The 115,343-nt window shown below is 47.0% G+C and carries 114 protein-coding genes, 1 tRNA gene and 1 pseudogene (2 of these 116 cut by a window edge); 78 read left to right on the forward strand and 38 right to left on the reverse strand.

Annotated elements, in window-relative coordinates; translation table 11 throughout:
• The 3 genes from ABK447_RS04440 to ABK447_RS04450 all read left to right on the forward strand — a co-directional run.
• Positions 1-52 carry the 3' portion of a NupC/NupG family nucleoside CNT transporter gene (locus tag ABK447_RS04440; RefSeq protein WP_012118346.1) on the forward strand. It extends 1,166 nt beyond the left edge of the window, so only the last 52 of its 1,218 coding nucleotides appear in the window; its start codon lies beyond the left edge, outside the window; the stop codon is at positions 50-52.
• Between the two features lie 123 nt (positions 53-175).
• Positions 176-1,030: a diaminopimelate epimerase gene (gene dapF / locus ABK447_RS04445; RefSeq protein ID WP_012118345.1), complete on the forward strand. Its 855-nt coding sequence runs from the start codon at positions 176-178 to the stop codon at positions 1,028-1,030.
• Positions 1,031-1,108: 78 nt separating this feature from the next.
• Positions 1,109-1,471, forward strand: a complete 363-nt coding sequence (locus ABK447_RS04450) for an iron-sulfur cluster assembly accessory protein (protein ID WP_003151967.1) — start codon at positions 1,109-1,111, stop codon at positions 1,469-1,471.
• Positions 1,472-1,613: 142 nt separating this feature from the next.
• On the opposite strand, the gene ABK447_RS04455 is transcribed toward ABK447_RS04450, so the two are convergent.
• On the reverse strand, positions 1,614-2,375 hold the full coding sequence (locus tag ABK447_RS04455; protein ID WP_100001604.1) for an SDR family oxidoreductase: 762 nt from the start codon (positions 2,373-2,375) through the stop codon (positions 1,614-1,616).
• A gap of 376 nt (positions 2,376-2,751) precedes the next feature.
• Here ABK447_RS04455 and ABK447_RS04460 point away from each other — a divergent pair, with 376 nt between their 5' ends.
• The 7 genes from ABK447_RS04460 (at position 2,752) to ABK447_RS04490 (ending at position 7,722) form a co-directional block, all read left to right on the forward strand.
• Positions 2,752-3,291 carry a GNAT family N-acetyltransferase gene (locus ABK447_RS04460; RefSeq protein WP_100001602.1) on the forward strand — a complete coding sequence of 180 codons (540 nt, stop codon included), beginning with the start codon at positions 2,752-2,754 and terminating at the stop codon, positions 3,289-3,291.
• Positions 3,292-3,549: 258 nt separating this feature from the next.
• Positions 3,550-4,122 carry a hypothetical protein gene (locus tag ABK447_RS04465; RefSeq protein ID WP_007408715.1) on the forward strand — a complete coding sequence of 191 codons (573 nt, stop codon included), beginning with the start codon at positions 3,550-3,552 and terminating at the stop codon, positions 4,120-4,122.
• A 67-nt stretch (positions 4,123-4,189) separates the two neighbouring features.
• On the forward strand, positions 4,190-4,525 hold the full coding sequence (locus ABK447_RS04470) for an uberolysin/carnocyclin family circular bacteriocin (RefSeq protein WP_003151973.1): 336 nt from the start codon (positions 4,190-4,192) through the stop codon (positions 4,523-4,525).
• Between the two features lie 82 nt (positions 4,526-4,607).
• Positions 4,608-6,263, forward strand: a complete 1,656-nt coding sequence (locus ABK447_RS04475; RefSeq protein ID WP_064107705.1) for a hypothetical protein — start codon at positions 4,608-4,610, stop codon at positions 6,261-6,263.
• Positions 6,256-6,960 carry an ABC transporter ATP-binding protein gene (locus tag ABK447_RS04480; protein ID WP_015418131.1) on the forward strand — a complete coding sequence of 235 codons (705 nt, stop codon included), beginning with the start codon at positions 6,256-6,258 and terminating at the stop codon, positions 6,958-6,960. The genes ABK447_RS04475 and ABK447_RS04480 overlap by 8 nt, the downstream gene beginning before the upstream one ends.
• The gene (locus tag ABK447_RS04485) at positions 6,957-7,484 is read left to right on the forward strand and encodes a stage II sporulation protein M (RefSeq protein ID WP_015418130.1); all 528 of its coding nucleotides are present in this window, start codon (positions 6,957-6,959) and stop codon (positions 7,482-7,484) included. Before ABK447_RS04480 ends, ABK447_RS04485 begins: the two co-directional genes overlap by 4 nt.
• A gap of 16 nt (positions 7,485-7,500) precedes the next feature.
• The gene (locus ABK447_RS04490) at positions 7,501-7,722 is read left to right on the forward strand and encodes a DUF5970 family protein (protein WP_003151978.1); all 222 of its coding nucleotides are present in this window, start codon (positions 7,501-7,503) and stop codon (positions 7,720-7,722) included.
• Between the two features lie 60 nt (positions 7,723-7,782).
• Here ABK447_RS04490 and guaC read toward each other — a convergent pair whose 3' ends face one another.
• The gene (gene guaC / locus ABK447_RS04495; RefSeq protein ID WP_012118338.1) at positions 7,783-8,763 is read right to left on the reverse strand and encodes a GMP reductase; all 981 of its coding nucleotides are present in this window, start codon (positions 8,761-8,763) and stop codon (positions 7,783-7,785) included.
• A 216-nt stretch (positions 8,764-8,979) separates the two neighbouring features.
• Between guaC and ABK447_RS04500 the strand changes: the two genes are divergently transcribed.
• Entirely contained in the window at positions 8,980-9,123 is a 144-nt protein-coding gene (locus tag ABK447_RS04500) for a hypothetical protein (RefSeq protein ID WP_003151982.1), read from the forward strand.
• Between the two features lie 40 nt (positions 9,124-9,163).
• Here the strand turns inward: ABK447_RS04500 and yumC are convergent, their stop codons facing one another.
• Positions 9,164-10,159, reverse strand: a complete 996-nt coding sequence (gene yumC, locus ABK447_RS04505; RefSeq protein ID WP_100001600.1) for a ferredoxin--NADP reductase 2 — start codon at positions 10,157-10,159, stop codon at positions 9,164-9,166.
• Positions 10,160-10,470: 311 nt separating this feature from the next.
• On the opposite strand from yumC, the gene ABK447_RS04510 reads away from it, so the two are divergent.
• The 4 genes from ABK447_RS04510 (at position 10,471) to ABK447_RS04525 (ending at position 13,121) form a co-directional block, all read left to right on the forward strand.
• Positions 10,471-11,691: an NAD(P)/FAD-dependent oxidoreductase gene (locus tag ABK447_RS04510; RefSeq protein WP_033574903.1), complete on the forward strand. Its 1,221-nt coding sequence runs from the start codon at positions 10,471-10,473 to the stop codon at positions 11,689-11,691.
• 173 nt (positions 11,692-11,864) lie between these two features.
• A complete protein-coding gene (locus ABK447_RS04515; protein WP_007408708.1) occupies positions 11,865-11,990 on the forward strand; it encodes a YuiA family protein in 126 nt (41 codons plus the stop codon).
• A 68-nt stretch (positions 11,991-12,058) separates the two neighbouring features.
• The gene (locus ABK447_RS04520) at positions 12,059-12,379 is read left to right on the forward strand and encodes a YuiB family protein (RefSeq protein ID WP_025285206.1); all 321 of its coding nucleotides are present in this window, start codon (positions 12,059-12,061) and stop codon (positions 12,377-12,379) included.
• 100 nt (positions 12,380-12,479) lie between these two features.
• On the forward strand, positions 12,480-13,121 hold the full coding sequence (locus tag ABK447_RS04525) for a 3D domain-containing protein (RefSeq protein WP_032876757.1): 642 nt from the start codon (positions 12,480-12,482) through the stop codon (positions 13,119-13,121).
• 29 nt (positions 13,122-13,150) lie between these two features.
• Here ABK447_RS04525 and ABK447_RS04530 read toward each other — a convergent pair whose 3' ends face one another.
• A complete protein-coding gene (locus tag ABK447_RS04530) occupies positions 13,151-13,627 on the reverse strand; it encodes a divergent PAP2 family protein (RefSeq protein WP_100001598.1) in 477 nt (158 codons plus the stop codon).
• A 147-nt stretch (positions 13,628-13,774) separates the two neighbouring features.
• Here ABK447_RS04530 and ABK447_RS04535 point away from each other — a divergent pair, with 147 nt between their 5' ends.
• Entirely contained in the window at positions 13,775-15,265 is a 1,491-nt protein-coding gene (locus ABK447_RS04535) for a leucyl aminopeptidase (RefSeq protein WP_100001596.1), read from the forward strand.
• A gap of 132 nt (positions 15,266-15,397) precedes the next feature.
• Positions 15,398-16,726 (forward strand): SLC13 family permease, encoded by a 1,329-nt coding sequence (locus tag ABK447_RS04540; RefSeq protein WP_007408703.1) that lies wholly within the window; start codon positions 15,398-15,400, stop codon positions 16,724-16,726.
• A gap of 46 nt (positions 16,727-16,772) precedes the next feature.
• Here the strand turns inward: ABK447_RS04540 and ABK447_RS04545 are convergent, their stop codons facing one another.
• Positions 16,773-17,366 (reverse strand): biotin transporter BioY, encoded by a 594-nt coding sequence (locus tag ABK447_RS04545; RefSeq protein ID WP_007408702.1) that lies wholly within the window; start codon positions 17,364-17,366, stop codon positions 16,773-16,775.
• A 99-nt stretch (positions 17,367-17,465) separates the two neighbouring features.
• On the opposite strand from ABK447_RS04545, the gene ABK447_RS04550 reads away from it, so the two are divergent.
• From ABK447_RS04550 to ABK447_RS04585, 8 genes are all read left to right on the forward strand, one after another.
• Positions 17,466-18,062, forward strand: coding sequence for a sulfite oxidase-like oxidoreductase (locus ABK447_RS04550; RefSeq protein ID WP_015240495.1), 597 nt, complete (start codon positions 17,466-17,468; stop codon positions 18,060-18,062).
• Positions 18,063-18,237: 175 nt separating this feature from the next.
• Positions 18,238-19,107, forward strand: coding sequence for an alpha/beta hydrolase (locus tag ABK447_RS04555; RefSeq protein ID WP_012118332.1), 870 nt, complete (start codon positions 18,238-18,240; stop codon positions 19,105-19,107).
• A gap of 135 nt (positions 19,108-19,242) precedes the next feature.
• On the forward strand, positions 19,243-20,028 hold the full coding sequence (locus ABK447_RS04560) for a 2,3-dihydro-2,3-dihydroxybenzoate dehydrogenase (RefSeq protein WP_043020747.1): 786 nt from the start codon (positions 19,243-19,245) through the stop codon (positions 20,026-20,028).
• 23 nt (positions 20,029-20,051) lie between these two features.
• Complete coding sequence (gene dhbC, locus ABK447_RS04565; RefSeq protein WP_025650210.1) at positions 20,052-21,248, forward strand: isochorismate synthase DhbC; 1,197 nt, start codon at positions 20,052-20,054, stop codon at positions 21,246-21,248.
• A gap of 18 nt (positions 21,249-21,266) precedes the next feature.
• Entirely contained in the window at positions 21,267-22,892 is a 1,626-nt protein-coding gene (locus tag ABK447_RS04570; protein ID WP_059367909.1) for a (2,3-dihydroxybenzoyl)adenylate synthase, read from the forward strand.
• A gap of 17 nt (positions 22,893-22,909) precedes the next feature.
• Positions 22,910-23,836 (forward strand): isochorismatase, encoded by a 927-nt coding sequence (locus ABK447_RS04575; protein WP_025285198.1) that lies wholly within the window; start codon positions 22,910-22,912, stop codon positions 23,834-23,836.
• A gap of 14 nt (positions 23,837-23,850) precedes the next feature.
• Positions 23,851-30,978, forward strand: a complete 7,128-nt coding sequence (locus ABK447_RS04580; RefSeq protein ID WP_100001594.1) for a non-ribosomal peptide synthetase — start codon at positions 23,851-23,853, stop codon at positions 30,976-30,978.
• An 18-nt stretch (positions 30,979-30,996) separates the two neighbouring features.
• A complete protein-coding gene (locus tag ABK447_RS04585; RefSeq protein ID WP_007408694.1) occupies positions 30,997-31,212 on the forward strand; it encodes an MbtH family protein in 216 nt (71 codons plus the stop codon).
• 44 nt (positions 31,213-31,256) lie between these two features.
• On the opposite strand, the gene ABK447_RS04590 is transcribed toward ABK447_RS04585, so the two are convergent.
• The 3 genes from ABK447_RS04590 to ABK447_RS04600 form a co-directional block, all read right to left on the reverse strand.
• Entirely contained in the window at positions 31,257-31,934 is a 678-nt protein-coding gene (locus ABK447_RS04590) for a YukJ family protein (RefSeq protein WP_007613467.1), read from the reverse strand.
• Between the two features lie 118 nt (positions 31,935-32,052).
• Positions 32,053-33,183 carry an alanine dehydrogenase gene (gene ald, locus ABK447_RS04595; RefSeq protein WP_052827792.1) on the reverse strand — a complete coding sequence of 377 codons (1,131 nt, stop codon included), beginning with the start codon at positions 33,181-33,183 and terminating at the stop codon, positions 32,053-32,055.
• A 103-nt stretch (positions 33,184-33,286) separates the two neighbouring features.
• Positions 33,287-34,516 (reverse strand): CdaR family transcriptional regulator, encoded by a 1,230-nt coding sequence (locus ABK447_RS04600; protein WP_007408691.1) that lies wholly within the window; start codon positions 34,514-34,516, stop codon positions 33,287-33,289.
• A 315-nt stretch (positions 34,517-34,831) separates the two neighbouring features.
• Between ABK447_RS04600 and ABK447_RS04605 the strand changes: the two genes are divergently transcribed.
• From ABK447_RS04605 to ABK447_RS04680, 16 genes are all read left to right on the forward strand, one after another.
• Positions 34,832-35,125, forward strand: a complete 294-nt coding sequence (locus ABK447_RS04605) for a WXG100 family type VII secretion target (protein ID WP_003152013.1) — start codon at positions 34,832-34,834, stop codon at positions 35,123-35,125.
• Between the two features lie 75 nt (positions 35,126-35,200).
• Positions 35,201-35,440, forward strand: coding sequence for an EsaB/YukD family protein (locus ABK447_RS04610; RefSeq protein ID WP_007408690.1), 240 nt, complete (start codon positions 35,201-35,203; stop codon positions 35,438-35,440).
• Between the two features lie 14 nt (positions 35,441-35,454).
• Positions 35,455-36,741 carry a type VII secretion protein EssB gene (gene essB / locus ABK447_RS04615; RefSeq protein ID WP_015240490.1) on the forward strand — a complete coding sequence of 429 codons (1,287 nt, stop codon included), beginning with the start codon at positions 35,455-35,457 and terminating at the stop codon, positions 36,739-36,741.
• 54 nt (positions 36,742-36,795) lie between these two features.
• A complete protein-coding gene (essC, locus tag ABK447_RS04620) occupies positions 36,796-41,271 on the forward strand; it encodes a type VII secretion protein EssC (protein ID WP_100001592.1) in 4,476 nt (1,491 codons plus the stop codon).
• Positions 41,268-44,393, forward strand: coding sequence for a type VII secretion protein EsaA (gene esaA, locus ABK447_RS04625; protein WP_100001590.1), 3,126 nt, complete (start codon positions 41,268-41,270; stop codon positions 44,391-44,393). Before essC ends, esaA begins: the two co-directional genes overlap by 4 nt.
• Before the next feature lie 7 nt (positions 44,394-44,400).
• The gene (essA, locus tag ABK447_RS04630) at positions 44,401-44,874 is read left to right on the forward strand and encodes a type VII secretion protein EssA (protein WP_015240487.1); all 474 of its coding nucleotides are present in this window, start codon (positions 44,401-44,403) and stop codon (positions 44,872-44,874) included.
• A gap of 60 nt (positions 44,875-44,934) precedes the next feature.
• A complete protein-coding gene (locus ABK447_RS04635; protein ID WP_015418111.1) occupies positions 44,935-45,666 on the forward strand; it encodes a (S)-benzoin forming benzil reductase in 732 nt (243 codons plus the stop codon).
• Between the two features lie 163 nt (positions 45,667-45,829).
• Complete coding sequence (locus ABK447_RS04640) at positions 45,830-46,360, forward strand: HD domain-containing protein (protein WP_007408684.1); 531 nt, start codon at positions 45,830-45,832, stop codon at positions 46,358-46,360.
• Between the two features lie 137 nt (positions 46,361-46,497).
• On the forward strand, positions 46,498-46,734 hold the full coding sequence (locus tag ABK447_RS04645; protein WP_003152023.1) for a DUF2642 domain-containing protein: 237 nt from the start codon (positions 46,498-46,500) through the stop codon (positions 46,732-46,734).
• A 136-nt stretch (positions 46,735-46,870) separates the two neighbouring features.
• A complete protein-coding gene (locus ABK447_RS04650) occupies positions 46,871-47,977 on the forward strand; it encodes an AI-2E family transporter (protein ID WP_015418110.1) in 1,107 nt (368 codons plus the stop codon).
• A gap of 61 nt (positions 47,978-48,038) precedes the next feature.
• Positions 48,039-48,260, forward strand: coding sequence for a spore germination protein (locus tag ABK447_RS04655; protein WP_100001588.1), 222 nt, complete (start codon positions 48,039-48,041; stop codon positions 48,258-48,260).
• A 72-nt stretch (positions 48,261-48,332) separates the two neighbouring features.
• Positions 48,333-48,581, forward strand: coding sequence for a YueH family protein (locus tag ABK447_RS04660; protein WP_003152028.1), 249 nt, complete (start codon positions 48,333-48,335; stop codon positions 48,579-48,581).
• A gap of 65 nt (positions 48,582-48,646) precedes the next feature.
• Positions 48,647-49,045: a YueI family protein gene (locus ABK447_RS04665; protein WP_015240486.1), complete on the forward strand. Its 399-nt coding sequence runs from the start codon at positions 48,647-48,649 to the stop codon at positions 49,043-49,045.
• A gap of 96 nt (positions 49,046-49,141) precedes the next feature.
• The gene (locus ABK447_RS04670) at positions 49,142-49,693 is read left to right on the forward strand and encodes a cysteine hydrolase family protein (protein WP_003152033.1); all 552 of its coding nucleotides are present in this window, start codon (positions 49,142-49,144) and stop codon (positions 49,691-49,693) included.
• Positions 49,694-49,710: 17 nt separating this feature from the next.
• Positions 49,711-51,177, forward strand: a complete 1,467-nt coding sequence (locus tag ABK447_RS04675) for a nicotinate phosphoribosyltransferase (protein ID WP_015418109.1) — start codon at positions 49,711-49,713, stop codon at positions 51,175-51,177.
• A gap of 129 nt (positions 51,178-51,306) precedes the next feature.
• Complete coding sequence (locus ABK447_RS04680; protein WP_007408678.1) at positions 51,307-52,530, forward strand: EAL and HDOD domain-containing protein; 1,224 nt, start codon at positions 51,307-51,309, stop codon at positions 52,528-52,530.
• 6 nt (positions 52,531-52,536) lie between these two features.
• On the opposite strand, the gene ABK447_RS04685 is transcribed toward ABK447_RS04680, so the two are convergent.
• Entirely contained in the window at positions 52,537-52,878 is a 342-nt protein-coding gene (locus ABK447_RS04685) for a hypothetical protein (protein ID WP_007408677.1), read from the reverse strand.
• A 462-nt stretch (positions 52,879-53,340) separates the two neighbouring features.
• Here ABK447_RS04685 and degQ point away from each other — a divergent pair, with 462 nt between their 5' ends.
• The 6 genes from degQ to ABK447_RS04715 all read left to right on the forward strand — a co-directional run bounded on the left by degQ (position 53,341) and on the right by ABK447_RS04715 (position 58,135).
• Positions 53,341-53,481, forward strand: a complete 141-nt coding sequence (gene degQ / locus ABK447_RS04690) for a degradation enzyme regulation protein DegQ (protein ID WP_003152043.1) — start codon at positions 53,341-53,343, stop codon at positions 53,479-53,481.
• Positions 53,482-53,688: 207 nt separating this feature from the next.
• On the forward strand, positions 53,689-54,549 hold the full coding sequence (locus ABK447_RS04695; protein WP_157774448.1) for a polyprenyl synthetase family protein: 861 nt from the start codon (positions 53,689-53,691) through the stop codon (positions 54,547-54,549).
• Positions 54,518-54,691, forward strand: coding sequence for a competence pheromone ComX (gene comX / locus ABK447_RS04700; protein WP_012118314.1), 174 nt, complete (start codon positions 54,518-54,520; stop codon positions 54,689-54,691). The genes ABK447_RS04695 and comX overlap by 32 nt, the downstream gene beginning before the upstream one ends.
• 13 nt (positions 54,692-54,704) lie before the next feature.
• Entirely contained in the window at positions 54,705-57,005 is a 2,301-nt protein-coding gene (locus tag ABK447_RS04705) for a histidine kinase (RefSeq protein WP_124935036.1), read from the forward strand.
• An 80-nt stretch (positions 57,006-57,085) separates the two neighbouring features.
• The gene (locus ABK447_RS04710; protein ID WP_003152052.1) at positions 57,086-57,730 is read left to right on the forward strand and encodes a response regulator transcription factor; all 645 of its coding nucleotides are present in this window, start codon (positions 57,086-57,088) and stop codon (positions 57,728-57,730) included.
• Positions 57,731-57,751: 21 nt separating this feature from the next.
• Positions 57,752-58,135, forward strand: coding sequence for a hotdog fold thioesterase (locus tag ABK447_RS04715; RefSeq protein WP_012118312.1), 384 nt, complete (start codon positions 57,752-57,754; stop codon positions 58,133-58,135).
• A gap of 39 nt (positions 58,136-58,174) precedes the next feature.
• Here ABK447_RS04715 and mnhG read toward each other — a convergent pair whose 3' ends face one another.
• From mnhG to ABK447_RS04750, 7 genes are read right to left on the reverse strand one after another with little or no spacing between them, the layout of a single operon-like run.
• Positions 58,175-58,549: a monovalent cation/H(+) antiporter subunit G gene (mnhG, locus tag ABK447_RS04720; protein ID WP_003152056.1), complete on the reverse strand. Its 375-nt coding sequence runs from the start codon at positions 58,547-58,549 to the stop codon at positions 58,175-58,177.
• Complete coding sequence (locus tag ABK447_RS04725) at positions 58,533-58,817, reverse strand: Na(+)/H(+) antiporter subunit F1 (protein ID WP_012118311.1); 285 nt, start codon at positions 58,815-58,817, stop codon at positions 58,533-58,535. The genes mnhG and ABK447_RS04725 overlap by 17 nt, the downstream gene beginning before the upstream one ends.
• The gene (locus tag ABK447_RS04730; RefSeq protein ID WP_007408672.1) at positions 58,817-59,293 is read right to left on the reverse strand and encodes a Na+/H+ antiporter subunit E; all 477 of its coding nucleotides are present in this window, start codon (positions 59,291-59,293) and stop codon (positions 58,817-58,819) included. The genes ABK447_RS04725 and ABK447_RS04730 overlap by 1 nt, the downstream gene beginning before the upstream one ends.
• Positions 59,294-59,298: 5 nt before the next feature.
• The gene (locus tag ABK447_RS04735; protein WP_007408671.1) at positions 59,299-60,780 is read right to left on the reverse strand and encodes a Na+/H+ antiporter subunit D; all 1,482 of its coding nucleotides are present in this window, start codon (positions 60,778-60,780) and stop codon (positions 59,299-59,301) included.
• Positions 60,773-61,114 carry a Na(+)/H(+) antiporter subunit C gene (locus tag ABK447_RS04740; protein ID WP_015418102.1) on the reverse strand — a complete coding sequence of 114 codons (342 nt, stop codon included), beginning with the start codon at positions 61,112-61,114 and terminating at the stop codon, positions 60,773-60,775. Before ABK447_RS04740 ends, ABK447_RS04735 begins: the two co-directional genes overlap by 8 nt.
• Complete coding sequence (locus tag ABK447_RS04745) at positions 61,114-61,545, reverse strand: Na(+)/H(+) antiporter subunit B (RefSeq protein ID WP_007408670.1); 432 nt, start codon at positions 61,543-61,545, stop codon at positions 61,114-61,116. Before ABK447_RS04745 ends, ABK447_RS04740 begins: the two co-directional genes overlap by 1 nt.
• Complete coding sequence (locus ABK447_RS04750; RefSeq protein ID WP_100001586.1) at positions 61,542-63,944, reverse strand: Na+/H+ antiporter subunit A; 2,403 nt, start codon at positions 63,942-63,944, stop codon at positions 61,542-61,544. The genes ABK447_RS04745 and ABK447_RS04750 overlap by 4 nt, the downstream gene beginning before the upstream one ends.
• Before the next feature lie 243 nt (positions 63,945-64,187).
• Here ABK447_RS04750 and ABK447_RS04755 point away from each other — a divergent pair, with 243 nt between their 5' ends.
• The gene (locus ABK447_RS04755; RefSeq protein ID WP_007408668.1) at positions 64,188-64,406 is read left to right on the forward strand and encodes a hypothetical protein; all 219 of its coding nucleotides are present in this window, start codon (positions 64,188-64,190) and stop codon (positions 64,404-64,406) included.
• Between the two features lie 43 nt (positions 64,407-64,449).
• On the opposite strand, the gene nupQ is transcribed toward ABK447_RS04755, so the two are convergent.
• From nupQ to malK, 6 genes are all read right to left on the reverse strand, one after another.
• Positions 64,450-65,409: a guanosine ABC transporter permease NupQ gene (gene nupQ, locus ABK447_RS04760; RefSeq protein ID WP_100001584.1), complete on the reverse strand. Its 960-nt coding sequence runs from the start codon at positions 65,407-65,409 to the stop codon at positions 64,450-64,452.
• Entirely contained in the window at positions 65,410-66,456 is a 1,047-nt protein-coding gene (locus ABK447_RS04765; protein ID WP_012118308.1) for an ABC transporter permease, read from the reverse strand.
• The gene (locus ABK447_RS04770; RefSeq protein ID WP_014418755.1) at positions 66,449-67,981 is read right to left on the reverse strand and encodes an ABC transporter ATP-binding protein; all 1,533 of its coding nucleotides are present in this window, start codon (positions 67,979-67,981) and stop codon (positions 66,449-66,451) included. The genes ABK447_RS04765 and ABK447_RS04770 overlap by 8 nt, the downstream gene beginning before the upstream one ends.
• Positions 67,982-68,122: 141 nt before the next feature.
• Positions 68,123-69,196 (reverse strand): BMP family protein, encoded by a 1,074-nt coding sequence (locus ABK447_RS04775; protein WP_094032820.1) that lies wholly within the window; start codon positions 69,194-69,196, stop codon positions 68,123-68,125.
• A gap of 400 nt (positions 69,197-69,596) precedes the next feature.
• Positions 69,597-70,304 carry a response regulator gene (locus ABK447_RS04780; protein ID WP_003152077.1) on the reverse strand — a complete coding sequence of 236 codons (708 nt, stop codon included), beginning with the start codon at positions 70,302-70,304 and terminating at the stop codon, positions 69,597-69,599.
• Entirely contained in the window at positions 70,297-71,898 is a 1,602-nt protein-coding gene (gene malK / locus ABK447_RS04785) for a malate sensor histidine kinase MalK (protein WP_012118305.1), read from the reverse strand. Before malK ends, ABK447_RS04780 begins: the two co-directional genes overlap by 8 nt.
• Positions 71,899-72,072: 174 nt before the next feature.
• On the opposite strand from malK, the gene ABK447_RS04790 reads away from it, so the two are divergent.
• Entirely contained in the window at positions 72,073-72,630 is a 558-nt protein-coding gene (locus tag ABK447_RS04790) for a YufK family protein (RefSeq protein ID WP_007408662.1), read from the forward strand.
• Between the two features lie 14 nt (positions 72,631-72,644).
• On the opposite strand, the gene ABK447_RS04795 is transcribed toward ABK447_RS04790, so the two are convergent.
• From ABK447_RS04795 to ABK447_RS04805, 3 genes are all read right to left on the reverse strand, one after another.
• On the reverse strand, positions 72,645-73,058 hold the full coding sequence (locus ABK447_RS04795) for a thiol-disulfide oxidoreductase DCC family protein (protein WP_007408661.1): 414 nt from the start codon (positions 73,056-73,058) through the stop codon (positions 72,645-72,647).
• A gap of 21 nt (positions 73,059-73,079) precedes the next feature.
• On the reverse strand, positions 73,080-74,954 hold the full coding sequence (locus tag ABK447_RS04800; protein ID WP_012118304.1) for a transglycosylase domain-containing protein: 1,875 nt from the start codon (positions 74,952-74,954) through the stop codon (positions 73,080-73,082).
• An 89-nt stretch (positions 74,955-75,043) separates the two neighbouring features.
• Complete coding sequence (locus ABK447_RS04805; RefSeq protein ID WP_205829091.1) at positions 75,044-76,288, reverse strand: multidrug efflux MFS transporter; 1,245 nt, start codon at positions 76,286-76,288, stop codon at positions 75,044-75,046.
• A gap of 151 nt (positions 76,289-76,439) precedes the next feature.
• Between ABK447_RS04805 and kapD the strand changes: the two genes are divergently transcribed.
• On the forward strand, positions 76,440-77,057 hold the full coding sequence (gene kapD / locus ABK447_RS04810) for a 3'-5' exonuclease KapD (protein WP_025285184.1): 618 nt from the start codon (positions 76,440-76,442) through the stop codon (positions 77,055-77,057).
• A gap of 24 nt (positions 77,058-77,081) precedes the next feature.
• Here kapD and ABK447_RS04815 read toward each other — a convergent pair whose 3' ends face one another.
• From ABK447_RS04815 to ABK447_RS04825, 3 genes are all read right to left on the reverse strand, one after another.
• Positions 77,082-77,468, reverse strand: coding sequence for a kinase-associated lipoprotein B (locus ABK447_RS04815; RefSeq protein WP_015240473.1), 387 nt, complete (start codon positions 77,466-77,468; stop codon positions 77,082-77,084).
• A gap of 34 nt (positions 77,469-77,502) precedes the next feature.
• On the reverse strand, positions 77,503-78,798 hold the full coding sequence (locus ABK447_RS04820; protein ID WP_100001582.1) for a HAMP domain-containing sensor histidine kinase: 1,296 nt from the start codon (positions 78,796-78,798) through the stop codon (positions 77,503-77,505).
• Between the two features lie 122 nt (positions 78,799-78,920).
• Positions 78,921-80,084, reverse strand: a complete 1,164-nt coding sequence (locus ABK447_RS04825) for a MalY/PatB family protein (protein WP_100001580.1) — start codon at positions 80,082-80,084, stop codon at positions 78,921-78,923.
• 86 nt (positions 80,085-80,170) lie between these two features.
• Here ABK447_RS04825 and ABK447_RS04830 point away from each other — a divergent pair, with 86 nt between their 5' ends.
• Positions 80,171-80,431 (forward strand): DUF1871 family protein, encoded by a 261-nt coding sequence (locus ABK447_RS04830; protein WP_003152094.1) that lies wholly within the window; start codon positions 80,171-80,173, stop codon positions 80,429-80,431.
• A 24-nt stretch (positions 80,432-80,455) separates the two neighbouring features.
• On the opposite strand, the gene ABK447_RS04835 is transcribed toward ABK447_RS04830, so the two are convergent.
• Positions 80,456-81,277: an alpha/beta fold hydrolase gene (locus ABK447_RS04835; RefSeq protein ID WP_007408654.1), complete on the reverse strand. Its 822-nt coding sequence runs from the start codon at positions 81,275-81,277 to the stop codon at positions 80,456-80,458.
• Positions 81,278-81,429: 152 nt separating this feature from the next.
• Between ABK447_RS04835 and ABK447_RS04840 the strand changes: the two genes are divergently transcribed.
• The 3 genes from ABK447_RS04840 to yugI all read left to right on the forward strand — a co-directional run bounded on the left by ABK447_RS04840 (position 81,430) and on the right by yugI (position 83,689).
• Positions 81,430-81,930 (forward strand): Lrp/AsnC family transcriptional regulator, encoded by a 501-nt coding sequence (locus ABK447_RS04840; RefSeq protein ID WP_003152098.1) that lies wholly within the window; start codon positions 81,430-81,432, stop codon positions 81,928-81,930.
• Positions 81,931-83,100, forward strand: a complete 1,170-nt coding sequence (locus ABK447_RS04845; protein ID WP_025285179.1) for an aminotransferase — start codon at positions 81,931-81,933, stop codon at positions 83,098-83,100.
• 196 nt (positions 83,101-83,296) lie between these two features.
• The gene (gene yugI / locus ABK447_RS04850) at positions 83,297-83,689 is read left to right on the forward strand and encodes a S1 domain-containing post-transcriptional regulator GSP13 (protein WP_007408653.1); all 393 of its coding nucleotides are present in this window, start codon (positions 83,297-83,299) and stop codon (positions 83,687-83,689) included.
• 47 nt (positions 83,690-83,736) lie between these two features.
• Here yugI and ABK447_RS04855 read toward each other — a convergent pair whose 3' ends face one another.
• A complete protein-coding gene (locus ABK447_RS04855) occupies positions 83,737-83,973 on the reverse strand; it encodes a DUF378 domain-containing protein (RefSeq protein ID WP_003152104.1) in 237 nt (78 codons plus the stop codon).
• A 230-nt stretch (positions 83,974-84,203) separates the two neighbouring features.
• Here ABK447_RS04855 and ABK447_RS04860 point away from each other — a divergent pair, with 230 nt between their 5' ends.
• Together ABK447_RS04860 and ABK447_RS04865 are read left to right on the forward strand one after the other, a co-directional pair.
• Positions 84,204-85,367, forward strand: a complete 1,164-nt coding sequence (locus ABK447_RS04860) for an iron-containing alcohol dehydrogenase (protein ID WP_025285178.1) — start codon at positions 84,204-84,206, stop codon at positions 85,365-85,367.
• Positions 85,368-85,453: 86 nt separating this feature from the next.
• Positions 85,454-86,626, forward strand: a complete 1,173-nt coding sequence (locus ABK447_RS04865; RefSeq protein ID WP_007408651.1) for an iron-containing alcohol dehydrogenase — start codon at positions 85,454-85,456, stop codon at positions 86,624-86,626.
• Between the two features lie 293 nt (positions 86,627-86,919).
• Here the strand turns inward: ABK447_RS04865 and ycaC are convergent, their stop codons facing one another.
• A complete protein-coding gene (gene ycaC, locus ABK447_RS04870; protein ID WP_014418745.1) occupies positions 86,920-87,564 on the reverse strand; it encodes an isochorismate family cysteine hydrolase YcaC in 645 nt (214 codons plus the stop codon).
• 124 nt (positions 87,565-87,688) lie between these two features.
• A complete protein-coding gene (locus ABK447_RS04875; protein WP_094031245.1) occupies positions 87,689-88,255 on the reverse strand; it encodes an NADPH-dependent FMN reductase in 567 nt (188 codons plus the stop codon).
• A 397-nt stretch (positions 88,256-88,652) separates the two neighbouring features.
• On the opposite strand from ABK447_RS04875, the gene ABK447_RS04880 reads away from it, so the two are divergent.
• The 3 genes from ABK447_RS04880 to ABK447_RS04890 all read left to right on the forward strand — a co-directional run bounded on the left by ABK447_RS04880 (position 88,653) and on the right by ABK447_RS04890 (position 90,851).
• Complete coding sequence (locus tag ABK447_RS04880; RefSeq protein WP_007408647.1) at positions 88,653-90,005, forward strand: glucose-6-phosphate isomerase; 1,353 nt, start codon at positions 88,653-88,655, stop codon at positions 90,003-90,005.
• A gap of 65 nt (positions 90,006-90,070) precedes the next feature.
• Entirely contained in the window at positions 90,071-90,424 is a 354-nt protein-coding gene (locus ABK447_RS04885) for a transporter (RefSeq protein ID WP_225649648.1), read from the forward strand.
• Between the two features lie 22 nt (positions 90,425-90,446).
• Positions 90,447-90,851: a YugN-like family protein gene (locus ABK447_RS04890; RefSeq protein WP_100001578.1), complete on the forward strand. Its 405-nt coding sequence runs from the start codon at positions 90,447-90,449 to the stop codon at positions 90,849-90,851.
• Here ABK447_RS04890 and ABK447_RS04895 read toward each other — a convergent pair.
• Together ABK447_RS04895 and ABK447_RS04900 are read right to left on the reverse strand one after the other, a co-directional pair.
• A complete protein-coding gene (locus ABK447_RS04895) occupies positions 90,848-91,834 on the reverse strand; it encodes a TrkA family potassium uptake protein (RefSeq protein ID WP_124935035.1) in 987 nt (328 codons plus the stop codon). The two genes, ABK447_RS04890 and ABK447_RS04895, sit on opposite strands and share 4 nt — an antisense overlap.
• On the reverse strand, positions 91,831-92,085 hold the full coding sequence (locus ABK447_RS04900) for a hypothetical protein (protein WP_015240464.1): 255 nt from the start codon (positions 92,083-92,085) through the stop codon (positions 91,831-91,833). Before ABK447_RS04900 ends, ABK447_RS04895 begins: the two co-directional genes overlap by 4 nt.
• A gap of 132 nt (positions 92,086-92,217) precedes the next feature.
• On the opposite strand from ABK447_RS04900, the gene ABK447_RS04905 reads away from it, so the two are divergent.
• The 7 genes from ABK447_RS04905 to ABK447_RS04935 all read left to right on the forward strand — a co-directional run bounded on the left by ABK447_RS04905 (position 92,218) and on the right by ABK447_RS04935 (position 98,130).
• Positions 92,218-92,481, forward strand: coding sequence for a hypothetical protein (locus ABK447_RS04905; RefSeq protein ID WP_015418085.1), 264 nt, complete (start codon positions 92,218-92,220; stop codon positions 92,479-92,481).
• Positions 92,482-92,527: 46 nt separating this feature from the next.
• Positions 92,528-93,205, forward strand: coding sequence for a zinc metallopeptidase (locus ABK447_RS04910; protein ID WP_003152125.1), 678 nt, complete (start codon positions 92,528-92,530; stop codon positions 93,203-93,205).
• Between the two features lie 42 nt (positions 93,206-93,247).
• Positions 93,248-94,537 (forward strand): hemolysin family protein, encoded by a 1,290-nt coding sequence (locus ABK447_RS04915; RefSeq protein WP_003152126.1) that lies wholly within the window; start codon positions 93,248-93,250, stop codon positions 94,535-94,537.
• An 89-nt stretch (positions 94,538-94,626) separates the two neighbouring features.
• Positions 94,627-96,285 carry an alpha-glucosidase gene (locus tag ABK447_RS04920; RefSeq protein ID WP_108654984.1) on the forward strand — a complete coding sequence of 553 codons (1,659 nt, stop codon included), beginning with the start codon at positions 94,627-94,629 and terminating at the stop codon, positions 96,283-96,285.
• 121 nt (positions 96,286-96,406) lie between these two features.
• Positions 96,407-96,829 (forward strand): secondary thiamine-phosphate synthase enzyme YjbQ, encoded by a 423-nt coding sequence (locus ABK447_RS04925; RefSeq protein WP_032867354.1) that lies wholly within the window; start codon positions 96,407-96,409, stop codon positions 96,827-96,829.
• On the forward strand, positions 96,822-97,853 hold the full coding sequence (locus ABK447_RS04930) for a nitronate monooxygenase (protein WP_108654985.1): 1,032 nt from the start codon (positions 96,822-96,824) through the stop codon (positions 97,851-97,853). The genes ABK447_RS04925 and ABK447_RS04930 overlap by 8 nt, the downstream gene beginning before the upstream one ends.
• 25 nt (positions 97,854-97,878) lie before the next feature.
• Positions 97,879-98,130: a hypothetical protein gene (locus ABK447_RS04935; RefSeq protein WP_007408636.1), complete on the forward strand. Its 252-nt coding sequence runs from the start codon at positions 97,879-97,881 to the stop codon at positions 98,128-98,130.
• A 17-nt stretch (positions 98,131-98,147) separates the two neighbouring features.
• Here ABK447_RS04935 and ABK447_RS04940 read toward each other — a convergent pair whose 3' ends face one another.
• Entirely contained in the window at positions 98,148-98,885 is a 738-nt protein-coding gene (locus ABK447_RS04940) for a protein-glutamine gamma-glutamyltransferase (RefSeq protein ID WP_007408635.1), read from the reverse strand.
• A 143-nt stretch (positions 98,886-99,028) separates the two neighbouring features.
• Here ABK447_RS04940 and ABK447_RS20885 point away from each other — a divergent pair.
• From ABK447_RS20885 to ABK447_RS04965, 6 genes and pseudogenes are all read left to right on the forward strand, one after another.
• Positions 99,029-100,021 (forward strand): annotated as a pseudogene (locus ABK447_RS20885) (cache domain-containing protein); the annotation flags it as partial.
• A 165-nt stretch (positions 100,022-100,186) separates the two neighbouring features.
• Positions 100,187-101,014 (forward strand): methyl-accepting chemotaxis protein, encoded by an 828-nt coding sequence (locus ABK447_RS20890; RefSeq protein WP_370530897.1) that lies wholly within the window; start codon positions 100,187-100,189, stop codon positions 101,012-101,014.
• 184 nt (positions 101,015-101,198) lie between these two features.
• Positions 101,199-103,187, forward strand: a complete 1,989-nt coding sequence (locus ABK447_RS04950; RefSeq protein ID WP_039063518.1) for a methyl-accepting chemotaxis protein — start codon at positions 101,199-101,201, stop codon at positions 103,185-103,187.
• A 127-nt stretch (positions 103,188-103,314) separates the two neighbouring features.
• The gene (locus ABK447_RS04955) at positions 103,315-105,300 is read left to right on the forward strand and encodes a methyl-accepting chemotaxis protein (protein WP_007408632.1); all 1,986 of its coding nucleotides are present in this window, start codon (positions 103,315-103,317) and stop codon (positions 105,298-105,300) included.
• 115 nt (positions 105,301-105,415) lie between these two features.
• On the forward strand, positions 105,416-107,422 hold the full coding sequence (locus ABK447_RS04960; RefSeq protein ID WP_007408631.1) for a methyl-accepting chemotaxis protein: 2,007 nt from the start codon (positions 105,416-105,418) through the stop codon (positions 107,420-107,422).
• A 65-nt stretch (positions 107,423-107,487) separates the two neighbouring features.
• Complete coding sequence (locus ABK447_RS04965) at positions 107,488-108,012, forward strand: type 1 glutamine amidotransferase domain-containing protein (RefSeq protein WP_003152143.1); 525 nt, start codon at positions 107,488-107,490, stop codon at positions 108,010-108,012.
• Between the two features lie 31 nt (positions 108,013-108,043).
• Here ABK447_RS04965 and ABK447_RS04970 read toward each other — a convergent pair whose 3' ends face one another.
• Complete coding sequence (locus tag ABK447_RS04970) at positions 108,044-109,030, reverse strand: Gfo/Idh/MocA family protein (protein WP_015240454.1); 987 nt, start codon at positions 109,028-109,030, stop codon at positions 108,044-108,046.
• A 179-nt stretch (positions 109,031-109,209) separates the two neighbouring features.
• Between ABK447_RS04970 and ABK447_RS04975 the strand changes: the two genes are divergently transcribed.
• The 4 genes from ABK447_RS04975 (at position 109,210) to ABK447_RS04990 (ending at position 111,926) form a co-directional block, all read left to right on the forward strand.
• Positions 109,210-110,370 carry an AI-2E family transporter gene (locus ABK447_RS04975; RefSeq protein WP_007408629.1) on the forward strand — a complete coding sequence of 387 codons (1,161 nt, stop codon included), beginning with the start codon at positions 109,210-109,212 and terminating at the stop codon, positions 110,368-110,370.
• Positions 110,371-110,461: 91 nt separating this feature from the next.
• On the forward strand, positions 110,462-111,292 hold the full coding sequence (locus ABK447_RS04980; protein ID WP_046702390.1) for an undecaprenyl-diphosphate phosphatase: 831 nt from the start codon (positions 110,462-110,464) through the stop codon (positions 111,290-111,292).
• 128 nt (positions 111,293-111,420) lie between these two features.
• Positions 111,421-111,493: transfer RNA gene (locus ABK447_RS04985), tRNA-Ala, on the forward strand.
• 112 nt (positions 111,494-111,605) lie between these two features.
• Positions 111,606-111,926 (forward strand): hypothetical protein, encoded by a 321-nt coding sequence (locus ABK447_RS04990; protein ID WP_094031239.1) that lies wholly within the window; start codon positions 111,606-111,608, stop codon positions 111,924-111,926.
• Between the two features lie 60 nt (positions 111,927-111,986).
• Here ABK447_RS04990 and ABK447_RS04995 read toward each other — a convergent pair whose 3' ends face one another.
• Complete coding sequence (locus ABK447_RS04995; protein WP_012118280.1) at positions 111,987-112,628, reverse strand: cupin domain-containing protein; 642 nt, start codon at positions 112,626-112,628, stop codon at positions 111,987-111,989.
• Positions 112,629-112,845: 217 nt separating this feature from the next.
• Here ABK447_RS04995 and hmpA point away from each other — a divergent pair, with 217 nt between their 5' ends.
• Both hmpA and ABK447_RS05005 read left to right on the forward strand, forming a co-directional pair.
• Positions 112,846-114,021, forward strand: coding sequence for an NO-inducible flavohemoprotein (gene hmpA / locus ABK447_RS05000; protein WP_100001565.1), 1,176 nt, complete (start codon positions 112,846-112,848; stop codon positions 114,019-114,021).
• 141 nt (positions 114,022-114,162) lie between these two features.
• Complete coding sequence (locus ABK447_RS05005) at positions 114,163-115,008, forward strand: glucosaminidase domain-containing protein (protein ID WP_094031237.1); 846 nt, start codon at positions 114,163-114,165, stop codon at positions 115,006-115,008.
• Positions 115,009-115,041: 33 nt separating this feature from the next.
• Here ABK447_RS05005 and ABK447_RS05010 read toward each other — a convergent pair whose 3' ends face one another.
• Positions 115,042-115,343: the end of a TrkA family potassium uptake protein gene (locus ABK447_RS05010; protein ID WP_094031236.1), read on the reverse strand. Its footprint extends 367 nt past the window's final position; 302 of the gene's 669 nt are visible here — the last part of the coding sequence; its start codon lies off the right edge, out of view; its stop codon occupies positions 115,042-115,044.

The following is a 115,343-nucleotide window of genomic DNA, read 5'->3' on the forward strand; positions in this document are numbered from 1 at the left end:
GGGAACACTCGCAAACCTTCTCAGCGCGGCGATTGCCGGCATGTTTATTTAGTAAACGATAAAAGCTCCCTGCATATGCAGGGAGCTTTTATGTATGAAAAACGGGGGATATTTGTATTGTGTCCGAGCAGAAGAGCTTTTATACTAAGTAAAAGAAAAAAAGTTGGAGGCCGATATGAATTCATTCCGTTTTACCAAGATGCACGGTCTTGGAAACAGTTATATATATGTAAATCAATTTGAAGAACAGCTGCCGGAAGAACGGCTGGCTGAGATTGCCGTTAAAGTGTCCAGCATTCACACGGGCATCGGCTCTGACGGAATGATCCTCATCTGTCCGTCAGAAAAAGCGCCCGTCAAAATGCGGATTTTTAATAATGACGGCTCAGAAGGGAAAAATTGCGGCAACGGCCTTCGCTGTGTGGCAAAGTACGCATACGAACATAAGCTGACAGAAGAAACGTCCTTTTTCATTGAGACGCTTTCAGGTCTAGTGAAAGCAGACATTACAGAGGACAACGGGATTGTGCGTGAAGTCGCCGTCGATATGGGCGAACCGCGCCTCACCAAAAAAGAGCTGCCGATGCTCGGCAATGAAGATGAACGGACGATCGATGAAACCTTTGTTTTTGGAGAAACGGAGCTTTCCGGAACAGCCGTATCAATGGGAAACCCCCATATTGTTTTTCCGGTTGCGGATATCAATCAAGCGCCTCTTACAACGCTCGGTCCCGTCATTGAAAAAGACCCGAGATTTCCGGAAGGCGTCAATGTCGAATTTGTGGAAACCGTCAGCGCCGATGAACTTCATTTCCGCGTATGGGAACGCGGCTCCGGCATTACACAGGCTTGCGGAACAGGCGCCTGTGCGGCGGCTGTCGCATCCGTATTGAACGGTGTTTCCGAACGAAACCGGGATATCACCGTTCATTTAGCGGGAGGCGACCTTGTGATTAATTGGCAGGACAACGGGCACGTACTGATGACGGGACCCGCCGAAACCGTATGCAGCGGCGTCTATTATTTGTAAACAGCTCGTTTGAGAAATACTCTCCTCAAGGTTTATAATAGATATCAGCATCCGTTTTTAAAAAAAGGAGGTCTACCTATGAGTGTTCCAGTAACCATCACTGAAGCAGCGGCTTTGCATATAAAAGATATGATGAAAGAGCATGAAGAAGAAAACGCGTTTCTCCGTGTGGGCGTAAAAGGCGGCGGCTGCAGCGGCCTGTCTTACGGAATGGGATTTGAGCACGAAAAAGGCGAAAAAGACAGCATGTTTGAACAGCACGGAATTACCGTTTTGGTCGACAGCGAAAGCCTTGATATTATGACCGGCACGATCATTGACTTCAAACAGTCCATGATGGGCGGCGGTTTCACCATTGACAACCCGAATGCCATCGCTTCCTGCGGCTGCGGTTCATCTTTCCGCACGGCCAAAAACGCCGGTACGCCGGAAGAGTGCTAAGGGTCAACCCGCCATTATTAGGATGAAAAAATATGACGCCTTTCTTTTCGATGGCGCTTGCACCATTGTTAAGAAAGGCGTTTATCTGTTTAATAAAAGGAAAACCCGCTCAACAGAAGCGGGTTTTCCTTTTTCAAAGAGGTTATTCAATTGTATGTTTCATCGTATGGTACATATTTGCCGTATGTTCATCGGCTTTATCCCGTGACATGCGCAGCCGTTCTTCTGAAGAACCATATCCGATTTCTTGTTTGCCCTCTTTCAGTCCTTTAAAAATCCCATCAGCGAATTCATCCAGCGGTTCCCCTTGCGTATGCAGCCCTGCTCCGCCTAAATCTGTATTCACCGCCGGAGGCGCAACTTCAATCACTTCTACAGATGAATCAGAAAGCTGATGTCTCAGACTCATTGTAAATGAATGAAGCGCCGCTTTCGTTGCTGAATAGATCGGTGCAATGGCAAGCGGTGTAAAAGCCAATCCCGAAGAGACGTTAATGAAAGCCGCATCTTCTTTTCCGGCAAAAAACGGAGCGAACAGCATAGACAGGTGGAAGGGAGCTTCAATGTTCGTTGTGATTTCTTTATTGAAATAGTCCCAATTGTCCTTCGCATCCGCTTTCAGCACATGAAAACGTTGTTGAATCCCCGCGTTGTTTACTAACACATTCACTTCCGGATAATTTTTTTTCACCCAATCAAACAGTGATATACGTTCAGATGGAATGCTCAAATCACTGACATATGTAATAAGATCCGGGAATGTTTCCTTTGCTTTTTGAAGAGCGTGCTCACGCCGTCCGGTCACGATGACTTTATTTCCCGCTTTTAAAAACCGTTCTGCGAAAGCCAATCCTATTCCGGCATTTCCGCCTGTAATCAGTATTGTATTTCCCGTCAGTTTCATATTATCTCCTCTTTTCCGATTGTTTTTACATTTCTTTGTCAACATTTCAGCTTTGATCCAATCAATATATTCATCCCGCAAATAGGCATGAAATAAGACAGCAGTGATTCTGTAAAATTGATTTTTAGATCATCGGGAAACCCGCCAAAACTATTCTTTCCTTGTCACAATATGATGATACGGCTTAAAGCACGGTTTAAGTCAACAAAAGAACCTTGTGCTTCCGTTTCGGTTACTCACATCAGACATAGGTCACGAAAGGAAAGGTGAACGTAAAGTCTTGGAATTTTCTTGATGCGATAAAGCGTACCGTATCACATGGGTGAGAGGCAATTAAAAAAACGTTTCTGATCAAAACAAAAGGACGGCGATGCATATGCAGGAAGGAAACAGCGTTGATATCAGGCCGCTCAGCTTGAATGATGCAGAGCAGGAACTGGTTTTGCAGACGGAAAACCGCATGTTTTTTGAACGGTTTGCCATGACGAGACAAGAGGATTTTTATACGCTGGAAGGCCTGAAAAAACGAATTGAACAATCACTGAAGAATGCGGAAAATGATACTGAATACAGCTTCGGCATTTTTCTTCAGGATCAGGCCCTGATTGGCACGATCAGCCTTTTTCAGGTGGTTCGGGGTTCCCTCCAAAGCGCTTTTATCGGTTATTTTTTAGATGGCAAATATAACGGGAAAGGCTATGCGACGAAGGCTGTCAAGCTGGCAGTCGATTATGCATTCAATGAGCTGGAACTGCATCGGATAGAAGCCGGAGTCATGCCGAACAATAAGGCGTCAATCCGGGTGCTCGAAAAAGCTGTCTTTCATAAAGAAGGCATTGCGAGAAAAAAAGTAAAAATAAATGGAAAATGGGAAGATCATCAGGTGCTGGCGATCATACATCCGGAGGATACATGACGATATCCTCCTTTTTTATATCCTGCGTCTCTTTCGACAGGTTCTTCCTAAAACTTCAAATCAATTGTCTAAATCATACTATTTGCAAATTCGAAAAAAAATAAAGGGTACATAGCACCAAAAACTCTGAAAGATGTGCTCTTTGTCAACACGTTCTAAAGTCATATTTTTCGAAAGGATATTGATTTTTTGATAGGATTAAACTAAATTGTAAAAGTATAGAATAGTTAATTTATTTTGTAAGAAAAGGATGATAATATGATAGGTCAATTGAGCAATAAAAAAATATTTTTAAGTTCTTTTTTCATCATTTTGATCTGTTCATTACTCTTCCAATTCAGTATTTCAGATAAAGTTCTGCAGTCGTATTATTCTTCCGTCGGAGAAAATACCTACGATATCGGGGAGAAAAGTGTTCGTACGATTGTCATGTTTCTGCAAGGGTTTATGATCTTCACAACTTTTGTGGAAATTCTGATAGGCGGATTTCTGTTATTCGTTGCCGCTTTTATTCTCGGTACAAAAAAACCGAAAAAAATATATTTGCTTCTATATACGCTGACTTCTTTAATCTCGGCATTTAAAATGTTGATTCTTTCAGTTGTTAACTACTTAACGGCTGATTCCTCGCTTATATATTCTGCCGGCGGCACCAGCTTGAGTCTGCAGCTGCTGGATCCATTTCTGCTCATATCAATCGCGGCTCTTTATGCTGCTGCGGGAAAACTGACCGATCTCAGTAAAGGCAAGAGAATCATTTTGACTGGATGTTTTGTTTTACTAAAACTCTTTACTATTTTCTTAAACTATTTTATGGCGGATAAAATTTAGCTCGGGAGAGAGTCAATTAAGCTGAATTTTATTATAAATTAAAAAAACAGAGTAGGGAGATGTTATGATGAACTTAGTAAAATCTAATAAAAAGTCTTTCATTTTGTTTGGCGCGGCTCTTGCTGCAGCAACATTGGTTTATGCACTATTATTAACGGGAACTGAATTAAACGTGGCGGCGGCTCATGCATTCTCAGCCAATGCTGAATTAGCTTCTACTCTCGGCATCTCTACAGCAGCAGCTAAAAAAGCAATTGATATTATTGATGCGGCATCAACAATTGCTTCTATCATTTCTCTTATCGGTATCGTTACAGGCGCAGGCGCGATTTCTTATGCAATCGTTGCAACAGCAAAAACAATGATTAAGAAATACGGCAAAAAATACGCAGCTGCTTGGTAAAGTCGATCAATAAATAATTGCTCTTTTTGTACAAGCTGCAAAAAGAGCCTCTCTCCCAAATACATATGTAAGGATTGAAAGTATGATAGTCAAACAAATTGCGGCTCTTATCAAATATAATACCCTGTCATCGTTTCGAAAAAGAAAGGAAGATTGGGGCATTCCTCAACTCAACAGCAAACTGCTGTCTGCCATTATTATTTCTCTGTTATGTTTATATCTCGTTTTCCTGGGATGCGGTGTTGTATTCGGGACAAAACTGATTCAGCTGCCCCTCAGCGCATGGGGGCAATTTGTTTTAATCGCCGTTTCACTTGAGCAGCTTTTTTGGGCTGCCGGCTTCTTTAAAGAACACCACAATGCCTTTCTGCTTGATACGCGCAAGGTCATTCATCAATTAAAAAAGGTTCGTTTTTTACAGCTGTTTTCTGTTTTTGCCGGCCAGGCGATCAAAAAAACCATTTTCGTATGGTATCTTTTTGTTTTTCCGGTCTTTTTGTTTTTATCAAGCGCAGGCATGACCGGGTCTGCGGCGGTCATCGTATTTTTCTTGGGCTTCGTTTATTTTCTTCTCAATTTATTTTTATCTATGCTGTTTTCTTATGTTGTTTATCTTCTTACAAATATGTGGAGCAAATTGTTTTACTTGAAAATCATGAAAGGCATTTTATTCAGCGTCAGCCTGCTGGTTCCGCTTGCAGTCGGGTATGCCGTTTATCTTCTCGTGTTTGGGGAGTATACCGCAAAGGATATTTCAAGCTTTACGGAGTCACCGGCTTTCCGGAACATCCTCATGAATACGCCGTATGTATGGTTAGCATTCCGCTCACATTCCGTGCTCGTTTTCGCTGCGGTGTTTGCGGTCGCCGTCCTTTTAACGGCGGGGATGTTTAAACTATGGTCGGCCACGCTGAAGAAAATGGACCTTATTCCTTATATGTTTTTGACAAATGCAGATTTTGCGCCAAAGCTGAAATTATATAGAAATAACAAAATATTTCATGCCGTTTTTCAAAAGGATCTGCTGTTTTTATCGAGAATTGACGGGTTTTTTATCAGGAACTTCGGCAGTATGCTGTATTTGTTCATGCTGTTTTTAGGTTTTTGTATTCCGCTTCTGTCGCATCATTTTATCGGGTATTCGGCAGCCGCCATCGTGTCTGCGGCGGTTATCATTGCGAACTTTTCGTATCAGCTCGTAGGAGATGCGCTCAAAACAGTGTTGTCAGTTGACGGGGAAATAAAAAATCAGCATCTGTTTCACCGGAATATCAAACATGCGTGGCAGCTGGTGTTTCCGAAAGTATGTATTTATAATCTCGCCGCTCTTATCTATTCGTTCATCATCACCATTTTGATTACGGTGTTTTTTCCGTCTTCCGCTGCGCTGACGATTTACTTGTTTATTGTGTTTTTATGTTCGGGTTTTTTATACAGTCTTGTCCAGATTTCAAGCACCGCCCTGTATCCTAAGAAAAACTGGGAGCATATGTACGAAATTGGAGAAGCGGGGAAAGCAAAGACGTATAACAACTTATACGGATCTTTCATTTTCATTGTGTCGCTTCAAATCGCTGCGATCACGTCGTATTTTATCTATAAAAAGCCGGAAATTGAAACGATGCTTATTCATTCTGCATCAGGTATTTTTGTCCTGTTCACACTATTAAACTATGGAGTCATGTTTCTGTTTCTTCGCAGAATCAATATGGCGGAAAGGTTTGCGAACAATGATTAAATTAGTGAATATACAAAAAAACTATAGTGAAAAACAGGTGTTGAAAGATATTTCGTTTGAGGTGAAAAAAGGCTCAATTTATGCTTTGCTGGGGACTAATGGAGTCGGGAAAACAACGACTTTGAAAATCATTTCGGGCCTGCTTAAACCGACTTCAGGCAGCGTCATGATTGACGGTAAGGAACTGGATTCAGAAGAGGGGGGGCAAATATCGGCTGATATCGGTTTTGTGCCCGACCATGCCTTTTTATATGATTACTTAACGGGAGTCGAATACCTGCGTTTTACAGCGGAGATGTTTGAAGTGCCGTCTCAGCGGACAAATGAGTATATAAAGAATATGTTAGAGACGCTGAAGCTTGCTCAAGACGGAAATCAGCTGATTAAAACATATTCACATGGAATGAAACAAAAATTATCAATTGCGGCCGCGCTCATTCATCAGCCAAAGATATTAATTCTTGACGAACCGCTGACGGGCATTGATTTAATCAGCGGTAAAACGATACGGACGTTATTAAAGGAATACGTCAAACAGGGACATACGGTCCTGTTATCGACTCACTTGCTGGAGCTGGCACATTCGCTGTGCGATACGATCGGTATTATACATGAAGGCGTTTTTGCGGCGGAGTATCAGTCATCCGAGCATTCATTAGAAGAGATTGAAAAATTGGCTGAGAGTATCTATACATGATGAACCGCATGTTGCCGGCAATCAGGACGTCCGCCATTCCGTTAACCGCATCATTGCTGTTTTTTTCAGGCGGTGTAATCGCTGCGTTTTTTTCCGATCACTTTGTTTCAACCGCGTCTTACAACGGCTCGTCAGGCGCGGTTGAACTGCTGAAAAACAATGCAATCGCTTGTCTGTTTTTAGCCGCGGGTTTTTTTACCTTTGGGTTGACCTCAATCTTTTATTTATTCACCAACGGGTTTATTTTAAGCGGCTCTATTATAGAAAATCTGCATAGCGGGGTTCCTTTTTATCAGATTTTTTTACTGCTAATTCCTCATGGTATATTTGAAGTTCCCGCGTTATTATTAAGTGGCGCCATTGGTTTTAAGGGCGTTGAATTGGTCATCAGGCTGTGTTTTTCTAAGGAAAAAAAGATAATGGCTTCAATGTTCAGGCATATTGGAATATTGGTGCTCATAATTATTTGTCTGCTGATCGCCGCTGCCATTATTGAAGCTTACATCACACCAATTTTTAAGTAAAAGGGGCAGAAATCATATGAGAAGTAAATTATCATTAATCGGTGTGCCGATTGTTATGATTATCGGTTATATCATTTCTTTATCCTTTGAGTGGCTGTTTCCTGTTCTTACTTTTGGGGTGGCAGGACTATATCTCTTTATATTTGCACCGGTGCAAAATAAATTCATTCGTTACATCTTTTTGTTTATTTTTGTGATTAATCTGTTGGCCAGTGCGGCTCTTTATTTCGGTATTTAATAAAAAAATGACATTCATATTGAATGTCATTTTTTTATCTTTGAGCGGCCCTGCTGCGTGTTAAAATCTGTCGCCGTTGAAAATAGAGTTTTTTACGATCACGTAGTCGACATTGCGGATGGCTTCGAGTGTATTGCCGCCGGCGTAAGAGATGGAAGATTGCAGATCCTGCTCCATTTCAACCAGCGTGTCCTGTAAAGACCCTTTATGCTCGACATGCATTTTTTTGCCTTCGACGTTTTTCTTTTCGCCTTTTTGAAATTCGGAAGCGGAGCCGAAATATTCTTTGTACAGCTTTCCGTCGATTTCGATCGTTTGTCCCGGTGATTCTTCGTGGCCGGCGAATAATGATCCGATCATGACCATAGACGCGCCGAAACGGATGGATTTCGCAATATCGCCGTGCGTGCGGATGCCGCCGTCAGCAATGATCGGTTTGCTCGCCGCTTTTGCGCACCAGCGAAGCGCGGCTAATTGCCATCCGCCGGTTCCGAAGCCGGTTTTAATTTTGGTGATGCAGACTTTCCCGGGGCCGATTCCCACTTTTGTCGCGTCGGCGCCCGCGCGTTCCAGCTCCCTTACGGCTTCAGGCGTCCCGACATTCCCTGCGATGACAAAGCTTTCCGGGACATGTTCTTTAATAAATTGGATCATGCTGATCACGGCATTGGAATGGCCGTGCGCGATATCAATGGTAATATAATCCGGCACAAGCTCCTGTGCTTTCAGCTCCCGGATGAATTCATAATCATTTTCCTTTACGCCGACACTGATGGAAGAAATCAGTCCGCGCGCTTTCATATCCTGGACAAAAGCCAGGCGTTTTTCCGGCTCGAAGCGGTGCATGATATAAAAATACCCGTTTTCCGCGAGCCAGGCCGCGATGTTTTCATCTATAATCGTCTGCATGTTGGCCGGCACGACCGGAAGTTTAAACGTGTGTCCGCCCAATGTAACTGATGTATCACATTCAGATCGGCTGTCCACAATGCATTTTGCAGGAATCAGCTGAATATCTTCGTAATCAAATACATTTTCCATATATAACACCCCTAAAAGCGAATAATAGAATTAAATAAAATTAAAATGTTCGTCTTTTTATAATGTACTTTGTTTTGTCAGGAATGTCAAATGATTTCATGCCGCCTCATATGCGGTCAGCTTGTCATCCATTTGCAGTTTGGTTATCATAGTAGTATTGGGTGTTGTAAGACATTTGTTACGATAGATAGATTTGCAAAGAAGGGAGGGGCCGGTGTGGAACAAAAACAGCCCGGGCACAGCCCGAAAGCCCAGAAAATTCAGGACCGGATTATTTTAGGCACGATTTGGGTCGTGTCGGCGCTTGTCATTGCGCTCGTTGTCGGAACCGTCATGAATTATATTTGGATGTTTAAATAAAAAAGAGTCTGTGCCGGTATGACACAGACTCTTTTTTGTATTATTTTTCAAACATGCTTGTAGAATGCAGAGGCTGGACGCGCGCTTTCGGGTCCATGTAAGCCTTCGCGTTGTTCACGGCTGTCGGAGCTTCGCCGAAACCGCTGGCGATCAGCTTGACTTTGCCTTCATATGTGCAGATATCTCCGGCGGCAAAGAAGCCTTCAATATTCGTTTCCATCGTGCTTTTAACGACGATGGAATTTTTCTCGATGTCAAGGCCCCAGTTTTTAATCGGGCCGAGAGAAGAAACAAAGCCGTAGTTTACGATCAGGTCATCAATTTCGATGATTTCTTTACGGTCGCCTTTCACTTCTTCGAGAACGAGCTGTTCGATCCGGTCTTCACCGACAAGTTCAGCGGGAACAAACGGTGTCACCACGTTGACTTTAGAATTATGCAGGTTTTCGACACTGTGCTCATGCGCGCGGAATTTATCACGGCGGTGGATGATGCTGACTTCTTTCGCGATCGGCTCAAGCATGAGCGCCCAGTCAACCGCGGAATCGCCGCCGCCCAGAACGGCAACGCGTCTGCCTGCGAATTGATTGAGGTCGTCAATGAAGTAGTGCAGGTTTTTGCCCTCATATTGTTCCGCTGATTCCAGTTCAAGCTTTCTCGGCTTAAATGCGCCGTTTCCCGCGGTGATAATAACCGTTTTTGAATAATGCGTTTCTGAATTCGTGACAAGCTTAAACACACCGTCCGCCTGTTTTTCAACAGATTCAACGGCCTGCTCTAAGCAGATGGTCTGATCAAACTTCGCCATTTGCTCTTTTAAGTTGTTCACAAGCTCTTGGGCACGGATTTTCGGGAATCCGGCTACGTCATAAATATATTTTTCAGGGTACAGCGCGCTGAGCTGGCCGCCAAGCTGAGGCAGGCTCTCGATGATTTTGACGCTCGCCTGTCTCATTCCCCCGTAAAAAGCGGTAAACAGGCCGACCGGGCCGCCGCCGATGACCGTAATATCATAAACCTTTGAATCCTCTTGCATACCAAATTGCCTCCTAATTGAAAATTGTTATTAATTATAACATACAATTTAAAAGGATGACGAGTGCCGAAAACCGCCCGGCCGCTTCATTCTTGAAAAAAGTTGCGGCCGCCGCTAATATGGGGACAAATTCCAATCTGTTTTTTCCTGAATGTTTTCTGATTCTTCCGGATAGTATGGTGATATGCAGACATGTGCGGTTTTCTAAAAAATTTTATATTTCATTTCATAAAATCCCGCCAATAAGCTGAAGCTAATACAAATGTTGATTTGATTATGCGTCTAACAGCAAAAAAAAGAAGGTGGATGTGATGGCATTGAATAAACCCAAAATCGTGGTTTTAGGTGCAGGTTATGGTGGATTAATGACAGTAACAAGGCTTCCGAAGCATATCGGGGCAAATGACGCTGACATTACTTTGGTCAATAAACACAATTATCATTATGAAACGACATGGATGCATGAAGCGAGCGCAGGAACGCTGCATCATGACCGCTGCAGATATCAAATAAAAGATGTAATCAATGAATCACGGGTCAAATTTGTGCAGGATACCGTAAAAGCGATAGATGTGCAAAATAAAAAGGTGACGCTTTCACAAGGGGACATCCCTTATGATTATCTTGTCATCGGGCTTGGCGCCGTCCCTGAAACATTCGGGATTAAAGGCTTAAAAGAATTCGCTTTTCCGATCGCGAATATTAATACGTCGCGCCAGCTGAAAGACCATATTGAGCTCCAATTTGCGACATACAATACGGAGGCCGAAAAACGCCCTGACCGCTTAACCATCGTTGTCGGCGGAGCGGGCTTTACGGGAATTGAATTTCTCGGTGAACTTGCGAACCGCAAGCCGGAGTTATGCAGATATTATGATATAGATGAAAGTCTCGTCCGGATCGTCTGTGTCGAGGCCGCCCCGACGGTTTTGCCGGGATTTGATCCGGAGCTTGTCGAATACGCCGTTCAATACCTTGAGAGCAAAGGCGTTGAATTTAAAATCGGCACCGCGGTTCAAGAATGCCGCGCAGACGGTGTCACAGTCGGCAAGAAAGATGAAGAACCGGAAGAAATCAAATCGCAGACCGTTGTCTGGGCCGCGGGCGTGCGCGGACATCCGATCGTGGAGGAAGCGGGTTTTGAAAATATGCGCGGCCGTGTCAAGGTCAACCCTGATCTTCGGGCGCCGGGTCATGATGACGTTTTTATACTCGGCGACAGCTCGCTCTTTATCAATGAAGAGACGGAACGGCCGTACCCGCCGACTGCTCAGATCGCGATGCAGCAAGGAGAAACGGTCGCCAAAAATCTGGGCGGTTTGATTAAAGGAGGCCAGCTTGAAGAGTTCAAGCCTGACATTAAAGGAACCGTTGCCTCCCTCGGTGAGCATAACGCTGTCGGAGTCGTATACGGCAGGAAGCTCAAAGGCACGCCGGCGTCCTTTATGAAAAAGGTCATTGACAACCGCTCGCTCTTTATGATCGGCGGGCTGGGCCTGACGCTGAAAAAAGGGAAGTTTAAATTCTTCTGAAAACCCGCGGCCGCGGGTTTTCTCTTCTTTTAAAAAAGAGCGCTATCAAAAGAATGTAAAAGAAAAAAATAAATGTTTTCGCTTACATGAGTTATTTTGTTACATATTCTGACTTGGTGCTTGACAAGTAAATATGATATATTATCAGAAAATTAAGAAAAAGGGTGATCCGCATGAAAACGACAGCAAAAAGCACGGCGGCGTGTCCGTTCTGCTCAGGTAAAGGGTATTTTCAATTGCTTCTTGGCGGCTCCGAAACATGTCCCTCCTGCCAGGGAAGCGGCAAAGAGAGACGCTGATTTTTCCAGACGTTGACTTTTTTACCGCCCCCGAGGTACACTGAAAGTGCTGTAGGGGGTGGATGTTTGTGATTAGTTTGCCGGTCGTCCTGATCTCAATCGTACTATTTTTTGTACTGTTTTTCGGCATAGGCTTTCTGTTGAACATGCTGCTTAGAATGTCGTGGATTATGGCTGTTGTCTATCCGATTGTATGCCTTTTCATTATCAGCAATAAAAAGATGATCAGTTACGTGCAGGCGCCGGGGGAATCCTTTCAAAGCCTGTTTCAGCGTATCATGTCATTAGCGGTTGCGGATGTCGTGATTTTGGCGGGCGGACTGGCGGGAGCCATCACGTCAGGCATTGCCATAAAGGCGCTCAGAAAAAGAGGATATCAAATGTTTTAAGCCGCTTTCTTATTTGAGAAAGCTTTTTTTGTGCCGCGGCGCTATTTGTATAGCACCTCACCGAGTTGGGAACAATGACTCGGAGGAGAGTGATTTCAGATTGACGATAATCAGACGCGTATTCATGATCGTGCTCTTTTTGGGCGCATGCCATGCGACATACTTTTCCATAACCGGTGTTGAAGCAAAGGATCTGACAAACTGGATGACCGAGCATCGCGGCGCCGTTTTGAAAAACATGGGCACTCCGTTTCAATCCTTACAGAATCAGCCGGAAAAGAAGGCATCAGGCAGGATAAAACCGCTGGAAGAAGCTTTTGACTGGGAACGCTATCCCTCACATAAGGTGACGGCCACCGGTTATACCGCCGGAGCGGAATCTACCGGAAAATCTCCGGGTCATCCGCAGTACGGAATTACATATTCAGGCGTGAAGGTCAAACGCGATTTATATTCAACTGTTGCGGCCGATCCGTCTGTTTTCCCGATCGGGACGATTCTGTTTATACCGAATTACGGTTACGGGGTTGTCGCCGATACCGGCTCAAAAATTAAAGGCAGCCGCCTTGACCTCTACTTTGACACCGTCAAGGACGTCTATAACAATTGGGGCAAAAAAACACTTGAGGTCTACATGATTAAAAAAGGGAACGGCACAGTGACCGAGGACGAACTTGTAAAGCTGAACGAAACAAAGTCGATGCAAGTGTTCAGAAATCAATACAAAACGGTAAAAGAATAAAAACGCTTCAGCATCCGCTGAAGCGTTTTTTACATAAAGAGATAATCTAAAATCAATGTCAGCACAATACCGGTGACGCCGCCGAAGAATACTTCAATCGGCTGATGGCCGAGCAGTTCTTTCAGTTTCTTCTGTTTTTCCTTCTCTTCCGCTTTCTGAAAGTCCTTCGCTTCGCTGACAAACCGATTAAAGTCGATGACCAGTCTATTAATGACCGTCGCCTGTTCACCCGCATGCCGCCTGACACCTGTAGCGTCGAACATCGTAATGACGGCGAAAATCGCGGCGACTGCAAACAGGGGCGAATCCAGTCCCTGTTCCAAAGCGACTCCGGTTGACAGCGCGGTGACGGCAGCGGAATGGGAGCTCGGCATGCCGCCGGTGCTCGTCACAAGAGACCAGTCAAGTTTTTTTGATACGATAAATTGAATAGGCACTTTTACAACTTGGGCAAAAATAATGGCGGCAAAACTCGCCAGTAAAGGAAAATTCATAAGTACATCCATATGCAACATCCTTTCTGTATCTGCTGATTCCGATCGTATCGAAAAACTGCAGAAAACGCCCTTAGTTTGGTAAAATAAAATCAATGAAAAATGTTTTTTCATTATACCACTTTACATAACAAATACCCACATAAGGAGTGTGTACTCATGTTTTATGCATCTGATCAACTGCGGCATCCCGAAACACTGGTCATCGGTCTTTTTCAAAAAAGCACGCTGAACGGATTTACGAAGGAATTGGATGATAAATTGGACGGTCATCTGACCCAGCTGTTAAAGGATGGTGATGTGTCCGCCAAACGCAATCGTGTATCAAAAGTATACCCTCCGGCTGCGACCGGTATGAAACGTATTTATTTTATCGGCCTGGGAAGAGAAGCGGATTATTCGTTTGAAGATACGAAAGAATGCTTTGCACGAGTATTTCAGCAGATTCATCAAGATAAAAAACAGGAAGTATCCGTTTTGCTCGATACATTCGTCTCCGGGGAAGTGCCTGCCGCCGATGCCGCTCATGCGCTTTCAGAAAGCTGTCTGCTTGCGGTTTACGAAGTGCAGGATTATAAACATAAATCAAATGAGCCGGATCAGGAACTGAAATCAGTCTGCGCCGTGACCGAAGAAGACCTGAGGGAAGTGCAGGCCGGCCTGAACGTCGGAGCGGCATACGGCCAAGGGACGAATTCAGCCCGCACGCTTGTGAATATGCCGGGTAATATGCTGACGGCCACTGATTTGGCGTCATATGCCGCCGAGCTTGCGGCAAAATACGATTTCGAGTGTGAAATTTTAGAAAAAGATGAAATGGAAGAGCTCGGCATGGGCGGGCTGCTTGCTGTTAACAAGGGCTCATCCGAACCGCCGAAAATGATCGTTCTGAAGTATCAGGGCAAAGATCAGTGGGAAGACGTTATCGGCCTGGTCGGTAAAGGAATTACCTTTGATACGGGCGGATATTCAATTAAGCCGAAAACCGGCATCGTCGGCATGAAAAGCGATATGGGAGGGGCCGCCTCGGTATTAGGGGCAATGGAAATTATCGGCGAACTGCGGCCTGAACAAAACGTGCTCGCCGTCATACCGTCTACGGACAACATGATTTCGTCTGATGCTATGAAGCCGGATGATGTCATCGTTTCGCTCAGCGGAAAAACCATTGAGATCCTGAACACCGATGCGGAAGGGCGTCTCGTGCTTGCCGACGGCATCACATACGCCAAGCAGCACGGAGCCTCTGTCCTTGTAGACGTCGCAACGTTAACGGGCGGTGTCATTGTCGCCTTAGGGAACGAAATGACGGGCGCCATGACCAATCACGCCGCGTTTTATGAACAGGTTGCGAAATCGGCGAAAGAATCCGGCGAGCCGATCTGGCAGCTTCCGATTACAGAAAAGGATAAAAAACGGGTGAGAAACAGTCAGATGGCTGATTTGAACAATTCTCCGGGAAGAGAAGGCCACGCGATTATGGCGGGGGCATTCATTGGTGAATTCGCGGAAAACACGCCGTGGGTTCATCTCGATATTGCGGGAACCGCAACGGCGAATAAAGCGACATGCTTCGGCCCTGCCGGCGCAACAGGCGTCATGGCAAGGACGTTGGCTGTTTTGACTGAGCGCTTTACGCCCGAAAGATAACAGCATCCCGCTGCCTTGATGCAGCGGGTTTTTTGATTTCCAAAATCTTTAGTTGACTAAAGCGCAGAATATATGGTAACTTTAATTATCTACTACATTAGCAAACTAAAGGATTTTTGGAGGGACTCATCAATGAATGCTGTTGTTGTCGCAGTATTGCTTATGCTCGTCTTAAGCCTGCTGCGTGTCAATATTATTATAGCTTTAATGATCGGCGCGCTTGCCGGCGGGCTGACCGGCGGCTTAGGCCTAGGAGAGACGGTGAAGGCTTTTACGGACGGTCTCGGCGGAAATGCCACCGTCGCGGTCAGCTACGCGCTGCTCGGAGCATTTGCCGCGGCGCTGACAAAGACGGGGCTTCCCGATGCAATGGTGGAAGCGTCTGTCAAACTAATCGGAAAAAAGGAAGATTCGCGGAAAAAAGCACTGTCAAAAGTGTTAATCGTACTGATTATTTTAATCATATCCTGTTTCTCGCAAAACGTGGTGCCCGTTCACATTGCGTTTATTCCTGTATTGATTCCGCCGCTTTTAAAAATATTTAACGAACTTGAAATAGACCGCAGACTGATCGCGTGTGTGATGACATTCGGACTGACTGCGCCGTATATCGTTCTGCCTGTCGGATTCGGACAGATTTTCCAGGGGATGCTGAGAGATAATATGGCGGCAGCCGGTTTAAAGGTGCCGCTCAGTGATATCCCGTATGCTTTAATCATTCCGACGGCCGGGATGGTAGTCGGTTTAATTTTAGCCGTCATCGTCTTCCGGAAACCGAAGAAATATGAGACGAAGGAGATTGCCGGACTATCGTCTTCTCCTTATACGAAAAAAAGCATTGCCATCGCCTTGATCTCCATTGCCGTGTCGCTTGCCGTTCAGCTCTATCTGTCACAAGTGCTCGGAGTGGAAGGTATGATCATGGGCGCGCTTGCCGGCTTGTTTACGCTGTTTATCAGCGGAGTCATGAAGCGCAATGAAGCGGATAAGCTGATCACGGACGGCATGATTCTGATGGCTTTTATCGGGTTTGTCATGCTTGTTGCGGCCGGTTTTTCAAATGTATTGAATAAAACGGGTGATGTGGCTTCCTTGGTCAAAGCATCAACAGGCTTTATCGGCCACAGCCAATCATTAGGCGCGCTCCTGATGCTGGTGGTCGGTTTATTAATCACGATGGGAATCGGATCATCATTTGCAACCGTACCCGTCATTACGACCATATTTGTCCCGCTGTGCGCTCAGCTCGGATTCAGTCCGATGGCGACGATTGCCGTAATCGGAGCGGCCGCCGCGGTCGGTGATGCGGGTTCTCCTGCAAGTGACAGTACGCTCGGGCCGACGTCAGGCCTCAGCGCCGACGGACAGCACCACCACATTTGGGATACGTGCGTACCGACATTTATTTTCTATAACATTCCGCTTGTGATATTCGGCTGGATTGCCGCACTTGTCCTGTAAAAAAAGGCTCCCGGAAAGGGGAGCCTTTTTGTATGCTGAGAACATCTTACGCCGGGTTTCTGCTGAACCCCGTCGCTTTATGAATAGACCTGTAAACGGCAGGCGCGATTGATGCCAATAACAGTGCTAAAACGATATCTTTTATGAAAAACCATATCATGTAAAACCAGGCCATTCCGTAGCTGATCGGAGCATGAAGCCATAATTTCAGCGCAATATACGTATAGGTCGTGCCAATGATATAAATGACGGCGGTACCGATCAAAGAGGCCCATGCATAATGCAGGCGGCCGGGTTTTTTTGTTTTTTCCAGCAGCCATCCGGCTGCAAATGCCGCCGGGATATAAGCGAGAATAAATCCGCCGCTCTTTCCGATAAACGGCGCAAAGCCTGCTGAGAATTGAGCGAAAACAGGCGCCCCCGCGAGTCCGGCCAATGCGTATACCGTCATTGCAATGGCTGCCCGTCTGGCGCCGAGAAGCATCGCGGCTAACAGACAAAAGAAAGGCTGCAGCGATAACGGAATTCCCGCAACTTGCAAAAAAGGAGCCATTGATGTAATGTTGGCGCCGACGGCCATCAGTGCGGCAAACATGCCGATAAGCGCCATATCGCCCGCGCGAAGGTTGCGTTGTTTCATTTGTTTTTCCCCCTTACACTTGTACCAGATTAGCGTAATCGAAGGGTGATTGATTGTCAACAAAGATTTAATACAGGTTTACTAAATGGAGGGAGCCATATGTTTTTCGGGAAAACGAAACAAACAAAACAGTCGGAACGGATTCCGCCAAACCAAAATGTCACAACGAAGTTTCCCGTGCTTCACGCCGGAAATGTTCCTTATTATGAAGATATGTCAAAATGGAATCTGCAAGTGTACGGACTTGTTGACCGTCCTATGCTGTTAAGCTTTGAGGATATCAAAGCCTTTCCTGAAGCCGAAGTGAAAAATGATATTCATTGCGTCACGGGCTGGTCCCGTCTTGATAATATCTGGCAGGGAATACGCGCCAAAGACATCGCTGAAAAAGCGCGAGTGCACAAAGAAGCGGGGTTCGTCATTCTGCACGCTGAAGAGGGCTGGACGGCCAACCTGCCGCTTTCTGATTTTACGCGGGAAACATCCCTGCTGGCATATGCGCATAACGGCGAGCCGTTAACGCCAGAGCACGGCTATCCGCTCAGAGGCGTTTTCCCCCATCTTTATTTTTGGAAAAGCGCAAAATGGCTGCGCGGCATTCAGTTCACAAAGGAAAACCACCCCGGCTTTTGGGAGAAAAACGGCTACCATATGAGGGGAGATCCATGGAAGAATGAGCGCTTTACATGGGATTAAGCCCCTATCACTATATAGTTCTTAGGTACCTTATTGAAATAAGGTGCTTTTTTTATATCAAAAATCCATTGACTTTGTTTGGCAAAAAACCTATTATTTGAGGTGTCTTTTGATATTGAAAATCATTATCAATAAGCATAGATAAAGCAATTGCCGCAAAGGGGATGAACACATAATGGACGGAAAACAAATAAAGCGGGGTTTCGCGCCGGCCGGCCGATACGCGGTTCCGGGCACAGAAGTAAGAGAAATGCGCTCAAAAGGAGGCCGTACGTATCGTATCTTTGTCTCTTTTCCTCAGGAAGAACCGCCTGCATCCGGCTTCCCCGTCATATACCTGCTCGATGCGAATTCCGTATTCGGCACAATGGCCGAAGCTTTGCGGGTGCAAAGCCGACGGCCTGAAAAAACAGGCGTTGTTCCGGCGGTGATTGTCGGAATCGGCTACCCGACAGATCAGCCGTTTTCCGCCGAACGTCACAGTGATTTTACGATGCCGCTTTCTGAATCAGAACTGCCGGTGCACCCGCGCGGCGCGGCATGGCCCGAACAGGGAGGGGCGGAAGCGTTTCTGAGTTTTATAGAAGAAGAAGTAAAGCCCGCGATGGAGCGGGATTATCCGATCGACAGAGGCAGGCAGACGATTTTCGGCCATTCGCTGGGCGGTCTTTTTGTGCTGCAAGTGCTTTTGACGAGGCCGGACATGTTCCAGACCTATGTTGCCGGGAGTCCGTCAATTCACTGGAACAAGCGTTTTATTCAGGAAAAAGCGGAGCGTTTGTCAGACCGGCTCTCTGCGGAAAATCTTCAAGTCAGCGTATTGCTGGCTGCGGGAGAAATTGAAAAAACACATAAAAGCAGAATCCCGCAGCACGCAGAGGCGCTGTACTCTTTATTATCCGGATTTGAAGATGATGGAGTCCGTGCTGAATACAGCGAGTTTGAAGGAGAGGGCCATATTTCTGTCCTGCCCGTTTTAATCAGCAGGGCCCTGCGTTTCTGCCTGAATCCGGGAGGACCGCATACCCCGTATTCTCCCGCATGAGAAAAAACAGGCCCTTCGAACTAAATGCGGCTGATTCTAATTTTCTAATTGACTGCGTGTTTTGATTTGGATATGATTGTCTTGAATCATAGTTGATAATGATAATCATTATCAATATAGAAGGGGAATGATAATATGGACGCATTGGGAATGAAAGGGAAAACGGCCGTTGTCACCGGCGCCGCTCAAGGCATCGGAGAAGCAACAGCGCTTGCCCTTGCTGAACAAGGCGTAAATGTGGCAGCTATAGATACAAATGAAGACCTGCTTCTCGGGCTTACTGACAGACTTCGGCAAAAAGGCGTGCAGGCGCAGGGGTTTGCCGCAGATGTATCTGACAGTGCGGCTGTCAATGATATCATCGCCGCCGTTGAACGCGACATGGGGCCTATTGAAATATTGGCGAACGTTGCGGGCGTGCTGCGGCCGGGTCCGGTGCAATCCCTCAGTGATGAAGATTGGGATCAAACATTTTCTGTTAATACGACCGGCGTTTTTCATGTATCGCGGGCTGTAAGCCGGTACATGATTGAGCGTCAAAAAGGCGCCATCGTTACGGTCGGTTCGAATGCAGCCGGCGTTCCGCGTGCTTCCATGGCGGCTTATGCGGCGTCAAAAGCGGCTGCCGTCATGTTTACGAAATGCCTCGGACTGGAGCTTGCGGCCCATCATATCCGCTGCAACATCGTATCTCCGGGTTCAACGGAAACCGACATGCAGCGGGCGCTGTGGCAGGACGAGAACGGAGCCCGGGACGTCATCAGAGGTTCGCTTGATACATATAAAACGGGAATTCCGCTTCAAAAGCTGGCGAAGCCTTCTGATATTGCAAATGCCGTTTTGTTTCTGGCTTCTGAACAGGCAAACCATATTACGATGCATGATTTATGCGTTGATGGCGGCGCTACTTTAGGCGTTTGATGTAACGAGAAGGAGGGACAAACATGACAAATCAACATTTATTGGCGGAAGTGTCTGCAAAAGAGGTGCTGGATGCTTACAAGCCCGGGGCGTTCTTTTTAGCTTCCCCGAAAAGTACGATGCTTGCGGAAGGAATGTTTGCGGAAGTGCCTGATACAGACGCGGAAAATCAGCTGGATTCACTGCCTGAACGCGTGAGACAGACGCTTCTTGAGGCAAAGCAAGCCGGCATCAAACATCCGATTGCGGCCGGCGCCATTCCTTTTGACGGCAGAAAAGCTTCCCGGCTTTTTGTACCGAAGAATGTCCATACGGCAGGCCCGCTTTCGTTTGCGGAATCTTCCGCAGAAAAGCCGCAATCCAATACATATGACATCCGTCCCGTTCCGGAGCCTGAGGGCTTTATGAGCGGTGTGGAACAAGGCGTATTCAACATTACGGACGGTCCGCTCAGCAAAATCGTGCTGTCAAGGACGCTTCATCTGACCGCTGAAAAGGATATCGACATTCCACAGGCCGTCAAGCATTTGGCGCAGCACAACCCGCGCGGCTATACATTCGCTGCGGATGTGACGGGAACGTCAGAAACAAGAAAAACGCTTTTCGGCGCAAGTCCTGAACTGCTGCTGTCCAAAAACGGAACATCGATTCTGTCCAATCCGCTGGCAGGCTCCAGACCTCGCAGCACAGATCCCGCCGAGGATCAGAGAAGAGCGGAAGAACTGCTGCAATCAGCAAAAGATCTGCATGAACATGCCGTAGTCGTGGCCGCCGTGGCTGCCGCTCTTAAACCGTTCTGCCGTGTGCTTGATGTGCCGGAAAAACCGTCACTCATTAAAACTGAGGCAATGTGGCACCTATCCACCGAGGTAAAGGGAGAGCTGCGTGATCCGTCAACGACATCACTTGAGCTGGCCATCGCCCTGCATCCGACGCCCGCGGTATGCGGAACACCGACGGATGCGGCGAGAGAAGCGATTCAGGATATTGAGCCGTTTGACCGCAATTTCTACACGGGAATGGCGGGCTGGTGTGATGCTGAGGGTGATGGAGAATGGATTATCGCACTCCGCTGCGCCGAAGCGGAAACAAGGTCTCTCCGGCTCTTTGCGGGTGCCGGGATTGTCGCCGGATCAAAGCCGCAGGATGAACTGGACGAGACCTCGGCCAAATTCCGCACCATGCTCCGGGCGATGGGGCTTTACCAAGATGAGTTGTAAAAAAGGAGGGAACGGATCGTGCTGACTGGATTTACGCCATGGCCGGAAGAATGGGCTGACAAATACCGAAAAGACGGCTGCTGGAAGGGTGAGACGTTCGGAGGAATGCTGAAAGAGCGCGCGGCTTTATACGGAAATCAAACTGCCGTGACGTGTAAAGATGTACATTGGACCTACAAAGAATTAGATGAAAGGGCAGATCGTTTAGCGGCGGGGCTGCATAAGCTCGGAATTCAAAAGGAAGACCGCGTTGTTGTTCAGCTGCCGAATATCACTGAGTTTTTTGAAGTGATTTTCGCGCTGTTCCGGCTGGGAGCGCTGCCCGTTTTCGCGCTGCCTTCTCATAGAAGCAGTGAGATTACGTATTTCTGCGAGTTTGCAGAGGCGAAAGCATACATCATTCCTGATATGCATTCAGGTTTTGATTACAGGGCGCTTGCCAGACAGGTGAAAGACAAACTTCCGGATTTGGCGCATGTCATTGTGGCCGGCGAAGCTGAAGAGTTTCAGGAACTGAGCAGCCTGCATAGAGAGCCTGTTCAGCTGGAAGATATAAGCCCGGCGGAAGTCGCCTTTTTACAGCTTTCAGGAGGCAGTACGGGGCTGTCCAAGCTGATTCCGCGAACACACGACGATTACATATACAGTTTGCGCATCAGCGCGGAAATATGCGGCTTGGATCAACACAGCGTTTATTTGGCCGCTCTGCCGACAGCGCATAATTATCCGCTCAGCTCGCCGGGTGTGCTGGGAACTTTATATGCCGGAGGCCGGGTTGTTCTGTCACCGACGCCGAGTCCGGATGACTGCTTCCCGTTAATTGAAAAAGAACGTGTCACGATTACAGCGCTCGTCCCGCCGCTTGCGATGGTGTGGATGGACGCATCCGGTTCGCGAAGTGATGATTTATCAAGCCTTCAAGTGCTGCAGGTGGGAGGCGCCAAATTCAGCGCTGAGGCGGCCCGCCGCGTGAAGAGCGCTTTCGGATGCACCCTTCAGCAGGTTTTCGGAATGGCGGAAGGATTGGTGAATTATACGAGACTGGATGATCCTGAAGAGATCATTGTCAATACGCAAGGCAGACCGATGTCCCCTTTTGATGAGGTAAGGGTTTTAGACGATGACGGGCGGAATGTCGCCCCCGGTGAAGCGGGACATTTGTTTACACGCGGCCCTTACACGATTCGCGGATATTATAAAGCGCCTGAACATAATGAAAGATCATTCACAGCCGACGGATTTTATCAGACCGGCGATATCGTCAAACTGACGGCGGACGGCTATATCATCGTTGAAGGGCGTGCGAAAGATCAAATCAATCGGGGCGGTGAAAAAATAGCCGCTGAGGAGGTGGAAAATCACCTTCTTGCGCATCCTGCCGTTCATGATGCGGCCATGGTTTCAATGCCGGATGATTTTCTCGGGGAGCGATCCTGTGTGTTCGTCATCCCGAAAGGAGAAGCGCCGAAACCGGGAGAGCTGAAAGCATTTTTGCGTGAGCGCGGACTGGCGGCATATAAAATCCCCGACCGGATTGAATTTATCGCTTCTTTCCCGAAAACCGGCGTCGGCAAGGTCAGTAAAAAGGATCTTCGCGAAACGATCGCCCAAAAAGTAAAGCCGGCTGAAATCAAACAATCTTAAAAAAGGAAGTGTTTACATTGGCTATACCGTCTATTTCCGCATATGCGCTGCCGACAGCATCAGATATGCCTGAAAATAAAGTATCGTGGACGCTGAATCCGAAACGCGCGGTGCTTCTGATCCATGACATGCAGAATTATTTCGTCGATGCTTTTGCGAAAGGTGAAGCTCCGATCACAGAGGCGTCTCAGAATATCAAAAAAATAAAAGAGCAATGCAAAGCACTTGGCATTCCGGTGGTGTATACCGCGCAGCCGGGCAGCCAAGACCCGGCGGACCGTGCGCTGCTGACAGATTTTTGGGGGCCGGGGCTAAAAAGCGGGCCTTATGAAGAAAAGGTCATTCCGGAGCTTGCCCCGGATGATCAGGACATTGTCCTCACAAAGTGGAGATACAGCGCGTTTAAACGGACGAATCTCCTTGAGATCATGCGTGAAAGCGGCAGAGACCAGCTCATGATTACGGGAATTTATGCACACATAGGCTGTCTCATCACAGCCTGTGAAGCATTTATGGATGATATTCAAAGCTTCTTTATCGGAGACGCCGTTGCTGATTTTTCTTCAGAAAAACATAAGATGGCCATCGAATATGCGTCTCAGCGCTGCGCTTACACAGCTTTGACAAACGAAGTGCTGGAGCTGCTGGGCGGCGCGCCGGTTTCTGGAGGAGAAGAGAAGGTTTCCGCCGTATTGACAAAAGACCGGGTGCGGGAACAAATTGCGGCGATTCTTCAAGAATCACCGTCTGATATTCCGGATCATGAAGACCTGCTGGACAGAGGTCTTGACTCCGTCAGAATCATGAGCCTTGTCGAACAATGGCGCCGTGACGGAGCTGAAGTGACGTTTGTGGAACTGGCGGAGAACCCGACGCTGGAAGAGTGGTGGAGACTTCTTTCTTCCCGATCTCAAAAAGTCTTGCCGAACGCAGATTATTTATAAAGGGAGAGAATAGAATGCATGATACACAACAGCTGCCTCTGACAGGCGCACAGGCCGGTATCTGGTTTGCGCAGCAGCTTGATCCTGATAATCCGATTTACAATACAGGCGAGTACGTTGAGATAAACGGCGCGATCGATGTGAACATATTTAAAACCGCTCTCGAACGCGTGCTGACGGAAGCCGCGTCATTACACGCCCGCTTCGAGGAGGGAGCAGACGGGCCGAAGCAGATCATCAATCCTCCATTTGAGGCTGCGATCGATGTCATAGATGTGAGTTCAGAAGCTGATCCGAAGCAGGCCGCACTCAGACTCATGCAGACAGATTTGGCTGAGCCCGTTGATATGGCGGCCGGGCCTTTGTTCCGCGACATTTTATTTCAGGCGGGACCGGAACGCTTTTTCTGGTATCAGCGCATTCACCACATAGCGATAGACGGCTACGGTTTTTCACTGCTGGCACGGCGTACGGCGCAAATGTACACCGCAATACGGGAAGGACGTCCGGATAACGGGCGCTCCTTCGGTTCTTTGGAGGATCTGGTAAAAGAAGATCAAGAGTACCGCGCGTCTGATCAATTCCTGAAAGATCGGGAATTTTGGATGGAGAAATTTGCGGATGAACCTGATGTCGTCAGTTTGGCAGAAAGAGCGCCGCGAACGTCAACACGTTTTCGGAGAAGCACGGCTTATCTTTCTGAAACGGCTTTACAGCATGTAAAAGCGATTCCGAACTGGCATGAAGCCGTCACGGCCGCAGCGGCGGTATATGTCCATCGGATGACAAACGCAGGGGATATCGTGCTCGGTTTACCGATGATGGGGCGGATCGGCTCAATTTCACTGAATATTCCGAGTATGGTCATGAATCTGCTGCCTTTGCGGCTTTCTCTCCGCCCGGATATGAATTTTCATGAGGCCGTCAGCCAAGTGGCAAAAGAAATCCGAAACATCCGGCGCCATCAGAAATACCGCCATGAAGACATGCGCCGCGACCTTAAATTGCTCGGAGAAAATCGCAGGCTGTTCGGCCCGCAAGTCAATGTGATGCCGTTTGACTACGCGCTTGATTTCGCCGGAGCGCGGGGGACTGTTCATAATTTATCAGCAGGGCCCGTTGATGATTTGTCAATTAACGTTTACGACAGAGCGGACGGAAGCGGAATGCGTGTGGACTTTGATGCGAATCCGGAAGTGTACAGCGCCGAAGATATTGAAAACCATCAAAAACGATTCCTGCTTCTGTTGGAATCCGCTGTGAAAGACCAGACACAAAAAATCGGCACACTCAACCTTCTGCTTGAAAGTGAACGTCGCCGCGTACTGGAAAGCTGGAATGACACGCGCAAGGCCGAGAAGCAGAAAAGTCTGCCGGAGCTGTTTTACGAACAGGCCGTAAAAACACCGGACCGGCCGGCAATCATCACCGAAAACGAAGAGCTCAGCTATGCCGAATTGAACAAGCGCGCGAACCAGCTTGCCGGCATGCTAAAGGAAAAGGGGCTCGGACCGGAACAATTTGCCGCTTTGCTGCTTCCGCGGTCACAGGAGTTGGCCGTGAGCATGCTGGCCGTTTTGAAAACGGGAGCCGCATACCTGCCGCTTGATCCTGATTTTCCTTCTGAGCGGATCACATACATGCTCAAAGATGCACAGCCTGCATGCCTGATTACAACGATGGAATTATCCGGCCGCATGCCGGAAGACAGTGATGCAAAAAGGATCATTCTCGATGACCCGGATACGGTAAAAACCGTTGCCGCTCAAAATGCTGACTGTCCCGCTCAGGCGGAATGTTCGCCTTTGCACCCCGCTTATATCATTTATACATCGGGCTCAACGGGCAAACCGAAAGGCGTAGTCGTCACATTAAAAAGCGTAAGCAATTTCCTCTTATCCATGCGGGAAATGTTCCCGCTCGGCGAACAAGACCGCCTGCTTGCCGTTACGACTGCGGCGTTTGATATTTCCGGACTTGAGCTCTTCCTTCCGCTCATCAGCGGGGCGGGGTGCGTCATCGCACGTAAAGAGACGATTCAGGAACCGCGGGCGCTTGCGCACATGATTCACTCATACGGTATTTCAATCATGCAGGCAACGCCGACATTGTGGCATTCATTAGTCACCAATGAACCGGATTCTCTCCGGGCGCTGCAGGTGCTTGTCGGAGGTGAGGCGCTTCCGAACGCGCTTATGCATGCTTTGCTTGAATCAGGCTGTACGGTGACGAATCTGTATGGGCCGACTGAAACAACAATCTGGTCGGCCGCACAGCCGCTTGCAAAAGGCCATACAGGGGCGCCTCCGATCGGAAAGCCGATTTGGAACACGCGGGTATATGTGCTGGACGCCGCATTGCAGCCCGTCCCGCCGGGAATCGCGGGCGAGCTTTATATAGCGGGCGAGGGGCTTGCCAGAGGTTATTATAACCGTCCTGATTTAACAGCGGAAAGATTCATTGCCGATCCGTACGGGCCCGCGGGCGCGAGGATGTACCGGACGGGAGATCTCGTGCGCTGGCGTGAGGACGGCTCGCTTGATTATATCAGCAGAGCCGATCACCAAATTAAAATCCGCGGGTTCCGGATAGAATTAGGAGAAATTGAGTCAGTGCTGTCGAAATATCCGGGTATTTCGCAGGCCGCCGTCATTGTCCGTGAAGACCAGCCCGGAGATAAGCGGCTGGCGGCTTACGCTGTCGCGGATCAGCCCCTTGATATCGGCAGACTTCGTGAATATATGGGCGAAAGCCTGCCGGATTATATGGTGCCGGGCGCGTTTGTACAGCTGGAAGAATTGCCGCTGACACCGAATAAGAAGCTCGATCGCAGCGCTCTGCCTGCACCTGATTTTTCCGCTGTCCTGTCTGACAGAGGGCCGCGGACGCCGCAGGAAGAAATATTATGCGATCTGTTTGCCGAGGTTCTCGGTCTCGCGCGGGTCGGAATTGATGACGGGTTCTTTGAATTGGGCGGACATTCGCTCTTAGCCGGACGCTTGATGAGCCGGGTCCGGGAGACGATGGGCGCAGAGCTTGGCATCGGCCGTCTGTTTGATACGCCGACCGTTGCCGGGCTCGCCGCACAGCTTGACACCGCAAAGAGTGCGCGGCCTAAGCTCAAGCCGTTTGACCGGCCGGAGCACATCCCGCTGTCATTTGCGCAGCTGCGTCTATGGTTTCTCTACTGTCTTGAAGGGCCAAGCCCGACTTACAACATTCCGGTGATTGTCCGCATGTCAGGCAAGCTTGACCAATCAGCGCTGAAACACGCCTTTTACGATGTTGTCAGCCGTCATGAAAGCCTGCGCACCGTTTTTCCGGAAAATAAGGGATCATCTCATCAGCTCATTTTATCTGCTGAAGGAGCCCGCCCTGTGTTTACAGTGACACGTGCAGACAAAAACGAGCTCCAAGACATGCTTGCCGCTGCGGCACGATATCGGTTTGATCTCGCTAAAGAGCCGGCCGTCCGGGCCGAGCTGTTTGATCATGGTGACGGCGAGTATACGCTGATGGTTCTCCTGCATCACATCGCAGGTGACGGCTGGTCCTTGAATCCGCTCATGCGTGACTTATCCATAGCCTATATCGCCCGGCAAACAGGTGAAAAAGCAGAATGGGCGCCGCTGGCGGTTCAATATGCGGATTATGCGCTTTGGCAGCAGCAGCTTTTAGGCAGCGCGTCTGATTCTGAGAGCTTAATTGCGCGCCAGCTGGATTTCTGGAAGAAAACGCTTGAAAATGTACCGGATCAGCTGGAGCTGCCGTCTGATTTTCCGCGTCCCGCTGAATCAAGCTACAGGGGCGGCGTCATTCCGGTCAACATCGGCCAAGAGCTTCATGCCCGTCTTCTCTCACTTGCCAGAAATCAGCGCGTAAGCCTGTTTATGGTGCTTCAATCAGGGCTTTCCGCGTTACTGACCCGGCTCGGTGCAGGGACCGATATTCCGATCGGCAGCCCGATAGCCGGCCGCAGTGATGACGCATTAGGAGACCTTGTGGGTATGTTCATTAATACACTCGTACTGAGAACCGATACCTCTGGCGATCCGAGCTTTTGTGAGCTTCTTGAAAGGGTCAGGGAAATGAATCTCGCAGCATATGAACATCAGGACGTGCCGTTTGAACGTCTCGTGGAAGAATTGAATCCGGTTCGTTCCCGGTCAAGACATCCGCTGTTCCAAGTGATGCTCGCATTCCAAAATACGCCTGACCCTGTACTCAGTCTTCCTGAGATGGAAACAAGCCTGCAAATCAGCAGTGTCGGATCGTCCAAATTTGATTTGACGCTGGAATTGGCTGAACAGCGCCATGACGACGGCACGCCTGCCGGTATTGAAGGCCTGCTGGAGTTCAGTACGGACTTATTTAGAAAAGAAACGGCTGAAGCACTTGCCGGACGCCTGCTTCTTCTGCTCGAAGATGCCGCCTCACATCCGGAAAAACCGATCGGAAGCTTAACCATTCTTTCTGATGAAGAGCGCCGGAAGCTTTTGCCGGTTAAACGTGCAAAACAGCATATTCAGCCTCGGCAGACACTGCCTGAACTGTTTGAAATACAGGCCGCCGCAAAATCGGTTGAAACGGCGGCAGTTTTTGAAGAGAGCGGACTCACTTATAAAGAGCTGAATGAAAGAGCCAATCAGCTCGCGCACATGATGATTGCCCGCGGCGTCGGCCCGGAGCAGTTTGTCGCACTGGCGCTGCCGCGTTCTTTAGATATGATTGTCGGGCTGTTAGCCGTCCTGAAGACGGGGGCAGCGTATCTGCCGCTTGATCCTGATTATCCCGCGGACCGCATTGCTTTTATGTTACATGATGCCAAGCCTGTATTTATGCTCACCAACCGTGAAGGCGCAAGTAAGCTCTCTATCGAAAGCGGCATGCCGGCCTTCATCTTGGATGACCCGCAGAATAAAGAAACACTTGAGCGATATGCCGTCAAGAACCCTGCGGACGCTGACCGGATTCGGCCGCTGTCACCGCTTCACCCGGCCTACGTCATTTACACGTCGGGATCAACAGGTGTGCCGAAAGGTGTCATCATTCCGCACAGCAATGTTATCAGGCTGTTTGAGTCGACGCGGCATTGGTATCACTTTCATTCTGATGATGTATGGACGATGTTTCACTCCTACGCTTTCGATTTCTCTGTCTGGGAAATGTGGGGGCCGCTGCTTCACGGCGGACGTCTCGTCGTCGTGCCGCATGACATCAGCAGATCGCCGGAAGCGTTTTTACATCTCCTCGTGAAAGAGCGGGTGACCGTGCTTAACCAAACGCCGTCAGCGTTTTACCAGCTGATGCATGCGGAAAAAGAACACAAAGAGCTGGGGCGTCAGCTCGCACTCAGATATATCATCTTCGGCGGCGAGGCGCTTGAGCTGAGCCGGCTTGAGGATTGGTACAGCCGCCACGCAGACAATCAGCCGGTGCTCGTGAATATGTACGGCATTACGGAAACGACGGTGCACGTCAGTTACCTTGAATTAGACAAAAACATTGCCGAGCTGAGAGCAAACAGCCTCATCGGCTGCGGCATTCCTGATCTGAACGTATATGTGCTTGATGACCGGCTGGAGCCTGTGCCCCCGGGCATCACGGGCGAAATGTATGTGGCCGGAGGAGGCGTGGCACGCGGCTACTTAGGGCGGCAAAGCCTGACCGCCGAACGCTTTGTGGCTGATCCGTACGGCCCGCCGGGAACGAGGATGTACCGGACGGGGGATTTAGCCCGTCTGCGGACGGACGGTTCTCTTGATTATATGGGCAGGGCGGACCACCAGATTAAAATCCGCGGCTTCCGGATTGAATTGGGAGAAATCGAAGCGGTTCTCGTCAAACATCCGGATGTTGAGGATGCCGCCGTAGTCGTCCGTGAAGACCGGCCGGGAGATAAACGGCTGGCCGCCTACCTTGTCCGATCTGCCGGCAGCACCTTGGACACGGGGGACATGCGTCGGTTTGCCGAAGAAAGCCTGCCGGATTACATGATTCCGTCAGCTTTTGTCCAAATGAATGAACTGCCGCTGACACCGAATGGAAAGCTTGACCGAAAAGCGCTCCCTGCGCCTGACTTCCAAACGGAGGTCACCGGCCGGGGACCGAGAACGCCGCAGGAAGAAATGCTGTGTGAGCTGTTCGCAGAGGTGCTTCATCTGCCGCGTGTCGGTATTGATGACAGATTCTTTGATTTAGGCGGCCATTCTTTGCTTGCGGTTCATTTAATGAGCCGTATTCGGGAAGCGATGGGAGCCGAGCTGAGTATCGGAACATTATTTGAAGCTCCTACGGTGGCAAGCCTTGCTGAAAGACTTGAGTCAGGAACGGGCGCAAGCGCGCTTGATGTTCTTCTTCCGCTCAGAACGGCAGGAAAAGAAACACCGTTGTTCTGTGTCCATCCGGCCGGCGGTCTCAGCTGGTGTTATGCCGGGCTGATGTCTTCTTTAGAGGCTGATTATCCGATATACGGCTTACAGGCGAGAGGCATCGGAAAAAAAGAACCGCTTCCGCAAAGCCTAGATGACATGGCGGCGGATTATATTGAAAAAATCCGCACCGTGCAGCCGAAAGGGCCGTACCGTCTGCTCGGCTGGTCTCTCGGAGGGAATGTCATTCAGGCCATGGCGACACAATTACAGAGCCGGGGTGAAGAGGTTTCGCTTTTGGTGATGCTTGACGCGTATCCGAATCATTTTCTGCCGATAAAAAATGCGCCTGATGACGAGGAAGCCGTCATCGCGCTGCTCGCTCTGGGAGGGTACGACCCGGACAGCCTCGGGGATCAGCCGCTTGATTTTGACACCGCGCTGACCATTCTCCGCCGTGAGGGAAGCGCATTAGCCAGCCTGGACGAATCAGTGATGATGAATCTGAAAGACACGTACATTAATTCTGTCGGGCTGTTAGGAACATACAAGCCGAAGCCGTTCCACGGAGATGTGCTGTTCTTCAGATCCACGATTATTCCGGAGTGGTTTGACCCGATTGAGCCGGATACTTGGAAACCGTATATTACGGGGAAAATCGAGCGGTATGACTTAGACTGCCGCCATAAAGATATGTGCCAGCCGGGCCCGCTTGCCGACATCGGCGCGCTTCTGGCAGAGAAATTAAACGGACGGCGTACAGTCCGGTAAAGAAAGGAAAGAGATGATATGACAAATCCATTTGAACGGGAAGACGGCTCATACCATGTGCTCGTCAATGCTGAAGGCCAGTACTCACTGTGGCCGGCCTATCTGGATGTGCCGGACGGCTGGGAAACCCGCCTCACGAATGAAACCCGCCCCGTTTGTCTCGAATATATTGAAACAAACTGGCGTGATATGAGGCCGGAAAGCTTGAAACAGGCCGAAGCCGCTAAAATGTAATAAGAAAAGCCTGCCGTTATTTCGGCAGGCTTTTTATGCGGACATCAGCCGTTAAGCTGTGTATGATCACAAAATGTATAAGGGTGGCCTTCTTCATTCGTGCACCATGACTGAGACAGAAAAGCCAAAAAGACCGCGGCCCACTGGTCTGCAAACTGGATTAAAATACCGCCGTCGTGCCACGTTCCGTTATCCTTCTTCCAGCGTGTATCAATTGGGTTTCCCTGATTCATATGAATATTATGCATGCCGTTTGTCGGCTTGAACCCGAAAATCTTATCAGCGCCCGGCTCCGGCCCGAATTTAGAGCCGTAAATATAGACGGTGGCTTTTTCTGATTTCGCTTTTTGCATGTACGTCTCAATAAAGTCATTTAAGTCATTATCCGGACCGGTGACTTCATGCGGGAGGGGCACCATGTTCCGGGGATCAAACAATCCGCCGCGGACATAATCCAGCGCCAGCTCACGGCTGGTTTCATCAATTGGGGTGTATCCATACGGAATGTTGGGCAGCAGGGTGATCGCGCTTGCGTCAAAATGATCGCGTGCCGCATACAGAACCTCTGATTCTTTTGAACTTGACATGACATTGATCGCACAGCGATAGCGCGTATCAGGCTCGCCTAGCACCTCGACTTGAAAATGCGGAGAATCATCATCTGTTTCCCTTTTCATATCTGACACAGTGCCTTTTAATACACCATAGTGCTGAACAGCCATATGAATCCTCCTTTTTCTTCCGGGATATGAATTGATATTCGAGACAGGGGGCCGTTTTTCCTTTGATGAGAAAGAAAAAAAGGACAGCCCGCTGATCAGACTGTCCTCTTCATATCTATTAAGCTTTTGCAGCCGAACCTTGCATTGCTTTTTCAGCAGGCACGTAGTCATAGCCTAAGTCTTTGGCTACCGCTTCATACGTGACATGTCCGTTAGCCGTATTTAAGCCCGCTTTAAGCGCAGGGCTGTCTGCAATGGCTTGTGCCGCGCCTTTATTGGCGATTTGAAGCGCGTAAGGAACGGTTACATTCGTTAATGCGAGCGTAGACGTACGCGGTACGGCGCCCGGCATATTGGCGACAGCGTAGTGAACGACGCCGTGTTTTTCGTAAGTCGGATTATCGTGGGTTGTAATATGATCAACGGTTTCCACAATGCCGCCCTGATCGATGGCAACATCAACAATGACGGAACCCGGTTTCATTTGTTTAACCATTTCTTCCGTAACGAGAGTCGGCGCTTTGGCTCCCGGGATGAGCACGGCGCAGATCAGAAGATCCGCTTCCGCGACGGAATCTGCAATATTTACAGGGTTTGACATCAAGGTTTTAATCTGATGCCCGAAAATATCATCAAGCTCACGCAGGCGGTCTGCGTTCAAATCGATCATTGTCACATCGGCACCGAGTCCGACAGCCATTTTCGCGGCATTTGTTCCGACGCCGCCCCCTCCGATGATCGTGACTTTTCCGCGGGATACACCCGGTACGCCGGCTAATAAAATTCCTTTTCCGCCCTTTGGTTTTTCAAGAAACTGAGCTCCGATTTGCGCGGCCATTCTGCCGGCCACTTCGGACATCGGCGTAAGCAGCGGAAGGGAACGTCCGTCCGTTACCGTTTCGTACGCAATAGCTGTCACGCCTTTTTCTGTAAGCGCTTTAGCTAATTCCGGCTCTGCAGCTAAATGAAGGTAAGTGAATAAGACCAGACCTTGACGGAAATACGCATACTCTTCAGCCAGCGGTTCTTTTACCTTCATGACCATTTCCGCATCCCATACTTGCTTTCTGTCCTCCAGAATTTCCGCCCCTGCTGATACATAATCTTCATTTGTAAAGCCGCTTCCGAGTCCCGCTCCGGATTCCACAAGAACCCGATGGCCGTTTCCGATAAGCTGTGAAACGCCTCCAGGTGTTAATGCCACTCGATTTTCATTGTTTTTGATTTCCTTTGGAATCCCGATAATCATGTCTGTTTCCCCCAATGTTTGTGTGATGCTTCAAGTGTAGCGCGATTTTTGCGAAAATTCTTTGTTTGAAACAGAAAATAAAAAAACACGGATTTGTGAAATTTCACGAACCCATGCTGCGAAGTTTGATATCAAGGTAAATCGTAAACTTTTCATTCACATTTTTTAAGTCGATTTCTGCGATCTGGCTGATTCTTTTCAGCCTGTAATTCAATGTATTGACATGGATGTTAAGCGCTTTAGCGGCGGTGTTGACGTTGCTGTCGGCATCAATAAAATGTTCGAGCGTTTTTACCATATCGGCTTGGTGCTCCCTGTCATACTGCTCAAGCTTTGACAGGGAATAGTTCATATAGCCGCTGTGCTTGCGTTTTTCATCCAACACATCCAGGTACTGATAAATGCCGAGTTCCGAAAAGCTGAAAAGGTGTTTGGTTTCTCTCACAAACCGCTCTTTCGCTTTTAATACGGAAAGCGCTTCCTGATAGGAGCGGTAAACATAAGAAATCGATTCGTAAATACCGCCGACCGCAATCGACGCATCCTCAATTTTATATCGTTCCTTCAGCTGTTTTTGAATATGAAGGGCGAAGTGCTTTACATCTTTAAAAGGCTGATCGGTTTTCGGCGCGGCTAATAAGATTAATTCATTTGAATCAACAGTCGCCAGCATGACATGAATCTGCTGTGTCGTTTCCTGCAAATATTGCAGCTGCTGTTCCGTCTTTTCAGTCAGCTCATCATGTAAACGGATGATCATGACGCTGAACACGGACGGCAGCGCCATTCCGAGCTTATGAAACCCTTCGGCCATTTCGGCTTCCTGATAAATATGGCCGGTCAGCATTTTCCAAAAAAACTCCTGGCCCCGCTCTTCGATTTTCGTTTTGCGGATCTGCAGGTGCAAAAGCTTGTTCCGCACCGCTTTGGCTGCCAGCTGAAGTGTCTTCAGATCTTCGTCATTGAGCTTTTTTTTGATCTCAAGCGCCCAAATAAATCCGAGAACCTGACTGTTTTTCCAGATGGAAATCGCCACGCGGTTGCTCAGGCCCACCTCGTCAATTTCTTTCACTTTGATCGGCTGGTCCGTTTTTAAAAGGGCCGGAATGGTTCCGTCTTTCCAGAGTTTGTTGATGACTTTTTCCGGCACCCTCCGCCCGATAATCGTCGACGTCCGGGCCGGATCTGTACAATCGCTGTGCGTGCTGTATGCAAGCAGTTTATGATTAACGTCTTCTATTGTAATGGGGCATTGAAGAACTTCACTGATATGGTCGGCAACATCTTCAAGCCTGTCGAAACTGTACTTAAATGGATCCTTTGGATTGGTCATCTGTATCCCTACTTTTTCATGGCTTCATATCTTGATCTTACCATCTTGCTTTTCAGACTGAAAGGCATCTTTGCAGGGAAATGGACTAGGACAATAAGATCATTCGATGAAAACGAAAATAATAAGAAAATCATACTACTACATTTACAAAATGTGTAAATGTGACGAAAAATCCAATATATCATAAGACTCATTTTGTAAAATTAAAACAGATTTGTTTGACTGTGCCGAATGGTTGTTTTTATAATAATGACGTTCAAAAAATAAGTGAATTAGCCCATATTTAGGCTGATGACACAGGAGGGTATAAGGAATATGTCTGGATTAATTCGTGTCACACCCGAAGAGCTAAGAGCGATGGCTAAGCAATATGGCGTTGAAAGTCAGGAAGTCATGAATCAGGTTGACCGCCTGAACCGCATGATTTCTGATTTGAAAGGCATGTGGGAAGGTGCTTCAAGTGAAGCATTTGCAGATCAATATGAGCAGTTGAAACCTTCATTTATTAAAATGTCTGAATTGCTTCAAGATGTGAATCATCAGCTCGATCAAACGGCAAATACGCTTGAGTCTACTGACCAAGATATCGCTAACCAAATTCGCGGATAATAAGATGAATGAAGAAACGGAGCGCCTGATTCAATCAAGAAGACGGCGCTCTTTCTATGTAAGGGTGATATGAATATGTATATCGATATTACAATAGATTTAACACATTATAACGGCAGCGTCTTCGATCTCAGATTGTCAGATTACCATTCTGTGAAAAAAGTCATTGATATTGCCCGGCAGGCTCAGCATGTATCCGTTCCGCCGCGTGAAGGCTATTGGATCAGAGTGGTCAATAAAGAAGCGGTTTTTTCCGGAGAACAAAAGCTATCTGACTGCGGCATTACGAACGGAGACCGCCTTGAAATTTTATGAAAGGACATGGTGGAATGACAGGTCATAACAGATCTTATTTAGAAACAGAATTAGACGCCGTCCGGGAAGAAACCGAATCAGGCTTCACGTTCACCTTCCAGCGGGAAAAAATCAAGCTTCTTGACGGGCTGGAAGCAAACGTGATTAAAGATGCTGATCCTTTTTTTCAAAAAGAGGTCTCAGTTTCAGAAGACGAAGTAACCATCACAATCAAACCTCCTTCTTCTTATCAGGCTTTCCGCTATATAAAAGGAAAAGATAAAAAAAGCAGGTGGCAATTTGCCTACCGTCTCGTCCAAGCTGTGAAACAGCATAAGCTGAAACGTCTCAATCTGATTGCCGCCCCTGAAAATATCGTGTTTGATAAGGCGCTGACGCCTTACTTTCTTCATTACGGCGTAAAGGAGAGCCTTCCGCCTTATGAGGAAGATAGAGAAAGGGTGTTAAAAGAGCTCAAAGCCTGTGCGGCGCTTGCAGCTGACGGGGCGTACACCTTCGATGAATATTTGAAGTACAAGGAGACGCTTCACTTCTCTTCTGAGGTGAAAAGCGTGCTAGAGGCGGAGACGATTGAAGAACTGGAAGAAACCATTCAAACCGCAATTGATTCCCTCGAAGAAAGGGACAAGACATACATAAAACTGCCGAAAAAGAAATGGAAAATCCAAAGATACGCCGGTCTGGCGCTTGCCGTCCTCCTTGTGCCGACACTTCTTTACTCCTTATACGTTCTGTTTTTCGCCCAGCCAAAGCAAGAGGCAATTACGGAAAGCAACCGCTATTTTTTAAATCAGCAGTACAGCAAAGTCATTGACACACTCGCCAAATACGATGCGGAAAGCCTCCCGGAATCTGTGCAGTATGAGCTTGCTTCCTCTTATGTGGCAGTTGAAAATCTGAGAGAAGAACAGCGGAAAAACATCGGGAATCTGGTCACGCTGCAATCAGACCCGAAGCATTTTCTTTATTGGATTGATATCGGCAGAGGGGAAAATGAAGAAGCCATCAAAATCGGCCGCAATCTTGAGTACAACCCGTACATCTGGCTCGGACTTACAAAATATAAACAGCAATTATTAGCGGATGACAGTATGAAAGACGACGAAAAGCAGAAAGAACTGGATGCCGTGGAAAGCGAGCTTGCGAAGGCGAAAAAAGAGGCGGAGGAGCAGCATAAAGAAGCGGAGGAAAACGGTGACACCGCCGAAGCTTCCGCCGGACAGGATGAAAGCAAACAAGACAAAGCAAAAGATAACAAAGAGAACGACAAGAAAGATGAGAAAAAAGATGAAAAAAAATAACAGCACACATCAAATGGCCGCAGGTAACGATCAGGCTGTCAGGAGGTTCGCCATATGAGTCTGTTATGGGTCTTTTACCGAGAGCACGTACAAAAGATTCAGCTGTCTGAACTCCCGCCGTCTCAGCCGATTACGATCGGTCCGGATATGAAAGATACAATCACGGTCGGCACACTTCCGTTACGGCAAAACGCCGCAACCCTTTATCGAAAAGAAACAGATCGTTATGATGTTTTCCTGGGAAATAACTGTGCCGGCGAATTGACAATAGGAAATGAAATGCCCTGCCGGATTGAAGAAGAGACGATGCGGCTTCTGCTCACCCCTGACAAAGAAGAATCCTCCGTTTATTTTATCGGCGGGAAGGATGAGATCGTTTTCTCATCAGAAACAGAGGAAGCGGATATATACAAAGAGCCGTCCTCCGCTCAAACAGGGGCTTTTTATCTGCGAAAGTCGGGAGGATGCTGGTCTGTCGTCCCTGATGGCCAAGACGTTTATGTGAACGGAAAACTTGCAGAAGCTCCCGAAAGGCTCCGCACGGGAGATGAGCTGCTGTGGAATTTTCTGCGTGTGAGGCTGACGGAGGACGACCTTTTAGAAGTCGTTCATCACGAAAAGCTTCAAACCGGTTTAACCAAAACGGTAAAACCAAGCACCGAAATGAAAAAGAAATACCCGCAATATCGAAGAACGCCGCGCATGGTCTACGATCTTCCCGAAGACCGCGTTTCATTCAGCTTTCCCTCGCAGGAAAGCGAACAGAATAACCGGGGGCTGTGGCTCGTCATTCTGCCTCCTTTGGTCATGCTGATTGTAATGGGGGTTGTCGCCATTATACAGCCGAGGGGCATATTCATCCTTGTCTCTTTGGCGATGTTTATGATGACTCTCATTACCTCCACCGTGCAGTATTTCCGTGAAAAAAACCAGCGGAAAAAACGGGAGGAAAAACGGGAGCGTGTGTACAAGCAGTATTTAGAAAGCAAGCGGAAAGAGCTTCAGACGCTGTCGGAAAAACAGCTGCAAGTGCTGACGCATCATTTTCCCCCGTTTGAAAAAATGAAATATTTAACTTCTGAAATCAGCGGCCGCATTTGGGAGAAATCGCTGGATAGCAGGGATTTTCTGATGCTTCGGCTCGGAACGGGCACGGTCCCGGCAAGCTACGAGATTTCAATGAGCGGCGGAGACCTGGCGAACCGTGATGTGGATGACTTGATGGAGCAGTCGCAGCACATGCAGCGTGTGTATAAAGATATCCGCCATGCGCCCGTGACCGTTGATTTACAAGAAGGGCCGATGGGGCTTGTCGGGAAACCCCAGATCGTCAAAAATGAAATTCATCAGCTGATCGGCCAGCTCGCGTTCTTCAACAGCTACCATGACCTGCGATTTGTCTTTATCTTTCATGAGGACGAATATAAGGAATGGGAATGGATGAAGTGGCTGCCGCAATTTCAGCTGCCTCATATGTATGCGAAAGGATTTATTTACAATGAACAGACCCGCGATCAATTGTTATCGTCCATTTACGAGCTGCTGCGTGAGCGGGATTTGGAAGAAGATAAAGAAAAAAAGATCTTCCAGCCGCATTTTGTCTTTGCCATCACAAATCAGCAGCTGATCGCAGAGCACGTCATTTTAGAATACATCGAAGGCCGGCATGAGCATCTCGGCATCTCGGCAATCATCGCCGCGGAAACGAAGGAAAGCCTGGCGGAAAACATTCACACCCTCGTCCGCTACATTAATGAAGATGAGGGAGACATTCTCATTCAGCAGAAAAAAGCGGTGCAGATCCCGTTTAAGCTGGACAGGCATGAACGGACAAACAACGAGCGGTTTTCCCGGACGCTTCGGACATTGCACCATCAGGTCGGAATGACGAATTCCATTCCTGAAACGGTCTCATTTCTGGAGCTGTTTCATGCGAAGGAAGTCAAAGAAATCGGCATCAGGAAGAAGTGGGAGACAAGTGAGTCTGCAAAATCGCTGGCTGTTCCGATCGGCTATAAAGGAAAAGACGACATCGTCTATTTAAACCTGCATGAAAAAGCGCACGGGCCGCACGGATTGCTGGCGGGAACGACCGGCTCCGGGAAAAGTGAATTTCTGCAAACGTACATCCTGTCATTGGCCGTTCATTTCCACCCGCATGAAGCGGCGTTTTTGCTGATTGACTATAAGGGCGGAGGAATGGCCCAGCCGTTCCGCAAGATGCCGCACCTTCTCGGGACCATCACGAATATTGAAGGAAGCAGAAACTTCAGTATCAGGGCGCTTGCATCCATTAAGAGCGAGCTGAAAAAACGGCAGCGTCTGTTTGATCAATATCGCGTCAATCACATCAATGACTATACAAAGCTGCATAAACAGGGAGAAACGGAGATTCCGATGCCGCACCTGTTTTTGATTTCAGATGAATTCGCCGAGCTGAAAAGCGAAGAGCCTGACTTTATCAGGGAGCTTGTCAGCGCGGCCCGCATCGGACGGAGCCTTGGTGTGCATTTAATTCTCGCCACGCAAAAGCCGGGCGGCATCATTGACGACCAAATATGGAGCAACTCACGCTTTAAGGTCGCGCTGAAAGTGCAGGATGCAAGTGACAGTAAAGAAATCCTGAAAAACAGTGATGCGGCGAATATTACGGTCACCGGACGCGGCTACTTGCAAGTCGGAAATAACGAAGTGTATGAGCAGTTCCAGTCTGCCTGGAGCGGCGCCCCTTACATGGAAGATGTATACGGCACCGAGGATGACATTGCCATCGTTACCGACACAGGCTTAATTCCGCTGTCTGAGGTGGATGCGGATGATGCGGCGAAAAAAGATGCCCCGGCAGAAATAGAGGCCGTAGTCGAAGAAATCGAGCGGATTCAAAATGAAATGGGCATTGAAAAGCTGCCGAGCCCGTGGCTTCCGCCGCTTGCCGAACGTATCCCGCGCACGCTTTACCCTGCGCAGGAAAAAGACCGCTTCTTCATCGCCTGCGTTGATGAGCCTGATCAGCAAAGACAGGCGCCTCTCGCTTATACGATGATGGATGACGGCAACATCGGCATTTTCGGCTCATCCGGCTACGGCAAGTCAGTGGCTGCCATCACCTTCCTGATGAACTTCGCGGAAGGATACACGCCGGAAGAGCTTCATATGTACATCTTTGATTTCGGAAACGGCACGCTTCTGCCATTGGCAAAGCTTCCGCACACCGCAGACTATTTCTTAATGGATCAAATGAGAAAGATCGAAAAATTCATGATCCGCATCAAGGAAGAAATCGAGCGGCGGAAACGGCTGTTCAGAGAAAAAGAAGTCAGCCATATCAAAATGTACAATTCGCTCAGTGAAGAAGAGCTGCCGTTTATATTTATCACAATTGACAATTTCGACATCGTAAAAGATGAAATGCATGAATTAGAAACGGAATTTATCCAGATTTCACGCGACGGGCAAAGCTTAGGCATTTACTTCCTGCTGACCGCAACGAGGGTAAACGCCGTCCGCCAGTCGCTGTTAAACAACATAAAAACGAAAGTCGTCCATTATTTAATGGATCAGTCAGAAGGATACTCCATTTACGGGCGTCCGCCGTTCAGTCTCGAACCGATCCCGGGCCGCGTCATGATCCAAAAAGAAGAACTGTATTTCGCGCAAATGTTTCTTCCGGCTGAAGCGGAAAATGACCTCGAGATGTTCCAGGCGCTGAAAGCGGATGTCAAAGCATTAGCTGAGCGCCATGCCGGAACAGCCGGCCCAGACCCGATTCCGATGCTTCCGGATAGGCTGACGGCCGGCGAATTTTCACTCCGTCTCGGCCCGGATCAAGAACCGTTCCGCATTCCTGTCGGGCTTCATGAGGAAAAGGTCAGCCCTGTGTACTTTGATCTGGGCAAAAATAAGCATTGCCTTATCTTAGGCCAGACACAGCGTGGAAAAACAAACATCCTGAAAATGATGCTGAATCACCTGCTGCGTGAAGGTACGGAACGGGTCGGGCTGTTTGACTCGATTGACCGCGGACTGTCGCAGTATGCGCAGGAAACAAAGGTCAGCTATCTGGACACAAAAGAAGACGTCCGGCAGTGGATCGAAACGGCAGAAGCTATTTTCACGGAGCGCGAAGCTCAGTATGCGCAGGCCGTCAAAAATGGCGATGTGCACAAACTCAGTTTCTCTCCGGTCGTGTTAATGGCCGACGGCATTACAAGATTCCAGCAGACGATCGACACCGCCATTCAAGACAAACTGGCGATGTTTATGAAATCTTACGCGCATGTGGGCTTCAGTTTTATCCCGGCGGGCAATCACAGCGAATTCTCAAAAGGCTATGATTCCTTAACGACGGAAATGAAACAGATCCGCCACGCGATGCTGCTTGTGAAAAAATCCGAACAAAATGTCATTCCGCTGCCTTACCAAAGGCAGGAACCGGACATTCAGCCGGGCTTCGGCTATTTGGTTGAAAACGGGAAGGAGCAAAAAATCCAAATACCTTTATGTTCAGCGGAAAGGGAGGCCGTCAGATGACTGAACAACGAAAAAGCCTGATCAAATTAATAGCCGCGGTCGTCATCATTCTGCTGCTGCCGGTGCTGTTTTTCCGGTTTATCGGCGATGACCCGGGAAAACAAAAAATCAACGCCACCCGCCAAATCGCAGTCGTGAATGAAGACATGGGCTTACAAACAGATGAAAATGAGGAAGAGGAATCCGTCCATTTCGGTAAAGAAGTAGCGGCCGCTCTCGGCGGCCGTCCGGATTATTCATGGACGGTTGTCAACAGGAGCGCGGCTGAAAACGGTCTGGCGGCTAAGAAGTATGACGCCGTCGTTTACATTCCATCCGATTTTTCAAAAGATATCTTAAGCTATGACAAGGAGCGTCCGCAAAAAGCCACGCTGACATTCAATATTCAAAGCAACCTGAACGCCGTCAACAAAGAAAAGGTGCAGCGTGAGCTAGAAGACGCCCAAAAATCAATGAATAAAAAAATGTCGGCATTATATTGGAATTTCGTCTCACAAAAAGTGAACAATGTCCGAGGCGATTTTGACAAGATCGTCAATAAAGAATCAGAGTTTCAAAACGTCATGTACAACTTTTACAAGCCGAGCTCCAATGACTTGGCAGGTGAAATCAAGCGGCAAAAAGACCTGATTGACGAACTGAAAAAATCAATGAATGAAGCGCAGGGCGCGGCAAAAGAAAAATTGACCTCGGCAGATGAAGCCAAAACCACGCTCAAAGACTTTGCCGATACGGTCGAGCGCTATAAACAATATCAAGAAAATCAGAAAAAACTGCTGATGGCCGCGCAGGAACAAAATCAAAAGCAAATCACAACCGGACTGAATGCCATTAAAGCACAGCAGGCCGCCAACCAGTTCAGCACGATGATGAGCGGGCTGTCTTCAGGCATAAACCGGGCGCAGACACAGCTTGACCAGACGGGATCGGCTCTTTTTGCCGCCCAACAGGTGAGAGAAGCGCAGGTTCCTGAGCAGGAACGCGGGATGGCGAATATTCAATCCAATTTACTGGACAATTATTTGACTCAATATAAAGCTCAAGCAAGATTTGAAACACTGAACAGTATCCAAACCCTTATGAAAAGGGATCGGCCGGCATTAACCGTTCCGGAAAAGGACCCGGGTGATGACGGCTCGGATGAACCGAAAGAAGAAGAAAAACCGGAAGAAGAAAAACCCGGCGATCTGAAAATTGACCTTGACGATCAGCGTGACGAGTTAAAACGCATCTCCGCTGAAATCAATCACATTTCTGACGGATTAAAAGAACCGCAAAAAGAAAATCCGGCCCCTGAAAAACCGGGCCAAGGCGATGACGGTGAAAACTCCGGCGATACCGATCCGAATAACGGAACGAATCCCGGAGAAGACGGAAAAACGGAAGACGGCACAAAAGAAGAGCAGCCTGCTTCCGATAACACAGGCGATCAGGAGCCAAAAACCGTCCAGACCGCCACTGCCGCTAAAAACGTCACTCCGCCTGCTGATGAGCCGGCGGACGATCCGAACGATCCGAACGATTCTGAAGGGGACGGCGGCACGGACATATCTGAGGCGAAAGAAAGGCTGAACCAAGCCGCAGAGCGCATTCAGCAAATTGAAAAAGAGCTGGAAGAGAAACAGCAGACTCATAATGAAGAACTGAAAAAACGTCTCAATGCTCTTGATGAAGAAATCCAAGGCCTTCAAGACCAGATTGATGACGTCAAAAAACGTGCAAAGAAAAAGCTAGAGGAATTGGAAGAAACGAGAAAACAAGACTTCAATACCATTTACAGAATGATTGTAAAAACAGAACAGAACATTCTGAACTACCCGTCATTGGATGGCGGCCGCAAATCTGCTCTTGAACAGATATTTGCCGCTGACATCAATACAAAAGAAGTATCCGATTTAATGAGTTACTATAATGATTTATCCCTGTATGAGGCGACACTCTATCACTCTCTTGACGCGGGCCCGCTGCCTGACGTGAAAAACAGGGTGCTGAAAGCCCAGCAAGGCGAAGTCCAAACCGTTCTCGCCATCAAACCGGTGGAAACGGCAAGCTGGGAAAACCTGAAAAACAACAAAATGCAGACAGATGAAGACATCAGCAATTTCATTAAAGGCATGACCGAATTCTCGGATAACTACAGCTCGTATATCAGAGATGAACAAGCCGGAGTGCTCGATGAGCTCGCCAGCATTTCAGACAGCGCGGCGAAAGCATCCGATCAGCTGGCTGAAGGCGCCGTGCAGGAAGCGGCCGCGTTCAGCGGAGACGGATTAACCGGAACGATGGCGCTCGGCGCTCAGGATACCGTCGGCCGCGAAGTCCTGCAAATGTCTGACACGATGGGCCATCTGTCAGAACGCCAGTCCGGCATCATCAGCTATACCGACAATATGCAGCAAAGCGTAAATGACGTCCAGCATAAAGCGGACACCCTGAACAGCAACTGGGGCAAAAACGTCGATTCCACGAAATTGATCAGAAATGACGTGTACGGCATTTTAGGGAACGCGCTCGTTGACGGACAGGAAAACGGCTACGTTTACGATTATCTCGCCAACCCGCTTAAAATCAGCGGAGAGGTGCCGGAAGACCGGGTTCAGAATGTTCCGCCGGTCGTCATTTTGGTGATCATCCTGATCAGCAGTCTTCTGATCGGCTATTTCAGCTCGTATTATCAGCAGGCGCCGCTTCTTGTCAAAGGCGCGCTCTTTGGGATTTTAAACATTATGGTCGGATTGATGATCAGTCTGTTCGGTCTGAATATCTACTCGCTTCCGGACGATCAGACGATTAAATGGTCAGTCTTTACGATTCTCTTGCTTGCGGCGAGTTCAGCTTTTATCCGGGCAGCATTTGTCTTCAGCTCGATTACCGGATGGATCGCATCATCAGCGCTCATTCTCTTTTATGTGGCGCCTTTGATCGACCTGATTATGCCGAACTTCACCTTTGACAGTCCGGTTTCGAAAGTCTATATCGATATTCAATACGGAACGGGCCATCTGTTTGCGATGGGGGTAACGGTTCTTGCGATCATTACGCTGATTGCGGCGGCGCTTCCGCTCGTCATTCGGCTGTTTGCGGAAAAAACGGAGGAAAGTGATCAGTCTTATGAGGCGTAACACGTTCATGGAAAAAGGATTGCTGCTGTTTGCTCTCTCCTTTTTCCTCCTCCTTCCCCAAGCCGCAGCCGCGAATGAGGAAAATACTGATGTCAAGCCGAATGAATATGAAAAGAAAGACATTGAAATTCGTACGGATTACCTGCACGACGATGCCTACTCTGAGGAAAAAACGGCGCTTCCGAAAGAACAGAAGGATATTACCTTTGATCAGCCGGCCGAAAACCCGGATGACAAACTGATATCAAAGTTGTTTACATCGTCAGACACGGAGCCGAATACGATCAAAGCGCAATCGAAAAAACTGGGTATCACATTTGCCGAGCCTGCGGTGCGGCGTACCTCGGCAGATATGGAAACGGAAGAGAAAAAGACTTCTTATCTGCTGCCTGTCATTTATGCCGTCTTGATCCTCCTCGGGATTGCGGCGATGATCTATCTGATCCCGAAAGTCACGGCGCAGGAAAAGGCAAAGCGGTAAACGAATCGCTTGTGTTTGCGGGAAGACAGCCCGTAAAATAAGAAAAAAAGGAGGAGTTTCATGCAGTTTTTTCTTATAACAGGCGCGTCAAAAGGCTTGGGCCGGGCGCTTACGGAACAGGCGCTTCAAGAAGGAGCCGAAGTCGCCGCGCTTTCAAGAACGATAAGCGGGGAAAAGCGTGAGGGGCTGACAGAATACAGTGTTGATTTAACCGATCTGGCAGATACAGAGCGGCAGATGAAGGCGATTCTTGATCAAGCTGAGAAGAAGCGGTACTCTGCCGTCACATTGATCAACAATGCCGGAATGGTGGAACCGATCAAGCGGGCGAAAGAGGCTTCCGCCGAAGAATTGAACCGCCACTACACCCTTAATCTGACGGCGCCCGTTTTGCTCAGCCAAATGTTCACAAAGCGTTTCGAAGCGTTCAGCGGCAGCAAAACAATTGTCAACATCACATCTGGCGCGGCGAAAAATCCTTATAAAGGATGGAGCGCGTATTGCAGCTCAAAAGCGGGGCTTGATATGTTTACGAGAACATTCGGGTTTGAACAGGAAGATGAAGAGCTGCCGGTCCGCATGATCTCATTCTCGCCGGGAGTGATGGATACAGACATGCAGGCTGTCATCCGTTCTTCGTCAAAAGAAGATTTCCATGACATCGAACGGTTCCGCAATCTGAAAGAAACGAAAAACCTCAGAAGTCCTGAATACATCGCCGGCGTCATTCACTCACTGATCGCGGGCGAGCCGGAAAACGGACGGATATACGATATCAAAGAATTTTTGTAGAGCAGCTTTTACGCTGCTCTTTTTTGTTTGTACAATCACTTCGGGGTCCGGCGGCATATGATGAATGAAACAACGTATAAGGGGTATAAGAAATGTATCAGATGAATTGAGTTTCTTCTCGATTTATGTTAGGATTCTAAAAATATATTAAGGAGGGGTTTCCATGAGAAATGTAACGTTAATGGATGTCTTCACCCATCCAATCGCACAAAAGTATTTACAGCGTTCCGGTGTCGCCCATGCGATCGCCTGCGCGTTTCATGCATACCGTCTTGCCGTAAAAGCAGGTGTCAGCCCGGATCTTGCGGCGAAAGCGGCTTTACTGCATGACGTCGGCCATTATGAATGGTACACAGACGGCAAATGGGATTATGAAAAGTACAGAAGAAACGATATCCATGCCATTAAAGGCGCGGAACGGGCGCATAAGCTGCTCATCCGGCTCGGTGAAGAACCGAAAGCGGCGAAGGACATTGCGCTGGCGATTCTGCTTCACACCGATTCCTATCTGCCTGAAGGCGAACTGGACAAGAATACGCTCCAGCAAATCGTGAAACAAGCGGATGAACTCGATGAAGAACCCGGCGGACATCACCATTACCGCCAAATGGATCACACGGCCGCGCTCAAACAAATCCAAAAGCTTGATCAGTTAATTGACCAAGCCCAATATCCCTTAAGAAGCTCAGTCTAGGCCACTCATGCGGCCTTTTCCGCTTACATAACTCCGCATGCTCACTAACACCTTTTCCGCTCCGATAGACGTACTGTGTCAAAGCCTTTGTCCGCTGCATATGCTGAAGGAAAACATAGTAAAGGGGATCAGCGAAAATGGCCCATCAAGGAAGCCCGCAAATCGTCTCGTTAGTGGATCCTTACGTTTATCAGACCATCCATAAGCTTATCGGCTCAAGGTTTATCATTCAAACCGTCAGACGCATTGTCAGAGGACGGCTGATTGATGCCACTCCGGATCACATCGCCATTGAAGAAACGCATGACCGTGTATTTTATATCAGAAACCGCCATGTGGTTTCCGTCATGCCTGATTATACCGAACGCGTGTAACAGCACGAATAAGGCGCAAACCGGAGGCGGCCCTATAGAACCCCGGTGCGTCTTCTTTTTTGAGATACATAGATGCACGGCGGCTTTTTTTGGTACAATCACAGTACAAGTTCACATGACAATAGGAGGAAACCGCTTGTTGAAATCAAAGGTCCATTTTTGGACGCTGCAAATTTTGCTCGTTTTGCTCATTATTTACGTATCAACGAAAGTCTCGTTTATTTTTCAGCCGTTTTTCGGTTTTATCACCACTCTGTTTTTTCCGATTTTGATCTCGGGCATTTTGTTTTTCATTTTTAATCCGATCGTGCGCCTGCTTGAGAAAAAAATCCCCCGGACATTGGCGATCCTGCTCATTTATCTCGTTTTCATCGGCCTGATTGCCTTTATGTTCACCGCCATCGGACCGATTGTGGCTTCCCAGGTCACGGGGCTGATTAACAATTTCCCTGATTACATTCATCAGATTCAAGTCTTGACGGCGCAATTATCCCATTCCAAATGGTTTACGTGGATGATGACGCAGGATTATGTGTCGATAGAAAAAATCCAGCAGTCTCTGACGGGATTTTTACAAAGCCTTCCGCAAAATATTACGGCAAGCCTGTCGGCCGTGTTCGGCGTCGTTACGAATATCACGCTTGTCGTGATCACCGTTCCGTTCATTTTGTTTTATATGCTGAAGGACGGCCGGCGGTTTCCGCTCTTGGCGGTTAAAATCCTGCCTACTTCCTACCGGGCGGAAGGTCGCAAAATATTTAATGACTTATATGTCACATTGGCCGCCTATTTCCAAGGCCAGCTGCTGATTTGTCTCTTTGTCGGAACGGCATGCTTTATCGGATATTGGATCATCGGCCTGCAGTATGCGTTAATTCTCGGGATGGTGATCGCCGTCACCAATATCATTCCGTACCTGGGGCCGTTTCTCGGGGCGGCGCCCGCGGTGATTATCGCGTTTATGGATTCGCCGGCTAAGGCGCTGTTTGCCGTTATTGTTGTCGTTGTCGTCCAGCAGCTTGACGGGAATCTGCTTTCTCCGCTTGTCATCGGGAAACGGCTCAATACCCACCCGCTCACCATTATTCTTCTGCTTATCGGAGCGGGCAGTTTCGGCGGCATTCTCGCAATGATTCTGGCCGTGCCGGTTTACGCGGTTTTAAAAGCTTTCGTCTTAAATATCGTCCGGCTTATCAAACTTCGTCAGCGGTCAAAGCTAGAAGACAGCCGCAAGCCGAAATAAAAACGGGCACAACTCCCGATGCAGCGCATAAAATGCTGTAAAGAAAAGCGGAGGTGTGGGTATGCCTGCAATTGTGGGACCGATTTATATTATGAGTTTAGCCGGAGACGCTGCGGCGAGCTTCGGTGACGTGTTTGCCATTTCTCCCAAAGCCGTTGACCACTCAGGCGCGGGGGCAGGGGCGTTTCATTCCGGAGATTTTGTCAAAGTCACTAATAAATTCAGCACAACGCACTTTGAAGACATCGATGTGTTTGACGAACCTGATTGGTTTAACGCGTGACAGCCTCCTTTTAGGAGGCTGTCGCTTTTTTGTAGTATAATAGAATCAGTCTTTATAAAAGGGGAATTTTTTATGAAAATCAGAAAAGCGAATATTACCGTGCAGTCCGGAATGATCGGTGATGTATATCTGCATGAAAATAAAAAAGAACAGCATACCCTTGTAGCCGTTCCGGAACTTGAGTGGAGCACGATCATTTCCTATGAGGAAGAGAAAAAGGCGCTGGCGCAGCGGCTTTTACAATCATTCAGCAAGCTGATTGAAGAAGAACCCGCCGGAGAGCTCGCCGGCAAGATCTCCCATTGGGTGGCTGAAATGTAACGAAGCGGTTTACCGCGTCCCGTCCGGGGCGATAATTGTAAAACAAGCTGAGGAGGGACAGGCCGATGAGCGACAAAACGGTTGACCTTTATTTACAGCAGGGGATGTACGGCCCTCTGCAGACGAAACCGGATGAACGCCATTTATTTTTAGGCTCGCTGCGTGAAAGAGTCATCATTGCCCTGACGAAGGGGCAGGTGCTGCAAAAGCAGCCGTATGAAGAAGTGAAACAGGCGCTGAAAAGCCGAAAAGACGCGGTGCTCTATATAAACGGAAGGCTCCCGTATCATGCTTATTCACCATATATGAAGCTTGCCGCACTTGCCGGTGTCCGAAGCTCCGTCATATCGGATCTTCAATTCGAAACGCCGCTCGGCCTGGTTTTTGCCGCCAATTATGCCGTGAACCTTGACGGCATTTACGTACAGGATGACATTTTTCAGCGCTCACTCCTGAAATCTTAAAAGGGCAAAACACCGTTTGTCATTTTACAATGCCAATTCACTTACAAGTGGAGATAGGATATAATGGTTTTCATATGAATGGCGGGGAGGCCGGCTATGAAAAAAGCATTTATATGCATTGATTATACGAATGATTTTGCAGCAGAGAACGGGGCATTAACCTGCGGAGAACCCGCGAGACAGATTGAAGATACGATTGTCAGTTTGACGCAAGCATTTATAGAAAACGGTGATTACGTTGTCTTTGCGGTTGATTCGCATGATGCAGACGATGATTTTCATCCCGAGACACGCCTGTTTCCTCCGCATAATATCAACGGCACGGAGGGCAAAGAGCTGTACGGAAGGCTATCGCCTCTTTATGAGAAACATAAACACGCAAAAAACGTAAATTATATGGAAAAAACGAGATATTCTGCTTTTGCGGGAACGGATTTAGAGCTGAAACTGCGGGAACGGCAGATCACTGAGCTGCATCTTGCGGGCCTGTGCACGGACATCTGCGTTCTTCACACGGCGGTTGACGCCTACAACAAGGGCTTTCAGATCGTCATTCATCAAAACGCTGTGGCCAGCTTTAATCCGGAAGGGCATGAATGGGCCCTGTCCCATTTTAAGAACAGCATCGGAGCGCAAGTGGCAGAGTAAGGAAGGGGAAAACAATTTTGGTGGAGCATGGTTTTAAAGACGACAGTTTGTCTTTACATACAGATCTTTATCAAATTAATATGGCCGAAACGTACTGGAGAGACGGCATTCATGAGAAAAAAGCGATTTTTGAGCTTTTTTTCAGAAAGCTTCCCTTTGAAAACGGCTATGCGGTATTTGCGGGCTTAGAAAAAGCAATCGAATACTTGGAGAACTTCAAATTTACCGACAGCGATCTGAATTATTTAAAAACGGAATTGCACTATGCTGATGATTTCATTGAGTATTTACGGGATCTTTCTTTTACCGGATCTCTTTACAGCATGAAAGAAGGCGAGCTCGTTTTTAACAACGAACCGATTATGCGGGTCGAAGCGCCCCTGATCGAAGCCCAGCTGATTGAGACGGCTCTGCTTAACATTGTGAATTACCAAACATTAATCGCCACGAAAGCGGCCCGCATTAAAGGCGTTGTCGGTGACGAAGACGCCCTCGAATTCGGAACGCGGCGCGCCCATGAAATGGATGCGGCCATGTGGGGAGCGAGAGCGGCTTTGATCGGCGGCTTCAGCGCGACGAGTAATGTAAGAGCCGGAAAGCGTTTTAATATACCGGTATCCGGCACGCACGCTCATGCGCTCGTACAAGCGTACCGCGATGAATATACGGCATTTAAGAAATATGCGGAGACCCACAAAGACTGCGTGTTTCTCGTAGATACGTACGATACGATCCGTTCGGGCATGCCGAATGCGATTAAAGTCGCAAAGGAATTCGGCGACCGGATCAACTTCATCGGCATCCGCCTGGACAGCGGGGACTTGGCGTACCTGTCAAAAAAAGCGCGTGAAATGCTTGATGAAGCGGGTTTCACAGACGCAAAGGTCATTGCTTCAAGCGATCTTGACGAGCACACGATATTAAATCTGAAATCCCAAGGAGCGAAAATCGATACGTGGGGCATCGGCACGAAGCTGATTACCGCATACGATCAGCCGGCTCTCGGCGCGGTTTACAAGCTTGTCGCCATTGAAGAGGACGGCAAACTGACCGACACCATTAAAATTTCGTCAAACCCTGAAAAAGTGACAACGCCGGGAAGAAAGAGAGTATACCGGATTATCAACAAGCTGAATCACCACTCGGAAGGTGATTATATCGCGCTTTATGACGAGCGGGTAAATGATCAGAAACGCTTAAAAATGTTCCATCCCGTCCACACGTTCGTCAGCAAATTCGTCACTGATTTCTATGCGAAAGACCTGCATGAGCCGATCTTTGAAAACGGCGTTTTATGCTATGATAATCCCGAAATTACCGACATCCAGCAATACGTGCAGGATAACCTCAAACTTCTGTGGGAGGAATACAAACGGATCAGCAAGCCGGAAGAATATCCGGTCGATTTAAGCGAAGACTGCTGGAGCAACAAGATGCAGCGGATTCATGAAATCAAAAGCAAGCTGAAACGGGAACTTGAATAGAAGACAAAGCGGCCTTTCCTTTCTCTGGAAAGGCCTTTTTGTTGTGATAATATTTTTCACATTTAGACAAATTTCGTCAAGTTATTTGATATACTTATGTTCGAAGGCCGCATCTAAGGGGGTAAATGAATGAAGGTGTTTGTTGCGAGACAGCCTATCTTCAACAGAAACGAACAGGTTGTTGCTTATGAACTTCTTTACCGGGAGAGCGAAGAGAACCGTTATTCGGCCGCTGACGGAGATAAAGCTACGACGGATCTCATTATTAACAGCTTTATCAACATCGGAATCGAAAAGCTGACTGAGGGGAAACGCTGCTTTGTGAATTTTACAGAAAGCCTGATGTTTTCAGATCTCCCTACCTCCTTTGATCCTGACCAGCTTATTATCGAAATTCTTGAGGACATACCGATCACTCCGGCACTCATCTCAAGATGCAGACAGCTGAAGAAATTAGGATATACATTAGCACTTGATGATTTTTACGCCATCAATCCGGAAAATGAAGAGTTAGTGGAACAGCTGATGAAATATATTGATATTTTAAAAATCGACTTTTTGCAATCCTCGCGTCTGGAGCGCAAAAAAATCATTCAGACGTACAGCTGTAAAAGTCTGATTTATTTAGCGGAGAAAGTGGAGACGAGAAAAGATTATAAACAGGCGGCCATAGACGGCTTTCACCTGTTTCAAGGATATTTTTTCAGTGAACCGCGTGTCATCAGCGGAAATGATCTGACGTTTCATTTTCATTCTTACTACCAGCTTTTAAGCGAATTAAACAATGACCAGCCCAATATACAGCGCGTGACGGAATACATAGAGCGGGACGTCAGCTTATCGTATCAGATTCTGCGTTTTTTAAACGGATCGCAAACAAGGCTGAAAAAAAAGATAGACAGCATCCAGCAGGCCATCATGATGCTTGGGCTGAATGAGATTAAGCGCTTGATTTACATTCTTTCATTCAGAGATTTAACGGCGAAAAGCCACTCAAGCCAAAAAGAAATCATTAAGATTTCCTTAATCAGGGCCAAACTGTGCGAACTGCTGGCGAAAAGAACCGGAAGGCCCCAGCCCTCTTCTTACATGCTGATCGGCATGTTTTCGCTCATCGATACGCTTCTCCACAGGGAGCTGGAGGATATCATCAAAGAACTGCCTTTAATCGATGAAGTCGGACAGGCGCTGCTCGGTTATGAAAACGATTATTATAAGATGCTCGCGTTCGTCAAAGCCATTGAATGCAACAACTGGGACTGTGACGAGTGGGGAAAAGAACTGAACAAAGAAGAAGCGTATGAATGTTACTTACAGGCGATCGAATGGTGCCGGCAGCTGATCGTGGATTGAGCCGCTTTAAGCCGACCACCTGAGGGCGATGGTAAACCGGCTTTGCTCTCTGATCAGACTGACACGGATGCCGTCGGGATTATACGTCACGTCAAAGTCATTTTTGATGCCGGTCTGCTTAATGAGCCGCTTGACCGCTGCGGTGTCAGATGATTGCGCTGCGGTGAGAATGCGGCGCGCAAGCTCTTTTGACGCCGACAGCCGCGCAAGGAGCAGGCGCGCATCCTCCAGCATGCCCGCAGCCTCTTTTGCGGACGCTGTCAAAATATCTGCGTGAACCGGGGCACTGGGCGCAGGATGCCGGTATGGCGCGGCGAAAACAGGACAGCATGGATACACATAATGCATACGGCGGCCTCCTTCCTGAGAAAACATTCGTTATAGAGTATAGGCGGCATGATAACGAGTTATGACATGCAAAAAGACCACAATGCGGGGGTTGCGGTCTTTTCGGTGTTTGTCGGTGGTTATGCGACGCTGTTCGCCCATTCTGTTTTGAAATTGCGACGGCAGGGACTATAGTCCTTGCCGGTTTGTCGGAAAACCGTTAAAAAAACAGCAGAACCGCCAGATTGGTCTGCTTCATCCTAAACGTCTGCCTTTCTGGTAGTTATATAGTCCTGTTCGCTAAATGCTCCATTCGGGACTATGGAATTACCACGGTTTGCGGTGTCACGCAGATACTTTTACACATACTTTTCGGTGAAAAATCCCGCAAAAACGTTTACACTATTAGTAACAGATCAAATACCTAGGACTCGTTCACCATACACAATTCATTGATCTTTCAAAAAAAGGAGTGTGGAAACGGTGGAAAACAAATTAGAAGAAGTAAAGCAATTATTATTCCGACTTGAAAATGATATCAGAGAAACAACCGACTCATTACGAAACATTAACAAAAGCATTGATCAGCTCGATAAATTCTCATATGCAATGAAAATTTCTTAAAAAGACTTGGAAACAAGTCTTTTTTTTGTGCATTTGTTATACAATTAATGGATAAAGTATTATATGATTGTTAAAAAACAATAAACATGCTGTATTTGAACAAAAGGGTTTAGTAAAATAAAGTGAGGGATTCATATAGCTAAGAAATTAACTCTAGAAGCAGAAGATGTAAAGGACACAATAAACCATATTCTCAAAAAAAATGATGTGAATAAAGAAGTAAGTAAACATGTTTTGAATTTTGCTGATACAAAAAACAACTTTCCATTTGCTGAGTTAGCTTTAGATCATTATTTGGCTTTTGGAGGGAATGATTTTGAAGAAATACTAGATTTAGGAGCAGGGATTGAACTGCTTATCTTAGCGGCTGATATTTTTGATGACATACAAGATAAAGATCGTCCAAATGCAGAATGGATGAAAATGGATCAGGCTGTATCTTTAAATATTGCAACCTTAATTTATACAATAGCTCTCCAAGTGATATCATCTCGAGATCCGGAAGGGTTATTACTCAAGACAGCTCTAAAATATACAGTTCAAGCTATGGAAGGACAACACATTGATTTGGTTGATAATACTTTAACTGAAAATCAATGCATTGAAATGATTAAGAAAAAGTCAGGGGCTTTGACAGCTTTAGCAAGTATGCTGGGTGCTGTACTTGCAACTAAACGTTATCAATCAGATGTGGAGCAGTATGCTTTCTATATAGGGGTTGCAGCTCAATTAAAAAATGATTTATTTGAGATAATGTATGTGAATAATACGGAAACCTTTTTCAAAAAGACAAATTTGGCAATTCAGTTCTTAGAGAAAAAATTCAACACAGTATCCACAGAATTGTTAAACAATAACTTTCAACAATCAGAGTTAAAACGGCTTCTCTTAGAATCTGGTGTTATCCATTATATGTCAGTTATGATTAATGTATATAATTTGAAAGTGAAAAATGGACTCGAAAATTTAAATTTGACTTTAGAGAACAAAAACTATTTAATTAAAAAAATTTGCGAGAATGAGAAGGTGGATAAAAATGCAGGAAATAGTAAATTATTTAGTTCGTAATCCCGAAATTGTTCAAAAATTGAGAAGAGAAGAAGTCAGTATCATAGGTTTAGATAAAGAAGAGGTGAAAGGGGTATTGCTTGGATTTGATCAATTAATCTCAATGAGTTCAAAAGACGAGATATATTGGAAACCGTCATGAAACAGGGGTAAATATGAAGTTATCTAAAAATACGTATTCCATTTTATTAATTTTACTCAGCTTGTCTTATATTTTCTATTTAACTTATATAAATGTAAATAATTTATTTGTAGGAGCCACCGCAAATGTTAATAACAAGAATCAAATAGAGATTACCAAAGTATCAGATTACACAATGGCTTATTATGCTGGTGTTAAAAAAGGTGACATTGTAATTAAAATTAATCAGAATAAGAGCGTTGAACCAAAAGATTTAAAACAAAATACATTGAAAAACGTAAGATCTATGACAGTTGAAAGATCTGGTGAAATAGTTGATCTCAAAAATTTAAGTTTATTAAGTGAAGACAACTTATTTGTTTATTTAATACCTGTTATTTTTTTCTTTGTATGCCTTAGTTGTATTATCCTTATTTTAAAAATTAATAAGGAGCAAGATTCAGTTTCAGCTTTTATATTGATCATCTTTTTACTCACTACTGGTATAGCATATGTAAGTGCGGGAGGTTCATCAAAAGGAGATATAATAAGCCGATACGTAAATGTCATAACTTTAATATCCGTACCGGTAAATTATCTCTTGTTTATTTACCAATATATCAAAGAATTTGGATACAAGATTTTTAACGGGAAAGTTTTTGTTGCTTTATATACAGTCCCTGTTATTAATATAATACTAGAGTTTTTTAGGCATTGCTTTGAAAGAGGAGTAGTGGGGAAAGTTAATCTAGTATCAATATCTCTCCTTTATTTAATAGCTCTATTTTTCATTACTGTAGGTTTAATAAAGTACAAAAAAACAGAGCAAGCAAATATTCTTAAGACTTTTCTTTTAATTAATATTTTTGCTTTCTCACCATTTGTATTTTTGTATGTGGCACCCTACATCATTTTTAATGACTATTATGTTTCTTCTTTTTTAGTTGCGCCTTTTCTTTTATTAATTCCTTTTTCTTTAGTTTATCAATTTATGACTAATAAAATCTATGAAATTGATTTTATTATTGGGCGGTTGAAATATTATAGTCTTTTAGCTGTCACTCCTACTTTACTTATTATTACAATTTATGATCTTGTACAAGATCCAAACTCAGAGTTTTATACGTTTAAACTAACTTTGCTGACATATATTATTATGTTGGCTGTGTTTTATTCAAAAGAGATCTTAGATTTTCGTTTCCGTTTAAAGCGTTTTTCTGAAAAACATAATTATCAGGACAGCATATTCAAGTTTACTCAAATAATTAAAGGAGCTTCATCCTTAAAGCAAGTATTCACTGAACTTGAATCTACTCTACTTGAAGTTTTGATGGTTAGTAAAGTATGTGTTTTAGAGGTAGAAGGAGACTTAAATGTAAGGTATTTTTTTAATGATAATGAGAAAAAATTATGGGAGCCGTATTCTCATCAATTAGCTGAAACGACAAGCGAAATTGGCAAGATAGTTCAGGTGGATAAAGGGTTTTTAATGAAAATAGGGGAACGGGGCACTAAATCATACATTGTACTGTGTTTATCATTTATGAATACTCCGAAACTAACTTGGGATGAGATTTCTTGGTTAAAAACCTTATCATTCTACACCAGTATTACGATGGAGAATGTGCTTAAAATCGAAGAACTTATGAATCATCTCGAAGATTTAAAGAAACAAGAGACAAACCCGGTCTGGCTCAAAAAGCTGATGTTTACGATCGAGGAAAAGCAGCGTTCGGATTTGGCCCGTGATCTGCATGATTCAGTGCTGCAGGACTTGATTTCTTTGAAGCGCCAGTGTGAGCTGTTTCTGGCCGATTTTAAGAAAGAGGAGCCTTGCCAGTTAGAGGTGCAGGACAAGCTTCATCAGATGAATGAGCAGATGTCGGATGTCATTTTGATGACCCGGGAGACGTGCCATGAGCTTCGGCCTCAGCTGCTGTATGATTTGGGTCTGGTCAAGGCGGTATCCAAGCTTGCCGCGCAGCAGCAGGAGCGTGCGCCGTTTCATATCCGTCTGAATACGGGCCGGTTTACGGCGGCGCTGGATTTGGATACGCAGCTGAATTTGTACCGCATCATTCAGGAATTTCTTTCGAACGCCATGAAGCATTCACAGGCGAATGAGGTGCTGATTATGCTGATCAGCATTCAAAATAAAGTGATTCTGCATTATGAAGACGACGGTGTCGGATGCAATCAGGAAGAAGGCGGCGGGCAGTCGATGAGCATGGGTCTTTCGGGTATTAAGGAGCGCGTCCGTGCGCTTGACGGACGGATGAAAATCGACACAAGTGAAGGAAACGGTTTTAAAGTAGATATTGAAATGGAATTGTAACCAATTTATCACCAAATCGACTTGGCAGAAGCCAAGTCTTTTTAATAAAATGGAAATGAGTGAGTAAAAGGGAGGAAACCATGAAAAAGATACTAGTGATTGATGATCATCCGGCTGTCATGGAGGGCACCAAGACGATTCTGGAAACGGACACGAATCTTTCTGTCGATTGCCTCAGTCCTGATGCCAGTGAACAATTCGTTCTCCGGCATGATTTTTCAGCTTACGATCTCATATTAATGGATTTAAATCTGGGTGATGACATCAGCGGCATAGAGCTTTCCAAGAAAATCTTAAAAGAGAATCCTCTCTGTAAAATCATTGTCTACACAGGCTATGAGGTTGAAGATTATTTTGAAGAATCCATCCGCGCGGGCCTGCATGGCGCCATCAGCAAAACCGAATCTAAAGAGAAAATCATGCAATACATATATCACGTGCTCAACGGACAGATTTTAGTTGATTTCTCCTATTTCAAACAGCTGATGACCCAGCAAAAAACAAAAACGTCTTCTTCCCCTCAAAGTGAGCAGGATCGGTTAACCCCGAGAGAGCGACATATTCTCCAAGAGGTCGAAAAAGGTTTGACCAATCAGGAAATCGCAGATGCGCTTCACTTAAGCAAGCGGTCGATTGAATACAGCCTGACATCCATTTTTAACAAGCTGAATGTCGGCTCCCGAACTGAAGCGGTGCTGATCGCCAAGTCAGATAACGTACTATAAATCTTGAAGGGAGAATGACCTATGAATCTGAACAATACATTGCTCGGCGCACTCGGTATTGAAATCACTGAAAACACGCCGGAGAGATGCGTGGCGGTGATGCCGGTGGATAAGAGGACGGTGCAGCCTTTCGGATATCTGCATGGAGGCGCGTCAGCAGCGCTGGCGGAGACTGTTGCAAGTGTCGGGGCCCAGCATTTTATCGACCGGTCGAACCAGGCGTGTGTCGGGCTTGAGATTAATGCCAATCATTTAAAATCCGTGAAAGAGGGCGGGACGGTCACGGCGATTGCGAAACCCGTTCACACAGGCAGGGCAACCATTGTGTACGAGATTAACATTTTCGATGAACGGGAAAGGCTGATCTGTGTTTCCCGCTGCACGCTGGCTGTTATAACAAAATAAACAAACAGCCGGAACCCTGAATCGTCCGGCTGTTTGTTTTTACAAATATGAATCTTCTTTTCGTTTGATCACAAAGTTTCTGATCCCTTTGTAATCATCCTGTACGCTTCTTTTATCAAGCGCCGCTCCCGAATTGTACGCGGCCCTGCATATGAGGTGCGCTCCGACCGGCGCCGTCAGCAGGATAAAAATGATGCCGAGCAGTATTTTTACAGATATTTCTCCGGTCAGCATCCACAAGTAGCCTAACACCCCGAGCAATACCAAATTAACGCCGAGTGTCGAGCCTTTTGAAGAGGCGTGGGCGCGCGTATACACATCAGGAAGCCTGAGTGTGCCGAAAGACGCGACCAGGCAGATCAGCGATCCCATCAGAATACAAACGGCGACGGCCCATTTAACGATTTCGATCATTTTCGATAATCTCTCCTTTCTCCAAAAACTTAGCAAAGGCAATCGTGCCGATAAACGATAAAATGCCGAGCAGCAGAATGATGTCCAAAAAGGCCGATGTGTTTAAGAGAATGGATACAAGCGCGGTCATGGCAATCAGATTAATGCCGATCCCATCAAGCGCGACGACCCGGTCCGGTATCGTAGGCCCTTTTATGACGCGAATGACGTACAGAAGAGTCGAAACCGCCATAATGCCGAGTGATAATTGCAGAATAAACGTAAACATCAGCGGCTCACCTCCTGAATGGCTTTCTCAAAAGAGACGCGGATGTCATGGATCGCTTTCTCCGCATCTTCAATGTCCATGGCGTGTATATAGAGAATCGACCGGTCATCGGAGATATCCATCACGAGCGTACCCGGTGTTAAAGTGATTAACAGCGAGAGCAGCGTGATCTCCCAATCCTCCGTCAATTCCGTCTTAAACGCGAAAATGCCCGGGCGGATGTTCAGTTTCGGCGATATAACGGTTTTCAGCACGCTGACATTGGCCAAATATAATTCCTTTATAAAGATCAGCGCCAGTTTGATGACTGACCATATTTTCCAAATGTAAAACGGCCGCGAGAAGAAGCGCCGGAAAAAAAACAGCGCCGCCAAGCCCGCGATAAATCCGGTCATAAAACCCGCCGCGCTGAGGCTGTTTGTGAGAAACATCCAGCAAACAGCGAGAAGAACATTTAATAATAGTTGAAAAGCCATGCCATCTACTCCTTCAAAACAGCTTCAATGTATTTTTCCGGATTCAGCAGATTCTCAGCCGTCTGATTGACATACGGTGAAACCCATTCGGTTCCGAGCCCGAACAGAAGCGACAAAAGGAGAAAAGCGGCTGCCGGATAAAGAAGTCCTTTTGCGGACCGTCCGCCTGCGCCGGGGATTTCTTTTTCTTCTCCCCAAAAAGCCGTCGTAAAAACCTTCAGCACGGAATAGAGCACAAGCAGGCTTGATAAGAGAATCAATACGGAAAACAAAGTTTCCCCCTTATCGAACCCGCCTTCCGCGATCTTCAGCTTGCCCACAAATCCGCTGAACGGCGGGATGCCGGCCAAAGATATGGCTGAGATAAAGAACATCCATCCCAAAACGGGATAACGGGTGATCAGTCCGCCCATTTTATGCAGGCTGGCAGTGCCCGTCAATGCGATAAGCGTGCCGGCAAGCATAAACAGCGCTCCTTTAATCAGCATATCGTGAATCAAGTAATAAACCGCTCCTTGAATGGAGGCCGGCGTGTTCATGGCAATGCCGAACAAAATCACGCCGACGGCTGTAATAATATTGTAGATGACGATTTTCATGACATCCGAAAAGGCGATAGATCCGATTACGCCGAATAACACCGTCAGCATCGCAAGCCACATCATCAATTGGTGGGTAAAGCCCGTATCGTGAATAAAGATCAGGGTGAATACTCTTAAAATGGCGTACAGGCCGACTTTCGTCAAAAGAGACCCGAATAAGGCCGAAATCGCAGCCGGCGGGGCGTAATAAGAGCCCGGCATCCAGAAATACAGCGGGAATATCCCGCCCTTTAAACCGAAAACGACGAGAAGAAGGACGCCGATGACGGTGATCAGCCCGGTCTGGCCCGATTCACTTATTTTTACGCTTAGATCAGCCATATTCAGCGTGCCCGTCACCGCATATAAGTAACCGACGCCGATGACAAAAAACGCGGATGACACAATGTTAAACACGATATACTTCAATGATTCTCTTAATTGAATTTTCGTTCCGCCAAGCACGATCAGCATGTAGGACGCGATAAGCAGAAGCTCAAAAAAGACGTACATGTTGAACAGGTCACCCGTCAAAAACGCTCCGCTTACGCCGGCCAGAAGAAACTGCACCCCTGAATAATAGAAAGCGCGCTCCCTTTTTTCTCCGATGGAGCGGAAGGAGTACAGGGTGACGAGCAGCCCGATTATGGCGGTTGTCAAAACAAGCAGTGCGGCGAGCTGATCCGCGGCGAGCACAATGCCGTACGGCGCTTTCCATCCGCCGAGTGTCAGCGTCTGAATCCCGTGTGTGAAAACCGTCTGAACGAGAGCGGCGCTGATGACGATGGAGACACAGGAAGCGGCAGTGCTGAATATCCGCATCAGCATCACGTGCCTGTTCATAAAAATCAGCAGCACTGCGGCAAGCAGCGGCACCAGAATAGGCAATATCACAAAGTTATTCATGTTGATCATTTCCCCTCATTCGATCCATATCGTCCGTTTTCAGTTCCTGATAGGCGCGAAACGCCATCACAAGCAGGAAGGACGTGACGCCGAACGAAATAACGATCGCCGTTAGTATGAGTGCCTGCGGCAGCGGATCGACAAACGACGTGCTTTTTCCGCCCAGTATGGGAGGAGCGCCTTTTTTCAGTCCGCCCATGGTCAGGAGCAGCAAATGGACGCCGTGGCTTAAAAGCGCGGTGCCGATAATCACGCGCAGCAGACTTTTAGAAAGCAGCAGGTAGGTTGCCGCCATAAACAAAATACCGGCAATGAAAGACATTAAGATTTCCATTATTCTTCCTCTCCAATCGTTTGAATAATGGTCATCGTCACGCCGACAACAACGAGATACACACCTAAATCAAACAAAGTGGCCGTCGCAAGCTCCGTATTCCCAAGCACCGGGAGATGAAAATGGCCGAATGTATGGGTGAGAAAGGGTGCTCCGAATAAGAACGAACCTGCACCTGTTGCAATCGCGATAAGCAGACCCGCGCCCGCCACATAAATAAAATTGACGGGCAAAATCGATTTGACGGTTTTTAAATCAAAGGCCAAAAGCAACAGCACGATGGCCGAAGACGTAATCAGTCCGCCGACAAATCCTCCGCCGGGGGCGTTATGCCCCGATAAAAATAAATAGAAAGAGAAAAGCAGAATGATAAAAGATACAAGCTTCGTTGCCGTCTGAAGGATGATGTCGTTTGTGTTTTGCTGTCTCAACGCTCTTCTCCCTCCTCTTTTACTTTTGTTCTGATCATGCCGTAAATCCCGAGTGCGGCAATCGACAGCACCGTGATTTCAAACATCGTATCAAATCCCCTGAAATCAACGAGGATGACGTTGACGATATTGTTTCCTCCCCCGAGCTTATGGCTGTAAGCGGTGAAAAAGGAGGAGATGCTGTCTTTTGTTTTTTCGCTGGAAGACGCGATTCCGAGCATTGTCACGATGACGCCGACACCGAGAGAAATGATAAAATTCGTCATCCGGAATGTTCTTGTCTTCTTTTTTCGCCGCATTTTCGGCAGATGGTAAAAACAAAGAAGAAACAAGGCAACGGATATCGTCTCAATGACGAGCTGCGTGAGCGCCAGATCGGGCGCTCTGAAAATCACGAAAAACAGCGCGAGTGTGTACCCGACAACACCGAGTGAGATAATGGCCGTCAGCCGCGATTTGGCGAACACAGTCGCAATCGTTGCGCTCACCATAACGAGGGACAGCACGATTTCATACAGGCCGATTTCAGCCATTCCTTTCGCTGTCATGGAAAAGCCGCCTTTCATGACGAACGCCGCTCCGATGAGAATGATAAACGCCGCAAAGATATACAGCAGATAATCCCGCAAAAATCCGGTCATATAAGATGACGTCAGCTGGTAAGATCTTTTTTCCATACTGCCCGTCACCGCATCGTAAAGCTTGTTCAGCGTCAGTTTTTTCGGAAACAGACCGTACAAACGCTCCCATTTAGACAGCGTTACGTAACCGATCGTGCCGACAATGATGATACCGAGGGTCATCATTAGCTCAGCCGTCACCCCGTGCCACTGGGAAATATGAACATGGAATGTATCTCCGCCGGTTAACAGAGCCGGATAAATGGAGTTCATCGCCGGTTCAATCAGGCTGTAAGACAAAACGTTCGGTGCAAAAAACAGACTGACGGCGCAAGCGGCAAGAATGACCGGCGAAATCAGCATGCCGAGCGGTGCTTCATGCGGCGTCTTTTCAAGCTGATCAGGTTTGCGCGCCCCGCTGAACGTTCTGAAAAACAGCTTCATGCTGTAGATGAAAGTGAAGACGCTCCCGATCCATGCGAGAACGGGGAACAGCACGCCCCATGTATCAAGACTGAAAATATCTGCATGAGCAATCCGCAGCATACTTGTAAAGAACATTTCTTTACTTAAAAAGCCGTTAAACGGAGGGAGGCCCGCCATGGAAAACGTTCCGATCAGTGAAACGGTGAACGTTACCGGCATAAGCGCCATCAGGCCGCCGAGCCTGCGGATGTCCCGTGTTCCCGTTTCATGGTCGATAATGCCGACCGCCATAAATAAACTTCCTTTAAAAGTAGCATGGTTAATTAAGTGAAACACAGCCGCGGTGACAGCCGCAGTAAAATACTCTGAATGCTGGTAATGAAGCGCGGCGGCTCCTGCGCCGAGCATCGATACAATCATACCGAGCTGGCTGACTGTGGAAAATGCCAGAATCGCTTTTAAATCGGTTTGTTTCATCGCATTAAAGGAAGCCCATACCATCGTGATCAGACCGACTGAGGCAACCGTCCAAAACCAGACGGGTGAAAATGCAAAAACCGGACTGAATCTGGCAATCAGATAAATGCCCGCTTTCACCATTGTAGCCGAGTGCAGATAGGCGCTGACAGGAGTCGGCGCCTCCATGGCATCAGGCAGCCAGATATAAAACGGAAACTGCGCTGATTTCGTAAAAGCCCCCAATAACAGGAGAACCATCGCCGGAATAAAGAACGGATGGCCTGCGATAATATGCACCTGGTTGACCATTTCCCTGATACTGAAAGAATCCGTCATCAGATACAGCAGGATAAAGCCGCCGAGCATGCACAGCCCGCCGCCGACGGTAATCAGCAGTGACTTTTCCGCACCGTAGCGTGATTTCTTCCGCTTATGCCAATACCCGATTAATAAGAAGGATGACAGGCTTGTCAGCTCCCAGAACATATACAGCACGATAACGTTATCGACGAGCACAACGCCGAGCATCGCGCCCATAAACATCAGCAGGTACACATAAAAGGGGCCGAGCTTTTCTTTGTCCTTCGATAAGTAAAAAATACTGTAAAGCGTCACCAAAGAGCCGATGCCCGTAATCAATAAAGCGAATAACAGCCCGAGTCCGTCAAGATAAACGGTATAGTTAATACCGAGGGACGGAATCCATTCGGCCGCATACCGGACGGTTTCCCCAGCCATTGTTACAGGGAGCTTGCTGATAAAGTAAACAAACAGCACAACGGGCACTATCAGCACAAACCAGCCTGTATGGACTTGTTTTACCCGTTTATAAAGAAAGGGAACGATAAATGCAAATAAAAAAGGCGCCAAAATCGCGAAATGTAACAGCTGCAACAGAAGACCTCCTTTGCTTGTTTTTTCATCAAGCAACTGCTTTATGTAAGAGTGAATCAATCAATTCACGGTCATAGGACCCAGTACAAATTATATCGCACTTTTTTTTACCCTGCTACGGCATAATGTATTCCTTTCTGTGTTTTTGTGGTCTTTTGAACCTAAAATAAATTTATCAAATATCCTGATCTTTGTATATACATTTATCTTTCAGATCAAGCTTTTAAAAAAGGAGCTGGTCAGATGAAGAGAAAGGCGGCGGCCTGTATTGGAATATTTTGTTCTATTATTGCAGGAACATTCATAGCGGACGATTTCTGCAAAACGCGGCAGCAGACGGAGGCAGATAATTGGGAGCGTTTTTTTCTCGGTGCGGAATACGCAGAAGACAAGCTGAGTGCGGCTGAATCAATGCAAACACCGTTTCAGCCGCGTGAGTATATCAGAATCGTATATAGATGAAAAGAGTTCCGGCACCAGGGTGCGGAACTCTTTTTTGTGGCAATCAGCGTTTTCCTTTAATGTAAGGGATGCCGTTGGCTTTAGGCGCATCCGCGCGGCCGATGAAGCCGGCAAGCGCGAGAATGGTCAGAATGTAAGGAGCCATCAGCATGTATACATTCGTAATGTCTTTGAACAGGGGCAAAAGCGAGCCGATAATGCTCAAACTCTGCGCAAATCCGAAGAACAGCGCAGCCCCGAGCGCGCCGATCGGATGCCATTTGCCGAAAACCAGCGCGGCAAGAGCGATAAAGCCTTGCCCGGAAATGGTGGAGTGCGTGAAATCAAGCGCGATCGTGGAAGCATATACACCGCCGCCGAGCCCGCCGAACAGCCCGCTGATCATGACGCCGATATAGCGCATGCCGAACACGTTGATTCCCATCGTATCGGCCGCCATCGGATGTTCCCCGACAGAACGGATGCGGAGGCCGAACGGCGTTTTGAATAAAATAAACCAGGAAACAAAGGCCAGTACGATGGCTAAAATCGACGTATAATATACGTCAGAAAAGAAAATCTTTCCTAAAACCGGAATATCGCTTAACCCGGGAATGTTCGTTTTGTAAAAGGGCTCCGGGATTTTATCAGTCTGGGCCTTTCCGTAGATCAGCTTGACGATAAACAGTGTCGCTCCTAACGCGAGCATATTGATCGCCACACCGGTTACCGTCTGATCGGCGCGGAAAGAAACCGCGGCGGCCGCGTGGATCAGTGAGAACAGTCCGCCGGCAATCATAGCCGCAGCCAAGGCGAGCCACGGAGCGGCGGCGCCAAGCTCGCGTCCGAAAAATAAGTTGAACATGACGCTTGTAAAGGCGCCGATAATCATCAGTCCTTCAAGACCGATGTTGACAACTCCCGATCTTTCAGAAAACACGCCGCCGAGAGCGGTTAAAATAAGCGGAGCCGCATATACGAGTGTTGCCGGGACAATAATGGATAAAATCTGCAGGAAGTCCACTTACTTCGCCCCCTTTTTCTTCAATTTATCAAGGATGAGACGGATGGCGTAGCTTGATGCCACAAACAAAATAATAATGGCGATGACGATGTCAACGACTTCAGAAGGCACCCCGGATTCAATCGGCATATTTAATGCCCCGACTTTAAGGCCGCCGAGAAGACATGCCGCCAGAACAACGCCGATTGCCGTGCTGCCGCCGAGAAGCGCAACTGCAATGCCGTCGAAGCCGACGCCGGTAAAGGCGCCCTTAACCGCCGCGTATTGAAAGGTTCCGAGTCCTTCCATCGCGCCGGCAAGCCCCGCGAAGGCGCCGGAAATCATCATGGCGTACATCATATTTTTTCTGACGCTCATTCCGGCGTATTGTGCGGCGTGCTGGTTAAAGCCGACAGCCCGGAATTCAAATCCGCTTTTTGTTTTATGAATGATAAACCACATGAGGACTGCCGCAAACAGAGCAATCAGAATGCCCCAGTGAAGGCGGGAGTAATCTGTCAGCTGTTCTAAAAACGGCGAGCGGAGCGACGCGCTTTCATGAATTTTGTCTGTTTTGTCCCGGTGGTCCGTCATGACATCGGAAATGAGATAATTGGTTAAATGAAGAGCGATATAATTCATCATGATCGTGACAATCACTTCGTGGACAAAAAAACGGGCTTTTAAAAATCCGGGAATCAGGCCCCAAATGCCGCCCGCAGCCGCAGCCGCCAATAACGAAAGCGGAAGGTGGATGTAAGCGGGAGCGTCAAAGGAAGCGCCGACCCACACCGCGGCGGTCCAGCCGACAAGGAGCTGTCCTTCAACCCCGATATTAAACAGGCCGGTCCGAAATGCGAATGCCACGGCCAATCCGGACAAAATATATGGCGTAATCTGCCGGATCGATTCCCCGATGTAATACACTTCACCGAAAATGCCGCTCCAAAGAGCCGAATACCCGCTTACGACATTGTAGCCGCTGGCGAGCATGATGACCGCACCCGCAGCTAATCCAAGGATGATCGCAATCAGCGGCACAGCCAGATGAGAAAGTCGATTAATCATGTGTTTTCCCCGCCTCCATTTGCTTACTTCCCGCCATTAAAAGTCCGAGCTCCTGCTCGTTTGTTTCAAGCGGATTGACGTTTGCGATGATGCTGCCTTCAAAGATGACGGCGATGCGATCGCTGAGATTCATTATTTCATCAAGTTCAAAAGATAACAGAAGCACCGCTTTACCGGCGTCACGCTGCTCAATGAGCTTTTTATGGACGAATTCAATCGCGCCGACATCGAGTCCCCGCGTCGGCTGGGCCGCAATTAAAAGATCCGGATTTCTGTCCACTTCCCGGCCGATAATGGCCTTTTGCTGATTCCCTCCGGAGAGAGCGCGCGCAGGCGTATATTCATCAGGTGTTCTGACATCGTATTCTTCAATCAGGCTTCGCGCTTTGTCATAAATCGTGTGTTTATTTAATATGCCGAAAGAAGAGTAGGGCTTTTGGTAATAACTTTGCAGCACGATATTTTCTCCGATCGGAAAATCAAGGACGAGCCCGTGTTTATGCCTGTCCTGCGGAATATGCCCGATGCCGGCTTCAGTGACTTTCCTGGGCGGCATGTTTTGCAGCTGTTTGCCGTTTAACGTGATCGTGCCGGCATTCGTTTTTCTGAGACCTGTAATGGCTTCAATTAATTCAGACTGGCCGTTTCCGTCAACGCCCGCAATGCCGACGATTTCACCGGCTCTGACTGAGAGGGAGAGCTGTTTGACCGCCTCAACGCCGCGCGCGTCTTTAACCGTTACATCAGAAAGTGAAAGCACTTCTTGTTTCGGATCGGCCGCTTGTTTATCCGTCTTGAATGACACTTCGCGTCCGACCATAAGGCTTGCCAGTTCATCTTGATCCGTATGTGCGACATCGAGTGTTGTAATGCCTTTTCCTTTCCGGATGATGGTGACACGGTCGCAGACTTCCATAATCTCTTTTAATTTGTGGGTGATGAGAATGATTGATTTTCCTTCATTGACAAGATTTTTCATAATCTGAATCAATTCTTGAATTTCGTGCGGAGTCAGCACCGCGGTCGGCTCGTCAAAAATGAGAATGTCGGCGCCCCGGTAGAGGGTCTTTAATATTTCCGCCCGCTGCTGCATACCGACGGAAATATCGGCAACTTTGGCTTCAGGATCAATGTGCAGGCCGTAACGGTCGGAAATATCGCGCACGTCCCGGGCGGCGCGCTGTCTGTCAATTCGGCCGAAAGTTTTCGGCTCTTTTCCGAGAATGATATTTTCTGAGACGGTAAAGGTATCCACAAGCATAAAATGCTGGTGCACCATCCCGATGCCGAGATCGTTGGCTTTGTTCGGGCTGTTGATGTGAACGCGTTCGCCCCGCACCCGGATCTCGCCTTTTTCCGGCTGATACAGGCCGAATAAAACGTTCATGAGTGTCGATTTTCCGGCGCCGTTTTCACCGAGAAGGGCGTGTATTTCGCCTTTTTTTACTTGAAGCGTGACGTCATCATTGGCGACGATTCCGGGAAACTCCTTGCGTATATTAAGCATTTCAATGATATAATCCACCGATTTGACGCTCCTTTTCAGAGATACTTTGATGAGAAAGAGCTTGGCAAAAGAAAAGCTGCAAGAGATGCAGCTTTTCCTTCACCGCTCTTTTCATAAAAGAGAGGGGATAAGCACGGAAGTCTCCTTATCCCCTGATTCTTACTCAGCCTTGAAGGATTTCAATTCTTTTTCAGTTGAAGGGATCTCGAGTCCGTCCGCGATTTTCTTCTTCCAATCGTCTGTTGCTTTGATGACGTCGTCAGAAAGGTTCTCCTTGTGATCCGAGATGCCGACTGCATCTTGCGCCAAACCGTATGTTAATGTTTTGCCGCCCGGGAATTTGCCGTCACTTGCTTTTTTCGTTAAGTCCTCTACGGCTGTATCCACTTTTTTGACCATTGATGTGAGAGTGACATTGTCTTTTGTGCCTTTGACTTGACCTTCCGCGTACTGGTCTTTATCAACTCCGATAACCCATACGTTCCGCTTCGGATCTTCTTTTTTCAGATTTTTCGCTTCTGTGAAGACGCCCGTTCCCGTTGCGCCGGCCGCATGATAAATGACGTCAACGCCTGATTTGTACATGCTTTCAGCCGTCGCCTTACCGACATCGGCTTTGTCAAATCCGCCCGCATATTTCACTTCGACGGTCGCTTTCGGATTTGCGGCTTGTACACCCGCGCGGAAGCCGATTTCGAATTTTTTGATCAATTCAGACTCCATTCCGCCCACGAATCCGACTTTTCCCGTTTTGCTCGATAGCGCAGCGGCCGCTCCCACGAGGAATGAACCTTCCTGCTCTTTAAATGTAAGGCTCGCCACGTTGTCTTTTTTGACAACGGCGTCAATGATCGCAAAATTTGTGTCTTTGCGCTGATCGGCGATGTCGCTGATGGAATCCTGCATCAGATACCCGACGCCGTAAATCAGGTCAAAGTGTTCCCGCGCTAATTTATTTAAGTTCGTTGTATAATCTGCATCTGATTTTGATTGAAGATAGTCAAAACCGCTTTTGCCTTTTGTAAGCCCGTTGTCTTTTCCGAATGCCTGAATACCTTCCCAGGCGGACTGGTTAAATGATTTGTCATCGACACCGCCGATGTCCGTTACCATGCCGACGGTAAAGTTTTTGCTGCCGGAGCCGTTTGCTTTGTCACTTGAACCGCATGCGCTTAATATGGTTCCGGCCGCCGCGATGAGCGCCATCGCCATTCCGATTTTGCGTTTTTTCAAAGATATAACCCCCCTGTAAAATATGGCTGTGCCGTTCAATTCAGACTGAGTCCCCGTACCGGATGCAGAATCGAAAAAACTTTCTGATAATAATGATGAGACGTCTCTCTTTTTCCCGCCTTGAGCGGCTGTCTCTTCCGTGTTCGGGACTTATGACTTATCTGAAAAGATCTGCTAACCAATCATAATTTATCATTTTACCCACCATAAATAAATAGAAATTTGCTTATTTTTTAAAAAATATCAATTTTATGAATCGGCTTCCTCATCTGGATAAAACAGAGGAGGATCAGCCGGGTCATTATCCTTATATAGCATACGAAAAAGGAATCTCAAGCCTTTTGTCACGGGATATAACAGTAAAAAAGCACCGTTCACAGCGGAACGGCGCTTTTTGACATTATAAATATTGTTTGATGCTGCTGACATTGCCGGTGTTGATATGATATTGGAAGACGGGTCTGCCGATCGTGCCGTACGCCATCTCTACATTCAGCACTTGTATGTCTTCCAGAAATTTAAGGTATTTCCGGATGGAGACTTGCGAGATTTCAGTATGCTTGGCGAGATCTTCTGTGGTAAAAGAGCCGTCACCGAAAGACTCAATGCTCGCCCAGATGAGTTTAAGCGTGCTTTTTGTCAATCCCTTCGGAAGGTGAACCTTTTCCGCCGCTTCTTTCTTTTGAAAAAGCTCGGCATCCAATTCTTTCTGTGTCATGCTTCTGTGTGATTGATAAACTTTCTGCTTGCGTCTGTAGTCGGAAAGAGCGGTTTGAAAGCGGTCAAATTCAAATGGTTTGATTAAATAATCGACGGCGCCGTACCGAAGCGTTTTTTTGATGACGTCCAGCTCGCTTGCGGCCGAAATGACGATGACATCAACCGATTCATTTTGTTTGCGGATTTCCGTTAATAGCTCAAGCCCGTTTTTTCCCGGCATGTAAATGTCAAGAAGGATGAGATCGATATGATGCTCGCTCAGCACGTGCAGCGCGCTTTGAAAGGATGATGCGATCCCTTTCAGCTGAAATCCTTCAATCTGGCTGAGATAGCGTTTATTTAATTCACCCACCATGGGGTCGTCTTCAACTATGAGTACATTAATCATCATTTTCCTCCTTCGGTTCATACGGAATGCGAAGACTGAAAGTCGTTCCTTCATTCTTTTCACTTGTCACAATCATATGGCCTTTTAAATTTTCTGTTGCCTGCTGGGTGAAATAGAGGCCGAACCCCCGGTTTGTCCCTTTCGTGGAATAACCTTGTTCAAAAATACGGGCTTGGTCTGCCGCAGACATTCCGGCTCCTGTGTCCGTAATCTCTATATCAAGCTGGCGATCCTGAAACCGCATTGAGCACGTAATGTTTTTTTTCGGCATCTGCGCCACCGCGTCGAGCGCGTTGTTTAACAGGTTTCCGATAATCGTAATGAGCTCATGGATGACGGCCGGATCCGCCGCATTCGGGATCAGACTGCCGAGCTGAATGTCCAGATCAGCGCCCTGTTCGCGTATGTAGCTTTGTTTTCCTAGAAGAAACCCTGCGAGAACCGGACTTTTGACATCACTTATAATCTCGCTTGTTTCCGTCTTCTGCTGAATGGCAATGTCTTTAATGTAAGTGCCGAGATCATCGTATTCTTTTAACTGGACAAGCCCTAAAATAACATGAAGCTTATTCATGAATTCATGAGACTGGGCTCTTAATGCGTTTGCATACATTTTAACACCGGACAGCTGTTCTGCTAAATGTTTGACCTCCGTTTTGTCCCTGAACGTGGCGATCGCTCCGACGGTTTGTCCTTTTAGATGAATCGGAACCTCATTAAAGACCAGCTCAAGCCCGTTAATGCGGATATCCCTGTCCTGAAGCGGTTTTTTCGTTTCAATCACTTGTTTCAGCCGGCTTTTCGGGAGAATATCGTTCACATCTTGATCGACCGGATTAGTCGGAATACCCATTTTAATAAAAAGCCGTTTCGCTTCCGCATTGGCGAGCTTGATTTTTCCACGCGCGTCAACCGCCAGGATGCCTTCCTTCGTTGATTCGAGCATGGCGCTCCGCTCTTCCAGGAGGGTGGCGATTTCATAAGGCTCAAGACCGTACATAATGTTTTTGACGGTGCGGGCGACAATGACGGCTCCGATGACGCCGACAAAAATACTTACGCAGATGATGAAATAAAGCGGTCTCAAACTGTGGCTGACGACATCCTGTATTTTGTTAAGCGAAATTCCGACCGAAACGACGCCCACTTGTTTTTTATCTTTTCCATAGATCGGTACGAAGGCTCTCATGGATTTTCCGAGAGTTCCCGCTGATGTGCTCGTTTTGATATGCCCGTGCATCGCCGGCTGTTCATCTCCGCCGGTGAATTTCTTCCCGATTTTATTTGCGTCGGGGTGGGTGAGGCGGATGCTGTTCATATCCATCACCACGACAAATTCGGTTCCTGTCGTATGCTGGACGTCTAATGTATAATCCCGGAGCTCTTTCAGCCCTTTTCTTGTTTGCAATGCCCGCGCGACACTCGGTGTTTCCGCGACCAGCTTTGCGGTGCGCAGCGCGGTCGTCCGTTCTTCTTCTTTCACGCGGTCTGCTGTTTGGACGCTGATCGTGAAAAAGGTGATACAAAGTGCGATAAGGACGACAATACAGACAAATATCGTTAATCGGGTTTGCAATTTTAATGTTTTTTTCATAACAGCCTTCCTTACGTTTATCATTCCCGCGTTCTACTTTACTCCGAAAAAGCCGGTTTGTGAAGATCAGGCCCTTATTTCGTAAAAGTGAGGAAAAATGGTATTTTTTATCTTGTCAATGTGTTTTAAGTCCTCCATAATAAGTGAGGTAGATTACAGAAAGGGACTTTTTATATGAAAAATACTTATTGGACGGGTTATTTTCCGCTCGTTGCGATTCTGCTTTTTAGTTCGTCATTATCCATTTCTACCTCGCTTTATGTCATGAAGATACTTCAGACGCTCGGCATGTATCAGGGGATGCTGGATTATTTCTCTGAGAAAGGGATCAGACTGGCGCTTTTTGCAGCGTTCGCCCTTGTGTATTTTATGCTTTTTTCGGCTTTGAAGCTGATTGCAAACACAGTGACAGAGCTGTCTCTTTTGTTTTTCACAAATGACCCTGAAGGGGACAATCTGAAAAAAATCAGATTAGGCTCTTTAATTTATGTAGGCGGAGGAATTCTTTCCTTTGCGCTCGTGCAGAATGGTTTTTGGATTGCGGCGTTATTTGCCGTTGTTACGCTCGTTTATTTGATTTTCATGGTGTACAGAATCTATTCGACACTCTCGATCGTTTCGCTGATCGGTTTTATATTGCTTGAGATTCTGTTTTGGTTTACTTTTGTTATCGGTATTTTGTACATCTTTATCAAGCTTTATAATAGCATAATGGCTAGCTTACCTGTGTAAGCTAGCCATTTTTGTTAAGACAGAAATCTGTTTTTGATCTCAGGGGAGGGGAGCATGCATGCTTCCCTTTTTCCGAACCATTTGTAGCGGCGCCGGGCGATGAAAGAATAGGCTCTGTCCCTGAGGGGGCGGGGCACTGCGAAAAAAACCGCTGACAGCCGCCAGGCTCCGCGGAGATGACGGGAAACCTTTAACACGGCTGCGGATTTTTTGTATATCCGCCCGTTTTCGATAAAAATCATGCTGTCAAATTGTTCTGTCGGAAGTCCTTCTGATGCCAAAAGCTCCCGGGCGGTATCTGATTGCAATGAAGCAAATGAGATTTTGCCGGCCGGATCGCGTTTAATGATGAATTGAACGGCGCCGTTGCATAAGTTGCAGACGCCGTCAAACAAAAGTACGCGGTCCGGAAGCTGAGCTGGTTTCAAAGCGGATCCCCTCCGTTATCTTTAATAAGCTGCCTGCAGCGTGTTTTTCCAGATCGAAAGCTGAGGGCTTGCGTCATGAAGATATTCGACGCTTGACGGTGTATCCTTGCCGACCCATACCCCCATCGTATAAGCGTCCGTCAGGCCGACAAACCACATATCGTGATAGTCATTTGACGTTCCTGATTTTCCGCCGACGTACGGAGCTTTAAAGTTCGCTTTCTTTCCTGTACCGCTCTTGACGACGGCTTTCATCATTTCTTTGATCTGCATGTTGGTCCGCACGCTGAATACCTGCGTCGGCTCATCTTTCCATTTTAATATCGTTTTTCCTTTTAAATCAGTCACTTTTGTAATCGCGTGACTCGGCGTATAAACGCCGTTGTTGCCGAACGTGGTGTACGCATTGGTCATTTCAAGCGGCGTCATGCCGTTTGTAAAACCGCCAAGCGCCGCAGGCAGACGGTAATCCGCGCTGACCAGCTTCGCGAAATGAAACGGTTCAAGGTAGCTGAACGCCTTATTGACGCCGACGCGGTCCATGATTCTGATGGCCGGTGTGTTGTACGAGTATTTAAACGCCGTTTCCAGCGTGACCGTACCGTACGTGCGGTTATTGTAGTTTTGCGGACAGTAATCCGCACTGCAGAATTTGCTTGCGTCAATCTTGCTGTGTGGCGTTGCGCCGGTCTTTTCAATGTAAGGTCCGTAATCAAGCAGCGGCTTAATGGATGAACCGGGCTGTCTGTATGCCTGATAGGCACGGTTGAAATCATATTTGTGGTAATCTTTCCCGCCTGAAAGCGCGATAATCTGATGTGTCTGATGATTAATCACGGCCGCTCCGCCTTGGACGCCTGCATACGGCAGATTTTGATTCACTTGGGCGACGACCTGGTTTTGCATATACGGATTCAGCGCCGTATAAATCTTCACGCCGTCTTTTAACAATGTGCTGACTCTGTCTGAAAGCTCACTCTGTATTTTTTGTTTCGCCTTTCCGGAAGCTTTTTCAAGACGTTTGTCATAGCCTTCGGATGATGAAACAAGCTGTGTGAATTCATCATTTACATAGGAAACATAGTCAGGATATTTATTTGTTTTTTCGTTTATATCAAGCTTGATCTTTTCCTTTTCGGCTTTTTTCAGCTGTTTCCCGGATATAACGCCTGCTTTTTTTAATCCGTTAAGCAATCTGACTTGTCGTTTTTTCGTATAATCAAAATGCTTGAGAGGATCATATAATGTAGGGTTATTAGGGATGGCGCAGATAAAGGCCATTTCTCCCAAAGTGAGAGATTTCAGCGGCTTGCTGAAATAAAATTGTGCCGCCGAACCGACACCGTATACGCCGTTATTAAAATAAATCGTATTTAAGTAGCCTTCTAAAATCTCATCTTTGCTGTATTTTTTCTCAAGCTGATAGGAATAGGCCAGCTCCGTCAGTTTTCGGCTGAAGGTGCGTTCATGGCTTAAATACACATTCCTTGCCAGCTGCTGGGTGATGGTGCTGGCGCCCTGATCAATTTTATGATCTTTGAAATTGGAGGCGGCCGCCCTGACCATCCCCATAAAGTCAAACCCTTTATGCTCATAAAAATGACGGTCTTCAGAGGTTAAAAACAGTTGTTTTACCTCATTCGGTATTTTATTAAAGGGCACGATCACGCGGTTCTCATGATCGCTGACAATCTCAGAAACAAGGCTTCCGTCCCTGTCATACATGTAACTGTTTTGAACCAGGTTGATCGCTTTTAAATCAATATGTTTATCGAGCACCTGATCAAAAGGCTTGATTTGTTTTACCTCTTTGCCGGAAGCAATAACTGTAAATGCACACAACGGGATAATGCCGAGCAGCAAAATCCATCCGATTATTTTACGTACCATGGTCACTCTCTTTTCTCCTGATTTCTAGCCATATCGTATCATTCTTTTAAGAATACGAGAAGGTTAAATTTAGAAGAAATCGTGATCGCTGCCGGTCAGCCCGCATTTGACGCTGTATCCTTTTGCAGATGTCCCGCCATCCATAAGAGCCCCGCGCCTATTAAAAAGAGAAAGGCGGTGACGTAGAAAGCAGCCGAAATGGAAAAACCGCTCGAGACCGCACCTCCGAGCAGAGGGCCGAGCACATTTCCGAGAAAACGAAAGCTGACGTTATAGCCGAGCACCTCTCCCTGGATGCTGCCCGGCGCCCTGACGCGGATTGCGGCCGTAATGCAGGGGAGCGTGCCGCCCATGACCATGCCGAACAGAAATCTGAAGACTAACAGAATGGAGAGGGAGGAGGCGAGCGCCTGCGGAATGAAAAACACCGCTGAGGCAATCAAAAGCACGATTAAAATCCGGCTGTGGCCGAAGCGGTCGCCGAAGTCCCCCCATTTCCGGGCAAGCAATAAGCTTCCGAGTCCGGTCGCTGAAAACGCCATTCCGGAGAAAAAAGCTAAATTAACAGGTCCGTGCAGCTCATTGACATATAAAGCGAGCAGCGGCTGAATGCTGAAATTGCCGGTCTGCACGATCATAGTAAGCACCATCATCGCCCAAAGCGCGGGCTGGTGAAAAATATAGGAGAGCACCTGTTTTCTGGAATAGGTTTTCCGCTTGTTTTGTTTCTCGCCGAGCGGCTGCTCATTGACCTGAAATAAAACGAGAAGCACGGATGCGAAAATGACAAAAGACGTAATAAAAAATGTGTACGTAAACCCGAAGCTGTCAGCGAGCAGCCCGCCCAGCATCGGTCCGAATAAAGTGCCTGACACCTGACCCATCTGCAGCGTGCCGAGCGTCTTCCCGGCAGTCTCTTTCGGCGTCTGCGCCGAAATCATGGCAAGCGATGTCGGAACAAAGCCTGTTACTAGACCCATAAGCAGCCGCAGGACAAACAGCTGATAAACGGATGTCACAAACCCCATCAATAAAATGCTGACGGCAATGCCGGTTCCTGTAATCAAGAGAATTTTTTTGTAGCCGCGCTTATCGCCGAATCTGCCCCAAAACGGGGAAATCACAAACGCCATTAAAAACGTGACGCCGAACACATACCCGCTCCATCTCTGCACATACCCGCCCGAATGAGGGCTGATCGTTTCGATGTATAACGAAAGAAACGGAACAATCATGGTCATGCTGGCGGAAATAAAGAAATTTGTAATCCAAATGACGACGAAGTTCTTCTTACGGACAGAAATAACATCACCTTCTTTACTTTTCGCGTATCTAATCATTAGTATATAGGAATGAATCCGGTATTTGTATTTTCGATGCGGATATAGGAAAATTCATTATTTTTAGAAAATGAAGAAAGTTTCAGAGGGGAAACTGATATACTATCATAAAATATCATTTTTGATCGGAGGAAAGGCAGGTGTAAAAAAAGTGGATCAGCGCAGTCTGCTCATTATTGATTTTGAATTTACAATGCCTGACGGAAAATACAGCCCGCAAAATTTCTTTCCCGAGATTATTGAAGCGGGGATTGTCAAGACGGTGAATGATGAAGTGACTGAAACGTTTTCGAGTTATATCAAACCGAAAAAATTTCCGAAGCTGACGAAACGATGCAAAACCTTTCTGAATATCACCCAAAAAGACGTGGACGGCGGAATCACGTTTAATGAATTCATCCGCAAATTAAATGAGCTTGATCCTGATAAAAACTGTACGATCGTCACCTGGGGCAATATGGATATGAAAGTGTTAAAGCAAAATTGCATGTTTAACCACATCCCTTTTCCGTTCAAAGGAGAACTTCGGGATCTGTCCCTTGAATACAAAAACTTCTTCGGCGACAGAACATTGACCGGCCTTTGGAAAGCGGCAGAAGAGTATGGCGATAAAGGGACGGGCACGCATCATAAAGCGCTGGATGATGCGCTGACGACATACAAATTATTCAAGCTTGTCGAGCGGGATAAACAATATCTTGAAAAACCGAAACCTCCGACGATCGGTGATCGCGTCGATCTGACTGAACTGTTTCGCCGGGCCACATAAAAAAACCCAATCATGCCGACTGGGTCAAGTTCTTTTAAAATAGTCACGCTCTAACGCGGCCAAGTTGTCGAGCGAACGTTCCGCCCATTCTGAGCCGTCCGCTGTAAGCTGATCTTTCAGCCGGGCAGACGCCGCTTGTAAAGAAGCCGTATAATCAGGCACCTCGCCATCAAACGGTTTGACCATCTGATGCGGTATGTTTGTCTGTTCCCCGAATGCAAGCGCTCTTCTTTCATGAAAAAACGGAACATCCGCCTGCTTCGGATGATGAAGATCTCCTTGAGCGGGATGCGTCAGAACGGCTTTAATTTTCACTAAATAGTGATTGGGCCTGACGTCTGTCACTTCCCCTATGTATGCTCCTGTTTTATAAAACCCTTTTACGATTGTGCCGATTTCAAACGTATTCATAGCGTTCACCTCTCTCTAGTTATTCTATAAAAGATCAACGCGGTTGGCTAGTGAACAGCGCCGGAAGCCTGACTGAGGCCGTTGTGCCCGAGTGCTCGCCGCTGGTGAAACAGACGGAGCCTTCATGATGCTGAATAATCGAGAATGTCACGGTAAGCCCGAGCCCGGTGCCGTTCGTTTTCAGCGTATAATATGGCTTGCCGAGTTTCTGCAGTTCTTCATCGGACATGCCGATTCCGTTATCCGTAATCTGAATGAGAATTATCTCTTCCTGTTTTTGGACGGAGACCTCGATTCGGCCGTTTTCAGAGGGCACAGCTTCAATACTGTTTTTAATCAGATTAATGAAGGCCTGTTTCAGTTTTTTTACATCGCCGAACACATATAAATCAGGCTCGCTTTGAACAGTCACGGTCACCGATTTAAAATTGGCATAAGACTCCATTAAGGAACCTGTTTCCTTTACGAGCAGAGAAATATCAAACTTTTCTTTTTCATAGTCATCCTGCTTCGCCATATCGAGATAATTCGTAATGATCGTCTGAGCCCGGTCGAGTTCGGACAGCACAAGTTTCTGATATCCGGAGTGGGATTTGTCCTGAAGCTGCTCGCCGCTGAACAGCAGCTGCACAAAACCTCTGACGACCGTAAGCGGATTGCGGACTTCATGGGCGACGCTTGCCGCAAGCTCGCTGACGACGGCCATTTTTTCTGAGTGAATCAGCCTTGCCCGCATGGACGCATTCTCATCAATGATCTCAATCAAATAAATGCACAGCAAAAGGGCGCTGACTTGAAAAAAAACAGATACTGCCGCCTCATAATAAACGGAAGATGGATTTTGAAAATTGAAAATATTGGTCGCGGAATAGATGAAGACAGATGCGGTTAATAAGGCGGTTTCAGTGCAGCCGATGAGAAGAGCGAAAAGCAGTTTCTTCCGCTTTGAAAAAAAAGGCCATTTCGTTTGGAGCTGGATAGGGATGATGATTAAAAAAGGAATTAAGGATAAGAAAAAAAGAGCGGAAGGTTCAAACCATATGAGCTGAAAAAAAACGGATGCCGCCCCTGCGGCAAGTCCTGCGGCGGTACCGGAATAAAGCAGGCAGACGATAATGGGAATCAGCTGCAAACCGTAACGGACGGAATGAAGCTCCTGGATGGGAAAAGCCGTACATAATAAGGAAGATGACGCTGCAAATACGGCGACCAGCAGGCGGTTCGCTCTCGGCACAAGCAAATCGGGCTTGCTGAGCCAGAAGACTTGATAAAGAAAAATAGGGAATAAAATAAAAGAGAAGTGAAGCAGGTAATCCTTTACAATCTCCATTTATGCGAAATCCTTTCCTATGTAAATATGAATCTATTATAACATCTTTACCGGAAAAAAAAGTATATATTTCTCTAAAGCGAACGCCCTTATCTCATCTGATAAAGGCGTTCTTTCCGCTGCTAAGCGAGCGCTGCTTTCATTCTCTCAAGCCCTTCTTTTACGGCGGCGGCTGAACAGCCGACATTAAGTCTCATAAATCCTTCGCCGCCCGGTCCGTATTTTGTTCCCGGCTCTAATATGATTTTCCCTTTTTTGAGCATTCTTTCTTTGAGCTCGGCATCCGAAAATCCGTATTCGCTGAAATCCATCCAGATCAAATAGGAAGCGTCAGGCTTCATCATGCGGACTTTCGGCAATTCTTTTCTTAAAAAGTCCTCAGCCAATTTCATATTCCCTTCAATGTAAGGAATCAGCGCGTCAAGCCAAGGGCCTCCCTTTGTATAGGCCGCTTCGATTGCTGCAACCGCAAATGTGTTGAGGCTGGAAATTCCGTTCTGATGCAATGCGGCGGAGAATTTCGCCCGCTTATACCGATCGGGAATGATAATGGCGGATGCCTGAATCCCGGCAATATTAAACGTCTTGCTCGGCGCGACACAAGTAACGGAAATCCGCGCAAACTCCTCAGACAGAGAAGCGAAAGTCGTATGCGGCTTTCCGTACAGCATCAAGTCGGAATGTATCTCGTCAGAAACGACGGTGACGTTATGGGCGGCGCACAGCGATCCGAGCTTCATAAGCTCATCCCGGCTCCACGCTCTGCCGGACGGATTGTGGGGATTACAAAGAATCATCAGCTTGACCTCAGAATCGTTCAGCTTTTTCTCAAGATCCTCAAAATCCATACAGTAGACGCCGTTTTCTTCCCGTAACGGGTTATGTAAAACCTGCCGTTTGTTTTCCTTGATCATCTGATAAAAAGGCGTATACACTGGTGATTGAATCAACACCGGATCGCCCGGTTCGGTAAAGGCTTGTACGGCCATGCTGATTGCCGTGACAACACCGGGACTGAACGCGATGTTTGCGGGATCGGGCCGGTAGCCGTGCCGCGTCTCAAGCCATGAAGCGACGGCTTCTCTTGTGTTTTCGTCAGGAGACGTGTAACCGAATATACCGTGGTCAAGGCGGGCTTTTAAGGCGTCAGTGACCGCTTCGGGAGCGCGGAAATCCATATCGGCAACCCACATCGGAAGCGCATCCGATACGCCGAATAACGCTTCCGCCTTGTCCCATTTCACCGATTGTGTGCCAAGACGGTTTTCTCGAAGATCAAAGTTCATGTATGTCACTCCTGTAGTATCATTATTTTGCACAGCGTATCTATGATAAAATAGAATTGCAAACTTTATTATAAGCGGTGATGAAAATGGAAGAAAGCCAAGCGGTCATGGAAATGATGAAAATCATTGCCAAGTGGGACCCGTTTAAATATGGAGAAGATTTTTATGAGACAGAAGCCGTCGACATCGTTCAGGCCGTCTACAGTGAAGACCGTGCCGACAAGCTGGCAGCAGCCATTCAGGATATCTTTGAAGCTTCATTTGAGCAAAAGCTTCCGATCGAAGGCTGCCAAAAGGCCGCCGAGCAGCTTCTGTTCATAAAAGAAAGCAGCTCCTGCACCCCTTAAAAACCGGCGGTTTCGCCGGTTTTTTTATTGAATAAATTCAAAAATCCGCTCCGAAACAAACTCCGGGCGCTCTTCAGGTACGAGGTGCCCCGTATCCTTGAGTGAATACAGAATGGAATCCGGCAGGTCGTCATGAAGCCGTTTTCCGACTGAGACCGGAACGACACGGTCTTCTTCTCCCCAGATTAAAAGAGCGGGGTTTTGCACTTTCTTCAAATCCTCGGGCTCTAAATCGCCCTCCCTGTGTCTGATAAACCTTGTCATCGCTTTGAAAATCTGGCGGTCTGTAAATGGTTTTTCGTAACCGTCAATCATTTCCTGATCGATAAGCGTCCGGTCGTGAACGACATTTAACAGGTTGTTCAGCACGCCGTCTTTTGAAAGCCAATACTTAAGATACAGGTCAAAACAAGGGAGATGCGTCCCGAATATAATCGACGGGTGCGAGCGCTTTAAATACCCCGAGCTGCACAGCAGGACGATTTTAGAAAAAAGCTCGGGTCTGAGAAGAGACGCGGATAAGGAAATCTGGCCGCCCATTGAATGGCCGATGAGTGCGGCCCGGCTGATACCGAGCTTTTCCAGAAGTCCGATCAGAAGCTTGGCGAGGTTTGCGTAAGTATATACGAAAGTCCGTGACTTTTCCGATTGCCCGAAAGGAGGCAGGTCAACGGCGATAATATCATAATGGTTTCTGAGCAGCGGGATCAGTTTTCTGAAGCTGAATGCCGAAGATAAAAAACCGTGTACGCAGACGAGTGTCTGTCTGCCGGGATTTTCATAATGCTCGTAATACAGCTCAACTCCGTCTATCGCGGCCCGTTTAATCGGTGAAACAGCTTCCATGAGAGCCTTCGCCGTCCTTTCTTTGTTGTAATGTAAAGGCTTTTTTGATTGTCAGATTTTAGCTCTGGTTTCTTTCGGGTTTTTCTTAGCATTTGTCGAAAATCGTGATATAATGTCATGAAGATTTTTGATAATGCAAAGGTGTGAAACGTATGAAGCTGACCGAAAAAGAAACAGAAATATTAGAAATTTTAGACGAAAACAGCCGCGTTGATGCGGAAACGATTGCGAAAATGGCAAACATTCCCGCTGAAGAAGTCAAAAGCATCATTGAAAAGCTTGAAAAGGAAAAAGTCATCATTGATTATGCGGCGATGATCGACTGGCGCAAAGTCGACGGTTTGGAAGGCGTCACGGCGATGATTGACGTAAAAGTCACTCCGAAACGAAATGTCGGCTTTGATGAAGTCGCTGAGCGGATATACAGATTCCAGGAAGTTGAATCAGTGTACCTGATGTCAGGGGTGTATGACTTATCTGTCGTTATTCGCGGCAACACGATGTCAGACGTGGCAAGCTTCGTGTCTGAAAAATTGTCCACCCTTGAGTCTGTCGTTTCCACGACAACGCACTTCATCCTGAAAAAATATAAGCATGACGGCAAAGTCTTTGAAAGCGGAGACGATGACAAAAGAATCGTGGTGTCTCCGTAAATGGAAACGAAGACTTCTTATTTATCTGACTACGTGCAGCAGATTAAACCGTCAGGCATCCGCAAGTTCTTTGATCTGGCCGCTACGATGGAAGGCGTCATTTCACTGGGAGTGGGAGAGCCTGACTTTGTGACGGCCTGGAACGTGAGGGAAGCGAGTATTCTTTCTTTAGAACAGGGTTATACGGCTTATACGGCAAATGCGGGTCTTTATGAACTGAGAGAAGAAATCAGCCGCTACTTAGATCAGCGGTTCGGCCTGAGTTATTCACCTGACAGTGAACTGATCGTTACTGTAGGGGCAAGCCAGGCGCTTGATCTCGCTGTCCGCGCCATTATGAATCCTGGAGAGGAAATGTTAATTCCCGAACCGTGTTTTGTCGCATATGAATCACTCGTGACCTTGACGGGGGCGAAGCCGGTGCCGATTCAGACTGTCGCTGCAAAAGGTTTCAAAGCATCAGCCGCCGATTTTGAAGCGGCCCTGACGGACAAAACAAAAGCGCTGCTTCTATGCTCGCCGTCAAATCCGACAGGTTCCGTCTATTCGAAAGAAGAGCTTGAATCCATCGCTGCTTTCGCTGAAAAACACGACTTGATCGTGCTTGCCGATGAAATTTATGCCGAGCTGACGTATGATGAGCCATTCACGAGCATGGGGGCCATCCGCGGCATGAAGGAACGCACGGTTCTCATTTCCGGCTTCTCCAAAGCATTTGCCATGACGGGATGGAGACTCGGATTTACGGCGGCGCCTCCCGTGATCAGGGATGCGATGCTCAAAATTCATCAGCACGCGATGATGTGCGCGCCTTCCATGGCTCAGTACGCGGCGCTTGAAGGGCTGAAAAACGGCCAGGAAGACGTCGAAAGAATGAAGAAAAGCTATCGGAGACGCCGAAACCTGATTGTGGAGACATTGAACGAAATCGGACTCGGCTGCCACCACCCCGGCGGAGCATTTTACGCCTTTCCTTCCATTCAGTCGACCGGTATGAGTTCAGAAGAATTCGCGGAACAGCTGCTCATTGAAGAAAAAGTAGCCGTCGTTCCGGGGAATGTATTCGGCCCGAGCGGCGAAGGCTACATCAGATGTTCCTATGCGACATCCATTGAGCAGATTCAGGAAGCGCTCGTCAGAATTAAACGGTTTGTTGAAAAAAGGGCATAAAAAAAGATACGAACCCGGTTCGCATCCAAATAAAAGGGGGGAATACTAGAAAGCCTTCGTAATCATAGTATACCCCCCTTTATCTGTGCCTAAACATGATCATGTAAAAAAGTTCTCTTTGCGAAAAACAAACTTGTATGATATAATTTTAAATTGCGTATAATCTGTATTTAATTTAACTTAGGAGTTGTTATGAATGGCAGCAAAATTTGAAGTGGGCAGTGTTTACACTGGTAAAGTAACAGGATTACAAGCGTATGGTGCGTTTGTTGCATTAGATGAAGAAACTCAAGGACTTGTTCACATTTCTGAAGTCACTCACGGTTTCGTAAAAGACATTAACGAACACCTTTCTATCGGTGACGAAGTACAAGTAAAAGTACTTGCGGTTGACGAAGAAAAAGGAAAAATCAGCCTTTCTATCCGTGCGACTCAAGCGGCGCCTGAAAGAAAAGAAAGCAAACCAAGAAAACCGAAAGCGGCTCAAGCTTCTGAAGAAACATCTGCTCCGCAAGGTTTCAACACATTGAAAGATAAGCTTGAAGAGTGGATCGAACAGTCCAACCGCAAAGACCTTATCAAAAAATAATCATTAAAAAAAGCACCGGATATGTATGTTCGGTGCTTTTTTTATGTTTATCTGACTTCCGGATTTGCCGCTTCCTCGCGGGATGTTTCTTCGTTCGGCTTAAACAGCAGGCCGAGATTGATCAGACCGGCGATGCCGACAAGGCCGTAAATAATCCGCGACAGAGCTGATCCTTGGCCGCCGAAGATGGCTGCTACTAAATCAAATTGGAAAAACCCGATCAGTCCCCAGTTAATAGCGCCGATAATCGTTAATACGAGACAGATACGCTGAATAACACTCATGTAAACAACCTCCTCTATGAATTCGTGAAACAGTTATAGATTGTGACAAAGCAAAGAATCTATGCATACTACATTCTCCGCCGTGTAAATCACACACTGTCTCAGGCTGTATAAGTGCCTTTCCCGGGAATTCGATGTCTGTAAACCATGTGATGCGCCGTCAAAAAAGCGGATTGCTTTACATTGAACGTCATCTTTCTGCATAATATAAATCCAAAGGAGGAGATGTCATGCAAAACTTTACATATTGGAATCCGACCAAATTGATTTTCGGAAAGGGAGAGGTTGAAAAACTTCCTGAAGAAATCAAACCGTACGGAAAAAACGTGCTGCTCGTATACGGAGGAGGCAGCATTAAGCGCAGCGGTCTTTATGATCAAGTAACCGAACTGCTGAAAAAAGCGGAAGTTACCGTACATGAATTGGCAGGCGTAGAGCCGAATCCGCGTGTCTCAACGGTGAACAAAGGTGTTGCGCTCTGTAAAGAAAACAGCATCGATTTCTTATTGGCCGTTGGCGGCGGAAGTGTCATTGACTGCACGAAAGCCATCGCGGCGGGCGCTAAATATGACGGCGACGCGTGGGATATCGTCACGAAAAAACACCAGCCGAAAGAAGCGCTGCCTTTCGGAACAGTGCTGACACTTGCGGCAACCGGTTCAGAGATGAACTCCGGATCAGTCATCACAAACTGGGAGACACAAGAGAAATACGGATGGGGGAGCCCGCTCGTTTACCCTAAATTCTCTATTCTCGATCCGGTAAACACATTTACCGTTCCGAAAGACCACACCATTTACGGCATGGTCGATATGATGAGCCATGTGTTTGAACAATATTTCCACCACACGCCAAACACGCCGTATCAGGACCGGATGTGTGAATCGCTTCTGCGCACGGTGATTGAAACAGCGCCGAAACTGATCAATGATCTGGAGAACTATGAGCTTCGTGAGACGATTTTATATACAGGCACGATCGCATTAAACGGAATGCTGTCAATGGGCGCAAGAGGGGATTGGGCCACACACAACATCGAGCATGCGGTATCAGCGGTTTACGATATACCGCACGCCGGAGGTTTAGCGATTCTGTTCCCGAACTGGATGAGACATGTGCTCAAAGAAAATCCGGCCCGCTTTAAACAGCTTGCCGTCCGTGTCTTCGATATTGACGAGACAGGCAAATCAGATGAAGAGATCGCACTTGAAGGAATCAGCAGGCTGTCTGATTTCTGGACGAGCCTCGGCGCTCCGAACAGACTCGCTGATTATGATATTTCTGATGAGAAGCTTGATACGATTGCAGATAAAGCGATGGCAAACGGAGCATTCGGACAGTTCAAGTCACTGCAGAAAGAAGACGTGCTTGCGATACTGAAAGCATCATTGTAATAACATAAAGGGGGCGGCCGGATTGGCAGCTCCTTTTTTTCTGTGTTATAGTAATTCCCTTACGATTTTTTTGGAGGTTATGATAAATGGAGAACTTTACGTACTACAATCCGACGAAACTGATTTTCGGAAAAGGTCAAATCGACCAATTGAAAAAAGAGCTGAAGCAATACGGGAAAAACGTGCTGCTTGTATACGGAGGCGGCAGCATTAAGCGAAACGGCCTGTATGACCAAGTAACAGGCATCTTAAAAGAAGAAGGCGCAACCGTTCATGAGCTTGCGGGCGTTGAACCGAACCCGCGTCTGGAAACGGTAAATAAAGGAATTGAGCTGTGCAGAAAGCATGAGATTGATTTCCTTCTCGCAGTCGGCGGCGGAAGTGTCATCGACTGTACAAAAGCGATTGCGGCCGGTGCGAAATATGACGGCGACGCATGGGACATTTACAGCAAAAAAGTAACGGCGCAGGACGCGCTCCCGTTCGGCACGGTGCTGACGCTTGCGGCGACAGGCTCTGAAATGAACCCTGATTCCGTTATCACAAATTGGGAAACAAACGAAAAATTCGTATGGGGCAGCAATGTCACTCATCCGCGTTTCTCCATTTTAGATCCTGAGAATACTTTCAGCGTTCCGGAAAACCAAACCGTATACGGCATGGTGGATATGATGAGCCACGTATTTGAACAATACTTCCACAATGTTGAAAACACGCCGCTTCAGGACAGAATGTGTTTTGCGGTCCTTCAGACGGTAATTGAAACAGCGCCGAAACTTTTGGAAGACCTTGAGAACTATAAGCATCGTGAAACGATTTTATACGCGGGTACGATCGCATTAAACGGCACGCTGCAAATGGGCTATTTCGGCGATTGGGCTTCCCATACGATGGAGCACGCCGTATCAGCGGTTTATGACATCCCTCACGCGGGAGGACTTGCGATTCTGTTCCCGAACTGGATGAGATACACGCTGGATACAAATGTAGACCGTTTTAAAAACCTGATGCTCAACATGTTTGACATTGATACTGAAGGCAAAACGGATAAAGAAATTGCGCTTGAAGGGATCGATAAATTGTCCGCGTTCTGGACAAGCCTCGGCGCACCGTCCCGCCTTGCGGATTATGACATCGGTGAAGACAAGCTTGAGCTGATCGCAGACATCGCCGCAAAAGAAATGGAATACGGCGGATTCGGCAATTTCCAAAAACTGAACAAAGATGACGTACTTGCCATCTTAAAGGCGTCACTGTAAGATACATTCCCGGCCGGGGTGAAGATGAAATAGATTTTCAAGCTGCAGATGTAACCGTTTTGGGAGTCCCTCTTTCCAGATTTTCTATTAGTGCATCAAGAGCAAGTGAAACACCCCTTGCCATGAGACAACTATGGAAATCTCACATGATGCGGATTTGACTCCCTGTTTCTGTGCATTTAGCAGAAAAGGATCAATTAACTTTGCGATTGCCGATCTTCTATTTACACAAAATCTAAATCATGAAGAGCCGCGAATTTAAAAAAGGGGCGCTGATTCAATCAGCGCTCCTTTTATGCATTTTGTGTACTAAGGTCCCGCTGCGCCCCCATATAGCTTCCCATTAAGTTTTGATAACCGGGAAGATGACTGGAGATTAATGCGCCAAAACCTTCAACGTCGTTGCGCCAATCACGTTGTAACTCGCATGCTACGCTGAACCAGTTCATAAGCTGCGCGCCGCCATGAGCCATACGCGTTAATGATGCATCTGCTACTTGCTTATTAAACGTCCCCGAAGCATCTGTCACAACAAACACTTCGTAGCCTGCTTTAATGGCAGAAAGCGCAGGAAAAGCGACGCAGACGTCTGTTACCACCCCCGCGATAATCAGCTGTTTTTTGCCAGTCGCCTCAATGGCTTTAACAAAGTCTTCATTGTCCCATGCATTAATTTGTCCGGGACGGGCTATTTTTGGCGCATCAGGAAAGAGATCAACGAGTTCTTGCATGAGCGGTCCGTTGGGTCCGTTTTCAAAGCTAGTTGTTAAAATAACCGGTAAATCAAAGAATTTAGCCGTATCACCGAGAGCCAATACATTGTTTTTAAATTCATCAACGCCATAGTCACGCACGAGACCGGAAATAAGGCCGGTTTGATGGTCAACTAAAAGCACGGCAGCATCATCTTTTGAAAGACGGGAATAAAGATCAGACATTTTATCATCCTCCTTGAATTAAGGCAAGTAAGTTTGTGAATTGAAAACGGTAAATCTATTCATATGCTGTATAGATAGAAAGTTATTTCTGAGGTGACTTTTCGTGAGGGGGATGATCCTTCAATTAATCTGGAACGGGAACCGGAGCATGATCAATCCAATGGATGAACTGTTGTAAATAGCGTTGAAGATAACGTTTTGTTTGTTCATCCGTCAGTATGTTTTGAGCGGAATCAATTTTCTCATGGACTTGCGAAATCAGCATTTTTTGAAATGGCAAAACATTGACTTGCATAGCTTCGAGTACTTCCCTCATTTGCGTTTGACCAAAGGCAGTGCCGAACCCTCCGGGGGTTGCTCCGATTAAGCCAACCGGTTTTCTGTTTAAAACAGAAGAGGTCCGCGGTCTCGATGCCCAGTCCAATGCATTTTTTAATACCCCCGGAATTCCGGAATTGTACTCTGGACTTACAATGATGACGCCGTCAACGTCTTGTATATCAGCTCTAAAGGATGTTACGGAGTCTGGTGCTCCGGCAATTCCTAAATCTTCGTTAAAAAAAGGAAGACTGTCTATTTCGATCCAACGAAATTGAGCCGCATTATCGAAGTCAATCAGTGATTGAGCAATTGCTCGATTATACGAGTTTTTTCGTAAACTTCCACAAATAAGACCAATGGTTTTAGTCATAAAATCACCTCCCGGTTTAAAATTATTTTCATCTTAACATGATAATCCAAATATAGACACTATTTTTAAAATTGGACATTTATGCCTTAATATTCCTTCGTGGCAGCCTCTCAAGAGGAGTACTATATAAAAAGAACCGGCCCATCGGGATTGGCGATGGATGTCATCCTGCTCCAAAGTAAAGGTGATACGTTCCTGGATCACCAACATTCGATTCGTTATCCCTCCCACGATTATTACAAATATAACCATATCGAATCCGGGATATTGTATAAAAAATGAATGCATTTTTAGCGCAAATCCCATATTCATCATGCCTTCTTCATGACTTGATTTAGCGGGTGAGTTCATATAAAGTGAAAGAGAAAACAATTCACCGTGATGGAGGGACAAGCAAATGACGCATGTACGCTTTGATTACTCAAGAGCGTTACCTTTTTTCAATGAACATGAACTTACATACGCACGTGATTTCGTAAAAACGGCACACCATAATATCCATGAAAAAACAGGCGCCGGAAGCGACTTTTTAGGATGGGTGGACCTCCCTGAAAACTACGATAAAGAAGAATTCGCGCGCATTAAAAAAAGCGCTGAAAAAATCAAATCAGATTCAGACGTGCTTCTCGTCGTGGGTATCGGCGGTTCATACTTAGGCGCCCGCGCGGCGATTGAAGCGCTCAATCATTCTTTCTATAACGTTCTGCCGAAAGACAAGCGCAAAAACCCTCAAGTTATCTTTATCGGCAACAATATCAGCTCAACTTATATGAAAGATGTTATGGATCTTTTGGAAGACGCTGATTTCTCTATCAATGTCATTTCTAAATCAGGCACGACGACGGAACCTGCAATCGCTTTCCGGATTTTCCGCAAACTTCTTGAAGAAAAATACGGAAAAGAAGAAGCGAAAGCGCGGATTTACGCGACGACAGATAAAGAGCGCGGCGCTTTAAAAACGCTTTCTAATGAAGAAGGCTTCGAATCATTCGTTATTCCTGATGATGTCGGCGGACGTTTCTCCGTTCTGACTGCGGTAGGTCTTCTGCCGATTGCGGTAAGCGGGGCTGATATCGATGAAATGATGAAAGGCGCTCTTGATGCAAGCAAAGACTTTTCCAGCTCGGAATTAGAAGAGAACGCGGCTTACCAATACGCCGTCGTCCGCAACGTTCTGTATAATAAAGGCAGAACCATTGAAATGCTTATCAACTATGAGCCTGCGCTGCAATACTTTGCGGAATGGTGGAAGCAGCTCTTCGGCGAAAGTGAAGGAAAAGATGAAAAAGGCATCTATCCTTCTTCCGCTAACTTCTCAACAGACCTTCACTCTCTCGGTCAATACGTGCAGGAAGGCAGACGCGATCTGTTTGAAACTGTATTAAACGTTGAAAAACCGAAGCATGAGCTGACAATTGAAGAAGCGGAAAATGATCTCGACGGCTTAAATTACTTAGCCGGCAAAACGGTCGATTTCGTCAACAAAAAAGCGTTCGAAGGCACGATGCTTGCCCATACAGACGGAAAAGTGCCGAACTTAATTGTCAATATTCCAGAGCTTAATGCATATACATTTGGATATCTCGTCTATTTCTTTGAAAAAGCGGTGGCGATGAGCGGTTATCTGCTCGGAGTCAACCCGTTTGATCAGCCGGGTGTTGAAGCCTATAAGGTGAATATGTTCGCGCTTCTCGGCAAACCGGGCTTTGAAGAGAAAAAAGCAGAGCTTGAAAAACGCCTTGAAAAATAAAAAGAAGGGCTGGCCCTCAGCATGACGGGTCAGCCTTTTTTAAACCGTGAAAGGTGTGATGATGAATGATACGACTCTTATGTAAGCATGCCGTCATTTCCGTCTGTTCCGCCGCTATTGTCTATTCGGCACTAAAACTGTCTCCTGAATCCCTCTTACAAACCATCCTGTTTTTCGCTTTCCCTCTCGGCTTGTTTACGGACATGGTCCGGCAAAAACTGAAGATTGGCCGGATGCAGTCGCTGATCACGAAGTGCTGTCTCTATGCCGCCGTTTTCTATATTTCAACGGAAGCCGTTCTCTCTGCAATTGTGACGTATGTTCTGATTGAATGCGCCGTTACCTCTTTCCGGCGTCTGTCTGCCGCTCCCGATTCTTCCCGGGCGCCGTATGAAGATGCCGCAGAGCGGGGACGCTAAAGACAAAAAGGAGCATATGCACATGATCAGCATACCATCTACACTTGAGGGGCAATCGTTTTTACTCCGCGAACTGGAACAGGTGCTGAAACCGATCGGTTATACCATCGGAGGCGGCTGGGAGTATGACCGCGGGTTCTTTGATTACAAAATTTCCGATCAGGACGGCTACTTATTTCTCCGCATCCCTGTTGAAGCAAATAAGGGACACCTGGATGAACGGGGGGCCGCCGTTACAATCGGCACACCCTTTTTGCTGAGGCACGTCTATCAGGAGGAAACGGATGATCACGCAAGCGGCGGTGTTTTTGAGTCATTATTCACCCAATTCTCCGAGCCGAAACGGCGGGATGCGGCAATTGACCGCTCATATACAGATATCGGCATCTCGCTTGTGAAAGAGCTGGAAGACGTCCTGCTGCATTAAAGAGCCAAAAACAGATCAGTATCGAGCACCTGGTATGACAGGGGAGGGGTCAGCATCGGCCCCTCTTCTTTTTGTATGCCGATGATCGTGGTATTCCGTTTGAGATAATAGAGCGCACAGTCATGATAAGATGAGCCCTTTAATTCCTCGGGGACGGGAATGATGCGCACCTTTTTCTCCAGCGTCAGATCTGACAGCGTTTGCGGTTTGGCAAGCTGCAGCTTGACCCGGTAATGCTCAAACATCACCCGGCTCGACAGGCGTGATGTGCACAGAATCTTATTGGCTCCTGCGCGCTCGGCGTTTTTGACATACCGTTCCGTTAAAATTTCCACGATACAATAAACGGACGGATGCAGCCCTTTGATGGCGAGAAGCGTTAATACCGACAGCATATCAGCTTCGGATTCATTTTTCTGCTGGTCTGCTGTCAAAATGACGGTATCGGCTTCCGTAATATTCGCCTTATTGAGCGTACTGTCATCAGCGGCATGTCCGCGGATGAAATGGACGTTTTCAATAAGCGGCCCTTCCCTTAATGAATCATCAATCAGGACGACAGTTTTTGACGGCGCGATGTGCTGCAGTTCTTTCAGCAGCATATGCGACTTCTCATTCCATCCGATAAGAATGACGTGCCCCTTGCCTTTAAAGGCGACCTTCCCTTCGACATAGCGGTGCTGTTTGCTGAACACGGCTGAAGAAAGCGTGGCGAAATAGGCGGTCACAAAACTCGCTCCGCTTAATACAAGCACCATGCCGGCAATCTGCCCGAGCGGTGTCTGGGGAACGTAATCGCCGTAGCCGACTGTGGCCACCGTAATAACCGCCCACCAAACCCCTTCAAACACAGACGTGAATTGCTTCGGCTCAAGCATGTAAATGAGTTGGCCGAACAATAAAATCAAAGCGATAATGATCAGTCCGATCCGAACATATAACGGCCATCTCAGCCAGCAAATAAAAATACGGTTTGATTTCATTCGTCCGCCTCTTCTTTCGTCAGAGAGATGGATAAAATCTGCTTAATAATGGTGTTTAGTTTTTCGTCCAGCTGTTCCTGGCCGTATGAGTTACGCGCATGTCTGATTAAATCGGCCGTCTCATCTTCAAACTGTATGAGAGGTTCGTCGTTTTCCGCCTCATTATAGAGCTGGATAAAGGCGTCAAGCCCCTCGTTCATTCTGTCTATCGCATTGCTCAGCTGTTCTTTCTCGCCATTTGTCACTTTCATGTCGATCACACCTGTATCTTTTTTTATACAGTATGTCCCAGTTCGTTTGATGTCTTTCAAAAATCGCCGAAAACATATTCACCCTCATTTTTTCATATGATAAAGAAAGCGGACCGAAAAAGGGTGAGTCAAATGACAGTCATTCAAAAACTGCTGGCGGCGCTGGCCGGAGCGCAGCTGCTCGCTTCGGCGGCCGTATTGCTTATTTTCGATTTGAATGGATACAATCATATGTCCGGCGGATTTTCATGGCTTGTTTTTGCAAAAGAGACCGCAGGCACGTTTCCGTTTTACATCGGATTGGCCGGGTGTATCCTCATCATGCTCGGAGGATTGATTCCTGTCAGAAAAAAGAAGCGGATTTCTGTACAGGAAAGCGGACAATCATTAAAATAATATATAAGCAGATCGTACGATATAAGAGAAAAAGGAAGAGGATAATATGCTGTTTATCTTTTTAACAATTGCTGCATTGGGATTGTCGTTTTGGGCACAATTTAAAGTGAAAAGCAATTTTCAGAAATACTCAGACGTAGAAGCTTCCAGTCAGCGGACGGGGGCGGAAACGGCAAGACGGATTCTTGATATTAACGGTTTATATGATGTGCCGGTAGAACCGGTAAGAGGCACTTTAACAGACCATTACGACCCGACGGAGCGGGTGGTGCGTTTATCTGAGCCGGTATATTACGGCCGCTCCATTTCCGCCATTTCCGTCGCTTCCCATGAAGTCGGACATGCTTTGCAGCATCAGGAATCATACGGCGCGCTTGTGCTGAGGCACAAAATTTTTCCGGTCGTCAATTTTGCCTCCGGGGTTGCCCCTCTGCTTTTCTTGGGCGGGATGCTCCTGGGCAGCTTGAACTTAATCGGACTCGGCATTATTTTGTTTTCGGCCGCTGTTTTTTTCCAGCTTGTCACACTGCCTGTCGAGTTTAATGCCAGCGCGAGGGCGAAGCGGATTATCGTGTCGGAAGGATTCATTCGCAACAGTGAAGAACACGGCGTGAATAAAGTGCTGAACGCCGCCGCGCTGACGTATGTGGCTGCGGCGCTCGTTTCATTATTCGAGCTGCTTCGTTTTGTGATGATTTTCTTAAATGGTCGTGATGAGAATTAACACGAAGGAGGTGGCCCCTTACCGTTTGCGGTAGGGGTTTTTTTGCTTATATTAAAACTGATTCTCATTATGCTGTTAATCGGATTAACGGCCATCTTTGTCGCTGCGGAATTTGCGATTGTCAAAATCCGCGGTTCAAAAATTGCGGAGCTGGTTGAAACCGGAGACAGCCGGGCGCTCGCGGCGCACAGGGTGATTTCAAATCTCGATGAATATTTATCAGCGTGCCAGCTCGGCATTACGATTACGGCGCTCGGACTCGGCTGGCTCGGTGAACCGACGATTCAGCGGCTTCTTCATCCTGTTTTCAGCCTGATCGGAATGCCGTCATCCATTACGCACGTCGTCACGTTTATTGCGGCGTTTATCGCCGTCACGTATCTGCACGTTGTTATCGGAGAGCTTGCGCCGAAAACGATATCCATTCAAAAAGCCGAAGCCGTCAGTCTGTGGACGGCGAAACCGCTCATTCTGTTTTATAAAGTGATGTATCCGTTTATTAAGCTGTTAAACGGTTCAGCCGGATTTTTGGTCAAGCTGTTCGGTTTTCATTCGGTGAAAGAACATGAGGTCGTGGTCAGTGAAGAAGAATTGCGGCTGATTTTGTCTGAAAGCTATAAAAAAGGTCAAATCAATCAATCTGAATTCCGTTACGTCAATAAAATATTTGAATTCGATAACCGGGTCGCCAGAGAAATCATGGTGCCGCGCACCGAAATCGCCGTCATCTCGCTTGAACAGTCAGTTGATGAAGCCATACATTTGATCATCAACGAACGGTATACGCGATATCCGGTTATTAAGGAAGACAAAGATCACATTCTCGGCATTATTAACAATAAGGATTTATTTAAGGCGTATTTTCTCGGCCGCTCCATTGAATTAAAAGAAATTATGCGTCCGGTCATCAGAGTCATTGAAAGCATCCCCGTTCAGGAGCTTTTGATCCGCATGCAGAAGGAGCGGATTCATATGGCGATTCTCGTTGACGAATACGGCGGCACGGCGGGACTTGTGACCGTCGAAGACATATTGGAGGAAATCGTCGGGGAAATCCGTGATGAATATGACCAGGATGAAATGCCCCACATCGTCAAAAAAGGCGAACACCACTATGTGATGGACGGCAAGGCGCTCATAGAAGAGGTGAATGATCTCCTTGATATCGCCATCGAAAATGAAGACATTGACACGATTGCCGGCTGGCTCTTAACACAAAAAATGGAGCTGAAAAATGGTGATGTGTTTCATGCCGAAGGGTGTGAATTTAAGGTGCTGGAAGCGGAAGACCATCATATCCGCTTCGTTGAAATTAAAAAAACTGATTTCTGAGCCTCCTGCTTTTGCAATGAGGCTTTTTTTATGGAAAAAATGCTTCTTCGTCCCGCTCCTTCATATGCTGTAAAGAAAGGAGTGTCGGTATGAAAACGGATTGGTGGAAAACGGCGGCCGTCTATCAAATTTATCCCCGAAGCTTTATGGATTCGAACGGGGACGGAATCGGCGACATGAACGGCATCAGAGCAAAACTTCGTTACATAAAAGAGTTGGGGGCGGATGTGATCTGGCTTTGTCCCGTTTTTGACTCGCCGGGCGCGGACAACGGCTACGATATTCGGAATTATAAACAAATTGCCGGCGAATTCGGGACGATGGAGGATTTTGACCGGCTCCTTGCGGATGTCCATGCGCTCGGCATGAAGCTGATTATAGACCTCGTCATCAACCATACAAGCGATGAGCACCCTTGGTTTATCGAATCACGCTCGGCGAAAGATTCCGAAAAACGGGACTGGTACATCTGGAGAGACGGAAAAAACGGCAAAGAGCCGAACAATTGGGAAAGCATTTTCGGCGGATCAGCGTGGGAATATGATCAAGAGACCGGCCAGTATTACCTGCACCTGTTTGACAAAAAACAGCCTGATTTAAATTGGGAAAACGAAGCGATGAGGCAGTCCGTTTATGAGATGGTCCGCTGGTGGCTTGATAAAGGCATAGACGGCTTCCGGGTGGATGCCATTTCTCACATTAAGAAAAAAGAAGGGCTCCCTGACATGCCGAACCCGGACGGTCTCCCGTACGTCCCGTCTTTCCCGTATCATATGAATGGGGAAGGCATAATGGATCTCTTAAGAGAGCTGAAACGGGAAACATTTTCGCGCTATCCGATCATGACGGTCGGCGAGGCGAACGGAGTGGCGGCTTGGGAGGCGGCTGATTGGGCCGGTGAAGAACACGGCGTCTTTCAAATGATTTTTCAATTTGAACATCTCGGCCTCTGGGATACGGAAGATGATCAAAGCATCTCCATTCCGGCGCTTAAGCGCGTCTTGTCTGGCTGGCAGAACAGTCTTGAAGGAAAGGGCTGGAACGCGTTATTTATGGAGAACCACGATCAGCCCCGTTCCGTCTCGGTATGGGGTGACGAACGTTTTTTGACAGAAAGCGCCAAGGCACTCGCCGCGATGTATATGCTGATGAAAGGCACGCCGTTTATTTACCAGGGGCAGGAGCTCGGGATGACCAATGTTTCGTTTCCATCCATTGAAGATTATGATGACGCCGCAATGAAATATCTGTATGAAAAAGAGACGTCCCGCGGCGTTCCGCATGAAAAAGTGATGAAGATCATCTGGAAGAAGGGCCGGGATAATTCACGGACACCGATGCAATGGAGCGGTGAGGCGAACGGCGGGTTTTCTGATGCTTCTCCGTGGCTCGGAGTGAATCCGAACCACACATGGCTGAACGCTGCATCACAAATGCAGGATGAAACATCCGTATACCATTTCTACAGACGGCTGCTCGCCCTCAGAAAAGAACACAGCGTATTGATCAGCGGCACATATGAATTGCTGCTTCCGAATGACCGGCAGATTTATGCCTATCTAAGAAAAAACGGAACAAAAACCGCCCTGATCATCACAAATCTGTCTAAAACCCCCGCTTTATACAAGCATCCCGGTTATCCGCTTGACTCCGATACGCTCGTGCTCGCAAGCATGGAAACACCACCGCATCGGCATGTGACATCCTTTCTTTTAAAGCCTTATGAGGCCCGCGTATATATATGGTGAAAAACTTCAGTCCCGAGGCTGAAGTTTTTTGTGATCTGCGTTTATCATCGCGATCCGACAGGAAAAGACAAATACAGAAACGAATATGGGAAAGGAAGAGAAAAAGAAAGGAGGCATTCATATGCTGAAAAAAATGCAGATTCAAACAAACAGACGGGATGAAATGATCGACATCACACATGAAGCCGAAGCGTTTCTCCGCAAAACAGGCGTGAAAAACGGTTTGGCGCTCATATACTGTCCCCATACAACCGCCGGCATTACCATAAATGAAAATGCCGATCCGGATGTGAAGAGGGATATGCTCAGAAGGTTTGATGAAATGTATCCGTGGGAGCACGAACTGGACCGGCATATGGAGGGAAATACGGCGGCACATATGAAAGCGAGTACAATCGGCGCCTCCCAGCATGTCATCATAGAAGACGGGCGCATGATACTCGGAACATGGCAGGGCGTTTATTTTTGCGAATTTGACGGTCCGCGAAACAGAACATGTTATATCAAAATACAGGCTGAAACGGAGGAAAACACAAATGAGTGAGTGGATGAGTGCATTGTCATTAACAAAGCCCGTCATTCAAGCGCCGATGGCCGGCGGGCTGGTCACGCCGCGTCTGGCTTCGGCGGTATCGAATGAAGGGGCGCTCGGAAGCCTCGCTTCAGGATACGTCAGCCCGCAAGCCCTTGAAAAACAGCTTATCGAGATGAAAGAGCTGACGAACCGCTCCTTTCAAGTAAATCTTTTCGTTCCGGAAGAAAGGCAGATGCCTGAGGCGGAACTGGTTGAAAAATGGAAAGCCCGCATCCCGAGGGCAAAAGACGCCAAGCCGTTCGCTGATCTGAAAGAAGAATGGAATGATTTCGAGGAAAAAGCGGAGCTTCTGATCCGTTACGGAGTCAAAGCGTGTTCATTCACCTTCGGCCTGCCGCCGGAAGCAACGGCGGAAAAGCTGAAGAAAAGCGGATGTTTCCTTTTCGGCACGGCGACAACGCCGGAGGAAGCGAAGGCTTTTGAAGAACGGGGAATGAACGCCGTTATCCTTCAGGGAATAGAAGCCGGCGGACATCGCGGGTCGTTTCTGCCGGTTAAAGGAGAACCGGCTCTCGGCCTTATGGCGCTGATTCCGCAGGCTAAAGACGCGCTGAATATCCCGGTGATTGCGGCAGGCGGCATTTTTGACCGCCGCGGCGTGCAGGCCGCCCGCTGTTTGGGTGCGGACGGCGTTCAAGTAGGAACACCGTTTCTCCTTTGTGAAGAAAGCAGCGCCTCACCGGGATATCAAAAAGCCATTGCCGATTCAAAAGGAGCCGACACGCGGCTGACCACTCTGTTTTCGGGAAAACAGGCGCGGGGAATCGTGAATCAGTTCATGAAAACATATGAGGCTGACGAGGGAAATACGCTGCCTTATCCGCTGCATAATACGCTGACAAAGCCGATGCGCGGGCACGCGGCTCAATCAGGAGACGCGGAGTATATGTCTTTATGGGCCGGCCAGTCCGCCGCGAAACTTGAAGGGCCGACAGACGTGAAAACCGTTTTGGAAGAATTGTGCGAATCATAATCCAGAAATCGTGAGGTGATGGATGATGAAGATTCTTCAAATGTCCTACAAAAAAAGAGGGACTATTGAGTTTGTCTTTGAAGATTTTCCGCATTCCAAAGTCACCATGGCGCCGATTAAAGGGTATTACTTTGTCCGCGCCATTAAATGGAGCCGACGGGACAGAGCCGTCACCCGACATGATTTAGAGAAGTTTGAATGGGCTGCAAACCAAGCGCTCGGCACGACGGCTTTTTACCGGAAAAGAAAAGCATTCCGCATCCCATCGTCACAATGACAGACGATGGGATTGTTTTAATGCATGATCTGATAAAGCGCGGGTGCATCAAGCCTTGTTGCCTGGTTAAGCAGATAAGCCGGCTGCACGGCATTTTTTTTTCTTAAAGAATTCAATCTCTGGATGATTTGTTCAGCGGTCAGAATCCCGAGACCGTGGGCGAAATATTGATCATTCCCCATCACAATGACATTCTCTCCCCGCCACTGAGCCTTTGCAGGATTAAAATCAGGATTTTTAAAATATAAACAATCTCCCCGTAAAAAGTGGCTGCCGGTTTCCGTGTAGATCGGCAGATGCTCATAGTGCCAGTCATACAAAGTGATATCCCGGAAACGCCGGTTAAACCGTTCTTCACCGATTGTCTTTAAGACGGCCAGATAATAAATCACAACAATGGCGGTAGCGCATTCAAATGCGTAAAACGCCCCGTTTTCAATAATGTCCCGAATCGCTTTTGAAGCGGGGATTCTGTACTTCAGCTCCAAGGCTCCTTCCGGCGTCACTCTCCAATAAGCCGTATTTCCGTATGTTTTGGCGAAAGTTGCAAATTTCACACCTGATCCGTGCAGTTCTCTTGCGGCTTCCACAATATGGCGGCGCAGCCGCACCTCGAACATCAGTTCAGCAATCGACCCGTAATCGAATTGTACGGGAGAATTGAGCAGTTCATTTATATACGGAACAAGGCTTTCTTCCGTCTGCCAGTTCGCGATGTCCTGAGGACGAAGCACTTGGCCGGATATGATAATCATCTGCGCGCCCCCCTTCTCTTTTTTTATAAGATATGCAGGAAGCTTGGGCAATGAAAATCAAGTCATAAAAAAGGAGGAAATGTTAACAAAATGTGAAGACTGAGCCGATATATAAGGTATCACACTTGAGGGAGCAGCTTAATATGAAAAAATTCATTAATTGGTGCACAAAGGCATCGATTTCACGTAAATTAATCATTTCATTTATCGTGATCTTAATCATACCGATTCTCGTGTTAGAATTCAGTTCATACCATACGGCGAGCAATTCGCTGGATGATCAGATTTCAGGCAACGCGAAAAATAACATCGAATCTTTTAACACAACCATTACAAATGATATCGGCTCAAAAGCAAAGGCGATTGAATTTTTCAGTGAAACGTTAAAAGGATCATCCTTCTCAAAGAAAAACATGTCTGCTCTTGAAGAAAAGTTCGGGCAATACACGTCTATTCATAAGGACGTAGCCCGCATTTACGGAGGAACGGAAGACGGCGGCTACGCACAGGCGCCGAAGGAGAATACTCCGGCCGATTACGATCCGAGAACACGCACTTGGTATAAAGACGCTGTGAAGGCCGGCGGCACGCTCGTTGTCACCGACCCTTACACCGCGGCAAGCGACGGCAGCATGGTCGTTACCGTGGCAAAGCAGATGCAGGACGGAACAGGCGTAGTGGCCATGGATATTACGATTGACCAGCTGCTGAAGCAGATGCAGGGAATCAAAATCGGGCAAAAAGGATTCGTGTTTATCACGTCCAAAAATAAAACCTATGTCGCGCATAAAGACCACAAACCGGGCGACAAAGTTTCAACCCCGTGGCTGAATGAGGTATACAGCAAAGACAGCGGCATTATTTCATACAAGCTCGATGATCAAAATAAAAAAATGGCGTTTACGACAAATAAACTGACCGGATGGAAAATAGAGGGGAGCATGGAGCTCAACGAAATTAAAGACGCCTCACAACCGGTGCTGACGATGGGAATGATCGTCCTTGCAGCATCCATTATCATCGGGGGAATTTTAATTCTGTTGATTGTCAGATCCATTACGTCACCGCTGAAACGGCTTGTCCGCTCTTCTAAACAAATCAGCGGCGGAGACTTGACTGAAACCATTGATATCCGCTCGAAAGATGAATTGGGCGAACTCGGCGCGAGCTTTAATGAAATGGGAGAATCTCTGCGCGGACTGATCAGCGCGATCCAAAACTCTGTCGACAATGTGGCCGCGTCATCAGAAGAGCTGACCGCTTCAGCTTCGCAGACAAGCAAAGCGACGGAACATATTACAATGGCCATTGAGCAGTTTTCAAACGGAAACGAAGAGCAAAGCGAAAAAGTCGATTCAAGCTCAGCCAAGCTGAATCATATAAATGACGGACTCGCCGCCGTTTCCCGCACATCATCATCCATTACGGAAGCATCTAAACAATCGAAGGAAGCTGCCGGCACCGGGGAAGAATATGTGCAGCAAACCGTCGGGCAGATGAATCTCATCAATCAATCGGTCCAGCAGGCGGAAGCGGTTGTAAAAGGCCTTGAGGCCAAATCAAAAGACATCACTCATATTTTAAGAGTCATCAACGGCATTGCCGATCAGACAAACCTGCTTGCTTTAAATGCAGCCATTGAAGCGGCAAGAGCGGGTGAATACGGACGGGGCTTCTCAGTAGTAGCCGAAGAAGTGAGAAAGCTTGCCGTCCAATCCGCCGGTTCTGCCAAAGAGATTGAAAAACTCATTCAGGAAATCACGGCTGAGATTAATACATCACTTCACATGTTCACATCCGTTAATGAAGAAGTTCAATCAGGACTTGCCGTGACGGACCGCACGAAAGAAAGCTTCCAGAATATCTTCGGCATGACAAACGATATCGCCGAGAAGCTTCAATCGATGAACGGCACGGTTGAACAGCTGTCAGACAGCTCCCAGCACGTTTCAGCCGCAGTGACGGATATTGCGGACGTATCTAGGGAAAGCGCAGCAAGCATTCAGGATATTGCCGCATCCGCAGAAGAACAGCTTGCATCAATGGAAGAAATCAGCACATCCGCCGATACTTTGGCGCAAATGGCCGAAGAACTGCGGGAATTAACGAAACAATTTAAAATCAACTAGTAAAAAAGGACGCTTTCCGGATGGAAGGCGTCCTTTTTTATAGTGACAGCCGGATAATTGAATAAAAAGTCTTGCATACAAAGAGAGTATATAGAACTATTTTTCATTTATGACTTAATTTTCAATGTAATAAAAAGGGAGTCGGCCGATATAAACAGTAAATGATTGAAAGAGGTTTACAAAATTGAAAAAAACAGCAAAAAAAATCGCCAGAAAATCAATAGCCAAAAAACTGATCATTTCATTTTTACTGATCTTAATCATTCCGGTAGCAGTATTGGCTGCCGGCGCCTACCGTTCGGCGGCTTCATCCGTTGAAAAGCAAATGATGGAAAGCGCCGAAGGAAATGTGCAAATCTTAAACAATATGATTGATGACCGGATCGGAATGTTTACAAAAAGCTCAGCATATTTCAGCGAATGGGCGACAAGCGCTAAATTTAAAGAAAAAAACCAAACGGAAATGCAAGAAAGGTTCAAACAGTTTATTGAAAGCAATGATAAAGCGTCCGCCGTATTTTCAAGCAGCAAGGAAGGAACGTTTACCCGTTATCCGCATGCCGATATGCCGGCCGATTTCAATCCGCTTGAAAGAAGCTGGTATCAGGAAGCTATGGAGAATAAAGGCCAAACCATCATCACAGACCCTTATGAGTCCATCTCAAACAAAAAGATGGTCGTCACCATGGCCCGCGCGGCGCAAGACGGATCAGGCGTCGTCGCCATTGATATAAAAATCGACGATCTCATCACGATGACAAAAGAAGTGAACATCGGAAAAGAAGGATACGCCTTTATCCTCAGCAAAAATAAAAAAGCCGTTGCCTACAGTGATGAAAAAGCCGGCTCGGCGGTATCGGGAAAATGGGTTGATACATTATTCAGCGGGCAAAAAGGCGACTTTGAATATACGCTGAACGGGAAAGCGAAAAAAATGGCGTACGTGACCAATGAAGCGACGGGCTGGAAGATCAGCGGAACCATGTCCGTGGAAGAAATCAAAGATGCGGCAAGACCGGTTCTGACTCTGGCCGTTATCATACTGGCGATAGCCATTGCCGCAGGGATGATTTTCATTTATTTTGTCATCCGCTCAATTACCAAACCGTTAAAACGTCTCGTAGCTTCAGCGGAAAAAATCAGCAGCGGAGATCTGACGGAAACCATTGATGTCAGCTCTCAAGATGAGCTGGGCGTGCTCGGTAAAAGTTTTAATCATATGACAGATTCGCTCCGTTCGCTTATTCAGGGAATTCAGGACTCTGTTGAACATGTCGCTTCTTCCTCAGAGGAGCTGACGGCTTCGGCTGAGCAGACGAGCAAAGCAACGGAACATATCACCCTTGCGATTGAACAGTTTTCTAATGGAACGGAAGACCAAAGTGAGAGTATTGATAAAGCGACAGCCCAAGTGAATGAGATGAAAGACGGGCTCAGTGATCTGGCGGAAGCGGCAGCCGTGGTGACGGAAACGTCAATTGAATCGGCGGAGATATCCGGCGCCGGTGAGCGGCTTGTCAAGAAAACAGCCGGCCAGATGGGCGCCATTGACCAATCCGTAAGTAAAGCGGAGCAAGTCGTACAAGGGCTTGAACTCAAATCGCAGGACATCACCAGCATTTTGCGCGTCATTAACGGCATTGCCGATCAAACGAATCTCCTTGCTTTAAATGCAGCCATTGAAGCGGCAAGAGCGGGAGAATACGGACGCGGTTTTTCAGTCGTTGCCGAAGAAGTGAGAAAGCTTGCCGTCCAATCCGCCGATTCAGCGAAAGAAATCGAATCCTTAATTCATGAAATCGTCAAAGAAATTCATACTTCGCTCGGAATGCTGGAATCCGTCAATCACGAGGTGAAAAGCGGACTTCAGTTAACGGACGAAACGGAAAAAAGCTTCCGGGACATTTCCGTTAAAACAAATCAGATTGCCGGTGAACTGCAAAATATGAATGCAACCGTGGAACAGCTTTCTGCCGGGTCTCAGGAAGTATCAAACGCTTCAGAGGATATCGCGGCCGTCTCCAGACAAAGCGCGGCCGGCATTCAGGACATCGCGGCTTCAGCTGAAGAGCAGCTTGCGTCCATGGAGGAAATCAGTTCCTCCGCCGTCACGCTGGAAAAAATGGCGGAAGAATTACGCGAACTGACAAAGCGTTTTAAGATAAACTCTTAATTAAGTCTAAAAGACTAATTTTAAGATAGGTAAAAAGTATGTTTCGTTATATTTCTTCTTTTTGGATGTGTATAATTACCCATAATTGCCGATATGAAGGGTAAACACGCAAGAGGAGATATAGCAGATGAAAAAAATTGTGCAAATCATCAAGCAGAGATCGCTTACAAGAAAACTGCTCATTTCTTTTTTGGCCATTCTCATTCTTCCTATTTCAACGCTGGCTTTTATCGCCTATCAATCGGCGGTAAGCACGCTTGACAGGCAGATGATGGGAAGCGCACTAGATAATGTGCAGCAGATTAACGATATGATCAACACAAGCATCAGCCAAAAGGAAGACGGAACGGCATATTTCAGCGACTGGCTCACAAAGGATCGGTACAAGCCGAAAAACCAATCGCAAATTACCGATAAATTCACAGAGTACATGAAGATCAATAAAGACGTGGAATCCATTTATACGAGTGACACGGAAGGACATTTCACACGGTATCCGGATCTGCAGATGCCTAAAGGATATAATCCGCTTGAAAGAGACTGGTATAAAAAGGCCGTGGAAAATAAGGGGAAAGTTGTTGTAACAGATCCTTACCGCACGGCTTCCACCAATACGATGGTCGTGACGGTCGTTCAGCAGACGAAAGACGGCTCAGGAGTCGTCGCCATCAATATGAAAATCGATGAGCTTCTGAAAACGACAAAGAAAGTGAACATCGGAAAATCAGGCTACGCTTTTATCCTGACGAAAGACAAAAAAGTGGTCGCCCACCCGAACCGCACGTCAGGCACAGTATTAAACGGGGAGTGGGCTGAACAGCTGTTCACCAGCAAAAAAGGTGATTTTCAATACAAATACGACGGCCAGGAAAAGAAAATGGCTTATGATACAAACGGGCTGACAGGCTGGAAGATTACCGGAACGATGTATCTGGACGAAATTCATGAAGCGGCCCTGCCGATCCTTCATCTGTCCCTGCTCGTTCTCGTATTAGCGATTGTGATCGGAACCATCGTCATGGTGCTGATTATCCGTTCAATCACAAAACCGCTCAAGCAGCTTGTGACATCATCGAAACAGATCAGTGAAGGCGACTTAACAGAAACGATCGAGATTCAGTCAAAAGATGAATTAGGCGAGCTTGGCAAAAGCTTTAACAATATGGCCGCTTCGCTCAGGTCTCTCATCCATGCCATCCAGGATTCCGTGAATAACGTCGCATCTTCCTCAGAGGAGCTGACGGCTTCAGCGGAGCAGACAAGCAAGGCAACCGAACATATCACACTGGCGATCGAACAATTTTCTAACGGAAATGAAAGCCAAAGTGAAAATATTGAAAGCGCGGCGGAACATATTTACCAAATGAACAGCGGGCTTAAAGATATGGCGAAAGCATCTGCCGTCATTACCGAATCCTCCGCCACATCAGCGGAAGTCGCCAATTCAGGCGGAAAGCTTGTCCATCAGACGGTCGGCCAAATGAACGTCATTGACCGGTCAGTGAAAGAAGCTGAACAAGTGGTGCGCGGACTTGAAACAAAATCAAAAGACATTACAAACATTCTCCGTGTCATTAACGGAATCGCTGACCAGACAAACCTTCTTGCGCTGAACGCGGCAATTGAAGCCGCACGTGCGGGTGAATACGGGCGGGGCTTCTCAGTCGTCGCCGAAGAGGTCAGAAAACTTGCGGTCCAGTCAGCCGATTCAGCGAAAGAAATCGAAAGCTTAATCATAGAAATCGTCAACGAAATCAATACATCTCTCGGCATGTTCCAATCCGTCAACAAAGAGGTGGAGAGCGGACTGGATATTACGAATCAGACCGAAACGAGCTTCAAACGGATTTCTGAAATGACGAACCAGATCGCCGGAGAAATTCAAAATATGAATGCGACGGTAGAACAGCTGACAGCAGGCTCTCAGCAGATTTCAGGAGCTTCTGAGCAAATCGCGTCCATCGCAAAAGAAAGCTCCGCCAGCATTCAGGATATTGCGGCCTCCGCCGAAGAACAGCTGGCTTCAATGGAAGAAATCAGTTCGTCTTCGGAAACGTTATCCCAAATGGCGGAAGAATTACGTGATATGACGAAACGATTTAAAATAGATTAATAGGTCATAGAACACCCAAATGTGCTGTTTGGGTGTTTTTTTTAGTTTTTTTAATAAATCTTTTGTCCTATCTGACGATATTAGATTTAGCTTTTCAAAGAAGGAGACTGAAAAAATGAAACAACTGATACATTGGATCAAACAGCCATCCATCAGCAAGCCGCTGATCGCGGCATTTTTAGCCGTATTGGTGCTTCCGGTCGGCATACTCGCCTACTTCAGCTACCAAACGGCGGGGAGTACATTAGAAAGCGAACTGACCCACAGCGCCCAGGGAAATGTCAGTGAACTGAACAGCGTGCTGGAAAACATGCTTGAGGGTAAGCTGAAAGCGATTGACTACTTCAGCGAATCAATCACAAAGGAAAAACTGAACACAAAAAATAAATCGGTACTGCTTGACAACATGAAGCAGTATGTCACCGTAAATGACGATGTCGCGTCAATTTACGCCGCGTCTCGCGACAAAGCGTTCGTGAAATATCCGTCCGTTGATATGCCGTCCGATTATAATCCGCTCACGCGCGAGTGGTATACCAAAGCGGTTGAAAAAAGCGGACAGCCGGTGTTTACCGAGCCCTATAAAGACGCTGCAACCGGACAGACGGTTGTTACGATTGCCCAGCAGACAAAAGACGGATCAGGCGTTGTGGCGCTTGATATTAATCTTGGCGACCTGCTGAACGCTTCCGAACGCGTCCAGATCGGTCATAAAGGTTTTGCCTTCATTACAACGGGAGATAAAAAATACATCGCGCATCCGACTATAAAAGCGGGAACGGAAGGCTCCGGAGAGTGGACGGAAGAAGTATTTTCCAAATCAAGCGGATCGTTTGAATACATGTTTGAAGGACAGCAGAAGAAAATGGCCTTCACGACAAACAAACTGACGGGCTGGAAAATCGCCGGCACATTTTTTGTCAGTGAGATCCATGACGCAGCCTCGCCTGTCATGAAAATGGCGCTGATCATCCTGGCGGTTTCTCTTATCGTCGGCGGTATTTTAATCGTTTTTATCATTCGCTCGATTGCAAAACCGCTCAAAAAACTTGTTTCGACATCAGCTAAAATCAGTGACGGCGATTTAACGGAAGTCATTGACATCAAGTCGAAAAATGAATTCGGGCAGCTCAGCCAAAGCTTCAATGAGATGTCGGCGTCACTCCGGTCTGTCATCGGCGTCATCCAGTCATCCGTCGAACATGTCGCTTCTTCATCCGAAGAGCTGACGGCATCCGCCGGACAGACAAGCAAGGCGACAGAGCATATTACACTGGCGATTGAACAATTCTCAAACGGAAACGAATCACAAAGCGAGAAATTGGAAGAAAGTGCTGATCACCTTTCCCAAATGAATGCGGGCATTGCCGAGACGGCGAATGTATCGGCGGAAATCACTGAATCTGCCATCCAAACCTCTGAAACGGCCGGAAGCGGAGAAGAATTAGTGGCGAAAACGGTCGGCCAGATGAAAACAATTGATCGTTCCGTACAGCAGGCGGAAGCGGTCGTAAAAGGGCTGGAAACGAAGTCGCACGACATTAAGAGCATCCTCAACGTCATTAACGGCATTGCCGATCAAACAAATCTGCTTGCCTTAAACGCTGCCATTGAAGCGGCCAGAGCAGGCGAATACGGGCGGGGCTTCTCCGTCGTTGCGGAAGAAGTGAGAAAGCTTGCCGTACAATCAGCCGGCTCCGCGAAGGAAATCGAAACGCTGATTCAGGAAATCGTCAAAGAAATCGCCACATCGCTTTCCGTATTCCAAGCGGTGAATCAAGATGTGAAGGAAGGCCTCGATATTACGGATCAAACGGCCGAAAGCTTCAAAAAAATCTCAGAAATGACGACTCAGATTTCAGGCGCCTTGCAGCATATGAACGGAACGCTTGAGAAGCTTGCAGCCGGGTCGCAAAATGTGACAAACGCGGTGGAGGACATTACCTCAGTCGCCAAAGAAGGGTCCGCCGGCATTCAAGACATCGCCGCCTCAGCTGAAGAGCAGCTGGCCTCCATGGAAGAAATCAGTTCATCCGCCGAAACGCTTGCGCATATGGCTGAAGAACTGCAGCAGGTCACACGGAAATTTACGATTCAGTCTGAAGACGAAGAACAGCTGTAGCGAGCTGTTTCTTTTCCTCATTTTAAAAAAGCGATACACTAGTATAAAAGAAGGGAGTGGCAGTGATGAGATTAGAAGGCAAAAAAGTCATAGCGCTTGTCAGTGACGATTTTGAAGACTTAGAGCTTTGGTATCCCGTCTACCGGCTGAGAGAGGAAGGCGCGATCGTTCATTTAATAGGAGAAGAAGCGGGCCGTTCATACAAAGGAAAATACGGCGTGCCCGCGACGGCGGATTACGATTTTAAGAGCCTGATTATTCAGGAGTATGACGCCGTGCTCGTGCCCGGCGGCTGGGCTCCTGACAAACTGCGAAGATATCCCGAAGTTTTGGACATCATCCGTACGATGAACGAGCAGAAAAAGCCGATCGGCCAGATCTGCCATGCGGGCTGGGTGCTCATATCTGCCGGAATTCTCGCAGGAAAAAAAGTAACGAGCACGCCCGGCATCAAAGACGACATGACAAATGCAGGGGCACAGTGGCTGGATGAAGCTGTCGTAACTGACGGCCACATTGTATCAAGCCGCCGCCCGCCCGACCTTCCGCAGTATGCAAAAGCGTTTGCTGACCTGTTAGCGTCCAAATAAAAAACATCCGCCCGAATCAGGGCGGATGTTTTTAGTTTTGATCGGCGGGAAAGACAATTCCGATTTGTTTTCTCGCTTCTTCCATAATGCTTGCCGTAATGAAAGAACGTTCAAATGTATTTTCGGAAGACTCCCGCTGTCCGTTTCGAAGAAGATTGATGAATTCAGCCGTTTCGTAGTACATCGATGGTTTCAGATCAGGGACTGAAATGTCTTCCGTCCGGCCGTCACGATAGCGGATTTCCGCCCGTTCCGGTCCGTGAATGCTGTCCAGAACGATCGTGCCGTCTTCACCCTGAATTTCCGCCGGGGCAAACGAATTTGAGATTTTCGAATGCATCAGCACCGCTTCAAATCCGTCGTATGACAGAATGACCGTGCCTTCGCCGTCAACGCCGGATGCTAGTTTATGACCGGTCGCAATGACGTTTTTCGGTTTGCCGAACAGGACGACGGCCGGATAAATGCAGTACACGCCGATGTCCATTAACGAACCGTTCGATAATTCAGGCTTAAACGCGTTTAGCACCGTACCGTTCTTATATGCATCATATCGTGATGAATATTGGCAGTAGCTTGCTGTGAATCTCCTGACGGGTCCGATTTTATGTAAGTGGTTTTGAAGCATGCTGAAGTTCGGCAGGAACGTTGTTTTCATGGCTTCCATCAAGAGAACGCCGTTCGTTTTGGCTGCGTGAATCATTTCATCCGTTTCCCTTGCGTTAGACGCAAACGGTTTTTCGCACAGTACATGCTTGCCGTGTTCCATAAAAAGGACCGCCTGCTCTTTGTGAAATGCATTCGGGCTGGCGAGATACACCGCGTCATAGGCTTTGCTTTCCGCCATTTCTTTCAGGCTGGTAAAATAATGAGCAGCGCCGTGTTTGCCGGCGAATTCCGCCGCGCGTTCCTCAGTTCTGGAATAAACCGCCGTTAATTGAAAATCATCAATAGCAGAAGCCGCCTCCAGAAATCGTTCTGTAATCCAATTCGTTCCGACTGTTGCAAATCGAATCATTGCTATCGCTCCTTCTATGTATTGGCTTACATTATAGCTTTTTTTCTGAGAAACATAAATGGAAAAAAGGCTGCCAGCTAAAGGGATAGGAAAAATTCCCATAGAGACCGGTTATTATTTTTCATTACAGGAACGATAGTGTACAATTTAAGTAAAATACATATGATGGAGGAACAATAGTGGAAACATTGCAAACATGGGGCGGCAGATTTAAACAGTTTTTCTTAGACAATAAATTTGTCTTGTTTTTGCTTGTATTGCTGCTCATCGGTCTCAATATCCTTGTCTTTATGAAGACATCATTTATTTTCACACCTATTATCGTCCTGCTCAAAACGATTGCGCTCCCCGTCATTTTGACAGGAATTGTTTATTATCTGCTTAATCCGATCGTAGATATATTGGAAAAAATAAGAGTGAAAAGAGTCTATTCCATCCTGCTCCTTTACCTCATTATTATAGGGCTGATTACGATTACGGTCGTTTCAATTATTCCGTTTTTAAAGGAACAGATCATGAGCCTGATCGACAATCTGCCGAAATATGTGGATATCGTTGAAGATCAGACGAAAAGCCTGATCGGAAGCGATTTTGTAAATCAGGCGCAAAAGACGATGAATATCAACATTTCCGATCTTGCTAATAAAGTATCGGCGCAGGCGGCGACAATTGCAAACAGCACATTTACCGGAGTCGGGAATTTTATCGGCGCGCTGACGGAAGTAATTATTTCAATTGTGACCGTGCCGTTTATTCTGTTCTATTTGCTGAAAGACGGCAAAAAACTGCCGATTTATATCTTAAAGTTTGTGCCCACCCGTCTGAAAGAACAAACGTATACGATGCTTAGTGAAATGAACCACAGATTAAGTTCCTATATCAGAGGACAGGTCATCGTCAGCTTCTGCATCGGGTTTTTATTATTTATCGGCTATCTGATTATCGGACTTGATTATGCGTCACTGCTTGCGGTCATTGCCGCTTGTACGAGCGTTGTTCCGTATTTAGGGCCGACCATTGCCATCACGCCGGCGATTATTATCGCGTTGGTCACTTCGCCCCTTATGCTGCTGAAGCTTGCGATTGTATGGACCGTTGTCCAGCTCGTGGAAGGGAAATTAATTTCGCCGCAGATCATGGGGAAAAATCTTCACATTCACCCGATTACCATCATCTTTGTTCTTTTAACCGCCGGAAAGCTGTTCGGGGTTGTCGGCATTATTTTAGCCATCCCGGGGTATGCGGTCATCAAAGTGGTCACGACCCATCTGTTTGATTGGTTCAAAATGCGTTCGCATTTATATGAAGAAGAAAAAAATGATGCTGGATCGAAGTCATAAAATCGGAACGGACATGATATTTATTATAAGACAGGCTTTCCTTCAGAGGAGAGCTTCTCTTTTGTAAATGATGAATGAAGGGAAGAATGGGATGACACTATGGGAGATGTTCACAGCAACCGTTTTGGGAATCGTGGAAGGGCTGACGGAGTATGCGCCGGTTTCTTCCACGGGACATATGATCATAGCGGATGACATCTGGCTGAAATCCGGAAGCCTGATGAATCCGGAAGCCGCCAATTCCTTCAAAGTGGTGATTCAGCTCGGTTCGATTCTGGCGGTGGCCATTGTGTTTAAGGATCGGATATTACATTTACTCGGCCTCAAAAAAAACGTCACGCGCGATCAGCAGAAGGGATACAGGCTGACCATCGCGCAAATCGCCGTCGGTCTTGTTCCGGCGGCGGTGCTCGGCTTTTTATTTGAGGATTTCATTGACCGCTATTTATTCTCCGTCAGAACGGTCGCTTACGGATTAATTGCCGGAGCCGTGCTTATGCTTATAGCGGACTGGATCAATAAAAGGAAAGAAACGATCGATACGGTAGACAGAATCACCTACAAACAGGCTTTCTGTGTCGGATTATTCCAGTGTCTCGCCTTATGGCCCGGATTTTCCCGCTCAGGCTCAACGATTGCCGGAGGTGTCATTGTCGGCTTGAATCACCGGGCAGCCGCAGACTTCACCTTTATTATGGCTATTCCGATTATGGCGGGCGCAAGCCTTCTGAAGCTGGTGAAATACTGGAGCAGTCTTTCTTATGACATGATTCCGTTTTTTCTAGTCGGCTTTATCTGCGCCTTTGTCGTCGCCCTCTTAGTCGTCAAGTTTTTTCTTCGGCTTATTAACCGGATTAAGCTTGTCCCGTTCGCCATTTACCGTGTCATCCTCGGCATCATTTTAATCATGCTCGTGCGATAAACGAAGAGGCCCCCCGGAGGGTCTTCTTTTTATGTTCGAAAAACGTCTCAGGAAAATATGAGCAAACTGAATTTTCTGCTTGAAATTCATAGAAGACTCGTCTATAATAAAACATGACGTTACAGCACGGGGCCATAGCTCAGCTGGGAGAGCGCTACGCTGGCAGCGTAGAGGTCAGGGGTTCGAGCCCCCTTGGCTCCATACCTTTAAACCCTTATTCTATAAATAAGGGTTTTTTTGTTTTTTCATCTTCTGCGGCAGCCTCTATGTTCTGCTTCATTTCTAACAATTCAAAATAAAGGAAAGAGAGAAAATGAAAAAGAAAATCTATCTTCTACTAACTCTTTCAGCGGCACTGGCACTTCTTTTAACAGCGCTCCCGGCTCTTTCTCCCATCGTCTTCACGTCTGCTTCAGAAAAAGGAGCCATCAGGCATGACATTTATAAAAAAGGATATCCGTATCAAAGCTACTTTGCGATTCTTCGAAAAGAAGAAGGCGGCGGAGAGGCCGGGAACCTTTATTATGTAAATTGGTTCAATTGGAAAGATGAAACCGGACAGACGCCGCACGTATGTTATTCAAAAAAATCGTCCGAAGGCGAGTACAAAGTAAGCTGCGGAACCGGATCGTAATGATCAAGAGCCCCTCTCCAATGAGGGGCTCTTTCTGTCGATGCCGCTCTGGCTCTCCGTTTAATATCCCCAATATAACGGCGTATCATAATGCCGATACGGATCATTCGGATAATGCGTATTTGGCTGATAAGGCGTATTCATATCATGAATCCCCGTGTTTTCAGTCTGTCCGCAGTATTTATCGGGACCTATTACAGTTGATTGCCGGATCGGTGAAACGGCTTTTTCCCACTCATGCTCATTCAGACAGTACGTATGCGCCATGATCTCAGGCGGCGTCAGACGGAGAATATCCGAGCCGTATATCACTTCAGGCGAAGGGGCGTCAAATATGGCCAAAAGGTGGGTTTTGTCTGAAGTGGCGACTTCATAATGCCACCACCCCTGCGGAACATTCGCCACTTGTCCTGAAGAGATCGGATAATTCCGTATTTTCTGGGTGAACGGATTCAGCATCGACACCACCGCGGAACCCGAAATACAGTACACCAATTCAGCGGCGTTTTGATGGGTATGCGGTTCAATCACATTTGTTTTGCTCAGAAAGATATCTAATAATGAAATATTTTCAAGCGTGTTTAACTGTTTAATCCCCAATACATTGATAAAGTTCCGAGCATCTTTCGTAAAAAAACGGCTCTCATTCACATTATAAGTGAACTGTGTATTCGGAGACGTGTAATCGATATCGGAAACCATGCACTCCCCCGCTTTCATCTTTAAACGTATATTCCTAAATATATGTGTCCCTGTTTCACCGGGTGATAAAAAAGGAGGTAAAATCCATAAATTCCAAATCCAACACAATATTGTGACGACTTTTTTAAAGATTCATTTTAAATATATCTTTTATTCAAAATATCTCTTACTATAAAGATATATTGAAAATACATCTTTAGAAGGGTTGAGGATTAACATGCTGGATGAGAGAACAATAGACATCATCAAAAGCACAGTACCCGTATTGCAAACACATGGAGAAAACATCACCGGACGCTTTTATAACCTGATGTTTCAAGATCATCCCGAACTGTTAAATATGTTTAACCAAACGAACCAAAAGAAACAGACTCAGCGCGCAGCATTGGCAAATGCAGTCATTGCGGCTGCGGCGAATATTGATCAACTAGAACAAATCATTCCGGCGGTCAGACAGATCGGCCATAAACACACAAGCATCGGTGTAAAACCGGAACATTATCCGATTGTCGGAAAGTATCTGCTTCTGGCAATTAAGGATGTGCTGCAGGATGCCGCAACTCCTGAGATTATGCAGGCATGGGAAAAAGCTTACGGTGTTATTGCGGAGGCTTTCATCGGCATTGAAAAAGACATGTACAATGAAGCCGGATGGCAGGGGTATAAAGAATTTACGGTTATACAGAAAACGAAAGAAAGCATAGATATCACATCATTTTATATCAAACCGAGTGACGGTTCTTCGCTTCCTGGATTTGAAGCGGGACAATATATCAGCATTAAAGTGCGGATTGCGGATTCTCCTTATACGCACATTCGCCAGTACAGCCTGTCTGATGCTTCTCAAAAAGGGGCATATCGGATTTCTGTGAAAAAGGACGGAGCGGTTTCTTCTCATCTCCACAATGAAGTTCAAGAGGGAGATAAACTTGAAGTCAGCGCACCCGCCGGGGATTTCAAGCTGTCTTCTGCCGAAAAACCGGTTGTTCTTATCAGTGCCGGTTCCGGAATCACGCCGATGATGAGCATGCTGAAAACAGCCGCCGAAAAACAGCCGGAGCGTTCCGTTACTTTTATTCATGCCGCGAAAAACGGAGAGTACGCCGCGTTCCGCAAAGAGGCTGAACAAGCTGCGGAGAATCATCCGAATCGTAACATCATTTACGTATACAGTGAACCGGCAGAACAAGACCGCTCAGGAGACAAGCCTTTTTACAGCGGCAGGATTGATCAAACCTTCTTGGAGCAGCTTCATCTGAATCAAGATGCTGAATTTTACTTGTGCGGATCAGCGCAGTTTATGACGCAAATGAAAGATATGATTCTTGCTCTCGGGTTTGACTCTGATTCCGTTCAATATGAATTGTTCGGCCCTCAGCTGAGCATGGCATAACAAAAAAGACTCCTCAAAGAGGAGTCTTTTTTATTTGCACAATGTGTTCTTTCTCCGTCTTTTTCCCTATTTTATTGAAATTTTCATCAATGACCAGTAAAATTATAAATCTAGTGATTCCGGAATTAAAGGAAGGTTGATATGAAAAAGAAAGCAAAGACCAAAAGGGTGCTTGGGTGCCTTTTTGCTGTATCTCTTATATTCGGATTATTTCTGGTATCAATGGTGTTTTCGAAATTCATAGTGATGGAAGAAAAACCGCCTGAAGAGGTGGACGAGCAGCAGGTCTTTATTGACAGCCTTTCCGGGCATGCTCAAATTTTATATGAGAAATATCATGTCCTTCCGAGCATCACCCTCGCACAGGCCATTCTCGAATCGGACTGGGGGAACAGTGAGCTTGCGGGGAAAGCGCGCAACCTGTTCGGTGTAAAAGGTGATTATAAAGGAAAACACGTCACGATGAAAACGGATGAATTTGAAAAAGGAAAACGAAAAACGATTCGGGCAAAATTCCGTAAATACAGCACGTTTTTTGAATCAATGGATGACCATGCCAAATTATTTGTCAACGGAACGTCTTGGAATAAAAAGAAGTATAAGCCCGTCATTGAAGCGGACAATTATAAAACAGCGGCGGCTGCCCTTCAAAAATCCGGCTACGCCACAGACCCCGGCTATGCTGAAAAAATTAAAGATGTCATAGAAACCTATAATCTGAATGAATATGACAAAATCAATGCCTCTCTTAAAGCAGTTGATATGAAAGGCGCCATCAAAGACCACGCCATTGAAGACGTGTGGTCCAAGCCGTCAAAAGAGCAGCATTCTATTAAACTGGCATCGGCGCAAAAGTTTACCGGCCAGCATATTAAAGTTGTATCTGAAAAACAAAACGGAGAATCCGTCTGGTACCAAATTCAAGTGAAAGATGAGCTGATCGGCTGGGTTGACCAAACCGCCGTCCAGTTAAGTGAAGAAACATAAGCATCAAAAAAAGCCGGCAGCCCGCCGGCTTTTTTACATTCCTTCAGTTTCAAACCTTTTAATATTACGTTTATGCCCCATCAGCACAAGGCAGTCACATTCATGAATGACAGTCTCCGGAGAAGGGGACAGCTGAATGTCTCCATTATGTTTCACGGCGAGAATGGTGCAGCCGAATCTGGCCCGGACGCCGAGATCAAGAATGGATTTTAAATGCAGCTTTTTCGTGGCTGAAAGCTCCACAATGCTGTATTCATCTGACAAATCAATGTAATTTAAGACATTTTCATCCGAAAGGCTTTGCGCAATCCGCACGCCCATATCCTTTTCGGGAT

This window comes from Bacillus sp. hwrm1 (assembly GCF_040207805.1).
In the GTDB taxonomy this organism is placed as follows: domain Bacteria; phylum Bacillota; class Bacilli; order Bacillales; family Bacillaceae; genus Bacillus; species Bacillus velezensis.

Coding starts and splice junctions, on each gene's coding strand:
- dapF (WP_012118345.1), top strand. CDS start 176: ATGAATTCATTCCGTTTTACCAAGATGCACGGTCTTGGAAACAGTTAT.
- ABK447_RS04450 (WP_003151967.1), top strand. CDS start 1,109: ATGAGTGTTCCAGTAACCATCACTGAAGCAGCGGCTTTGCATATAAAA.
- ABK447_RS04455 (WP_100001604.1), bottom strand. CDS start 2,375: ATGAAACTGACGGGAAATACAATACTGATTACAGGCGGAAATGCCGGA.
- ABK447_RS04460 (WP_100001602.1), top strand. CDS start 2,752: ATGCAGGAAGGAAACAGCGTTGATATCAGGCCGCTCAGCTTGAATGAT.
- ABK447_RS04465 (WP_007408715.1), top strand. CDS start 3,550: ATGATAGGTCAATTGAGCAATAAAAAAATATTTTTAAGTTCTTTTTTC.
- ABK447_RS04470 (WP_003151973.1), top strand. CDS start 4,190: ATGAACTTAGTAAAATCTAATAAAAAGTCTTTCATTTTGTTTGGCGCG.
- ABK447_RS04475 (WP_064107705.1), top strand. CDS start 4,608: ATGATAGTCAAACAAATTGCGGCTCTTATCAAATATAATACCCTGTCA.
- ABK447_RS04480 (WP_015418131.1), top strand. CDS start 6,256: ATGATTAAATTAGTGAATATACAAAAAAACTATAGTGAAAAACAGGTG.
- ABK447_RS04485 (WP_015418130.1), top strand. CDS start 6,957: ATGATGAACCGCATGTTGCCGGCAATCAGGACGTCCGCCATTCCGTTA.
- ABK447_RS04490 (WP_003151978.1), top strand. CDS start 7,501: ATGAGAAGTAAATTATCATTAATCGGTGTGCCGATTGTTATGATTATC.
- guaC (WP_012118338.1), bottom strand. CDS start 8,763: ATGGAAAATGTATTTGATTACGAAGATATTCAGCTGATTCCTGCAAAA.
- yumC (WP_100001600.1), bottom strand. CDS start 10,159: ATGCAAGAGGATTCAAAGGTTTATGATATTACGGTCATCGGCGGCGGC.
- ABK447_RS04510 (WP_033574903.1), top strand. CDS start 10,471: ATGGCATTGAATAAACCCAAAATCGTGGTTTTAGGTGCAGGTTATGGT.
- ABK447_RS04515 (WP_007408708.1), top strand. CDS start 11,865: ATGAAAACGACAGCAAAAAGCACGGCGGCGTGTCCGTTCTGCTCAGGT.
- ABK447_RS04530 (WP_100001598.1), bottom strand. CDS start 13,627: ATGGATGTACTTATGAATTTTCCTTTACTGGCGAGTTTTGCCGCCATT.
- ABK447_RS04535 (WP_100001596.1), top strand. CDS start 13,775: ATGTTTTATGCATCTGATCAACTGCGGCATCCCGAAACACTGGTCATC.
- ABK447_RS04540 (WP_007408703.1), top strand. CDS start 15,398: ATGAATGCTGTTGTTGTCGCAGTATTGCTTATGCTCGTCTTAAGCCTG.
- ABK447_RS04545 (WP_007408702.1), bottom strand. CDS start 17,366: ATGAAACAACGCAACCTTCGCGCGGGCGATATGGCGCTTATCGGCATG.
- ABK447_RS04550 (WP_015240495.1), top strand. CDS start 17,466: ATGTTTTTCGGGAAAACGAAACAAACAAAACAGTCGGAACGGATTCCG.
- ABK447_RS04555 (WP_012118332.1), top strand. CDS start 18,238: ATGGACGGAAAACAAATAAAGCGGGGTTTCGCGCCGGCCGGCCGATAC.
- ABK447_RS04560 (WP_043020747.1), top strand. CDS start 19,243: ATGGACGCATTGGGAATGAAAGGGAAAACGGCCGTTGTCACCGGCGCC.
- dhbC (WP_025650210.1), top strand. CDS start 20,052: ATGACAAATCAACATTTATTGGCGGAAGTGTCTGCAAAAGAGGTGCTG.
- ABK447_RS04580 (WP_100001594.1), top strand. CDS start 23,851: ATGCATGATACACAACAGCTGCCTCTGACAGGCGCACAGGCCGGTATC.
- ABK447_RS04585 (WP_007408694.1), top strand. CDS start 30,997: ATGACAAATCCATTTGAACGGGAAGACGGCTCATACCATGTGCTCGTC.
- ABK447_RS04590 (WP_007613467.1), bottom strand. CDS start 31,934: ATGGCTGTTCAGCACTATGGTGTATTAAAAGGCACTGTGTCAGATATG.
- ald (WP_052827792.1), bottom strand. CDS start 33,183: ATGATTATCGGGATTCCAAAGGAAATCAAAAACAATGAAAATCGAGTG.
- ABK447_RS04600 (WP_007408691.1), bottom strand. CDS start 34,516: ATGACCAATCCAAAGGATCCATTTAAGTACAGTTTCGACAGGCTTGAA.
- ABK447_RS04605 (WP_003152013.1), top strand. CDS start 34,832: ATGTCTGGATTAATTCGTGTCACACCCGAAGAGCTAAGAGCGATGGCT.
- ABK447_RS04610 (WP_007408690.1), top strand. CDS start 35,201: ATGTATATCGATATTACAATAGATTTAACACATTATAACGGCAGCGTC.
- essB (WP_015240490.1), top strand. CDS start 35,455: ATGACAGGTCATAACAGATCTTATTTAGAAACAGAATTAGACGCCGTC.
- essC (WP_100001592.1), top strand. CDS start 36,796: ATGAGTCTGTTATGGGTCTTTTACCGAGAGCACGTACAAAAGATTCAG.
- esaA (WP_100001590.1), top strand. CDS start 41,268: ATGACTGAACAACGAAAAAGCCTGATCAAATTAATAGCCGCGGTCGTC.
- essA (WP_015240487.1), top strand. CDS start 44,401: ATGGAAAAAGGATTGCTGCTGTTTGCTCTCTCCTTTTTCCTCCTCCTT.
- ABK447_RS04635 (WP_015418111.1), top strand. CDS start 44,935: ATGCAGTTTTTTCTTATAACAGGCGCGTCAAAAGGCTTGGGCCGGGCG.
- ABK447_RS04640 (WP_007408684.1), top strand. CDS start 45,830: ATGAGAAATGTAACGTTAATGGATGTCTTCACCCATCCAATCGCACAA.
- ABK447_RS04645 (WP_003152023.1), top strand. CDS start 46,498: ATGGCCCATCAAGGAAGCCCGCAAATCGTCTCGTTAGTGGATCCTTAC.
- ABK447_RS04655 (WP_100001588.1), top strand. CDS start 48,039: ATGCCTGCAATTGTGGGACCGATTTATATTATGAGTTTAGCCGGAGAC.
- ABK447_RS04660 (WP_003152028.1), top strand. CDS start 48,333: ATGAAAATCAGAAAAGCGAATATTACCGTGCAGTCCGGAATGATCGGT.
- ABK447_RS04665 (WP_015240486.1), top strand. CDS start 48,647: ATGAGCGACAAAACGGTTGACCTTTATTTACAGCAGGGGATGTACGGC.
- ABK447_RS04670 (WP_003152033.1), top strand. CDS start 49,142: ATGAAAAAAGCATTTATATGCATTGATTATACGAATGATTTTGCAGCA.
- ABK447_RS04680 (WP_007408678.1), top strand. CDS start 51,307: ATGAAGGTGTTTGTTGCGAGACAGCCTATCTTCAACAGAAACGAACAG.
- ABK447_RS04685 (WP_007408677.1), bottom strand. CDS start 52,878: ATGCATTATGTGTATCCATGCTGTCCTGTTTTCGCCGCGCCATACCGG.
- comX (WP_012118314.1), top strand. CDS start 54,518: ATGCAGGAAATAGTAAATTATTTAGTTCGTAATCCCGAAATTGTTCAA.
- ABK447_RS04705 (WP_124935036.1), top strand. CDS start 54,705: ATGAAGTTATCTAAAAATACGTATTCCATTTTATTAATTTTACTCAGC.
- ABK447_RS04710 (WP_003152052.1), top strand. CDS start 57,086: ATGAAAAAGATACTAGTGATTGATGATCATCCGGCTGTCATGGAGGGC.
- ABK447_RS04715 (WP_012118312.1), top strand. CDS start 57,752: ATGAATCTGAACAATACATTGCTCGGCGCACTCGGTATTGAAATCACT.
- mnhG (WP_003152056.1), bottom strand. CDS start 58,549: ATGATCGAAATCGTTAAATGGGCCGTCGCCGTTTGTATTCTGATGGGA.
- ABK447_RS04725 (WP_012118311.1), bottom strand. CDS start 58,817: ATGTTTACGTTTATTCTGCAATTATCACTCGGCATTATGGCGGTTTCG.
- ABK447_RS04730 (WP_007408672.1), bottom strand. CDS start 59,293: ATGGCTTTTCAACTATTATTAAATGTTCTTCTCGCTGTTTGCTGGATG.
- ABK447_RS04735 (WP_007408671.1), bottom strand. CDS start 60,780: ATGAATAACTTTGTGATATTGCCTATTCTGGTGCCGCTGCTTGCCGCA.
- ABK447_RS04740 (WP_015418102.1), bottom strand. CDS start 61,114: ATGGAAATCTTAATGTCTTTCATTGCCGGTATTTTGTTTATGGCGGCA.
- ABK447_RS04755 (WP_007408668.1), top strand. CDS start 64,188: ATGAAGAGAAAGGCGGCGGCCTGTATTGGAATATTTTGTTCTATTATT.
- ABK447_RS04765 (WP_012118308.1), bottom strand. CDS start 66,456: ATGATTAATCGACTTTCTCATCTGGCTGTGCCGCTGATTGCGATCATC.
- ABK447_RS04780 (WP_003152077.1), bottom strand. CDS start 70,304: ATGATTAATGTACTCATAGTTGAAGACGACCCCATGGTGGGTGAATTA.
- malK (WP_012118305.1), bottom strand. CDS start 71,898: ATGAAAAAAACATTAAAATTGCAAACCCGATTAACGATATTTGTCTGT.
- ABK447_RS04790 (WP_007408662.1), top strand. CDS start 72,073: ATGAAAAATACTTATTGGACGGGTTATTTTCCGCTCGTTGCGATTCTG.
- ABK447_RS04805 (WP_205829091.1), bottom strand. CDS start 76,288: ATGATTAGATACGCGAAAAGTAAAGAAGGTGATGTTATTTCTGTCCGT.
- ABK447_RS04815 (WP_015240473.1), bottom strand. CDS start 77,468: ATGAATACGTTTGAAATCGGCACAATCGTAAAAGGGTTTTATAAAACA.
- ABK447_RS04820 (WP_100001582.1), bottom strand. CDS start 78,798: ATGGAGATTGTAAAGGATTACCTGCTTCACTTCTCTTTTATTTTATTC.
- ABK447_RS04825 (WP_100001580.1), bottom strand. CDS start 80,084: ATGAACTTTGATCTTCGAGAAAACCGTCTTGGCACACAATCGGTGAAA.
- ABK447_RS04830 (WP_003152094.1), top strand. CDS start 80,171: ATGGAAGAAAGCCAAGCGGTCATGGAAATGATGAAAATCATTGCCAAG.
- ABK447_RS04835 (WP_007408654.1), bottom strand. CDS start 81,277: ATGGAAGCTGTTTCACCGATTAAACGGGCCGCGATAGACGGAGTTGAG.
- ABK447_RS04840 (WP_003152098.1), top strand. CDS start 81,430: ATGAAGCTGACCGAAAAAGAAACAGAAATATTAGAAATTTTAGACGAA.
- ABK447_RS04845 (WP_025285179.1), top strand. CDS start 81,931: ATGGAAACGAAGACTTCTTATTTATCTGACTACGTGCAGCAGATTAAA.
- yugI (WP_007408653.1), top strand. CDS start 83,297: ATGGCAGCAAAATTTGAAGTGGGCAGTGTTTACACTGGTAAAGTAACA.
- ABK447_RS04855 (WP_003152104.1), bottom strand. CDS start 83,973: ATGAGTGTTATTCAGCGTATCTGTCTCGTATTAACGATTATCGGCGCT.
- ABK447_RS04860 (WP_025285178.1), top strand. CDS start 84,204: ATGCAAAACTTTACATATTGGAATCCGACCAAATTGATTTTCGGAAAG.
- ABK447_RS04865 (WP_007408651.1), top strand. CDS start 85,454: ATGGAGAACTTTACGTACTACAATCCGACGAAACTGATTTTCGGAAAA.
- ycaC (WP_014418745.1), bottom strand. CDS start 87,564: ATGTCTGATCTTTATTCCCGTCTTTCAAAAGATGATGCTGCCGTGCTT.
- ABK447_RS04875 (WP_094031245.1), bottom strand. CDS start 88,255: ATGACTAAAACCATTGGTCTTATTTGTGGAAGTTTACGAAAAAACTCG.
- ABK447_RS04880 (WP_007408647.1), top strand. CDS start 88,653: ATGACGCATGTACGCTTTGATTACTCAAGAGCGTTACCTTTTTTCAAT.
- ABK447_RS04885 (WP_225649648.1), top strand. CDS start 90,071: ATGATACGACTCTTATGTAAGCATGCCGTCATTTCCGTCTGTTCCGCC.
- ABK447_RS04890 (WP_100001578.1), top strand. CDS start 90,447: ATGATCAGCATACCATCTACACTTGAGGGGCAATCGTTTTTACTCCGC.
- ABK447_RS04895 (WP_124935035.1), bottom strand. CDS start 91,834: ATGAAATCAAACCGTATTTTTATTTGCTGGCTGAGATGGCCGTTATAT.
- ABK447_RS04900 (WP_015240464.1), bottom strand. CDS start 92,085: ATGAAAGTGACAAATGGCGAGAAAGAACAGCTGAGCAATGCGATAGAC.
- ABK447_RS04905 (WP_015418085.1), top strand. CDS start 92,218: ATGACAGTCATTCAAAAACTGCTGGCGGCGCTGGCCGGAGCGCAGCTG.
- ABK447_RS04910 (WP_003152125.1), top strand. CDS start 92,528: ATGCTGTTTATCTTTTTAACAATTGCTGCATTGGGATTGTCGTTTTGG.
- ABK447_RS04920 (WP_108654984.1), top strand. CDS start 94,627: ATGAAAACGGATTGGTGGAAAACGGCGGCCGTCTATCAAATTTATCCC.
- ABK447_RS04925 (WP_032867354.1), top strand. CDS start 96,407: ATGCTGAAAAAAATGCAGATTCAAACAAACAGACGGGATGAAATGATC.
- ABK447_RS04930 (WP_108654985.1), top strand. CDS start 96,822: ATGAGTGAGTGGATGAGTGCATTGTCATTAACAAAGCCCGTCATTCAA.
- ABK447_RS04935 (WP_007408636.1), top strand. CDS start 97,879: ATGAAGATTCTTCAAATGTCCTACAAAAAAAGAGGGACTATTGAGTTT.
- ABK447_RS04940 (WP_007408635.1), bottom strand. CDS start 98,885: ATGATTATCATATCCGGCCAAGTGCTTCGTCCTCAGGACATCGCGAAC.
- ABK447_RS20890 (WP_370530897.1), top strand. CDS start 100,187: ATGGCCATTGAGCAGTTTTCAAACGGAAACGAAGAGCAAAGCGAAAAA.
- ABK447_RS04955 (WP_007408632.1), top strand. CDS start 103,315: ATGAAAAAAATTGTGCAAATCATCAAGCAGAGATCGCTTACAAGAAAA.
- ABK447_RS04960 (WP_007408631.1), top strand. CDS start 105,416: ATGAAACAACTGATACATTGGATCAAACAGCCATCCATCAGCAAGCCG.
- ABK447_RS04965 (WP_003152143.1), top strand. CDS start 107,488: ATGAGATTAGAAGGCAAAAAAGTCATAGCGCTTGTCAGTGACGATTTT.
- ABK447_RS04970 (WP_015240454.1), bottom strand. CDS start 109,030: ATGATTCGATTTGCAACAGTCGGAACGAATTGGATTACAGAACGATTT.
- ABK447_RS04980 (WP_046702390.1), top strand. CDS start 110,462: ATGACACTATGGGAGATGTTCACAGCAACCGTTTTGGGAATCGTGGAA.
- ABK447_RS04990 (WP_094031239.1), top strand. CDS start 111,606: ATGAAAAAGAAAATCTATCTTCTACTAACTCTTTCAGCGGCACTGGCA.
- ABK447_RS04995 (WP_012118280.1), bottom strand. CDS start 112,628: ATGGTTTCCGATATCGATTACACGTCTCCGAATACACAGTTCACTTAT.
- hmpA (WP_100001565.1), top strand. CDS start 112,846: ATGCTGGATGAGAGAACAATAGACATCATCAAAAGCACAGTACCCGTA.
- ABK447_RS05005 (WP_094031237.1), top strand. CDS start 114,163: ATGAAAAAGAAAGCAAAGACCAAAAGGGTGCTTGGGTGCCTTTTTGCT.